The 113,764-nt window shown below is 67.7% G+C and carries 110 protein-coding genes (2 of these 110 only partly in view); 69 read left to right on the top strand and 41 right to left on the bottom strand.

The window, feature by feature from the left end:
- Together ACU5E9_RS09730 and ACU5E9_RS09725 are read left to right on the top strand one after the other, a co-directional pair.
- On the top strand, positions 1-885 hold the 3' portion of the coding sequence (locus ACU5E9_RS09730; RefSeq protein WP_456813391.1) for a gluconokinase, GntK/IdnK-type. It extends 555 nt beyond the left edge of the window; the window shows 885 of its 1,440 coding nt (coding positions 556-1,440); the start codon falls outside the window, past its left edge; it ends in the stop codon at positions 883-885.
- A gap of 42 nt (positions 886-927) precedes the next feature.
- Complete coding sequence (locus tag ACU5E9_RS09725; protein WP_456813390.1) at positions 928-1,830, top strand: SGNH/GDSL hydrolase family protein; 903 nt, start codon at positions 928-930, stop codon at positions 1,828-1,830.
- 17 nt (positions 1,831-1,847) lie between these two features.
- On the opposite strand, the gene ACU5E9_RS09720 is transcribed toward ACU5E9_RS09725, so the two are convergent.
- Positions 1,848-2,057, bottom strand: a complete 210-nt coding sequence (locus ACU5E9_RS09720) for an RNA polymerase sigma factor (RefSeq protein WP_456813389.1) — start codon at positions 2,055-2,057, stop codon at positions 1,848-1,850.
- A gap of 301 nt (positions 2,058-2,358) precedes the next feature.
- Positions 2,359-3,402, bottom strand: a complete 1,044-nt coding sequence (locus ACU5E9_RS09715) for an NAD(P)-dependent alcohol dehydrogenase (RefSeq protein ID WP_456813388.1) — start codon at positions 3,400-3,402, stop codon at positions 2,359-2,361.
- 130 nt (positions 3,403-3,532) lie between these two features.
- Between ACU5E9_RS09715 and ACU5E9_RS09710 the strand changes: the two genes are divergently transcribed.
- The gene (locus tag ACU5E9_RS09710; protein WP_456813387.1) at positions 3,533-3,961 is read left to right on the top strand and encodes an RbsD/FucU family protein; all 429 of its coding nucleotides are present in this window, start codon (positions 3,533-3,535) and stop codon (positions 3,959-3,961) included.
- Here ACU5E9_RS09710 and ACU5E9_RS09705 read toward each other — a convergent pair.
- The 15 genes from ACU5E9_RS09705 to ACU5E9_RS09635 form a co-directional block, all read right to left on the bottom strand.
- Positions 3,958-4,947, bottom strand: coding sequence for a sugar-binding transcriptional regulator (locus ACU5E9_RS09705; protein ID WP_456813386.1), 990 nt, complete (start codon positions 4,945-4,947; stop codon positions 3,958-3,960). The two genes, ACU5E9_RS09710 and ACU5E9_RS09705, sit on opposite strands and share 4 nt — an antisense overlap.
- Before the next feature lie 14 nt (positions 4,948-4,961).
- Positions 4,962-5,945 (bottom strand): sugar phosphate isomerase/epimerase family protein, encoded by a 984-nt coding sequence (locus ACU5E9_RS09700; protein WP_456813385.1) that lies wholly within the window; start codon positions 5,943-5,945, stop codon positions 4,962-4,964.
- Between the two features lie 65 nt (positions 5,946-6,010).
- Positions 6,011-6,997: a substrate-binding domain-containing protein gene (locus ACU5E9_RS09695; RefSeq protein ID WP_456813384.1), complete on the bottom strand. Its 987-nt coding sequence runs from the start codon at positions 6,995-6,997 to the stop codon at positions 6,011-6,013.
- 80 nt (positions 6,998-7,077) lie between these two features.
- The gene (locus ACU5E9_RS09690) at positions 7,078-8,214 is read right to left on the bottom strand and encodes an ABC transporter permease (protein ID WP_456813383.1); all 1,137 of its coding nucleotides are present in this window, start codon (positions 8,212-8,214) and stop codon (positions 7,078-7,080) included.
- Positions 8,211-9,776, bottom strand: coding sequence for a sugar ABC transporter ATP-binding protein (locus ACU5E9_RS09685; RefSeq protein ID WP_456813382.1), 1,566 nt, complete (start codon positions 9,774-9,776; stop codon positions 8,211-8,213). The genes ACU5E9_RS09690 and ACU5E9_RS09685 overlap by 4 nt, the downstream gene beginning before the upstream one ends.
- The gene (locus tag ACU5E9_RS09680) at positions 9,773-10,420 is read right to left on the bottom strand and encodes a DUF2291 family protein (RefSeq protein ID WP_456813381.1); all 648 of its coding nucleotides are present in this window, start codon (positions 10,418-10,420) and stop codon (positions 9,773-9,775) included. The genes ACU5E9_RS09685 and ACU5E9_RS09680 overlap by 4 nt, the downstream gene beginning before the upstream one ends.
- A gap of 63 nt (positions 10,421-10,483) precedes the next feature.
- Positions 10,484-11,992, bottom strand: a complete 1,509-nt coding sequence (locus ACU5E9_RS09675; RefSeq protein ID WP_456813380.1) for an FGGY family carbohydrate kinase — start codon at positions 11,990-11,992, stop codon at positions 10,484-10,486.
- Positions 11,985-12,947 (bottom strand): transketolase family protein, encoded by a 963-nt coding sequence (locus tag ACU5E9_RS09670; RefSeq protein ID WP_456813379.1) that lies wholly within the window; start codon positions 12,945-12,947, stop codon positions 11,985-11,987. Before ACU5E9_RS09670 ends, ACU5E9_RS09675 begins: the two co-directional genes overlap by 8 nt.
- On the bottom strand, positions 12,944-13,825 hold the full coding sequence (locus ACU5E9_RS09665) for a transketolase (RefSeq protein WP_456813378.1): 882 nt from the start codon (positions 13,823-13,825) through the stop codon (positions 12,944-12,946). Before ACU5E9_RS09665 ends, ACU5E9_RS09670 begins: the two co-directional genes overlap by 4 nt.
- Positions 13,826-14,040: 215 nt before the next feature.
- A complete protein-coding gene (locus tag ACU5E9_RS09660) occupies positions 14,041-14,355 on the bottom strand; it encodes an AzlD domain-containing protein (RefSeq protein ID WP_456813377.1) in 315 nt (104 codons plus the stop codon).
- Positions 14,352-15,101, bottom strand: coding sequence for an AzlC family ABC transporter permease (locus tag ACU5E9_RS09655; RefSeq protein WP_456813376.1), 750 nt, complete (start codon positions 15,099-15,101; stop codon positions 14,352-14,354). Before ACU5E9_RS09655 ends, ACU5E9_RS09660 begins: the two co-directional genes overlap by 4 nt.
- A 10-nt stretch (positions 15,102-15,111) precedes the next feature.
- Positions 15,112-15,861 (bottom strand): ABC transporter permease, encoded by a 750-nt coding sequence (locus ACU5E9_RS09650; RefSeq protein ID WP_456813375.1) that lies wholly within the window; start codon positions 15,859-15,861, stop codon positions 15,112-15,114.
- Positions 15,862-15,911: 50 nt separating this feature from the next.
- Positions 15,912-16,697 (bottom strand): glucosamine-6-phosphate deaminase, encoded by a 786-nt coding sequence (locus ACU5E9_RS09645; RefSeq protein WP_456813374.1) that lies wholly within the window; start codon positions 16,695-16,697, stop codon positions 15,912-15,914.
- A gap of 90 nt (positions 16,698-16,787) precedes the next feature.
- Positions 16,788-18,044 (bottom strand): PTS transporter subunit EIIC, encoded by a 1,257-nt coding sequence (locus ACU5E9_RS09640; protein WP_456813373.1) that lies wholly within the window; start codon positions 18,042-18,044, stop codon positions 16,788-16,790.
- A gap of 107 nt (positions 18,045-18,151) precedes the next feature.
- On the bottom strand, positions 18,152-18,898 hold the full coding sequence (locus tag ACU5E9_RS09635; protein ID WP_456813372.1) for a GntR family transcriptional regulator: 747 nt from the start codon (positions 18,896-18,898) through the stop codon (positions 18,152-18,154).
- 185 nt (positions 18,899-19,083) lie between these two features.
- Here ACU5E9_RS09635 and ACU5E9_RS09630 point away from each other — a divergent pair, with 185 nt between their 5' ends.
- The 5 genes from ACU5E9_RS09630 (at position 19,084) to ACU5E9_RS09610 (ending at position 23,268) form a co-directional block, all read left to right on the top strand.
- On the top strand, positions 19,084-19,344 hold the full coding sequence (locus ACU5E9_RS09630; RefSeq protein ID WP_456813371.1) for a glucose PTS transporter subunit EIIB: 261 nt from the start codon (positions 19,084-19,086) through the stop codon (positions 19,342-19,344).
- Entirely contained in the window at positions 19,344-19,814 is a 471-nt protein-coding gene (locus ACU5E9_RS09625; RefSeq protein WP_456813370.1) for a PTS sugar transporter subunit IIA, read from the top strand. The genes ACU5E9_RS09630 and ACU5E9_RS09625 overlap by 1 nt, the downstream gene beginning before the upstream one ends.
- Before the next feature lie 53 nt (positions 19,815-19,867).
- Complete coding sequence (gene nagA / locus ACU5E9_RS09620) at positions 19,868-21,100, top strand: N-acetylglucosamine-6-phosphate deacetylase (protein ID WP_456813369.1); 1,233 nt, start codon at positions 19,868-19,870, stop codon at positions 21,098-21,100.
- A gap of 64 nt (positions 21,101-21,164) precedes the next feature.
- The gene (locus ACU5E9_RS09615; protein ID WP_456813368.1) at positions 21,165-21,692 is read left to right on the top strand and encodes a pyridoxine/pyridoxamine 5'-phosphate oxidase; all 528 of its coding nucleotides are present in this window, start codon (positions 21,165-21,167) and stop codon (positions 21,690-21,692) included.
- A 127-nt stretch (positions 21,693-21,819) separates the two neighbouring features.
- Positions 21,820-23,268 carry a DUF222 domain-containing protein gene (locus ACU5E9_RS09610; RefSeq protein WP_456813367.1) on the top strand — a complete coding sequence of 483 codons (1,449 nt, stop codon included), beginning with the start codon at positions 21,820-21,822 and terminating at the stop codon, positions 23,266-23,268.
- A gap of 27 nt (positions 23,269-23,295) precedes the next feature.
- Here the strand turns inward: ACU5E9_RS09610 and ACU5E9_RS09605 are convergent, their stop codons facing one another.
- Together ACU5E9_RS09605 and ACU5E9_RS09600 are read right to left on the bottom strand one after the other, a co-directional pair.
- A complete protein-coding gene (locus tag ACU5E9_RS09605) occupies positions 23,296-23,691 on the bottom strand; it encodes a ChaB family protein (RefSeq protein ID WP_456813366.1) in 396 nt (131 codons plus the stop codon).
- Positions 23,692-23,814: 123 nt separating this feature from the next.
- The gene (locus ACU5E9_RS09600; RefSeq protein ID WP_456813365.1) at positions 23,815-24,438 is read right to left on the bottom strand and encodes a superoxide dismutase; all 624 of its coding nucleotides are present in this window, start codon (positions 24,436-24,438) and stop codon (positions 23,815-23,817) included.
- Between the two features lie 49 nt (positions 24,439-24,487).
- On the opposite strand from ACU5E9_RS09600, the gene soxR reads away from it, so the two are divergent.
- The 3 genes from soxR to ACU5E9_RS09585 all read left to right on the top strand — a co-directional run bounded on the left by soxR (position 24,488) and on the right by ACU5E9_RS09585 (position 26,326).
- The gene (soxR, locus tag ACU5E9_RS09595) at positions 24,488-24,943 is read left to right on the top strand and encodes a redox-sensitive transcriptional activator SoxR (RefSeq protein ID WP_456813364.1); all 456 of its coding nucleotides are present in this window, start codon (positions 24,488-24,490) and stop codon (positions 24,941-24,943) included.
- Between the two features lie 90 nt (positions 24,944-25,033).
- Positions 25,034-26,092, top strand: a complete 1,059-nt coding sequence (locus ACU5E9_RS09590; RefSeq protein ID WP_456813363.1) for a hypothetical protein — start codon at positions 25,034-25,036, stop codon at positions 26,090-26,092.
- Positions 26,093-26,203: 111 nt separating this feature from the next.
- Positions 26,204-26,326, top strand: coding sequence for a ribosomal protein bL36 (locus ACU5E9_RS09585; RefSeq protein ID WP_088457279.1), 123 nt, complete (start codon positions 26,204-26,206; stop codon positions 26,324-26,326).
- An 87-nt stretch (positions 26,327-26,413) separates the two neighbouring features.
- Here ACU5E9_RS09585 and ACU5E9_RS09580 read toward each other — a convergent pair whose 3' ends face one another.
- Positions 26,414-27,253 (bottom strand): IclR family transcriptional regulator, encoded by an 840-nt coding sequence (locus ACU5E9_RS09580; RefSeq protein ID WP_456813362.1) that lies wholly within the window; start codon positions 27,251-27,253, stop codon positions 26,414-26,416.
- A gap of 288 nt (positions 27,254-27,541) precedes the next feature.
- On the opposite strand from ACU5E9_RS09580, the gene ACU5E9_RS09575 reads away from it, so the two are divergent.
- The 7 genes from ACU5E9_RS09575 (at position 27,542) to ACU5E9_RS09545 (ending at position 38,514) form a co-directional block, all read left to right on the top strand.
- On the top strand, positions 27,542-29,974 hold the full coding sequence (locus tag ACU5E9_RS09575; RefSeq protein ID WP_456813361.1) for a tagaturonate reductase: 2,433 nt from the start codon (positions 27,542-27,544) through the stop codon (positions 29,972-29,974).
- 50 nt (positions 29,975-30,024) lie between these two features.
- Entirely contained in the window at positions 30,025-31,410 is a 1,386-nt protein-coding gene (gene uxaC, locus ACU5E9_RS09570; protein WP_456813360.1) for a glucuronate isomerase, read from the top strand.
- Between the two features lie 46 nt (positions 31,411-31,456).
- The gene (locus ACU5E9_RS09565; RefSeq protein ID WP_456813359.1) at positions 31,457-32,905 is read left to right on the top strand and encodes a glycoside-pentoside-hexuronide (GPH):cation symporter; all 1,449 of its coding nucleotides are present in this window, start codon (positions 31,457-31,459) and stop codon (positions 32,903-32,905) included.
- Between the two features lie 43 nt (positions 32,906-32,948).
- Positions 32,949-34,493 (top strand): UxaA family hydrolase, encoded by a 1,545-nt coding sequence (locus tag ACU5E9_RS09560; protein WP_456813358.1) that lies wholly within the window; start codon positions 32,949-32,951, stop codon positions 34,491-34,493.
- A complete protein-coding gene (locus ACU5E9_RS09555; RefSeq protein WP_456813357.1) occupies positions 34,493-35,506 on the top strand; it encodes a sugar kinase in 1,014 nt (337 codons plus the stop codon). Before ACU5E9_RS09560 ends, ACU5E9_RS09555 begins: the two co-directional genes overlap by 1 nt.
- A gap of 31 nt (positions 35,507-35,537) precedes the next feature.
- Positions 35,538-36,179 carry a bifunctional 4-hydroxy-2-oxoglutarate aldolase/2-dehydro-3-deoxy-phosphogluconate aldolase gene (locus ACU5E9_RS09550; protein ID WP_456813356.1) on the top strand — a complete coding sequence of 214 codons (642 nt, stop codon included), beginning with the start codon at positions 35,538-35,540 and terminating at the stop codon, positions 36,177-36,179.
- A gap of 76 nt (positions 36,180-36,255) precedes the next feature.
- Positions 36,256-38,514, top strand: a complete 2,259-nt coding sequence (locus ACU5E9_RS09545; protein WP_456813355.1) for a putative bifunctional diguanylate cyclase/phosphodiesterase — start codon at positions 36,256-36,258, stop codon at positions 38,512-38,514.
- On the opposite strand, the gene ACU5E9_RS09540 is transcribed toward ACU5E9_RS09545, so the two are convergent.
- On the bottom strand, positions 38,511-38,924 hold the full coding sequence (locus tag ACU5E9_RS09540; RefSeq protein WP_456813354.1) for a PLD nuclease N-terminal domain-containing protein: 414 nt from the start codon (positions 38,922-38,924) through the stop codon (positions 38,511-38,513). The genes ACU5E9_RS09545 and ACU5E9_RS09540 overlap by 4 nt on opposite strands.
- 272 nt (positions 38,925-39,196) lie before the next feature.
- Here ACU5E9_RS09540 and ACU5E9_RS09535 point away from each other — a divergent pair, with 272 nt between their 5' ends.
- The 3 genes from ACU5E9_RS09535 to ACU5E9_RS09525 all read left to right on the top strand — a co-directional run bounded on the left by ACU5E9_RS09535 (position 39,197) and on the right by ACU5E9_RS09525 (position 42,561).
- Entirely contained in the window at positions 39,197-40,750 is a 1,554-nt protein-coding gene (locus ACU5E9_RS09535; protein ID WP_456813353.1) for a diguanylate cyclase, read from the top strand.
- 66 nt (positions 40,751-40,816) lie between these two features.
- The gene (locus tag ACU5E9_RS09530; RefSeq protein WP_456813352.1) at positions 40,817-41,743 is read left to right on the top strand and encodes an ABC transporter ATP-binding protein; all 927 of its coding nucleotides are present in this window, start codon (positions 40,817-40,819) and stop codon (positions 41,741-41,743) included.
- Positions 41,740-42,561, top strand: coding sequence for an ABC transporter permease subunit (locus tag ACU5E9_RS09525; RefSeq protein ID WP_456813351.1), 822 nt, complete (start codon positions 41,740-41,742; stop codon positions 42,559-42,561). Before ACU5E9_RS09530 ends, ACU5E9_RS09525 begins: the two co-directional genes overlap by 4 nt.
- A gap of 30 nt (positions 42,562-42,591) precedes the next feature.
- Here ACU5E9_RS09525 and ACU5E9_RS09520 read toward each other — a convergent pair whose 3' ends face one another.
- Complete coding sequence (locus tag ACU5E9_RS09520; protein ID WP_456813350.1) at positions 42,592-43,083, bottom strand: glutathione peroxidase; 492 nt, start codon at positions 43,081-43,083, stop codon at positions 42,592-42,594.
- A 120-nt stretch (positions 43,084-43,203) separates the two neighbouring features.
- On the opposite strand from ACU5E9_RS09520, the gene ACU5E9_RS09515 reads away from it, so the two are divergent.
- The 3 genes from ACU5E9_RS09515 (at position 43,204) to ACU5E9_RS09505 (ending at position 47,769) form a co-directional block, all read left to right on the top strand.
- Positions 43,204-44,958: a pyruvate dehydrogenase gene (locus ACU5E9_RS09515; RefSeq protein WP_456813349.1), complete on the top strand. Its 1,755-nt coding sequence runs from the start codon at positions 43,204-43,206 to the stop codon at positions 44,956-44,958.
- 148 nt (positions 44,959-45,106) lie between these two features.
- Complete coding sequence (locus ACU5E9_RS09510; RefSeq protein ID WP_456813348.1) at positions 45,107-46,228, top strand: AI-2E family transporter; 1,122 nt, start codon at positions 45,107-45,109, stop codon at positions 46,226-46,228.
- Between the two features lie 80 nt (positions 46,229-46,308).
- Entirely contained in the window at positions 46,309-47,769 is a 1,461-nt protein-coding gene (locus ACU5E9_RS09505; RefSeq protein ID WP_456813347.1) for a dihydrolipoyl dehydrogenase family protein, read from the top strand.
- A gap of 98 nt (positions 47,770-47,867) precedes the next feature.
- On the opposite strand, the gene ACU5E9_RS09500 is transcribed toward ACU5E9_RS09505, so the two are convergent.
- Entirely contained in the window at positions 47,868-50,333 is a 2,466-nt protein-coding gene (locus ACU5E9_RS09500; protein WP_456813346.1) for a beta-glucosidase, read from the bottom strand.
- Between the two features lie 135 nt (positions 50,334-50,468).
- Here ACU5E9_RS09500 and ACU5E9_RS09495 point away from each other — a divergent pair, with 135 nt between their 5' ends.
- Together ACU5E9_RS09495 and ACU5E9_RS09490 are read left to right on the top strand one after the other, a co-directional pair.
- Positions 50,469-51,071, top strand: coding sequence for a TetR/AcrR family transcriptional regulator (locus ACU5E9_RS09495; protein ID WP_456813345.1), 603 nt, complete (start codon positions 50,469-50,471; stop codon positions 51,069-51,071).
- 59 nt (positions 51,072-51,130) lie between these two features.
- Positions 51,131-51,385: a three-helix bundle dimerization domain-containing protein gene (locus ACU5E9_RS09490; protein ID WP_456813344.1), complete on the top strand. Its 255-nt coding sequence runs from the start codon at positions 51,131-51,133 to the stop codon at positions 51,383-51,385.
- 11 nt (positions 51,386-51,396) lie between these two features.
- Here the strand turns inward: ACU5E9_RS09490 and ppk2 are convergent, their stop codons facing one another.
- Entirely contained in the window at positions 51,397-52,254 is an 858-nt protein-coding gene (gene ppk2 / locus ACU5E9_RS09485; RefSeq protein WP_456813343.1) for a polyphosphate kinase 2, read from the bottom strand.
- Between the two features lie 124 nt (positions 52,255-52,378).
- Here ppk2 and ACU5E9_RS09480 point away from each other — a divergent pair, with 124 nt between their 5' ends.
- From ACU5E9_RS09480 to ACU5E9_RS09440, 9 genes are all read left to right on the top strand, one after another.
- Positions 52,379-52,768 carry a DUF6855 family protein gene (locus ACU5E9_RS09480; RefSeq protein WP_456813342.1) on the top strand — a complete coding sequence of 130 codons (390 nt, stop codon included), beginning with the start codon at positions 52,379-52,381 and terminating at the stop codon, positions 52,766-52,768.
- A gap of 44 nt (positions 52,769-52,812) precedes the next feature.
- Positions 52,813-53,163 carry a DUF6412 domain-containing protein gene (locus ACU5E9_RS09475; protein WP_456813341.1) on the top strand — a complete coding sequence of 117 codons (351 nt, stop codon included), beginning with the start codon at positions 52,813-52,815 and terminating at the stop codon, positions 53,161-53,163.
- Positions 53,164-53,258: 95 nt separating this feature from the next.
- Positions 53,259-54,068, top strand: a complete 810-nt coding sequence (locus ACU5E9_RS09470; protein WP_456813340.1) for a YidC/Oxa1 family membrane protein insertase — start codon at positions 53,259-53,261, stop codon at positions 54,066-54,068.
- 105 nt (positions 54,069-54,173) lie between these two features.
- Complete coding sequence (locus ACU5E9_RS09465) at positions 54,174-54,668, top strand: SRPBCC family protein (protein ID WP_456813339.1); 495 nt, start codon at positions 54,174-54,176, stop codon at positions 54,666-54,668.
- 91 nt (positions 54,669-54,759) lie between these two features.
- A complete protein-coding gene (locus ACU5E9_RS09460) occupies positions 54,760-56,169 on the top strand; it encodes a ferredoxin reductase family protein (protein WP_456813338.1) in 1,410 nt (469 codons plus the stop codon).
- Positions 56,166-56,687 (top strand): FMN-binding protein, encoded by a 522-nt coding sequence (locus tag ACU5E9_RS09455; protein ID WP_456813337.1) that lies wholly within the window; start codon positions 56,166-56,168, stop codon positions 56,685-56,687. Before ACU5E9_RS09460 ends, ACU5E9_RS09455 begins: the two co-directional genes overlap by 4 nt.
- 1 nt (position 56,688) lies before the next feature.
- Positions 56,689-57,453: an FAD:protein FMN transferase gene (locus ACU5E9_RS09450; RefSeq protein WP_456813336.1), complete on the top strand. Its 765-nt coding sequence runs from the start codon at positions 56,689-56,691 to the stop codon at positions 57,451-57,453.
- A 58-nt stretch (positions 57,454-57,511) separates the two neighbouring features.
- Complete coding sequence (locus ACU5E9_RS09445; RefSeq protein WP_456813335.1) at positions 57,512-58,177, top strand: response regulator transcription factor; 666 nt, start codon at positions 57,512-57,514, stop codon at positions 58,175-58,177.
- Positions 58,174-59,442, top strand: coding sequence for a sensor histidine kinase (locus ACU5E9_RS09440; protein ID WP_456813334.1), 1,269 nt, complete (start codon positions 58,174-58,176; stop codon positions 59,440-59,442). Before ACU5E9_RS09445 ends, ACU5E9_RS09440 begins: the two co-directional genes overlap by 4 nt.
- Before the next feature lie 265 nt (positions 59,443-59,707).
- Here ACU5E9_RS09440 and ACU5E9_RS09435 read toward each other — a convergent pair whose 3' ends face one another.
- The 4 genes from ACU5E9_RS09435 to ACU5E9_RS09420 all read right to left on the bottom strand — a co-directional run bounded on the left by ACU5E9_RS09435 (position 59,708) and on the right by ACU5E9_RS09420 (position 62,497).
- Positions 59,708-60,109, bottom strand: a complete 402-nt coding sequence (locus ACU5E9_RS09435) for an SPW repeat domain-containing protein (protein WP_456813333.1) — start codon at positions 60,107-60,109, stop codon at positions 59,708-59,710.
- Between the two features lie 96 nt (positions 60,110-60,205).
- Positions 60,206-61,066, bottom strand: a complete 861-nt coding sequence (locus ACU5E9_RS09430; RefSeq protein WP_456813332.1) for an endo alpha-1,4 polygalactosaminidase — start codon at positions 61,064-61,066, stop codon at positions 60,206-60,208.
- Positions 61,067-61,094: 28 nt separating this feature from the next.
- Positions 61,095-61,595: a CarD family transcriptional regulator gene (locus ACU5E9_RS09425; protein WP_456813331.1), complete on the bottom strand. Its 501-nt coding sequence runs from the start codon at positions 61,593-61,595 to the stop codon at positions 61,095-61,097.
- Positions 61,596-61,795: 200 nt separating this feature from the next.
- Positions 61,796-62,497 carry a potassium channel family protein gene (locus ACU5E9_RS09420; protein WP_456813330.1) on the bottom strand — a complete coding sequence of 234 codons (702 nt, stop codon included), beginning with the start codon at positions 62,495-62,497 and terminating at the stop codon, positions 61,796-61,798.
- 69 nt (positions 62,498-62,566) lie between these two features.
- Between ACU5E9_RS09420 and ACU5E9_RS09415 the strand changes: the two genes are divergently transcribed.
- Entirely contained in the window at positions 62,567-63,469 is a 903-nt protein-coding gene (locus ACU5E9_RS09415; protein ID WP_456813329.1) for a hypothetical protein, read from the top strand.
- A 9-nt stretch (positions 63,470-63,478) separates the two neighbouring features.
- On the opposite strand, the gene ACU5E9_RS09410 is transcribed toward ACU5E9_RS09415, so the two are convergent.
- Positions 63,479-64,093, bottom strand: coding sequence for a TetR/AcrR family transcriptional regulator (locus ACU5E9_RS09410; protein ID WP_456813328.1), 615 nt, complete (start codon positions 64,091-64,093; stop codon positions 63,479-63,481).
- A 119-nt stretch (positions 64,094-64,212) separates the two neighbouring features.
- Here ACU5E9_RS09410 and ACU5E9_RS09405 point away from each other — a divergent pair, with 119 nt between their 5' ends.
- From ACU5E9_RS09405 to ACU5E9_RS09385, 5 genes are read left to right on the top strand one after another with little or no spacing between them, the layout of a single operon-like run.
- Positions 64,213-65,208 carry an ATP-binding cassette domain-containing protein gene (locus tag ACU5E9_RS09405; protein ID WP_456813327.1) on the top strand — a complete coding sequence of 332 codons (996 nt, stop codon included), beginning with the start codon at positions 64,213-64,215 and terminating at the stop codon, positions 65,206-65,208.
- Positions 65,205-66,047, top strand: a complete 843-nt coding sequence (locus tag ACU5E9_RS09400) for an ABC transporter permease (RefSeq protein WP_456813326.1) — start codon at positions 65,205-65,207, stop codon at positions 66,045-66,047. The genes ACU5E9_RS09405 and ACU5E9_RS09400 overlap by 4 nt, the downstream gene beginning before the upstream one ends.
- A 59-nt stretch (positions 66,048-66,106) precedes the next feature.
- On the top strand, positions 66,107-66,493 hold the full coding sequence (locus ACU5E9_RS09395) for a VOC family protein (protein WP_456813325.1): 387 nt from the start codon (positions 66,107-66,109) through the stop codon (positions 66,491-66,493).
- A gap of 17 nt (positions 66,494-66,510) precedes the next feature.
- Positions 66,511-66,900, top strand: coding sequence for a VOC family protein (locus tag ACU5E9_RS09390; protein WP_456813324.1), 390 nt, complete (start codon positions 66,511-66,513; stop codon positions 66,898-66,900).
- Positions 66,901-66,908: 8 nt separating this feature from the next.
- A complete protein-coding gene (locus ACU5E9_RS09385; protein ID WP_456813323.1) occupies positions 66,909-67,559 on the top strand; it encodes a GyrI-like domain-containing protein in 651 nt (216 codons plus the stop codon).
- Positions 67,560-67,641: 82 nt separating this feature from the next.
- On the opposite strand, the gene ACU5E9_RS09380 is transcribed toward ACU5E9_RS09385, so the two are convergent.
- Positions 67,642-68,433: a LysR family substrate-binding domain-containing protein gene (locus tag ACU5E9_RS09380; protein ID WP_456813322.1), complete on the bottom strand. Its 792-nt coding sequence runs from the start codon at positions 68,431-68,433 to the stop codon at positions 67,642-67,644.
- Between the two features lie 105 nt (positions 68,434-68,538).
- Between ACU5E9_RS09380 and ACU5E9_RS09375 the strand changes: the two genes are divergently transcribed.
- Positions 68,539-68,979 (top strand): DUF5997 family protein, encoded by a 441-nt coding sequence (locus ACU5E9_RS09375; protein WP_456813321.1) that lies wholly within the window; start codon positions 68,539-68,541, stop codon positions 68,977-68,979.
- 125 nt (positions 68,980-69,104) lie between these two features.
- On the opposite strand, the gene ACU5E9_RS09370 is transcribed toward ACU5E9_RS09375, so the two are convergent.
- Positions 69,105-69,764, bottom strand: coding sequence for an alpha/beta hydrolase (locus tag ACU5E9_RS09370; RefSeq protein ID WP_456813320.1), 660 nt, complete (start codon positions 69,762-69,764; stop codon positions 69,105-69,107).
- A gap of 138 nt (positions 69,765-69,902) precedes the next feature.
- Here ACU5E9_RS09370 and ACU5E9_RS09365 point away from each other — a divergent pair, with 138 nt between their 5' ends.
- Positions 69,903-70,490, top strand: coding sequence for an NUDIX hydrolase family protein (locus ACU5E9_RS09365; protein WP_265400085.1), 588 nt, complete (start codon positions 69,903-69,905; stop codon positions 70,488-70,490).
- 77 nt (positions 70,491-70,567) lie between these two features.
- Here the strand turns inward: ACU5E9_RS09365 and ACU5E9_RS09360 are convergent, their stop codons facing one another.
- From ACU5E9_RS09360 to ACU5E9_RS09340, 5 genes are all read right to left on the bottom strand, one after another.
- The gene (locus ACU5E9_RS09360) at positions 70,568-71,521 is read right to left on the bottom strand and encodes a nucleoside hydrolase (RefSeq protein ID WP_456813319.1); all 954 of its coding nucleotides are present in this window, start codon (positions 71,519-71,521) and stop codon (positions 70,568-70,570) included.
- 42 nt (positions 71,522-71,563) lie between these two features.
- On the bottom strand, positions 71,564-72,079 hold the full coding sequence (locus ACU5E9_RS09355; protein WP_456813318.1) for an N-acetyltransferase family protein: 516 nt from the start codon (positions 72,077-72,079) through the stop codon (positions 71,564-71,566).
- A gap of 224 nt (positions 72,080-72,303) precedes the next feature.
- On the bottom strand, positions 72,304-73,842 hold the full coding sequence (locus tag ACU5E9_RS09350) for a DEAD/DEAH box helicase (protein WP_456813317.1): 1,539 nt from the start codon (positions 73,840-73,842) through the stop codon (positions 72,304-72,306).
- Between the two features lie 313 nt (positions 73,843-74,155).
- Positions 74,156-74,791 carry a DUF1684 domain-containing protein gene (locus ACU5E9_RS09345; protein WP_456813316.1) on the bottom strand — a complete coding sequence of 212 codons (636 nt, stop codon included), beginning with the start codon at positions 74,789-74,791 and terminating at the stop codon, positions 74,156-74,158.
- A 4-nt stretch (positions 74,792-74,795) separates the two neighbouring features.
- Positions 74,796-75,347 (bottom strand): hypothetical protein, encoded by a 552-nt coding sequence (locus ACU5E9_RS09340; RefSeq protein ID WP_456813315.1) that lies wholly within the window; start codon positions 75,345-75,347, stop codon positions 74,796-74,798.
- A 43-nt stretch (positions 75,348-75,390) separates the two neighbouring features.
- Here ACU5E9_RS09340 and ACU5E9_RS09335 point away from each other — a divergent pair, with 43 nt between their 5' ends.
- The 4 genes from ACU5E9_RS09335 (at position 75,391) to ACU5E9_RS09320 (ending at position 78,551) form a co-directional block, all read left to right on the top strand.
- Positions 75,391-75,837, top strand: a complete 447-nt coding sequence (locus ACU5E9_RS09335) for an EVE domain-containing protein (protein ID WP_456813314.1) — start codon at positions 75,391-75,393, stop codon at positions 75,835-75,837.
- Positions 75,838-76,057: 220 nt separating this feature from the next.
- Complete coding sequence (locus tag ACU5E9_RS09330) at positions 76,058-77,323, top strand: hypothetical protein (RefSeq protein WP_456813313.1); 1,266 nt, start codon at positions 76,058-76,060, stop codon at positions 77,321-77,323.
- A 149-nt stretch (positions 77,324-77,472) separates the two neighbouring features.
- Entirely contained in the window at positions 77,473-78,063 is a 591-nt protein-coding gene (locus tag ACU5E9_RS09325; protein ID WP_456813312.1) for a 2-phosphosulfolactate phosphatase, read from the top strand.
- Between the two features lie 185 nt (positions 78,064-78,248).
- Complete coding sequence (locus ACU5E9_RS09320) at positions 78,249-78,551, top strand: DUF427 domain-containing protein (protein ID WP_456813311.1); 303 nt, start codon at positions 78,249-78,251, stop codon at positions 78,549-78,551.
- Between the two features lie 123 nt (positions 78,552-78,674).
- Here the strand turns inward: ACU5E9_RS09320 and ACU5E9_RS09315 are convergent, their stop codons facing one another.
- The 3 genes from ACU5E9_RS09315 to ACU5E9_RS09305 all read right to left on the bottom strand — a co-directional run bounded on the left by ACU5E9_RS09315 (position 78,675) and on the right by ACU5E9_RS09305 (position 81,132).
- A complete protein-coding gene (locus tag ACU5E9_RS09315; RefSeq protein WP_456813310.1) occupies positions 78,675-79,166 on the bottom strand; it encodes a SprT-like domain-containing protein in 492 nt (163 codons plus the stop codon).
- Entirely contained in the window at positions 79,166-80,392 is a 1,227-nt protein-coding gene (locus ACU5E9_RS09310; protein WP_456813309.1) for a PQQ-dependent sugar dehydrogenase, read from the bottom strand. The genes ACU5E9_RS09315 and ACU5E9_RS09310 overlap by 1 nt, the downstream gene beginning before the upstream one ends.
- 122 nt (positions 80,393-80,514) lie before the next feature.
- Positions 80,515-81,132 carry a hypothetical protein gene (locus tag ACU5E9_RS09305; protein WP_456813308.1) on the bottom strand — a complete coding sequence of 206 codons (618 nt, stop codon included), beginning with the start codon at positions 81,130-81,132 and terminating at the stop codon, positions 80,515-80,517.
- 308 nt (positions 81,133-81,440) lie between these two features.
- Here ACU5E9_RS09305 and ACU5E9_RS09300 point away from each other — a divergent pair, with 308 nt between their 5' ends.
- Together ACU5E9_RS09300 and ACU5E9_RS09295 are read left to right on the top strand one after the other, a co-directional pair.
- Positions 81,441-83,225, top strand: a complete 1,785-nt coding sequence (locus tag ACU5E9_RS09300; RefSeq protein ID WP_456813307.1) for a CotH kinase family protein — start codon at positions 81,441-81,443, stop codon at positions 83,223-83,225.
- Between the two features lie 12 nt (positions 83,226-83,237).
- The gene (locus ACU5E9_RS09295; RefSeq protein ID WP_456813306.1) at positions 83,238-84,209 is read left to right on the top strand and encodes a metallophosphoesterase family protein; all 972 of its coding nucleotides are present in this window, start codon (positions 83,238-83,240) and stop codon (positions 84,207-84,209) included.
- A gap of 134 nt (positions 84,210-84,343) precedes the next feature.
- Here ACU5E9_RS09295 and ACU5E9_RS09290 read toward each other — a convergent pair whose 3' ends face one another.
- Complete coding sequence (locus tag ACU5E9_RS09290; RefSeq protein WP_456813305.1) at positions 84,344-85,213, bottom strand: spermidine synthase; 870 nt, start codon at positions 85,211-85,213, stop codon at positions 84,344-84,346.
- Positions 85,214-85,575: 362 nt separating this feature from the next.
- On the opposite strand from ACU5E9_RS09290, the gene rpoB reads away from it, so the two are divergent.
- The 20 genes from rpoB to ACU5E9_RS09190 all read left to right on the top strand — a co-directional run bounded on the left by rpoB (position 85,576) and on the right by ACU5E9_RS09190 (position 113,439).
- Positions 85,576-89,067 carry a DNA-directed RNA polymerase subunit beta gene (rpoB, locus tag ACU5E9_RS09285; RefSeq protein ID WP_456813304.1) on the top strand — a complete coding sequence of 1,164 codons (3,492 nt, stop codon included), beginning with the start codon at positions 85,576-85,578 and terminating at the stop codon, positions 89,065-89,067.
- Positions 89,068-89,111: 44 nt separating this feature from the next.
- Entirely contained in the window at positions 89,112-93,008 is a 3,897-nt protein-coding gene (locus tag ACU5E9_RS09280) for a DNA-directed RNA polymerase subunit beta' (protein WP_456813303.1), read from the top strand.
- A gap of 152 nt (positions 93,009-93,160) precedes the next feature.
- Positions 93,161-96,085: a putative bifunctional diguanylate cyclase/phosphodiesterase gene (locus ACU5E9_RS09275; RefSeq protein WP_456813302.1), complete on the top strand. Its 2,925-nt coding sequence runs from the start codon at positions 93,161-93,163 to the stop codon at positions 96,083-96,085.
- A gap of 138 nt (positions 96,086-96,223) precedes the next feature.
- Entirely contained in the window at positions 96,224-96,856 is a 633-nt protein-coding gene (locus tag ACU5E9_RS09270; protein ID WP_456813301.1) for a hypothetical protein, read from the top strand.
- An 82-nt stretch (positions 96,857-96,938) separates the two neighbouring features.
- Positions 96,939-97,619 (top strand): hypothetical protein, encoded by a 681-nt coding sequence (locus ACU5E9_RS09265; RefSeq protein WP_456813300.1) that lies wholly within the window; start codon positions 96,939-96,941, stop codon positions 97,617-97,619.
- Positions 97,620-97,830: 211 nt separating this feature from the next.
- A complete protein-coding gene (locus ACU5E9_RS09260; RefSeq protein WP_456813299.1) occupies positions 97,831-98,454 on the top strand; it encodes a hypothetical protein in 624 nt (207 codons plus the stop codon).
- Positions 98,455-98,674: 220 nt separating this feature from the next.
- The gene (locus ACU5E9_RS09255; RefSeq protein ID WP_456813298.1) at positions 98,675-100,348 is read left to right on the top strand and encodes a GspE/PulE family protein; all 1,674 of its coding nucleotides are present in this window, start codon (positions 98,675-98,677) and stop codon (positions 100,346-100,348) included.
- 20 nt (positions 100,349-100,368) lie between these two features.
- Complete coding sequence (locus ACU5E9_RS09250) at positions 100,369-101,892, top strand: type IV pilus twitching motility protein PilT (RefSeq protein WP_456813297.1); 1,524 nt, start codon at positions 100,369-100,371, stop codon at positions 101,890-101,892.
- On the top strand, positions 101,892-103,121 hold the full coding sequence (locus ACU5E9_RS09245; protein ID WP_456813296.1) for a type II secretion system F family protein: 1,230 nt from the start codon (positions 101,892-101,894) through the stop codon (positions 103,119-103,121). Before ACU5E9_RS09250 ends, ACU5E9_RS09245 begins: the two co-directional genes overlap by 1 nt.
- 223 nt (positions 103,122-103,344) lie before the next feature.
- Positions 103,345-103,767 carry a type II secretion system protein gene (locus ACU5E9_RS09240; protein ID WP_456813295.1) on the top strand — a complete coding sequence of 141 codons (423 nt, stop codon included), beginning with the start codon at positions 103,345-103,347 and terminating at the stop codon, positions 103,765-103,767.
- Between the two features lie 96 nt (positions 103,768-103,863).
- Complete coding sequence (locus ACU5E9_RS09235) at positions 103,864-105,243, top strand: type IV pilus modification PilV family protein (RefSeq protein WP_456813294.1); 1,380 nt, start codon at positions 103,864-103,866, stop codon at positions 105,241-105,243.
- Complete coding sequence (locus tag ACU5E9_RS09230; RefSeq protein WP_456813293.1) at positions 105,240-105,926, top strand: PulJ/GspJ family protein; 687 nt, start codon at positions 105,240-105,242, stop codon at positions 105,924-105,926. The genes ACU5E9_RS09235 and ACU5E9_RS09230 overlap by 4 nt, the downstream gene beginning before the upstream one ends.
- Complete coding sequence (locus ACU5E9_RS09225; protein ID WP_456813292.1) at positions 105,923-107,683, top strand: hypothetical protein; 1,761 nt, start codon at positions 105,923-105,925, stop codon at positions 107,681-107,683. The genes ACU5E9_RS09230 and ACU5E9_RS09225 overlap by 4 nt, the downstream gene beginning before the upstream one ends.
- Entirely contained in the window at positions 107,680-108,531 is an 852-nt protein-coding gene (locus ACU5E9_RS09220; protein WP_456813291.1) for a prepilin peptidase, read from the top strand. The genes ACU5E9_RS09225 and ACU5E9_RS09220 overlap by 4 nt, the downstream gene beginning before the upstream one ends.
- A gap of 36 nt (positions 108,532-108,567) precedes the next feature.
- Positions 108,568-109,620 (top strand): type IV pilus assembly protein PilM, encoded by a 1,053-nt coding sequence (pilM, locus tag ACU5E9_RS09215; protein WP_456813290.1) that lies wholly within the window; start codon positions 108,568-108,570, stop codon positions 109,618-109,620.
- Positions 109,617-110,279, top strand: coding sequence for a hypothetical protein (locus ACU5E9_RS09210; protein ID WP_456813289.1), 663 nt, complete (start codon positions 109,617-109,619; stop codon positions 110,277-110,279). The genes pilM and ACU5E9_RS09210 overlap by 4 nt, the downstream gene beginning before the upstream one ends.
- A 2-nt stretch (positions 110,280-110,281) precedes the next feature.
- Positions 110,282-110,986 (top strand): hypothetical protein, encoded by a 705-nt coding sequence (locus ACU5E9_RS09205; RefSeq protein ID WP_456813288.1) that lies wholly within the window; start codon positions 110,282-110,284, stop codon positions 110,984-110,986.
- Positions 110,987-111,098: 112 nt separating this feature from the next.
- Positions 111,099-112,175 carry a hypothetical protein gene (locus tag ACU5E9_RS09200; protein WP_456813287.1) on the top strand — a complete coding sequence of 359 codons (1,077 nt, stop codon included), beginning with the start codon at positions 111,099-111,101 and terminating at the stop codon, positions 112,173-112,175.
- Between the two features lie 25 nt (positions 112,176-112,200).
- Positions 112,201-112,689 (top strand): DUF6121 family protein, encoded by a 489-nt coding sequence (locus ACU5E9_RS09195; RefSeq protein ID WP_456813286.1) that lies wholly within the window; start codon positions 112,201-112,203, stop codon positions 112,687-112,689.
- 108 nt (positions 112,690-112,797) lie between these two features.
- Complete coding sequence (locus ACU5E9_RS09190) at positions 112,798-113,439, top strand: YitT family protein (protein ID WP_456813285.1); 642 nt, start codon at positions 112,798-112,800, stop codon at positions 113,437-113,439.
- Between the two features lie 74 nt (positions 113,440-113,513).
- Here ACU5E9_RS09190 and ACU5E9_RS09185 read toward each other — a convergent pair whose 3' ends face one another.
- A protein-coding gene (locus tag ACU5E9_RS09185) for a hypothetical protein (protein ID WP_456813284.1) crosses the window boundary here: on the bottom strand, positions 113,514-113,764 show its final stretch. It continues 358 nt past the right edge of the window; the window shows 251 of its 609 coding nt (coding positions 359-609); its start codon lies beyond the right edge, outside the window; it ends in the stop codon at positions 113,514-113,516.

The raw sequence follows: 113,764 nt of genomic DNA, 5'->3' as shown, positions 1-113,764 counted from the left end.
CGGCTGGACGCGCCGGCGCTGCCCGCATCCGTCACGATCGGTATCGGCCGGGGCGGTCTGCCCGTGGTCCGGGTCGATGGCGCGGCCGGCGCGGCCGAGGTCTACCTGCAGGGCGCGCACGTGACCAGCTTCACGCCGGCGGGTCAACCGCCGGTGCTGTGGATGAGCGCGCTCAGCGAGTTCGCTGCCGGCCGGCCCCTGCGCGGCGGGGTGCCGGTCTGCTTCCCGTGGTTCGGACCGCTGGCGGCAGACCCCACGGCGCCCGCCCACGGGTTCGCCCGGATCGCCGACTGGCAGCTCACCGAGGCGCGGGAGGCGGGCGACGACGTCGTCCTGGTCTTCCGCCTCACCGACAGTGCGCAGACCAGGTCCTCCGCGTGGCCGCACCGGTTCGAGGTGCACTACACCGTGACGGTCGGCGCCCGGTTGGGCCTGTCCCTGCAGGTGCGCAACCTGGATGCCGAAACGGTCACGTTCCAGGAGGCCTTCCACACCTACCTGAGTGTGTCGGACATCCAGGCCGTTCAGGTCTCGGGATTCGAAGGTCTTCCGTTCATCGACCGGTTGGCCGGCCCGGACCAGCAGGTCGCCGAGACCCGTCCGGTGACGGTGTCGGGAGAGACCGATCGGATCTACCTCGGCACGAGCGCCGACGCACGGGTCTCCGACGGGTCGGGGCGCACGGTGACGATCTCCACCGAGGGGTCGGCAAGCCGGGTGCTCTGGAATCCCTGGATCGCGAAGGCCGCGGCGATGCCCGACTTCGGCGACGCCGAATGGACCGGGATGCTGTGCGTCGAGACCGCGAATGTGCTGAGCGACGCCATCGTCCTCGCGCCGGGGGAGTCGCACACCATGAGCGCGGTCATCACCCCGTCGACCTGACGGGGCATGGTCGGCACCCCCGTTCGGGAGTAGTTTGGCGCGATGATTCGCACACATCGCACGGTCGCTGCCCGAGGCGCCATAGCGCTGGCGGTCTCCGTCCTGTTCTCCGGAATCCTCGTCGCGGGAACCGCCCAGGCGGCGCCCGCCGGCGTCACGGGCCAGCCCGGGCAGGGCCAGTCCGGTTACAGCCACTCCGGTCACAACCGAAGCCCTGTCGCAACGTATATCGCCCTGGGCGACTCGTACGCGGCCGGGCAGGGCGCCCCGCCGTACGAGAACGCCTGCCTGCAGAGCGACTCCAGCTACCCGGAGCTGCTCGATGACGTGAAACACGTCAAGCTGGTCGCCGACCCGAGTTGCAGTGGGGCGACAACGGAGGACGTGGTCACCAGCCAGCTTCCGTCACTCCGGAAGACCAGGAAGATCGACGGGGTGACGCTGACCATCGGCGCCAATGACCTGAACGGCCCCGCCGTCGCTGCGGCCTGCTCGATGTCGTTCGAGTCGCCGGCCTGCCAGGAGGGTCTGGCCGCGGTCTACGCCCTCCTGACGCCACCGGCGCCGGAGCTTCCCAGCGAACTGGCGGTACGGCTGAGCGATACGTTCACGGCCGTGGCCACCACGATTCCCGGCGCGACGATCCTGGTGACGGGCTATCCGTACCTGTTCGAGACGCCGCCGCCGACAGACCCGAACTACGAGATCATCGCGCAACTCAACACGGCGACCGCCGCGCTCAACGACACGATCGCGGGTGTGGCGGCTCAACTCGCCCAGTCGGGCATCGACATCCACTTTGTCGACGTGACCGCGGCGTTCACCGGGCACGGCATCGGCAGCGCGGACCCGTGGATCAATTCGACGGGGATCGAGGCGTTCCACCCGACCGCGGCCGGCTATCTGGCCTATGCCGCGGCCGTGCGGGCGGAGTTCAAGCGGTAGTTCTCACGCGGTAGTTCTCAGGCGGCGACGCGCAGGGCTTCACGCAGGTGCGTGAGGCCTTCGCTGAGCCGGCTGTCGGCGACGGCGGGGGTGACGCCGAGCAGGTCGGCGACCTGGTCGTTGCTGAAGCCCGCGTAGTAGGCGAGGTGGATGGCCTGGCGGTGCTCCGGCGACAGGGTGTCGATGGCTTCCGTGGCGTGGTCGAGGGTATGGGTGGCAGTGAACATGTGAATCGAACTTTTCGTATGGACGTGTGAAGGCGGCGCGCAGCGCTGCGAGCGCCGGGATTTCTTACAGCGTGAATGATCGACCGAAAGTCCCGGTCGAGTGGTGTCCGACCGGGTAGTGACCCGATCGAGCGGTGTGCGGCTCCGGCCATGGATTGGGGCAGCGGAGTGGTCGGATCGTGATAAAGATCGACGCGCAACTTCCTACACTAACACATCAGACACGTCCGCCCCGACGCGCCCCCGGTTCCCGGGCGGGAACGAGGGCGCGTCGGGGCGCGGTGGGGGCACTGACCGGTGGCTAGGCCAGGGTCGCGATGTCGATCACGAAGCGGTAGCGCACATCCGACTTCAACACCCGCTCGTAGGCCTCGTTGATGTAGTCCGCGGCGATGAGCTCGGTCTCGGGCGCGATGCCGTGCTCGGCGCAGAAGTCGAGCATCTCCTGGGTCTCGCCGATGCTGCCGATGCCGGATGCGGCGTAGGAGCGGCGGTTGCCCATGAGGCCGAACACGGAGATGGGCAGCGGCTCGGCGGGGGCGCCGACGTTGACCATCGTGCCGTCCAGGCGCAGCAGCGAGAGGTAGGCCTGCAGGTCGACGGGAGCGCTGACCGTGTTGATGATGAGGTCGAACTCGTTCGCGAGGGTGTCGAACGTCGCGGCGTCGCTGGTCGCGTAGTAGTGGTCGGCGCCGAACCGGATGCCGTCGTCCTGCTTACTCAGCGACTGCGAGAGTACGGTGACCTCGGCGCCCATGGCGTGGGCGATCTTGACGGCCATGTGGCCGAGTCCGCCCATACCGACGACGGCGACCTTCTTGCCCGGTCCCGCATTCCAGTGCGCGAGCGGCGAGTAGGTGGTGATGCCGGCGCAGAGCAGGGGAGCGGCGGCCTCGAACGGGATCGACTCGGGGACCTTGAGTACGAAGTCTTCGACGACGACCACGTGGGTGGAGTAGCCGCCCTGGGTGACGGTGCCGTCACGGTCGACGCTGGTGTAGGTCTGGGTGTTGCCGGCGAGGCAGTAGTTCTGCATTCCGGCGAGGCAGTTGACGCACTCGCGGCAGGAGTTGACCATGCAGCCGACGCCGACCCGGTCGCCCACGCTGTGCAGGGATACCTCGGAGCCGACCTCGGTGACGATACCGACGATCTCGTGGCCGACGACCTGCGGGTAGGAAATGGGTCCCCACTCACCACGGACCGTGTGGATGTCGGAGTGGCAGACGCCGGAGTACTTGATCTCGATCAGGACGTCCTTGGCACCGACGTCCCGTCGCTCGATGGTGGTCTTGATGAGGGGCGCGGTCGCGGAGGGAGCCGCGTAGGCGTTGACGGTGAGCATGATTCTCCCTGGGATAGCAAAAAATGGAATCTAGCCATCCAAGCATCTCCGCCCCCATACCCCGCGCCTCAAGCAGGTACTGTCAGAGCACGTCTTGCCGGGAATACGGCCGGCTGACAAGCTGTGGGACATGCTGATTGGTATAGATCCCCTGCTGGGCGGCGAGCTTCTCAAACTGCTCGACGAGATGGGCCACGGCGACGAACTGCTCCTGGTCGACCGCAACTACCCGGCCGCCGCGTCGGGTCGCCCGGTCGTGCGGCTGGGCCCAGCGAGCGTGACCGAGGCGGCCGCGGCCATCCTCAGTGTCTTCCCGCTGGACCGCTTCGTCGACCGGCCGGTGGAGCGGATGGAGGTCGACGACGACCCCGCCGTCGTCGGCGAGTCCCAGGCCGAGGTGCTCGCCGTCGCCCGGCGCGGCTGGCCGGAACTGGAGTTCGGCGTCGTTCCCCGGCTGGACTTCTACCACCGCGCCCAGAACGCCTACGCGGTGGTGCACACCCTGGATGCCCGGCCCTACGGCTGCTTCATCCTGCGCAAGGGCGTCGTGAACGACTAACCCGTTGTGACGAGGTACTCGGCGGTGGCGACGTCGGTGATGAGCACGTCGATCCACCCGCCCTGGGCCGCGGCCCGGATGGCCTCGTGCTTGCGCGCGCCGCCGGCGATCCCCACCTTGCGCGGCACCCGGCGGAGGTCCTCGACGCTGATCCCCAGGACCCGCTCGTTCAGGGACGACTGCACCAGCGCCCCGTCGGCGTCGAAGAAGCGCAGGCAGACGTCGCCGACGGCGCCGCTGGTGCGCAGCAGTTCCATCTCGGTCTGGGAGACGACGTTGCCGGAGTCCTTCAGCAGCGGGGAGGGCTGCAGGCTGCCGATGCCCACCAGCAGCACCGTGAGCGTGCTCCACTCGCCGGCGACCTGGCCGATGTACTCGTCCTGCAGCAGGGCCGTGCGGAGTTCCGCGCTGGCCACCACGCCGGGGGCGGCGACGAACCGCGGGGTCGCCCCGGTGATCCGGGCGAGACGGTCGGTGAGGTGGGTGGCCTGCACCTGCACGGTCGGGTTGCCGACCCCGCCGATGACCTGCACCACGGTGTCCGCCGAGCGCCCGGTGCGCGGCACCATCGCGTCGACGGTGGCGAGCAGGGTGGACGACCAGGAGGAAATCCCGACCCGGTCCTGGCCGGTCAGCGAGGTCTCGAGGTACGCCGCGCCGGCGCCGCCCAGGGCCCGGAGAATGGAGGAGTCGTCGTCGCCGAGCCGGTCGGCCACCACGACGTCGCTCAGGCCGTACCGGTCCCGCACCCTGTCCTCGAGGTCGGGGTGCACCCCGGGTGGCGCCACCACAATGGTGCGCACCACCCCGAGGTTGACCGCTTCCTTGAGGAAGCGGGACACCCGCGACTGGGAGATGTTCAGGCGTTCGGCGATCTCCGGCTGACGCAGGCCCTGCTCGTGGTACATCCGTGCGATCTTGGTGAGCAGGCCAAGCCGGTCGGTGGGCAACCGGCTCGACAGTGCTGCCGGTGTTTCGCTGGACATACCGGTCAGTTTATCTAGTACGACGTGAACAGGGCCTGCTGCGCCAGCCGCAGCGCCCCCATCGCGTCATGGTTGGCCTGGGCCTCCTGCATGGCCTGGATGTCGAGCTTGCCGAGGCCGCGCTGCACGGTCTTCAGGAAGTCGATGGCCATGTTCGCGGCATCGACGCTGTCCTCCCGGAACGGGAACTGGTCCAGTTGCCAGACCCCGTGCCAGTTGTTCTTTTCCAGCGTGTAGAAGAACTCGAACAGCTCGATCGGATGCACCGTGCCGGCGACGAGGTCGTCGTCCCACTGCCGGAAGTTGTCATTGACGTCCATGCCGAACAGGCGGTTGTAGTCGATGGCGAGCTGGGCGGAGTCCGCGGGGGACTCGCCGCCGAAGAGGGCGTGACCGAAGTCGAGCAGGATGCCCACGTTGGGCAGGCCGATCTTCTCGATGCCGAGCAGGGTGCGGGGCATCGAGTCGAAGCTCATGTGCACGCGGGGCTCGCGCGGCTTGTACTCGATCACGAACTTCACGTCGGGATTCTCGCTGGCCAGCCGGCCGACGCCGTCGAGGGACGCCTTCCAGAGGGCACCGTGGTCGACCTGGAACGGGTAGTCCCAGCCGTCCTGGCCCGGCCAGAGCTTCACGTAATCCGCGCCGAAGTGCCGCACCACGCCCACCGCATCCGTGATCAGGTCGTGCGCGAGTTCACGCACGCCGGGGTCTGGATTGGTGAAAGAGCCCTTCATGAACTCGCGGGTGTAGATCTCCGGGGTGATGCCGATCACGCTGAGCTTGTTGCGCTCCAGCGCCTCGCCGACCTGGGCGTTGTTGAAGTCGCCGCCAAAGAACGGGTAGTTGAGGTCGACGACCGAGAGGTCGCGAACCTGGCCGGCCAGGTCGATCGCGTCGAGGATGGTGCGCGGTTCGCCGTAGCCGTCGGTGGCGTAACGGTCGACATAGGTGGCGAAGTGCCAGATACCGGCGCCGTAGACCTGTTCGTGGGGCATGAGTCCTGCTTTCTGGTCAGTGTTGAATGCGCCGGCCGCGGGCGTGCCGCGGCCGGCGCGAGGTGTTATTCGATCGCGAAAAGGGTGTAGCTGTCGGCGTTGTCGGAGTTGATGACGACACAGTCGATGGACTGCTTCTCGTCTTCGCCGGTCTCGCCGTCGGTGATGAACTTGTCCGCCTGTTGCACGGCCAGTTCGGAGATCTGCACGGCGGGCTGGAGGCCCGTGGCCACCAGCTTGCCGTCCTTGATCGCCTGCACGGCGTCGGGGCTCCCGTCGAAGCCGGCGATCTTGATGGAGTCCAGCAGTCCGGCCGCTTCGACCGCCGCGACGGCGCCGAGCGCCATGGTGTCGTTGCCGGCGATGATGCCCTGGATGTCGGGATCGCGCTGCAGCAGGGTCTCCACCTTGGTGAAGGCTTCGTCCTGGCTCCAGTTGGCGGTCTCCTTGGCGGCGGGCACCAGGTTCGGGTACTGCGAGATCACGCTGGCGAACGCTTCGGAACGCACACCGGCGTTGGTGTCGGACTCCTTGCCGGTGAGTTCGATGTACTTGCCGCCCTCGGGCAGCGCCGCCACGAACTCTTCGGCCACGGCCGCGGCACCCTGGGCGTTGTTGGCCACGATCTGGGCGGTGGCGATGCCCGTCTCGTTGATCTCCCGGTCGATCAGGAACACCGGCACGCCGGCATCCACCGCCTTCTGGATCGGGCCGATGGAGGCGTCGGCGCCGGCGTTGTCGAGGATGATGGCCTTCGCATCGCTGTTGATGGCCGCGTCGATCAGCTCGCTCTGCTTGTTCGGGTCGTCGTCGTGCGAGGCGACCGAGGTTTCATAGCCGAGGCTCTCCGCCTCGGCCTTCGCCGCGTCGGCCTCGGCCTTGAAGAACGGGTTCTCCTGGGCCGGGGTGATGATCGCGATCAGGCCGCCGGCGGTGTCCTCCCCGCCGCCGCCACCGGCGGAGGAGGTGTCGCCGGGGGTATCGCTGGAGCAGCCGACGAGTGCAAGTGCGGTGAACGCGGCCGCGGCCGCGAGGAGTACTTTCTTTCGCATGTGTTCGCTACCTCTCTTGGTGGTGACTCTTGATGGTTCTCTCGGTGCATCCCGGCGTCGTCGCCGGGCGCGGTTTCCGGTCAGGCCGCGGCGGGCGCGGGCGGGCCGGAAGACTTGTTCGCCGCGGCCAGGGCCGCGTTCTTGGATCGCTTGATGCGTTGCTGGGCCTGGTCGAGCATCACGGCCAGGATGATGACGGCGCCCTTGATGAGGATCTGCCAGAAGGTGGACACTCCCACGATCACCAGCCCGTCGCTGAGGAACCCGATCACGAAGGCGCCGACGAGCACGCCGCGCACATTGCCGCGGCCGCCGGTGAGGGCGGCGCCGCCGATGACGCAGGCGGCGATGGCGTTGAGCTCGAAGGTCTCGCCCAATTGCGGGGCGGCGCTGGTGAGCTCGGAGGAGATGATCAGGCCGGTGGTCGCGGCGCAGAAGCCGCTGATCATGTAGACGCGCAGTTTCACCTTCCGCACGGGCACGCCGGCCAGCTCTGCGGCGCGTTCGTTGCCGCCGGTGGCGTACACCCAGCGGCCGAACGGGGTTTTCCGTAGCACGAACACCGCGATCAGGGCGAAGACCACCATGATCCAGATCGCCGTGGGCACCCCGAGGATGCGGCCGCCGCCGATCAGGTTGAAGCCGGTGTTGCCGAGTTCGGGGTCGCCGCCGAGCTTCGGGTAGGTCGAGCCGTTGGAGATCAGCAGGGCGGCGCCCCTGGCGACGTACAACATTCCCAGGGTGGCGATGAATGGGGCGACACCGAACCGGGTGACCAGGGTGCCGTTGATGAAACCGACCAGGGTGCCGACGGTGAGGGAGCAGAGCACGACCACCCAGACCTGCGGGTAGAGCACCACGTCGAGGGAGTCCAGTTGGAAGCCCTGCAGCAGCACGCCGGCGACCACCCCGGACAGGCCGACGGTGGACCCGATCGACAGGTCGATGCCGCCCTTGAGGATGACGAAGAGCATGCCGAGGGCGAGGATCGCGTTGTAGGCGACGTGTTTGGTCATGGTGATCATGTTGTTCACCGACAGGAACGAGTCGCTGAGCGCCGAGAAGATGATGATCAGCACGATCAGGGCGATGAACGCCCGGCCCTCGAGCAGGATGCCGCCGAGGTCGACGTCGTTGCCGCGAAAGCTGAACCGGCGGGGTGCGCGGGGCGGCTGCTGGTCGCCGGCGGGCGCCGGCCGGGGTTGGGTGACGGTCATGCGCCTGCTCCAGTTTCTTCATCGGTGGACTCGCCGGAGGCGATCATCAGTTCTTCACGGGTGGCGGTGCGGGGGTCGAATTCCCGCACGATGCGTCCCTTGGACATCACGATCACCCGGTTGGCCGCGTTGAGCGCCTCGCCGACCTCGGACGTGGCGTACAGGATGCCGAGGCCGCGGCGGGCCTCGCGGGCCATCAGCGCGAAGATCTCGGCCTTGGCGCCCACGTCGATGCCGCGGGTCGGTTCGTCCAGCAGCAGCACCTCCGGGGCGGTGAGCAGCACCTTGCCGATCACGACCTTCTGCTGGTTGCCGCCGGAGAGCGAGGTGATCGCGGCGGTGGGGCCGGCGGTCTTCACCCGCACATCGGAGATTTCCTGCTGCACGGCGGTGCGTTCGCCCGGCTTGGAGATCCAGAGGCCCTTCACGAACGAGAGCAGCCCGGCCAGCGACACGTTCTCTCCCACCGACATGGTCTGCACCAGGCCGTCCCGCTGCCGGTCCTCCGGCACAAGGGCCAGGCCCAGGTCGATGCGTTCGGCGATGCTCTCCCGGTTGAGCGCCCGGCCCTTGAGGGTCACGGTGCCGCTCTGCACCGGCACCCGGCCGGCCAATGCCTCCAGCAGTTCGGTGCGGCCGGCGCCCATCAGCCCGTAGAGGCAGACCAGTTCACCCTCGCGCACGTCGAGGCTGAAGCCGTCCACCGACAGCCGGGCGGCGTTGGTGGGGTCGGCGACGGTGACGTCGCGAAGCGAGAGCACGACCTCGCCGAACTCGGTGAGCAGGTCGGGGGAGAGGTCGTCGGCGCTGCGGCCGACCATGTTGGAGATCACCCAGTCGAGGTCGATGTCGGCGCGCTCGCCGGTGGCGACGAGGGCGCCGTCGCGGAAGACCACGGCGTGGTCGGCGATCTCCAGCGCCTCCTCGAGGTGGTGCGAGATGTACACGATGGCCACGCCGGCCGCGGTCAGCTCGCTGATCACCCGGAACAATACCTCGACCTCGCTGCCGCTGAGGGCGGAGGTCGGTTCGTCCATGATCAGCACCCGGGCCTCACCGGCCAGCGCCCGGGCGATCTCCACCACCTGCTGCTGGCCCAGCCGCAGGTCGGCGACGAGGGTCTTCGGGTTCAGCGACTCCTCCAGCCGCTCCAGCAGGGTGAGGGTCTCGGCGGTCTCCTGGCGTTCGTTCACGACGATGCCGCCCTGCACCAGTTCCCGGCCCATGAAGATGTTGTCCCGCACGCTGAGGTTGGGGCACAGGCTGAGTTCCTGGTGGATGATCGCGATGCCGCGACCGCTGGCGTCGACGGTGTTGCGCAGCACCACTTCTTCGCCGTCGAGTTCGAGCACGCCGGAGGTGGGCGATTCGACGCCGCTGAGGATCTTCATCAGGGTGGACTTGCCGGCCCCGTTCTCGCCGAACAGCACGGTGACGGTGCCGCGGCGGATCTCGAAGTCGACGCCCTTGAGCGCCTGGGTGGCGCCGTAGCTCTTGGCGATGCCGATGGCGCGCATCACCACATCCGTGGACGGCGGGGTCCGGGTGCCGGGGATCGTCATTCCTCCACCTCGAAACTCACCGGCACGACCGAGACCAGCGCCGGGTTGACCCGGGTGTACGCGCCGGTCACGGTGACGGTCTTTCCGGCGATGGTGGCCGGGTCGACGTCGCCGAGCACGTCGGTGCGCACCAGGTTGTTGAGCTCGGTGGCGACGGTCTGGTACTCGAGTTGGTTGGTGAACTCGTTGAAGCTCACGGTGCCGGTGACGTCGCGGATGGCCGTGCCGTTCAGCGCCGGCCCGATCTGCACCTGCACGGTGACATCGGGCGGCACGCCCTCGACGGTGACGGGCAGGATCGCGCCGGCCGGGGTCCCGGCGACTCCGGTGAAGGTGACCGGGAAGCTGTAGGCGCTGCTGGAGCCGGAGGTGTTGCCGAACTCGGCCTCGTCGGCGCCGCCGGCCAGGTCGCCGAGCAGGGTGCTGAGGTCGAGCGCGTCGTCCTCGATCTGCGGCACGATCTCGGAGTCGAACCGGTCGGCCGCATAGCTGGCCGGGTCGAAACCGCCGGCCGCACGGGCCTCGTTGTCCTCGATGCTCACCACCTTGACGCTCATCGCGGCGGCGACCAGCACAACCAGGGCCGCGAGAGTGCCGACCATCCAGGGTTTGACCCGACGGGGTCGTTGGGGACTGCGTGCCATGACGGGGTACTGCTCCTTTGCAGATGGTGGTGCAGGACGTGCGGATGGTGCGGGTCGGGCGCTCTAGTGCGGAACGGGGGTTGATCGGGTGGAGGAGACGGGCAGGCCGCGGGCGCCGGCGACCGCCGCCAGCCAGCCCTGCCGGCGGTGACGGCTCTGGTCGGGGTCGAGTCGTGGGGTGAAGGTCGTGGCCTGGCGGGGCAGGGCGAGCACGTCGGCGTCGGTCCAGATCCCGGCCTGCACGCCGGCGAGGTAGGCCACCCCGAGGGCGGACAGCGCGGCGACGTCGGGCCGGATGACGTCCCGGTGGCTGAGGTCGGCCTGTGCCTGCATCAGCCAGTCGTTGCCGGACGGGCCGCCGTCCACCCTGATCCGGTCGATCCGGGCGCCCCCGGCGTCGGCGGCGGCGAGCACGTCCTCGATCTGCAGCGGGATGGATTCGGCCGCGGCCCTGGCCAGGTCGGCGGCTCCGGTGCCCAGGCCAAGGCCCACGATCACGGCGTGCGCGTTCTCGTCCCACCACGGTGCCCCGAGACCGGAGAACGCGGGCACGAGGTCGATGCCGTGGTCGGCGGGGGCAGTCTCGGCCAGTGCGAACAGGGCGGCGGGGGTGCTGCCGAGCAGGCCGGCCAGCCACACCATCGTCGAGCCGGTGGAGAGGATGTTGCCCTCGAACGCGTAGGAGGTGGTGTCGGTCTGCCACGCGATCGTGCGCACCAGCCCGGCGGCGGCCTGGGCGTCGGCGGCACTGCCGTCGACGAGACCCATGATCGACGAGCCGGTGCCGTACGTCACCTTGACCTCGCCGGGGCCGCGCACACCGTGCGCGTACAGGGCGGCGTGCGAGTCGGCCATCACCGCGAGCACCCGGGTGTGCTCGGGCAGCGACGACACCCCGGTGATCTCGGCGCTCGGGCTCGTGGAGGCCACGATCGCGGGCAGCGCCGCCCGCGGGATGGTGAAGAGGGCGAGCAGCCGGTCGTCCCAGTCGAGGGTGTCCAGGTTGAGCAGCTGGGTGCGGCTGGCGTTGCCGGCCTCGATGCGGTGCTCGCCGGTGAGCCGGAAGAGCAGCCAGGAGTCCACGGTGCCCAGGCAGATCTCGCCGGCCCGGCTGCGGCTGCGGTCGGGGTCGACAGTGTCCAGCAGCCAGGCGAGCTTGAGGGCGGAGAACATCGGGTCGATCGGCAGCCCGGTGATCGTCTGCACCAGCGGGCCGTGGCCGGCGGCGGTGAGTGCGCCGGCGGCGTCGCTGGTGCGGCGGTCCTGCCAGCCGAGCAGCGGCCCGAGCGCCTGGCCGGTGGCCCGGTCCCAGGCCAGCGCCGATTCGCGCTGGCTGGACAGGCCGACGGCGACGACCCGGTCGCTCAGGCCCGCCGTCGCCTCGGCGAGGCCGCGGGTGACGCTCTCGAAGATCTCCTCGGCGTCCTGCTGCACCCAGCCCGGATGCGGGTGGGCCTGGCCGACCGGAACCGTGGCGGACGCCACGATCGCGCCGGCCGCATCCACGATGACGACCTTGGTGGAGCTGGTGCCCTGGTCGATCGCGACGACGACCGGACCTGCGTCAGCCATTCGTCCTCGCATCCCGGGCGGCGGCGGCGACGGAGGCGGCCGTGAGGCCGAAGTAGTCGAGCAGGAAGTCGGTGCTGCCGGTCGGCGCGAACTCGGTCAGGCCCAGGATGCGCACGGGCACCCGGGCATTCCGGCCGAGCTGGGCCACGACGGATGCCACAGCGGCGCCGAGGCCGCCGGCGATGTTGCCCTCTTCGGCGGTGACGATCGCCCCGGTCTGTTCGGCGGCGGCCACGATCGCCGCCACATCCAGCGGCGCGATGTAGGCCGCGTTCAGCACCCGCACGCTCAGCCCGTCCGCGGCCAGCAGGTCGGCGGCCTCGAGGGTGCGGGAGACCAGGGTGCCGGTGCCGATCAAAGTCACATCGGAGCCCTCGCGCAGGGTCTGGAAGCGGCCGCGCTCGAGCACGGAATCGGCCGGGGAGACGTCGGGCACCTTGTGCCGGCCCACCCGGATGTACATCGGGCGGGGGCTGGCGACGGCCTGCTGCACGGCCTGCCGGGTCTGCAAGCGGTCGGCGGGAACGACGATGTCCAGGCCGGGGAGGGCGCGCAGCCAGGAGAAGTCCTCGACGGAGTGGTGGGTGGGGCCCAGTTCTCCGTAGGCCATGCCGGGGCTCATGCCGCACAGGATAACCGGGTGCTGGCTGTAGGCCACGTCGGCCTTGACCTGTTCGAGGGACCGGCCGGTGAGGAACGGGCCGGCCGCGCAGACGAAGGGAATGAAGCCGGCGCTGGCAAGGCCCGCGCCGACTCCGACCATGTTCTGCTCGGCGATGCCCACGTTGATCAGCCGGTCCGGGAACTCGTCGCGGAAGGCGACCAGGTTGCTCGACCCGACGGAGTCGTTGCAGACGGCGACGATCCTCTCGTCGGCGCGGGCGAGCTGGATCAGCTCGTCGGCGAAGGCGGTGCGGTTGTCGTAGAGGCCCGGTGTGGTCGTCGCGGTGCTCATGCCAGTTCCTCCAGTGCCAGTACTACCTGTTCCTTGGACGGCACTTTATGGTGCCACTCCACCCGGTCCTCGATGAACGACACGCCCTTGCCCTTGGTGGTGTTGGCGATCACCGCGACGGGCTTGCCGGTGCTGGACGGCTTGAAGGCCGCCGCAAGCTGTTCGTAGTCGTGGCCGTCGATGATCCGCAGTTCCCAGCCGAAGGCGAGCAGCTTCTCGTCGAGCGGGTCGAGCGAGGAGGTTTCCTCGGTGCGGGCGCCCTGCTGCAGCCGGTTGCGGTCGACGACGGCGGTGAGGTTGTCGAGTTCGTAGTGGGCGCCGGTCATCAGCGCCTCCCAGTTGCTGCCCTCCTGCATCTCGCCGTCGCCCATCACGGCGAAGACGCGGGCGCCGTTGCCGGCGAGCTTGGCGGCCAGCGCCTGGCCGACGGCGACGGGCAGGCCGTGGCCGAGCGGCCCGGTGTTGGTTTCGACGCCGGGTACCTTGTTGCGGTTGGGGTGGCCGTTCAGGGCCGAGAGTGGGCCCATGAAGGTGAGCAGTTCGCCGGGCGAGAAGTAGCCGCAGCTGGCCAGGGTGGCGTAGAGGGCGGCGGCGCAGTGGCCCTTGCTGAGCACGAACCGATCCCGGCCCTCACGGTGCGGGTCGGCGGGGTCGATGCGGAGCACGCCGTTGAACAGAACGGTGAGGATGTCGGTCACCGAGAAGTCGCCGCCGATGTGGCCCTGGCCGGCGTTGTCGATCATCCGCACGACGTCGCTGCGGGTGTCATTCGCGCGGCGGTGCAGCAGGGCGGTCCGGTCGGCGGCGGATGCCTCGGCCAGTTTCGCCTGCAGCGCACGCCAGGTCTCAACCTGGTTGACATCGGTCTCTAACAGCATCTTTGCCGCACATCCCTTGCATATCTATTCACACGTGCCTGAACAACCACCAGCATGACATGCGCTTCCGGGATGTGTCAATACCCCGCGACCCGTGACCTGAGCCGCCAAAATCTCTAATTTTTGGGGGCCCTTCTCACGGCTCGCGGGACGGCGGGGTCGCGTGAGGAGGGCGTGGGGGGGGGGGGGGGGGGGGAGGAAGGTACGAGGAGTGGCTAGGGGAGGCCGAGGAGGCGCAGGCCGGCCGCGGCGGCGGCGCCCACGATGACCACCACGAGGAAGGGTGCCTTCAACCAGAGGGCGATTGCCGCCGCGACGAGGGCGCCGAGGCGGGAGTCGAGCGCGAGTTCCTGGCCGCTGGCCACGGCGTTCGCCATGGTCAGGGAGGCCAGCAGGCCGATGGTGAGGGTACCGGCCACCCGGGCCACGCGGGGGTTGGTCAGCCATTTCCTCGGCACCAGGTAGCCGACCAGCTTGGTGAGGAACCCGACGACGCAGGCGATCACGATCCAGATCCAGAGGCCGCTCACGAGGATGCCGTCCGGGTTGCGTCATCGGTGGGCGGGTAGGGGTCGACGTCGGGTTCGAGGCCCTCGCCCTCCGGACCGGACGCGTAGCCGAACCAGCCGATCAGGGCGGCGACGACGGCCGCGACCAGGATAGGCACGCCGGGTGGCACGAACGGCACCGCGAGCACGGTGGCGAGGGCGCATGCCGCGGCGATCGCGCCGGCCTCGCGGGAGCGCAGCCGGGGCCAGAGCAGGGCGAGGAACGCGGCGACCGCCGCGCCGTCCAGGCCCCACTGCTTCGGGTCGCCGAGCGCATCGCCGGCCAGGGCGCCAACCAGGGTGAACAGGTTCCAGAGCAGGAAGATACCCACCCCGGCCACCCAGAAACCGCGTTTCTGCTCGACCGGCTCACTCTGGCCGGTGCTCGTGGCCAGGGACTCGTCGATGGTGACGTGCGCCGCGGCCAGGCGTCGCCATCCGCGCGGGTGCAGCAGCACGTTCATCTGCATGCCATAGACGGCGTTGCGGATGCCGAGCAGGGCCGCGGCGCTCGCCGCAGCCACCGGGGTGCCGCCGCCGGCGATGACGCCGATGAACGCGAACTGCGAGCCGCCGGAGAACAGCAGCAGGCTCAGCAACTGGGTCTGCCAGACATCCAGCCCGGATGCGACCGAGAGCGCGCCGAAGGAGACGCCGTAGAGCCCGGTGGCGACGGCGATCGACACGCCCACCCGGGCTCCGGGGGACTGACGCAGGGACGTGGACACGTAGGCGACCCTAGTGGAGGCGCGCCGGGCGCATCCGCACCGGAGCGAGGGTGCGCACCACGACGGCGGCGGTGATGGCGCCGGCGGCCATGATCGAGGCCAGCACCACGACCTGGAACCGGCCGGCCTCCAGCGGGGAGATGCCGCCGAAGATGGCACCGACGAAGGCCCCGGGCAGAGTGACGAGGCCGGTGGTCCTGGTCTGGTCGGTGGCCGGGATGAGCGCCGAGTACACGGCCTCCCTGGACAGGGCGAGGGTGGATTGTCGGGGCGTCGCGCCGAGGGCCGCCCAGCCCTCCACTTCGTCCCAGTGGTCGTTCACCGATTCGATGAGTCGCCGGCCGGCCAGGGTGGCGATCGACATGGCGTTGCCGATGACGATGCCGCCGATGGCCAGGGCGTACCGCGGGGTGAACTCGATGGCGCCGGTGCTGAACACCACCAGCAGGGTGACGAGAACCCCCGCGCCCATGGCGGCAGACACCGTGCCGAAGTGGTTCCAGCTCCAGTGCAGCCGCCGGGTCGCGGTGATGGCGGCGACGGTGAACATCACCAGCAGGGCCACCGTCACCCAGAGCGGGCTGGTGATCACGCCGCCGAGGATGACGCTGATCACCGCCAGCTGGGCGGCGCCGCGCAGGATCGCCAGGGCGGGCGCGAAGCGGTGCGGGGTGTGCGACCCCCACAGCACCGCGATGGTGATCAGCACCAGCGCCCCGACGCCGATGAGGGTCGGCACGAAGTCGTTCAGGCCGGTCATGGATTCAGCGTAACGACAGCCCCGGCCCGCGGCTGACCGGTGCCGGCGGGTTAGACGACCTGCCAGGCGGGCTTGTTCGCGTAGGCGTAGCGGTAGTAGTCGATGTTGGCCAGGCGGGACGCGGCGGCCTCGTCCACCAGCACGGTGACGTGCGGGTGCAGCTGGATGACCGAGCCGGGGCTGCTGGAGGTGACCGGTCCTTCGACGGCGGCCGCGATGGCCTCGGCCTTCTCCTCGCCGAAGGCCAGCAGGATCAGGTGGCGGGCCCGGCGGATGGTGCCCAGGCCCTGGGTGATGCAGTGGATGGGCACGTCGTCGGGGGAGGGGAAGAATCGGGCGTTGTCGGCGCGGGTCTTCTCGGTGAGGGTCTTGACCCGGGTGAGGGAGGCGAACGAGGAGCCCGGCTCGTTGAAGCCGACGTGGCCGGTGCGGCCGATGCCGAGGATCTGTACGTCGACGCCGCCGGCGGCGTGGATGGCGGCCTCGTAGTCGGTGCCCGCGGTCTCCAGGGTGGCCAGGTCGCCGTTGGGCACCCGGATGTTGCCGGGGGTGAGGCCGAGCGGTTCCACCGCGTCGCGGGTGATCACGGTGCGGTAGCTTTCCGGATGTCCGGCAGGCAGGCCCACGTATTCGTCGAGGGCGAACCCGCGCACCTGGGAGACGTCGAGCGGGTCGCTGCGGAGCGATTCGGCGAGGGCGCTGTACAGCGACATCGGCGTGGAGCCGGTGGCCAGGCCGAGGACGGCATCCGGTTTCTGGCTGATCAGCCTTCTGATCGATACGGCGGCGAGAACGCCGGCGTCGGTCTCGGATTCGAGGACGACTACTTCAGCCAAGGGATGCTCCAGGTGCGATTGATGGATGGTGCGGGACGTGCGGGACGTGCGGGTGGTCGCGGGGTGTGCCCGCGACCACCCTGGGATGGGTCAGGCGGTCGGTGACGCCGTGGTGGTCGCGGGGGCGTCGGGGGCCCCGGCCTCGGCGATCTCGTCGTCGCCACGGCCCGGGGTCTTCAGGTTCCACCGGCGGATGACGAACCGGAACAGGAAGTAGTACACCACCCCGTATGCCAGCCCGATCGGGATGAGCAGCAGCGGCTTCTCGGCCAGGCCGAAGTTGAGGATGTAGTCGAAGGCGCCCGCGCTGAAGCTGAAGCCGTCCCGGATGCCGAGGAAGTTGACCAGGGCGAGCGACGTGCCGGTGAGCACGGCGTGGATGGCGTAGAGCGGGAAGGCGACGAACATGAAGGAGAATTCCAGCGGCTCGGTGACACCGGTGAGCATTGCGGTGAGGGCGCCGGTGAGCATGATGCCGCCGACGATCTTCTTCTGCGACTTCTTGGCTTCCTGCCAAATGGCCAGGGCGCCGGCCGGGAGGGCGAACATCATGATGGGGAAGAACCCGGTCATGAAGGAACCGGCGGTGGGGTCGCCGGCGAAGAAGCGGTGCAGGTCGCCGGTGGCGCCGTTGTAGTCGCCGATCACGAACCACATCATCGAGTTGAGGATGTGGTGGAGGCCCACGGGGATGAGCAGCCGGTTCGCGGTTCCGTAGAGGAACCCACCCCAGATGTCGTTGGAGCTGACGAACGAGCCGAACGAGGTGAGGCCGGCGCTGAAAGCGGGGTAGATGAAGCTGAGCAGCACGCCCAGGACCAGGGCGACGACGGCGGTGACGATCGGCACGAACCGGCGCCCACCGAAGAAGGCCAGGTAGCTCGGCAGTTTGATGCGGTGGTATTTCTGCCACAGCACGGCGGAGACGACACCCATGAGCACGCCGGCGAGAACGTTGTAGTTCACCAGCACCTGGTCGGCGCCCTCCTCGGGCAGGCCCATCACCAAGGGCGACATGGCCTTGCCGACGTTGCTGAAGACGAGGTAGCCCACCACGGCGGCCAGGGCGGTCGAGCCATCCGCCTTCTTGGCGAAGCCGATGGCCACGCCGACCGCGAAGAGCAGGGGGAGGTTGTCGAACAATGCTCCACCGGCGGAGGCGATCACGGCGGCGCCGGTCTCGAAGCCCGGGATGGCGCCCAGCAGGTCCGGCTGGCCGAGTCGGAGGAGCAGGCCTGCAGCGGGGAGCGCGGCGATCGGCAGCATGAGGCTGCGTCCGATCCGCTGGAGTTGGGCGAGGCCCGGGATTTTGCGTCCCGTTCCGGCATCTGCGGTGGTGCTGGACATGGATTCCTCCTGTGATGGTTCTCGGGGTGCTTCGAGTGGGCATGCTGGCGCTACCGAGGATGTCGGCGATGGTGCGGCGTGATCAGCGGGGCATCCGCTGGCGGGAACTACAATTCGTGGTTGAGGTCGAGGGTCATATGGATCTGGTACCGGTCGCCCCGGTACCAGGAGGTGACGTACTCGACGGGAGTGGATCCCGCCGACGAGGTGCGGCGGAAGACCATGAGGGGGACTCCCGCGTCGATGCCGAGGGGCCCGGCTAGCACGGCGTCCGCGGTCTCGGCCCAGGCGGTCTGCTCGGCGTGGTCGATGCGCAGGCCGTATTCGGTGGCGAAGGTGGCGTAGATCGAACGGGTCAGGTCCTGCCTGCCGAGATCCGGCAGCAGTTCGGCCGAGTAGTACCCGCGTTCGAAGGCCATCGGGATGCCGCCGGCGAGGCGCAACCGGTCGACCTGGTACACGTGGGCGCCGGCTTTCAGGCCGAGCGCCGCGCGCACCTCGAGCGGCGCTGCGATCAGGGCGGACGCCATCACCACGGTCGCGGGAACGAGGCCGCGCCGCCGCATGTCCTCCGTGAAAGAGGCCAGGTGCAGGTCACTCTGCACGCGCTCGCCGGTGACGAAGGTGCCCTTGCCCTGGATGCGGTAGAGCACGCCTTCCTCCACGAGCTGGCGGATGGCCTCCCGCACGGTCGACCGGCTCACGCCGTACTTGGCCATCAGCTTGCGCTCGGGCGGGATGGCGGAGTGCGGGGCGAGGGTGGTCTCCACCCGTTCGAGCAGGATGGAGCGCAACTGGGCATGCTTGGGCACCGCGCCGCTGGCGAGTACCGGGCTGTCATCGAGCCGTGTCACCACCGCACCGCCTTCCTGGGATCCGGTTGCTGGGGGTTCAACCGGACCACTTCCGCTTTGTGGTCCGTACTGGTACGGTCCAATTACTTCGATAATGAAGGTGCACCGGTTCGTTTGTCAAGGGCCGTACCGCACGGCGCTCTCGGTTCCCGAGGCGCTGGTTTCCGACCGTTCCAGGCGCCGCGGTGCCGCGCACAACCAGGGAGAAGACAATGGCGAGCAAGGCAGAACAGATCCTGGCGGGCCTCGGCGGCTCCGCCAACATCGTGGACATCGAGGCGTGCATCACCCGGTTGCGCACCGAGGTCGCGGATGCGTCCCTGGTCGACGAGGCCGTCCTCAAGGCCGCCGGCGCCCACGGCGTACTCCGATCCGGCACCATCGTGCAGGTCGTGGTGGGACCAGAGGCCGACAACCTGGCCGACGACATCGAAGACCTGCGCTGATGCCCGTGGGCCTCGAGGTGCTCGCGCCCCTGGCCGGCCGGGCCGTCGCCCTCGAAACGGTGTCCGACCCCACCTTCGCCCAGGCGATCGTGGGGCCCGGCGCCGCCATCGAACCCCTGCGGGCCGTTGTCGACGCGGTCGCGCCGATCAGCGGCACACTGCTCAAGGTCTTCCCGCACGCTTTTGTGATCGTGACGCCGGACGGCCGCGGGGTGCTCGTGCACCTCGGAATCGACACCGTGCAGCTCAAGGGCGAGGGCTTCACCCTGCGCGCCCAGCAGGGCGACACCGTCACCGCGGGCGACACCATCGTCAGCTACGACGTGCCGGCCATCGTGGCAAGCGGACGCGACCCGATCGTGCCGGTCATCGTCCTCGACCGCCAGGGCGAGGACATCAGCCTGGCCGATGCCGTTGCGGCCGGCCTCGAGCTCGCGGCCGGGGACGCCTTCCTCACCGTCAACCGCTGACGGCACCGCGCTCGTTCGTGCATCCGCATCCGTGAATCGCCAGGAGACCTCTCATGACACCGCCCCTCACCCCCTCCGTCGCCCGGCAGCGCGAGAACGCCCCGGCGCTGCCGCGTGATGCCGGGCCGGGCACCGGCACGCCGGTGCTCATCGCGGCGGGAACGGTGATTTTGCCCGACCGGGAACTCTCGCCTGGCTGGGTAGAGCTGCGCGACGGCCTGATCGTCGCCGTCGGTGACGGCGAACCGCCCCGGCCCGCGGATGCCGACTTCCCCACCGCCGTGCTGGCGCCGGGCTTCGTGGATGCCCACAACCACGGCGGCGGCGGCGCCAGCTTCGACGACCCGGACACCCGGGCGGCGGCCGAGCGTATCGTGCAGACGCACCGCGCCCACGGCACCACCACCTTGATGGCGAGCCTGGTGACCGCGCCCCTCGACGAGATGGAGCGGCGGGTGGGCGCACTCGCCGAGCTGGTGCGGGCCGGCCTGCTGGCCGGCATCCACCTGGAGGGCCCGTGGCTGAGCCCGGCGCATCGCGGCGCCCACGGCGAGGAGCTGTTGCGGCTGCCGGATGCGGACAGCGTCGACCGGCTGATGCGGGCCGGCGCCGGTGCGGTGCGGATGGTGACCATCGCGCCCGAGCTGGAGGGCGGGCTCGCCGCCGTGGCCCGCATCGTCGGATACGGCGCCGTGGCGGCCGTCGGCCACACCGATGCCGACTACGACCTCACCCGGGCTGCGATCGCGGCCGGGGCGACGGTGGGCACCCACGTGTTCAACGCCATGCGGCCGGTGCACCACCGCGAGCCGGGAGCTGCCCTCGCATTGCTCGAGGACCCGTCCGTGTTCGCCGAGCTCGTCGCGGACGGCGTGCACCTGCACCCGGCCGTCGTGCGCCTGATCACCGAGAGCCGGGCACGCCCGGTCCTCGTGACGGATGCCATGGCTGCCGCGGGGGCGGGGGAGGGCGACTACAAACTGGGCGCCCTCGATGTTCGCGTCGCCGACGGTCAGGCCCGGCTGAGCGACGGAACGATCGCCGGCAGCGTGCTCACCCTAAGTGACGCGGTGCGCTACGCCGTGCTCACCGCCGGGGTGCCGCTGGCCTACGCGGTGCGCGCCGCCAGCCAGAACCCCGCCGACCTGCTCTCGCTGACCGACCGTGGCCGCATCCACCCGGGCCTCCGTGCCGACTTGGTCGTGCTCCACGCCGACCTGACCGTGCAGGCCACCCTCCACGCGGGCGCCTGGGTCCCCGCGCTCTCCTCTCGCGAGCCGACCTGAGCCCCAGAATCCCCGGATTCTGGGTGCTTTCCTCACAAGTCGCGGGGATGGGTAGGCTCGCGACGTGACCGAATCCCTGCGAACCAGACTGCGTGCCCTTCCCGATTTTCCGGAGGACCTGCCACGCTTCGACCCTGCTGCCGCTCCGGCCGATCCCGCCGAGCTGTTTCTGGCCTGGCTTGAGGAGGCGCTCGCCGTGGGGGTGCGGCAGCCGCACGCCTTCAGCCTCGCCACGGTCAACACTGGCGGCGTGCCGTCATCTCGGATGCTGATTCTCAAGGACCTCGACGCGGATGGTTGGCAGTTCGCCACCGCCCGCACGTCACGGAAGGGCCGGGAACTGGCCGAGAACCCGCGCGCGGCACTGAACTTCTACTGGTCTGAACTCGGGCGGCAGGTGCGAGTCGTCGGCTCCGTCGTGGAACTGTCCGCGGAGGCATCGGCCAGGGACTGGGCCGAGCGTCCGGCCGCCGACGCCGCCGCCAACCCGGCCTGGCAGCTCTACGCGGTGCGCCCGACCGAGGTCGAATTCTGGCAGGCCAGCGCCGACCGGCACCACATCCGCCACCGCTACGACAACCTGCCCGGATAGGTCCGCTGGCGCAGTGATCGACCCTTTGGGTTAGATCGCCGCTCCTCCACAGGTGGGTGCTTTTCGGGTTCTCCACCAGTGATTCACTGGGATCGGGAGTGTCAGTGGTGCATGGTTCTATAGGCGTATGGCCACCTCAGATGCCACACCCGAAGACACCCCCAACGACGCCCCCGATGCCGCCGTGGATCCGATCGCGGATCTCGTCGCGCAGGCGATCAGCACGGTCATCGACCCGCTGATCGAGAATGAGAAAGCCCTCGCCGGCTGTTACGCCGAACGGGTCCGCCTGCTCGCCGAACTGGACCGGCTCGGCCACCAACCCCGCATCCTCGCCGGGCTGCGGGGCGACCCGATCGAGTCCGGCCACGACGACCCGGACACCGCCGCGCACGGCCCGGCCTGGGACGACGAGGAACTGGCCCGACGCACCATGGCGGCCGAGGCGGCGATGGTGTTGCGGGTACGGGCGAACACCGCCGGCAGCATGATCTTCGACGCCACCCGGCTGGCCGGTGACCTGCCCGCGTTCCACCAGTCGCTGACGGCGGGCCGGATCACCTGGGGGCACGCACTGAAGATGCTCGAACTCACGGTAAACCTGCCCGAGGAGGTGCTGCCGCGCTTTGAAGCGGCGGTGCTGGGGGCGGCCGAAAAGCGCACCTCGACTCAGTTCGCCAAGGCCGCTCTCCGGATCCGGGAGCGGATGCACCCGGTCCCGCTGCAGGAACGCGCCGACGCCGGCTTCGCGACCCGGCGGGTGGTGTTCCGGCCCGACGCCGACGGGATGGCGTGGCTGAACGCCTACCTCAAGGCGGATGAAGCGCAGGCGGCGTATGACCGGCTCAGCCGGATCGCGGCGGACCTCGACACGGACGACAACGCGGCCAATGCCGCACCCGGTGCGGCCGAGGGCGGGGCGGAGGAGCCGGTGCAGACCCGCACCAAGGACCAGCGCCGGGCCGACGCCTACCGGGACCTGCTCCTGGATGGCGTCGGACCGGGCGGCCTCGGGCACGGTATCCGCGGCACGGTGCACATCACCGTTCCGGCGCTGACGTTGCTGGGCCGCAGCGACGAACCGGCCATCCTCGAAGGGTACGGGCCGATCGACCCGGAGACCGCCCGGCAGATCGCGGGAACGGCGACCAGTTGGACCCGCATCCTCACCCACCCCGAGACGGGGGCCCGGCTTTCCGTGGGTAGCGAGCAGTATGCGCCGCCGTCGGACATGCGCCGGTACGTGGAGATCCGCGATGAAACGTGCCAGGGCATCGGGTGCAATCGGCGGGCCACGTTGAGTGAGATCGACCACACCCAAGCCTGGAACACCGGCGGTAAGACCCACGTCGACAACCTCGTCTGCCTCTGCAAGGGCTGCCACCGACTCAAACACCAATCCAGCTTCACCACCCAGCAAGGGCCGGGCGGTGCCCTGACCTGGACCAGCCCCGGCGGCAAAAAATACACCAACACACCCGACACCGCGGATTCCACTCTGGGGACAGAGCTGACCTCCGAAGTCCCCGCACCGCAACCGCCCGAGCGTGAAGCCGACGGGCCGCCGCCGTTCTGAGCGCGACTACGACCGCGACGGCTGCTGCTACCGCGATGCCGCCCGGGTCAGCCGGGCGTTCTCCTTCTTGATCGCCTCCACCAGTTGGGCCTTGGTCATCGACGAGCGGCCGGTGATCTTGAGGCGGCCGGCAATCCCATAGAGATGGGCCTTGGAGGCGTTGGCATCCACGCCCTCTTCGGTGGGCTCCGGGCTGTCGACCCCGCCGGCCGCCTTCGCGTCGGACGGACCCGGCTCCGCCTTCTCCTCCCAGTGATCGCCGACCTTCTCGTAGGAGTGCTTCAGCGCGGCGAACGCGGTGCGGTGCGCGCGCTCACCCTCGCCGTACGACTGCACGGCGGCGTCGTGCGCTTCGGACCAGATCGCCTGGGCGTGCTTGGGGGAGCGAGCGAGAGTGGACGGCAGTTCCTCGGCGGCGGGCATCCTGGAGTCCTCCCTCTCAGCGGTGTGTTGCGGTTAGACCATCACCGTAGGTAGCGGCGGGCCGGTGCGCAAGATGACAAAAGGGTGCCCGGCCTGTGGCCGGGCACCCTGTCACGTGATGCTTTAGAGCGTGATGAGACCGGAGGTCGTGTCGCGCGCCTTCTCGAAGCGTGCCGAGACGTTCGCCCAGTCAGTGACGGTCCAGAAGGCCTTCACGTAGTCGGCGCGCACGTTCTGGTAGTCGAGGTAGTAGGCGTGCTCCCAGACGTCCAGCATCAGCAGCGGGACGATGCCGGCGGGGAGGTTGCCCTGCTGGTCGTAGAGCTGCACGATGATGGGCTGCTGGCCCAGGGTGTCCCACGCGAGGATGGACCAGCCGGAGCCCTGGACGCCCATGGCGACGGCGGTGAAGTGAGCCTGGAACTTCTCGAACGAACCGAAGGTATCGTCGATGGCGGCAGCGAGCTCGCCGGTGGGCTTGTCGCCACCGTTCGGGGACATGTTCGTCCAGAAGATGGAGTGGTTGACGTGGCCGCCGAGGTTGAAGGACAGGTCCTTCTGCAGCTTGTTGACGGAGGTGAGGTTGCCGGACTCGCGGGCTTCCGCGAGCTGGTCGAGGGCCGCGTTGGCGCCCGTCACGTAAGCCTGGTGGTGCTTGCTGTGGTGGAGTTCCATGATGCGTCCGCTGATGGCGGGCTCGAGGGCGGCGTAGTCATAGGTCAGCTGGGGAAGCGTGTATGCGGTCATCTGCATAAGCTATCGTCTCAAGTGCACTTGAGATCAAGGAGACGCCACAGTGTCAGAGCACATCTCCAGCAAAGATCTCCTGCCCATCGGCCATATCGCCGAGCGGGCGGGCGTGCCGGTGTCCACCGTTCGGTACTACGAGACCCTCGGCCTGATCCCCGCCGTGAGGTCATCGGGCAACGTGCGCCTCTTCCCCAGACACGTTCTGCGACGCATCGCCCTGATCCAGGTCTCGGTGCGCTACGGAATCTCCCTGGCCGAGGTGGCCGTGCTCCTCAAGGACCTGCCGGACCACCGCCCGCCGAGCCGGGAGGAGTGGAGCACGATCTCCACCACCTGGGGCGAGCACCTGGCCCGGCAGCAGGCGGTGCTCGAGCGGATGCAGGCCGAGCTGACCGGCTGCATCGGCTGCGGCTGCCTCTCGCAAACCCGGTGTGCCGTCGTTAACTCCGAAGACCGCCTGCGCACCGACGGAGCCGGACCGCGACGGGTGCTGGAGCCCTAGCGACCGTCAAGCCCTAAAGGGGGGCACGACGACGAGGCTGCGCGACTGTGGCCGGCGATACCCTGAGGTATCTCGAGGGGGGAACCACCCGTGTTCACAAGAACCGTGCGCGGCACTGTCGCCGTCGCCTTCATCGCCATGGTTTGTCTCATCGCTCCGCAGTCGGCGCTCGCCTCCGATGGCGGCGGCTCCGTGCCCACCGTGGCCACTCCGACCGCCAAGCCCTCACCGGCGGCAACGCCGATGCCCACCGCCAGTTCGGTTCCCACGCCGGTGCCGCCGCCGGCGAAGGTAGCCACTCCCTCGCCCACGGCGATTCCGACTCCCGGGCCCACGAAGGTGGCTACGCCTGCGCCGACGAAAGTCCCGGTGCCGGTTCCCGCGAAGGTCTCCACCCCCACGCCGACGAGGGTCCCGGCCCCGACTCCGGCCCCCACCGAACCGCAGACCTGGCAGCTCTATCGGATTGCCTACCTCGACACGGTGTATGAACTCGTGGATGGCGTGACACCGTATCGGATCAGCTTCGAGCGCTATCGCGATGTCTATCATTTTGCCGCCGTGCAAGTGGCACCCACCGCATACGTCAAGTACTCGTGGTCGCCAACGGTCTACGGGGTTACCTTTTGGCAGGATGACCCGGAGGGCTGGCAGTGGGACGAGTTGACCTTCGCGCAGTTCCAAAAGGCGCACTATCCGGACGTTCATAAAGCGGGCTGGATCTTGGGCAGCAGTTATTACCAGTGGGCGACCTCGCCGGAACTCTTCGTCCAAGGTGCTGACGGCATCGTCCACAAACTGAGTTACTCGGAATGGGCGGCTTCCGGTTACCAGCCGTATAGCCTGTACTCGAATTATGGCTTCCAGAAACTCAGCTGGTCCGCGGAAATCGGCGAGATGAACGATATCACCGGCGGGCAGGGAGCGTCCCTCAGCTTTGCTCAGTGGCAGGCCCAGGCATTCCCCACTCCGCAGGTTGTCCAGCGTTTCCCCGGCGACCAGTTCTATTCCATCGGTTTCACCCCCAACATCACCTATGCCGGACCACTGATGGAGCGCAGGGTGACCTTCGGCGAGTGGTCGGCTGCAGGCTCCCCCACCCCCAGTCCGATCAAGACCCATCCGCTGAGCTGGTACAACGGGCACTGAGCGGGGCTGTGTCTGCATAGCTCGCACCCTCGAGCTGCGCCGTCGGTCGCCGGCGCGGAATAAACCCGGCCGCCCAGCGTTGACCACATCAACTACGGGAAGGGAGCCAGGATGAAGGTACGTAACTCACTGGGTTCGATGAAGAAGATGCAGGGTTCACAGACGGTACGGCGCCACGGGCGCACGTTCGTCATCAACAAGCTGAATCCCCGATTCAAGGCTCGCCAGGGTTAGACACCCTCGAGTAGGCATTTCCAGCCCAGAAAGAATGACCCCGGCAGTTGCCGGGGTCATTCTGCGTTAAGCGACGGTGTTGAACCGCTAGAGCAGGGTCATGACGTCGCGCGCCGCGGTCATGAGCAGTGGGGCGTACGACTCGAGCTTTTCCCGGGGCACCAGCGGGGCGATGGTCGTGATGCCGATGCCTCCGATGAGGTGCTGCTGGGCGTCGAAGACGGGAACGGCCATGCAGCGGATGTGCTCCTCGTTCTCCTGGTCGTCGATGGAGAACCCGCGATTGCGCACCAGGACCCCGTCGGCCAGCAGGCTGGCGACGTCGGTGATGGTGTACTCGGTGCGGGTATGCAGCCCGGTGCGGGCGGCATAGCTGCGCACCTCGCTCTCGCTCAGGTGGGCGAGGATCGACTTGCCGATCGCCGTGGAGTGCAGCGGAATCTGCCCGCCGACCCGCGACGCGATCTGGATCGGCTGGGCGGTGTCCTCGATCTTCTCCACGTACGTGGCGGTGTCGCCGGTGCGGAGGGCGAAGTGGATGGTGCTGTGCACGTCCGCCTGCAGGCGGCGCAGCCGGTCTCCGACCAGGTCGGTTTCGGTGTGCGCGGCCGTGAGCTTGAGGGCGAGCAGGCGCAGGGCGCGGCCGGGCGCGTAGGTGCCGTCGTCCCGGCGGCTGACGTATCCGCTGTCGATCAGTTCGGAAAGCAGCCGGAACACGCTGGTCTTGGCGAGCCCGGTTTCCTTCACCAGATCGCTGAGCCGGTGGGCGTCACCGGGGTTGGACACGGCCTCGAGCACCCGCAACAGTTTCTGCGCCGCGTTGTCCTTGGCGGCGATGTCCCGTGCCGTGTTGCCGAGCGCCGGGCTGCCAACGGATGCGCCGCCGGTCCGGAAGCTCTCCATCTCGTCCACTGACGTTTGTGCCATGAATTCCACCTCTGACTGAAGTTCTGTCTTATGGACAGTTAACCATGGTTATGGAATTTCCTCGGCGCTGACGGTCCCTCCGCACGGTAGTCCCCGTCGTCGGACTCTTGACAAACATTGAATCGTGTGAGCGACGCCCCCAGTCCGGGGTTTCGGGTGGTTTTGGCACCTCGACAAGTTGCCAAAGCTTTCCCAGCGCGGTTATGGTGAGTTCATGTGACGGACTTAAGTTCTGTCAGGCGGAACAGCGGAGATGTTATCCAGCTGATTCTCAACGAGGAGGAAGCAATGCAGAACACGGCGGACGAACCAGTGCAGGACCCCCGGGGCACGCCCACCCTGCCCACCGGCATCCGGTTGGTGACGGGCCAGGGCTCGCTCCCCGCCGTCGAAGTGGCCACCGAGACCGCCACCGCCTTGGTCTACCTGCACGGTGCACACGTCGCCCAGTGGACCCCCGCCGGCCAGAAGCCGGTGCTGTGGATGAGCGAACACGGCGCGTTCTCACCCACCGCCGCCCTCCGCGGCGGAATCCCGGTCTGCTTCCCGTGGTTCGGCCCCAACCTCACCGACGCCACCGCCCCCAACCACGGCTGGGCCCGCATCTCGCCCTGGACCCTCACCGCCGCCGCGCTCGTCGGCCCCGACGCGGTCCTCACCTTCGAACTCGCCGGCGCCCACCGCGACGCGACCGGCACCGCCCAGCCCGTATCCCTCCGCTACACCGTGACCATCGGCGCGACCCTCACGCTAGCCCTCACGGTGCAGAACGACGGCACCGCGCCCGTCTCGGTCGAAGCGGCCTTCCACACCTACTTCGCGGTGGGCGACGCCCGCGACACCCTGGTGCACGGCCTGGCCGACCTGCCATACCTCGACCGCACCCTCACCCCGCCGGCCACCGCCAGTTCGGCCCTGCCGGTCGCCATCATCGGCGGCGAAATCGACCGGGTCTACCCGATGCCCCGCGTCGTCACCATCGACGACGCCCGCAACGCCCGCAGCATCCAGGTCGGCTACACGGATGCGGCCCAGACCGTGGTGTGGAACCCGGGCAGCGTGAAGGCCGCCGCGATGGGCGACTACGGCGACACCGAGTGGACCGAGACCGTGTGCGTCGAGGCGTGCAACGTGCGCGACCAGGCCATGGTGCTCGCCCCCGCCGCCAGCGGCCGACTGGGCGTCACGATCACGCTCGCGCCGGCCACCCAGAACACCCCGGCCACCCAGAACACCCCGACCACCGAGAACATCCCGAACGACACACAGACCGAGGAAGCGAACGTCATGGAACGACTCAGCAGCGCCATCCACCCGAGCGAGACCCTGCCCACGCGGGCCATCCAGTTCGGTGAAGGCAACTTCCTCCGCGCGTTCGTCGACTGGCAGCTGCAGGAGATGAACAAGCAGGGCCTCTTCAACGGCGGCGTCAAGATAGTGCAGCCCCTCGCCGGCGGCCTCGTCGCCATGCTCGAAGAGCAGGACAACCTGTACACCGTGCTGCTGGAAGGCAAGCAGGACGGCCAAGAGGTGCAGTCCCACGAGGTCATCACCCTCGTCAACGGCACGGTCAACCCGTACACCGACTACGACGCGTACCTCGCCCTCGCCGAAGACGACGACATCGAGTTCATCTTCTCCAACACCACCGAGTCCGGCATCGTCTACAACGCGCTCGACAAGCTGGCCGACACCCCGCACGCCAGCTTTCCCGGCAAGCTCACCGCGCTGCTCTTCCGCCGCTTCGAACTGGGCAAGAAGGGCTTCCAGCTCATCCCGTGCGAGCTCATCGAGCACAACGGCGACAAGCTCAAGGAGACCGTGCTCGCCACCGCCGCCAACTGGGAACTCGGTGACGCGTTCGTGCAGTGGGTCAACACCGATAACGTCTTCTATTCCAGCCTGGTCGACCGGATCGTCCCCGGGTACCCGAAGGACCGCGCCGAGGAACTGTGCGCCGAGTTCGGCTTCGAAGACCGCCTGATCGTCAAGGCCGAGCCGTTCCTGCTCTGGGTTATCGAGGGCCCGCAGTCACTCACCGAGACCCTGCCGCTGGCCAAGGCCGGCCTCAACGTCACGGTGACCGACGACATGACCCCGTACCGCGAGCGCAAGGTATTCCTGCTCAACGCCCCGCACACCACCATGGCCTCCCTCGCCCGCCTCGCCGGCGTCGAGACCGTGCGCGACGTCATGCTCGACGCCGACTTCGGCCCAATGGTCGAGCAGGTCATGTACGAGGAGATCATGCCGGTGCTCGACCTGCCGCACGACGAACTCGCCGCCTACGCCGAGTCGGTCAAGGAACGCTTCGAGAACCCGTTCATGCACCACGAGCTCGCCGCGATCGCCCTGAACAGCGCGTCCAAGTTCAAGAGCCGCCTGCTGCCGGTGCTCACCGGCTTCCACACCGTCAACGGCACGTTCCCGCCCCGCGTCACGCTCGCGCTGAGCGCGATCCTGCTCACCTACAGCGGTGACCCGAGCGTCACCATCACCCCGGTCGACAGCGCCGAGACCATCGCCGCCTTTCAGGCCGCCTACGCGGCTGCCGCCACGCACACCGCTGCATACGTCGCCACGATCCTGGCCGACAGCACCCTCTGGGGAACCGACCTCACCGCGCTCGACGGCCTCGTCGACCAGGTCAGCTCCGGCCTGGAGAGCCTCCGCGACAACGGCGTGCGTGCCACCCTCGCGGACCTCGCCGTGCTCGTCTGAGCACCCACCGACCTTCGACACCCTCCACACACGAAAAAGGACCGCAGATCATGCTCCTGAACGACGATTTCCTGCTCGGCACCGACATGGCGAAGAAGCTGTTTCACAACCACGCCAAGAACATGCCCATCATCGACTTCCACTGTCACCTGAGCCCGCAGGAGATCTACGAGGACCTGAATTTCGCCAGCATCACCGAGGTGTGGCTGAAGGGTGACCACTACAAGTGGCGCCTGATGCGGGCCAACGGGGTGCCGGAGAACCTCATCACCGGCGACGCCGACGACTTCGACAAGTTCTACGCCTGGGCCGGCACCGTAGAGAAGGCGCTCGGCAACCCGCTCTACGTCTGGACGCACCTCGAGCTCAAGCGTTTCTTCAACATCGACCTGGTGCTCAGCCGCGAGACCGCCCGCGAGGTCTACGACCGGGCCAACGCGCTCCTGGCCACGGCCGGATTCTCCCGCCGCAGCCTGATCCGTTCGAGCAACGTCACCGCCATCTGCACCACGGATGACCCGGCGGATGACCTGCACTTCCACGAACTGCTGCAGAGCGAGAAGGCCTTCACCGTCGTCCCGGCGTTCCGCCCCGACAAGGCCATGAACATCCACGCTGCCGGCTTCGCCGACTACCTGGTCACCCTCGGCACCGCCGCCGGCGTCCGGATCGGCGCCTTCGCCGACATCGTCGCCGCGCTGGCCGCCCGGGTCGACTACTTCCACTCCATGGGAGCACGCCTCTCCGACCACGCCCTCGATACCGTCGTCTACGCCGAGGCCACCGAGGCCGAGCTGGACACCATCGTCAGCACCGCCATCAGCGGCGGCGCCTTGACGGAACTCCAGATCGCGCAGTACCGCACCGAGATCCTCAAGGCCCTCATGCGGATGTACCACGTGAAGAACTGGACCATGCAGCTGCACCTGCACGCGCTGCGCAACACCAACCAGGTGATGCTCGGCAAGCTTGGCCCGGACACCGGTTACGACGGCCTGAACGACCGCCCCGTCGCCGAACCGCTGGCCAAGCTGTTCGACTCGATGGAGTCCGAGGATTCCATCCCGCGCACGATGCTGTACTCGCTGAACCCGAACGACTACATGCCGCTGGCCACCCTGATGGGCGCGTACCAGAAGGACACCGTGCAGAAGATGCAGCTGGGCAGCGCCTGGTGGCACAACGACACCCGCAGCGGCATGCGCCTGCAGCTGCAGACCTTCGCCGACGAGAGCCTGCTGTCCAACTTCGTGGGCATGCTCACCGACTCCCGCAGCTTCCTGTCCTACCCGCGGCACGAGTACTTCCGCCGCATCCTCTGCGAGCTCATCGGCGAATGGGTCGAACTCGGCGAGGTCCCGGACGATGAAGCGCTGCTCGGCCGGATGGTCGAAGACATCTGCTTCAACAACGCCAACAGCTATTTCGGCCTCTAAACCGGCCATCCCTTTCCCTACCGAACCGAAAGTGTGTATGTGAGTCATGGCAATTCAAACTGGTAACGATGCTGGGGTAGCTGCCCCAGCTGCCCCAGCCGCCCCCCAGGTCGGCGCCGCCCCCATCGAGCGCATCTCCACCAAAGAGAAGGTCTCCTACGGGTTCGGCGACTTCGGCAACGGCTTCATGTTCGACCTGGGCCAGTCCTACCTCACCAAGTTCTGGATCGACACTGCCGGAATCGCCGCCGGCGTCGTGGCCCTGATCTTCTCGCTTGCCAAGATCTTCGACGCGTTCATGGACCCGATCGCCGCCGCTTACATCGACAGCCGCAAGTTCGGCAAGCGCGGAAAATTCCGCCCGGTGATGATGGTCTCCTCCATCCTCCTCGGCGTGATGACCGTCGTCACCTTCACGATGCCCGACGTCAGCATGGGCTGGAAGATCGCCTACGCGGCCGCCACCTATGCCATCTGGGGCCTCATCTATTCCTTCACCAACGACCCGTACGGGTCGCTCGCCTCGGTCATGACCCGCAACATCAAGGACCGCGCCCAGCTCGCCACCACCCGCCAGGCCGGCTCGCTCGGCGCCCAGTGGATCTGCGGCTTCGCGTTCATCCCGATCATGATGGTCTTCGGCGGCATGACCGGCGCCAACTACATGTGGGCATCCGCCGTCTTCGCGCTCATCGGCATCGTCTCGTTCTACGTCTGCTACCGCGGCACCAAGGAACGCGTCTACGTCAACCGCGCCGTCGGCTTCGAACAGAACGGCATGAAGGACTACGCCAAGGCGATCTTCACCAACCGTCCCCTCCTCGGCCTGGTGCTGATGACCCTCTTCACGATCTCCGCCATGAACGTGAACAACATGATGATGATCTTCTTCGCCGAGTACAACCTCGGCAACATCGCCCTGCAGCCGATCCTCAACCTGGTCATGATCGGCGCCTCCATCGTCGGCATCATGTTCGTGCCCAAGCTCGTCGGCCGGTTCGGCAAGAAGCGCACCGCCATGGGCGGCTTCATCATCGGCGTCATCGCCAACGGCCTGAACTTCGTGATCCCCACCAACCTGTGGACCTTCATGCTGCTCGTGACCATCGGCTACATGGCCCTGGCCATCCCGAACGCCGTCACCTGGGCCTTCGTCTCCGACACCATCGACTACGGCGAATGGCACACCGGGGTTCGCAAGGAGACCATGACCTACGCGGCCTTCAACTTCTCCCGCAAGATCGCCCAGTCCATCGCCGCCCTGGTGGGCGCCGGGATGCTCGCCGTCACCGGCTACATCGCCCAGGGCGCCACCCAGTCGGAGGAAACCCTCTTCGGCATCAAGGCCGTGATGACCCTCTACCCAGCCGTCGCCCTCGCGCTGGCCGCCGTGATCGTCTACTTCCTCTACAACCTGTCCGACGACAAGTACACGACCATCGCCCACGACCTCGAAGCCGGTCGCTGGGAAAAGGGCATCATCGGCCAGGCCTAAGCCCGACCGCAACCCATACCGCGAAGCCAAGGAATCGATTCTCATGTCACACATCGAAAGCATCGCCACCGGCACCTCCGTGCTGGTGATGGCCGAGGGCGACGACGTCGCCGTCGCCCTCCGGGACCTGCTCCCGGGGGAGTCCCTCCCCGTCGGAGGCGGCATCCTCACCGTCGGCACGCTCGTGCCGAGCGGCCACAAGATCGCCCTCACCGACCTCGAGGCCGGCGCGACCGTGCATAAGTACGGCCAGTCGATCGGCGTCGCCACGGCCCCCATCGTCCGGGGCGAGCACGTGCACAGCCACAACATCGGCATGGACCTCGCCGCTCGCACCCACGAGTTCGGCACCGTGCACACCGAGCTGCCCACGCCCACCGAGCGCCGCACCTTCAACGGTTACCGCCGGGCCGACGGCCGGGCCGGAACGCGTAATTACATCGCGATCCTCACCACCGTGAACTGCTCGGGCACCACCGCCAAGCTGATCGCCGACCGGTTCCGGGGCGGCGTGCTCGACCAGTTCGAGAACGTCGACGGCGTCATCGCCCTCACCCACCAGAGCGGTTGCGGCCTCGTGCTGGAAAGCGAAGGCGCGCAGGTGCTGCTCCGTACCCTCAACGGCTACGCCCGGCACCCCAACATCGCCGGCGTGCTGATGCTCAGCCTCGGCTGCGAGATGACGCCGACCAGCCTGGTGCTGGCCGAGGGCGGCATGCCCAGCGACACCGTCATCGAATCGCTCTCCATCCAGGAGACCGGCGGCATGCGCAACACCGTCGCCGCCGGTGTGGCGAAGATCCTCGCCCTGGCCGAGCAGATCAACACCCGCCAGCGCGAACCGATCGACATCTCCGAGCTCGTGCTGGGACTGAACTGCGGCGGCTCCGACGGCTACTCCGGCATCACCGCCAACCCGGCCCTGGGCTGGGCATCCGACGTGCTCGTGTCGCACGGCGGCACGAGCGTGCTCGCCGAAACCCCCGAGATCTACGGTGCAGAACACCTCCTGACCGCCCGCGCCACCACCCCCGCCGTCGGCCACAAGCTGATCGACCGGATCGACTGGTGGGAGACCTACATCCACGCCAACGGCGGCACCATGGACAACAACCCCTCCCCGGGCAACAAGGAGGGTGGTATCAGCACCATCCTGGAGAAGTCCCTCGGCGCCGTGACCAAGGCCGGCCACGCCGACCTCGCCGCCGTCTACGAATACGCCGAACCGATCGACACCCGGGGCCTGGGCTTCATGGACACCCCCGGCTACGACCCGGTGTCGGTCACCGGCCTCGTCGCCGGCGGCGCCACCGTCGTGGTCTTCACCACCGGCCGCGGCTCGGTCTTCGGCTGCAAGCCCACCCCGAGCATCAAGGTCGGCACCAACACCGAGCTGTTCGTGCGCCAGGGTGACGACATCGACATCGACGCCGGTCGCATCGCGGATGGCAACGCCACCGTCGACGAGGTCGGCGCCGAGATCCTCGAGATGATCATCGCCGTCGCCAGCGGCACCCAGACCGTCAGCGAAGAGTTCGACGTCGGCCAGGAAGAGTTCGTGCCGTGGCACATCGGAGCCGTGACCTGATGAGCGGACACACAGAACCCGCCGGTCAGCCCACCGTGGTCTGCTTCGGCGAGACCATGGGCATGTTCACGCCCACCAGCTCGGTGACGCTGGACACCGCCGCCGGCTTCACCCTCGGCACCGGCGGCGCGGAGTCCAACGTCGCCATGCACCTGGCCGAGCTCGGCCACCAGGTCGCCTGGGCCAGCGCCGTCGGCACCGACCCCGTCGGAACCAAGATCATCGACGCCCTCGGCAACGCCGGCGTCGACACCCGGTGGGTCGGCCGCACCGCCGACGCACCGACCGGGCTCTACCTCAAGGAACCCGACACCGGCAGTGGAGCCCACGTGTTCTACTACCGCACAGGCTCGGCGGCATCCGCGCTGAAGATCACGGATGCCGCCGGCTGGCCCCTGGCCGGCGCCCGGTGGATTCACACCACCGGGATCACCCCCGCACTGTCCGAGTCCTGCTCCGCCCTCGTGGAGCACGTCCTGGACAGCGCGGCAGGCTGGGGCGCCTCCGTCTCGTTCGACATCAACTTCCGGCCCGGAATCTGGAGCGTGCAGGACGCCGCGCCCCGGTTGCTCGCCCTGGCGGCCAAGGCCACCGTCGTGCTCGTCGGCCTCGATGAGGCCGCCGTGCTCTGGGGCTGCGTCACCGCCGCCGACGTGCGCGCCCTGCTGCCCGGCCTGCCGTACCTGGTCGTGAAGGACTCATCGATCGACGCCACCGAGTTCGCGCTGAACACCGACGGCACCGACAGCGTCACCGTGGTGCCGGCTCGCAAGGTCGTCGTCGTCGAACCCGTCGGCGCCGGCGATGCCTTCGCCGCCGGCTACCTGTCCAGTCTGATCAGCGGGCAGAGCTCCGCCGAACGCCTCGAACGCGGCCACTCCCGTGCCGCGTGGGCGCTGGGCAGCCGGCAAGACTTCCGCCCCGGCCTCGGCCAGCGCATGTCGGCCGACGAACCCTACGACGTCGTCCGCGACGACGATCCCGCACGTGAACTGACCGCGCACTCGAACTGACCGCGCACTCGAACCGAGGAGAAAACCCCGCATGACCGAATCAACCAGCACCATCCTGCCGATCAGCATCACCCAGTGGTTCCCCGGCGACTTCTTCAGCGTCCCCGTGATCGCCGTCTTCCGTGGCCTGTCCGCCGCAGAGGCCGTGCGCCTGTCGGTGCGCGCCTGGGACGCCGGCGTCGAGCACGTTGAGATCCCGATCCAGACCATCGACGCCGTTCCCGTGCTGCAGGCCGTCGCCGACGCAGCCGCCGAGCGCGGCCTCGTCATCGGCGCCGGAACCGTGACCACCCTCGAGCAGCTCGACGCCGCCACCAACGTGGGCGTCGCGTTCACGGTGTCGCCCGGCCTCGACCCGGTGATCGTCGCCGAGAGCGTGCGCCGCGGCATCCCGCACCTGCCGGGCATCGCCACCGCCACCGAGATCCTGCAGGCCCGCGCCCTCGGCCTCACCTGGGTCAAGGCCTTCCCCGCGTCACTGCTCGGCGCGGCCTGGGTCAAGGCACAGAAGGGCCCGTACCCCGACACCAACTTCATCGCCACCGGCGGCGTCACCGCCCTCAACGCCCCGGAGTTCCTGGCCGCCGGCACCAGCGTGGTCGGCCTGTCCGGCGCCTTCGCCGACGACGCCCAGCTCGACCTCGTCCGCGCCCTGATCGCCGGCGCACGCTAGGCGGCTGCCCCCTCCGGCCGGGACGCACGTCACCGGCCGGTTGGTAGGCTGAGCCCAAGATATGAGGGGGAGTCACGTGCGGGCGAACAGGCGTGGCATCACCCTCCGCACGGTGGGCGACCGGTGGCTGCTCGTCGCCGTGTTCGTGATCGTGGTGGTCTACACCATCGGGCTCGTGCTGCACGGTGACGGCCCGAACCAGCTGGTCGACGTGTGGATCAGCGAACTCACCCAGTGGGTCCCCGTCGCGGTCTTCTGGGTCGCCACGGCACGCACGAGGTTCGCGCGCCCCGACGTGCTGTTCGCCACCCTCGCCGTCACCTTCAACGCCGCGGCCGACACCTACTACGTGACCATGATGGATGCCGCAGGGGAACTGCCGTTCCCGTCACCGGCCGACATCGGCTACCTGCTGTTCTACCCGCTCATGCTCGCCGCCCTGGTCGCCCTCGTGCGCAGCCAGATGCGCGGCCTGGCCTGGTCGGTGCTGCTGGACAGCGCCGTCGGCGCCCTCGGTTCCGCCGCCATCCTCGCCGCCCTGCTCGGCCCGGTCCTCAGCTCCGCGATCGACGAATCCGAGAACCTGGCCACTGCCGTCGCGGTCGCCTACCCGGTGTTCGACCTGCTCCTCGTCGCCGCGATCGCGGGCATCGCCGCCTCCCCGGGTCTCACCATCGGCACGCGCTGGACCTTCCTGGTGGGCGGCCTCGTCGTCTTCGCCGCCGCCGACGTCGTCTACGCGCTCCTGGAGGTGAGCGGCACCTACATCGTGGGCCTGCCGCTCGACGCCGCCTGGGCGCTCGGCCTCGCCCTGATGGCGGTCTGGGTGGACGCCGCCGGGCGCCCCAACCTCGGCCGGCACTTCACCGACCGCAAGACCCCGGCGCTGTTCGTTCCCGCCGTCGCCGTGGCGGCCGGGCTCGGCGTGCTCATCGTCGGCACCCAGATCGCCCAGCCCCTCGCCGCCGTGATCCTGGCCAGCGTCACGGTCGCCCTCGCCGCCATCCCGCTCGTCTTCCGGCAACGACTGCTACGCAGGCAAGCCCGCACCGACGACCTGACCGGGCTGCCCAACCGGCGCGCGCTGTACACGGATGCCCCGGCGGTCCTCACCATCAGCCGGGTCGCCGGCCGGCAACGACACAGCGCGCTCCTGCTGCTGGACCTCGACCGGTTCAAGGAGGTCAACGACAGCCTCGGGCACGACGTCGGCGACCAGTTGCTCATCCAGGTCAGCGCACGGCTGGCTGCCGCCCTTCCCGCCGACGCCCTGCTCGCCCGCCTCGGCGGCGACGAGTTCGCCGTGCTCATCGGCCGGGCCGGCGAACCGGAGGCCACGGCCCTCGCGGTGGCACTGCGCGACGCCCTCGCCCTGCCCTTCGCGCTGGACGGCCTCGCCGTCGAGACCCGCGCCAGCATCGGCATCGCCCTCTTCCCCGAGCAGGGCCACGATCTCAGCGACCTCCTCCGCCGCGCCGACATGGCGATGTACAAGGCCAAGGCGACAGGATCGGGCGCACACATTTACCGGTCGGAGGACGACAGCCACGGCGACACCCGGCTGCGCACCCTGCAGGAACTGCGGTTGGCCATCACTCACGACCAACTCCTGGTCTACTACCAGCCCAAGGTGAGCCTCGGCACCGGCGCGGTGACCGGAGTCGAGGCGCTGGTGCGCTGGCAGCACCCCGACCGGGGACTGCTGCTGCCGGAGGACTTCCTCGACCTCGTCGAAGAGTCCGGTCTCATCCACGAACTCACCAGGGTCGTCCTCACCAAGGCCCTCGACCAGGCCGTCGTGTGGCAGGCCAGCGGTCACGCCCTCACCATCGCCGTCAATATGTCGGCCAGTTCGCTGGTCAACGTCGAGCTTCCCGACCAGATCGTCGGCATGGTGCAGGAGCGCGGGCTGCCGGCGTCGGCGCTGATGCTCGAGATCACCGAGGACTTCCTGATGAGCGACCGGGAACGCGCCCGCGCGGTGCTCACCCGGCTGCGGGACGCCGGCATCCAGATCGCCGTGGACGATTTCGGCACCGGCTACAGTTCGCTCTCCTACCTGCGCGACCTGCCCATCGACGAACTCAAGCTCGACAAGTCCTTCGTGCTGCCCATGAACGACGACGCCAGGGCGGCGTCGCTCGTCGCATCCACCATCGACCTGGCCCACAGTCTGGGCCTGCGCATGGTGGCAGAGGGCGTGGAAACCGGCGCGGCCTACGACGAACTGGCCCGGTACGGCTGCGACCACGCCCAGGGCTTTTTCATGTCACACCCCATCCCAGCCACAGAACTCGACCTGTGGCTGGGAGAGCGCCGCCTCACCGAGCGTTAGACGACGTCGGAACGCGCCTGGGTGTTGCCCAGCGCCCGGTCCTTGAGCACCGCGTACTCACCTTGCGAAATCGCGCCGGAGTCCAGGAGTTGCTTGGCCTGCGCGATGTCCTGGGCCGGATTGGTGTTGGCCACCGAACGGATGTAGTCGTCGGCTTCGCGTTTTTGCTGCATGCCGGCGCTCATCTGGCGCTCCGCCATGCCGGGGCCGCGAGCGATCACGTAGACCAGCACGGTGAGGATCGGCACGAACACCAGGAAGATCAGCCACGCGGCCTTCCCCCAGCCGTTCATGGTCCGGTCACGGAAGACATCCGCGATCACCGCGAAGAGGGCGAACAGATACGACACGAAGACAAAGGTCCAAAAGAAGAACCCGATGAAATCCCAAAAACTCGACCAGAAATTCATGATGGCACCTTTCTCTGCAGCATTCCGGCCGAGGTTCTGCCGCCGCGGGGCGGCGAGGCACAGTCCTTGGCTGGCAATCACGCTAATTACGCCTATTCCGTTCCGAATCACCCGGATCGGGTGAGAAGGGTCAGGCCGGGACACCCTGTTCCAGCTCTGACCCGCGGTCGGGGGCGGCCCGGTAGGCTGATCGCAACAATGCGCTCACTGCACCGGGGACAGCCTCCGGTGCCGGCCACCGCCGTCGACAGCCTGTTGGGGAACGGGTCGTGATGGCGGTGGTCGGGGACTGGACGGTCGACGAACGGCTCGACTGGGTGGAGCGCCAGTTCTGGATCGACCAGGACGTCGCCCTCGCCGCGGCGGAGGCCTGGCTGGCGGAACTCGGGCCGGCCGATGACGGCGCACTGCGCCGCCGCCTCGAAGTTCAGAAGGCCTCGATCATGACCCGCCGGGGAGACCCGCGGCAGGGCGCCGCTACCGTGCAGCGAATCCTGGACTGGGCCCAGCAGCAGGGCGATCGCACCCTGCAGTCCCGCTGCCACGAGGTGCTCGGCTCGATCTTCGAACTCGTCGGCGACCGCACCCTCGCCCTCGAGCACGCGGTGGCCACCAATGACCTCCTCGATGCGTCGGAGAGCCCGCTGATGCGCTCCGCCGCCCGGCTCACCCTGGCCGATGCCCTGGGCTCTGCCGGCTCGTTCGACGAGGCGCGCCGCCGCTACGGCGAAGCCCTGCGGCTGGTGATCGACGACCCCGAGACGGGCATCCGCTACACGATTCTCAACAACCTCGCCTACACCGAATACCTGGCGGACAACCAGGCCGCGGCCCTGGCAGCGGTGGAGAACCTGATCGCCCTGTCGACGTTGCACGAGCGGCCGATCGGCATGTACGCCCGGGACACCATCGCGCGGGTCTACCTCACCGCGGGCCGCCTCGACGACGCCGAGGCCACCCTCCTCGCTGCCATGGAAGCCAAGCCCGTCGACTACCTGCCCGACAGCATCGCGGCCGCGCAGGTGACCCTCGTGGAGACCTACCGCCGCCAGGGCGCCCTCGACAAGGCCCAGGCCGTCATCGACCAGTGCCGGGAGCTCACCGCCGAGCACGGCCTGGCGCGCTGGGCCACCGAACTGACCAGGGAACAGGCCGAGATCTTCGCCGAACGGGCGGATTTCCAGGCGGCGTTCGAGGCCTACCGCAGCTACCACGCCCAGGCCGTGGCCCTGACCGCCGGCGAGAACGAGTCGCGCGGCAGCATCCTCGAGGCCATGTTCCAGACCGCGGAATCCCGCCGCGAGAGCGAACGCTACCGCGAAATGGCCGAGCGCGACCCGCTCACCGAGCTGCACAACCGCCGCTTCGCCGACCAGCACCTCACCACCCTGCTCACGGGCCTGCGCGAGGGCGGCAGCCCGCTGGCCATCGCGATGTTGGACGTCGACCACTTCAAGCGCATCAACGACGACCTCACCCACGAGGTGGGCGACCAGGTGCTCCAGGTGCTCGCCGGCATCCTCACCGACGCCATGACCCGCATCCCCGGCGGCGTCGTTGCGCGCCTCGGCGGCGAGGAATTCCTGCTGGTGATGCCCGGGGTCGCAGCGGATGCCGTGTGCGCGCTGTGCGAGGAGGTGCGCGCCGCCGTCGCCGGACACGACTGGTCGGCGATCAACGCGGGCCTGAAGGTCACCGCGAGCCTCGGCGTGGCCTTCGCCCCCGCGGATGCCGACACCAGCTCCGCTCTCGTGCGCGCCGCCGACGTGCGCATGTACGTCGCTAAGCGGGACGGGCGCAACCGGGTGGTCTACCAGGGCGACTGACCCTGCCTGCACAGTGGTGCACCAGTCTTGCGGCGCATCCGGGCGCTGCCTAAGCTCAGCAGCGTGATGAGCGTCAGCACGTCCTCTCCCGCGATCGAAGCCGTCGACCTGGTCAAGACGTTCGGCAGCACCCAGGCCCTCGCCGGCGTCAGCTTCACCATCCCGCGCGGCAGCGTGTTCGGGGTGATCGGGCCCAACGGTGCGGGCAAGACCACCATCATGCGAGCCCTCCTCGACCTCATCCGGCTCACCTCCGGCCGGGCGACCCTGCTGGGCACCGACTCCCGCAACGCGGGACCCGAACTGCGCCGGCGCATCGGCTACCTGCCCGGTGAACTCATCCTCGAGGGGCGCATCACCGGGCGCCGGTTGCTCGGGCACTACGCCGACATCTCCGGACCCGTCGCCCCCGGCCGCATCGACGAGCTGGCCGACCGGTTCGGACTCGACCTCGACCGCACCGTGCGCACCCTGTCCAAGGGCAACAAGCAGAAGATCGGCATCCTGCAGGCGTTCATGCACCAGCCGGACCTGCTCGTGCTCGACGAACCGACCAGCGGGCTCGACCCGCTCATGCAGCAGGAGTTCCTCGGCCTCGTGCGGGAGGCGAAGGGCAACGGGCAGACCGTGTTCCTCTCCTCGCACGTGATCAGCGAGATCCAGCAGGCCGCCGACGTCGTCGCCATCCTCCGCGACGGCCGCATCATCACCGTGGCGGATGTGGAGACGTTGCGGGACACCGCCGTGCGGCACCTGCGCCTGAGCGCCTCCGGCATCACCGAGGCCGAACTGCGCGACCGGTTGCTGCCGCTGGCCGGGGTGGACGAGATCGACTGCCGGCCAACGCCCGGCGGCGCCGAGGCCACCGCCGTCCTCACCGGGGCGATCACCCCGTTCGTGCACGTGATCGCGTCGCTGCGCCTCACCGACCTGGTGGTGGAGGAACCCGACCTCGAGGAGTCGGTGCTCCGGCTCTACTCGGACCGGTCATGAGCGCCGACGTGTCCGGCCGGCGCCCGGCGCTGCCGATCTTCACCAAGGCGCTCACCGACGGCTGGCGCTCGCTCGCGGGCTGGGCGGTCGGCTTCGTCGCGGCGCTCTCCCTCTACCTGCCGATCTTCCCCAGCCTGAGCGGCAACTCCCAGATGCAACAACTCATCGACAGCCTGCCGACGGAGCTCACCCGCACCATCAACTACCAGCAGATCGACACCGGGGCCGGCTACACGCAGTCCACCTTCTTCGGCCTGATCGGCACCTTGCTCTTCACCATCGCCGCGATCAGCTGGGGCGCCGCCGCCATCGGCGGCGATGAGGAGTCCGGCCAGCTCGAACTCACCCTCGCGCACGGCGTCACCCGGGTCGGGGTGGCCGTGCAAAGGTTCGCGGCGCTGGTCGTGAAGGTGCTGGCCCTGTCGCTGGTCGCCTTCCTGGTCATCCTGTTCTGGAACGGGCCGGCGGGACTCGAGCTCGACCTGGGCAACCTCGCGGTCACCTGCCTGCTGTTCGGCGGCCTGGCGCTGGTCTGCGGCAGTGCGGCGCTGCTCTGCGGCGCGCTCACCGGGCGCCGCGCCTGGGGCATCGGCGGCGGCGCGGCCGTCGCGGTGCTGGGCTACGTGTTCAACGCGATCGCCAACCAGAGCGCCGACCTCGAGTGGTTGCACGGGCTCTCGCCCTACTACGCGGCCTTCGGCAACAGCCCGCTGGCCAACGGCACGGATGTCTGGACTCTGGTGCTCTTCGCGCTGGCCAGCCTGCTGCTGGGCGCGCTGGCAGCGCTCACCCTGCGCCGGCGCGACGTGGGTGTCTGAACCGGCCTGCCGGCCTGCGAGCCTGCCGAGCTAGGCGGCTACGGCGAGCCCGGCCTCGATGGCACTGACGATCTCCGGCGCGTCCGGCACGGTGGCCGGGCGGAACCGGTGGACCTCTCCCGCGGGAGTGACCAGGAACTTCTCGAAGTTCCAGCCGACGTCGCCGGCGGAGCCGTCGGCATCCGCCACCTGGGTCAGCTCGGCGTAGAGCGGGTGCCGGCTGTCGCCGTTCACGTCGATCTTGTCGAAGAGCGGGAACGAGATCCCGTAGGTGGTCGAGCAGAATTCCAGGATGGCCTCCATGCTGCCGGGCTCCTGGCCCTTGAACTGGTTGCAGGGGAACCCGAGAACCGTGAAGCCGCGGGAGGAGTAGGTCTGCTGCAGCTGTTCGAGCGCTTCGTACTGCACGGTCAGCCCGCACTTCGAGGCCACGTTGACGATGAGCACGACCTGGTCGGCGTACTCGGCCAGGGTGACGGTGTCGCCGGAGGCGGTGGTCAGGAGGATATCGCGAAGGCTCATCCTCCGAGCTTAGGGATCCCGGTGGGCGGCAGACGAACGCCCGGTTACCACCCGCTGTGAGTTCGCTGACCGTGCCCGTTCGCGGTACCGCCGCCGCGGCCCGGGGGGTTTACTGGACCGATGGCCCAGACTGTCGCAGACCAGCTCATCGCCCAACTCATCGACGCCGGGGTGCGTCGCATCTACGGCATCGTGGGGGACAGCCTCAACCCCGTCGTCGACGCGGTGCGGCGCACTGGCGGTGCCGCGAAGGGCGGCATCGACTGGGTACACGTGCGCAACGAGGAGGCCGCCGCCTTCGCGGCCGGCGCCGAGGCCCAGCTCACCGGACAGCTCGCCGTGTGCGCGGGCAGCTGCGGGCCGGGAAACCTGCACCTCATTAACGGACTCTACGACGCGCACCGGAGCGGTGCGCCGGTGCTGGCGATCGCCAGCCACATCCCCACCGGGCAGATCGGCAGCAGCTACTTCCAGGAAACGCACCCCGACCGGCTCTTCGTCGAGTGCTCGCACTACCGGGAGCTCATCTCCTCCGCCGAGCAGTCGCCGAAGGTGGTCAACGCGGCGATGCGGCACGCGGTCGCCCTCGGCGGGGTCTCAGTCGTCACGCTGCCCGGTGACGTGGCCGAGCTGGATGCGGCGGGCGTCGTTCCCCGGTTCGTCCTGCCGGGCCGTCCGTCCGTGGTGCCCGCGGCGGCGGACGTCACCGCACTGGCCGACGCGATCAATACGGCCAAGACCGTCGCCATCTTCGCCGGCGCCGGTGTGGCCGGCGCCCACGACGAGGTGATCGCCTTCGCCGACCTGGTCGCGGCGCCGGTCGGGCACAGCCTGCGCGGCAAACAGTGGATCCAGTACGACAACCCGTTCGACGTGGGCATGACCGGGCTGCTCGGCTACGGTGCGGCGCACGCGGGCATCCACGACGCCGACCTGGTGCTGCTGCTCGGCACCGACTTCCCGTACGAGCAGTTCCTCCCCGACGGCGACAAGGTCGTCATCGCGCAGGTCGACACCGACCCGTCGCACCTGGGCCGGCGGGTGAGCGTCACGCATCCGGTGCACGGCGATGTGGCCGCGACCCTGGCGGCACTCACCGGCCTGGTCAGGAAGAAGACGAACCGCTCCTTCCTCGAGGCCACCCTCAAGAAACACGACAAGCTGCTCACCTCGGTGGTGGGCACGTACACGGATGTCGACCACGGCCGGCCCATCCACCCGGAGTTCGCGGCCGCGATGCTGGACGAACTCGTGGCCGACGACGCCATCGTCACCGCCGACACCGGCATGGGCAACGTCTGGCAGGCCAGATACCTCAACCCCAACGGCCGACGCCGGCTGATCGGCTCGTACCTGCACGGGTCGATGGCCAACGCGGTGCCGCAGGCGATCGGCGCGCAGAGCGCGTACCCCGACAGGCAGGTCGTCACCATCAGCGGGGACGGGGGACTGGCCATGCTGCTCGGCGAACTGATCACCATCGCCGCCCAGAAACTGCCGGTGAAGGTCGTCGTGTTCAACAACTCCACCCTCGGGCTGGTGAAGCTGGAGATGTTCGTCGACGGCTATCCGGACTTCGGCGTGGATGTCCCGGCGGTCGACTACGCCGCCGTCGCCACGGCGCTCGGCTTCCACGCCGTGCGGGTCGAGGACCCGGCGCAGTTGCGGTCCGCGCTGACGGGTGCCTTCGCCCACCCCGGACCGGCCCTGGTCGACATCGTCACCGACCCGCTCGCCCTGTCGTTGCCGCCGAACGTCACCGCGAAGCAGGTGAAGGGTTTCGCCCTGGCCCTGTCGAAGACGGTGCTCAACGGCGGCGTCGGCGAGGCCGTGCAGATGGCCAGGTCCAACTTCCGGCACCTGCCCGGGCTCTGACCCGCCCGGCTCACCCGAAAAGGGTGACGCCGCGGCGCGGGCCGGGGGAGGACACTGTGCCTGACGCCGACCGAAGCGGAGGGGACCCATGTGGCGACGCCGATCCAGGTCCAGGTCACGGGGCGCGCACGCCCGGCCGCCCGGTAGCGTGGCATCCCCCGGCGGCTCCACTGCCGCGGCGTCACCGCACCGCAGCGCGTTCATCCTCATGGGACTGGGCGGTGCCACCGTGGCCGTGTTCGGTCTGGCCGCCCTAGCCGGGATCGCGGCGCCGATCCTGTTGGCGCTCGTGCTCACCATCTGCGCCCATCCGGTGCGCCGCGGCCTGGAACGGCACGGCGTGCCGCGGGGCCTGGCCACGGGGTCGGTCGTGGCGACGGTGTTCGTGGTGCTGGCAGCGTTCGTCGCGGCGCTGGGCCTGGCCCTCGGCCAGTTCGCCGCCCTGCTGCCCCAGTTCGCCGACCAGCTCGGCGACATCGCCGCGAACCTGACCGACTGGCTCGCGAGCATCGGCTTCGGCACCACGCAGGTGCAGGCCGTCGAGTCGAGCCTCGACCCGAGCAACCTGGTCTCGGTGGTCTCCGGCCTCTTCGGCAGCATCACCAACATCACCGTGGCCCTGGTGATCGTGCTGACCATGCTCATCCTGATGGCCGCGGACGCCGGCTACCTGCCGACGCTGCTCCGCCAGCTGCGACCCTCGCGGCCGACGCTGGTCGAGGCGCTGACGAACTTCGCCACCAGCGTGCGCCGCTACATGGTGGCCACCACATTGCTGGGCATCGCGCAAGGTGTGCTGAACGCCGTCGCCCTCGTCCTGCTCGGGGTGCCCGGCGCCTTCCTCTGGGGGCTGCTGTCATTCCTGTGCAGCTTTATCCCCAATGTCGGCTACTTCATCGCCATCATCCCGCCCACGGTGTTCGCGTTCCTCACCGGCGGCTGGGACCTGGCCCTGCCGGTGATCGTGCTCTACGCGATCGTCAACGGGGTCGTGCAATCGATCGTGCAGCCGAGAGTGGTGGGCAATGCTGTGGCCCTCAGCCAGTCGCTCACTTTCGTGTCGGTGCTGTTCTGGGCCATCGTGCTCGGCGCGGTGGGCGCCATCCTGGCCATCCCGCTCACCCTGCTGGTGCGCACGGTCCTGGTGGATGCCGACCCGGCCGCGGCCTGGTGGCGCCCGCTGATGGGCGACCTCGAGCAGACCCGCACGCTGATGAAGTCGGAGACGGCCCGCCAGCGTGCCCTCCGCAAGGCGGCACGGGCGGCCTGATCTCTCGTGCCAGTTCCCGTGCCAATTTCTCAGGCCGCACTGGCAGAGTCGGTGTTCCGGTCCACTGCCAGGAGGTTTCCATGCCCGCTGATCACCCCGTTCCCGCCACCGCCGACCCGTCGCACTACGACGTCCTCGTGATCGGGGCCGGTCCCGCCGGCACCGCCGCCGCCCTCCGCGCGGCCGAACTGGGCGCCAGCGTCGTCGTCGTCGAGTCCGACCGCACCGGCGGCACCTGCGTGAACACCGGGTGCGTTCCCACCCGGGCGCTCGCCAAGGCGGCTCGGCTGATGCGCGAGGTGCGCACCGCGGAAACCTACGGCATCGAGGCCGTCATCCAGCGATTCGACTGGCGCACCACCGCCGCGCGGGTCACCGAGTCCGTCGACCGGGTGCGCTCGATCAAACGGGAGGCCGAGCGCTTCAGCGACGCCGGCATCGACCTCATCCTCGAAGGGCGGGCCCGGTTCACCGACCCGCACACCGTCGTGCTCGACTCCGGCCGCCGGGTCAGCGCCGACAACATCCTGGTCTGCGTCGGCGGGCATTCGCGGCGGCTGCCGATCCCCGGCGCGGACCTGGCGACCGTGCCGGAGCACGTGCTCACCCTCCCCGCCCTCCCAGAACGCCTCGCCGTGATCGGCGGCGGCAACACCGGCGCCCAGCTGGTGACCATCTTCAGTTCGTTCGGCTCCCGGGTGACGCTGCTCGATGTGGCGCCCCGCATCCTGATGGCCTCTGACGCCGCCGTCTCGGCGGCCGTGACCCTGGCGTTCCGCGAACAGGGCACCCGGGTGACAACCGCCATCGACACCGTCGAATCGCTCGTGAAGCAACCGGACGGCGCGATCCGCCTCACCTGGCGCGAGGACGGCACGCCGGTCAGCGACACCTTCGACGCCGTGATCATGGCCACCGGGTGGCCGGCGGATGTCGATGACCTTGGCCTCGACAACGCCGGCGTCGCCACGGTGCGTTCGGCGATCCCCGTCGACCAGTACTTCCGCAGCGAGGTGTCGCACATCTTCGCCGTCGGCGACGCGAACGGCCGGGACATGCTCGTGCAGGCCGCGCAGTTCGAGGGTGAGGCCGCGGCCGAGAACGCCGTGCTCGGCACCAACCGCCGCACCCCGCACCATCTGCTGCCGGCCGGCGGCTTCACCGACCCCGACTACGCCGGCGTCGGCCTCACCGAGGAGCAGGCCAGGGCCCGCGACCCGCTCTGCGTGGTCGCCACCGTGCCGTACTCGAGCCTGGACCGGGCGGTGATCGACGATCGCGAGCGCGGTTTCCTCATGCTCATCTCCGACCGCCGCCGGGAACTCATCCTGGGCGCGCACGCGGTGGGTGAGAACGCGATCGAGGTGGTGCAATCGGTGACCACGGCCATCGCCGCCGGCGTTGACGTGGCCACCCTCGCGCACGTGCGCTTCGCCTACCCCACCTACAGCGCCATCATCGGAATCGCCGCCCGAGCCCTCCTGGCCGAGGCCTCCGCCGCCCCCGCCGCGCCGTCCCCGAATAGCCCGCCCCTGGCATAACTCCTGCAATTTCCTCAAGCGGCCGCAAGCACCCCCGGAATTCCGGGGGTGCTTCGGGTTCGGCAGGAAAATTGCAGGAGTTATGCGAACCAGACGGGCTAGGAGGCGAGGAGGGTCACGGACCCCTCGAGGGGGGTCTGCGTCACCGAGGTGCCCACGTGCACGGCGAAGGTGCCCGGCTCGTACTGCCAGCCGGCGTCCCAGTTCGCGAACGCCCGGGCCGGCAACGCCAGCTCCACCAGGGCCGACTCCCCGGCCTCGAGGGCAACCGCGGCGAAACCCGCCAGCCAGAGCACCGGCCGGTCGATCGCGCTCTCGGCGCGGCTCAGGTACAGCTGCACCACCTGCTTGCCCGCCCGGTCGCCGGTGTTCGTCACGGTCAGGCTGAGCCAGCCGTCGGTGTCGACGGACACGGTCGGCGCCACCGTCAGGTCGGCGAGCTCCCACTCGGTGTAGCCCAGGCCGAAACCGAACTCGTAGGCCGGCTCGGTGCCGGCCTTCAGCCAGGCTTTGTAGCCGATGTGGATGCCCTCGTCGTAGCGGAGGATCCCGTTCTCCGGCGTCACGTCGAGAACCGGCACGTCGGTCAGTTCCTTCGGCCAGGTGGTGGGCAGGCGTCCGCCGGGCTCGGCCTGGCCGAACAACATGTCGGCGAGCGCGTTGCCGTACTCCTGGCCGCCGAAGTAGGTGAGCAGAATCGCCTGCACCTCGTCACGCCAGGGCAGCAGCACCGGCGACCCGGAGTTGACCACCACGATGGTGCGCGGGTTCGCGGCGACCACGGCGCGCACGAGCTCGTCCTGACGGCCGGGCAGGTCGAGGTCGGTGCGGTCGAAGCCCTCCGACTCCACCTGCGCGTTGGTGCCCACCACGACGATGGCCACGTCCGCTGCGCGCGCCGCGTCGACGGCGGCCGCCAGGAGTCCCGCGGGGTCGGAATCGTCGGCCTCGAGGCCGACCGTGATGCCGAAGACGCCGGGCAGGTCCATATCGCGGGTGGAGAGGTCGAATTCCACCGTGAGGTCGACCGGCTCGCCGGCGACGGCCGTGACGGCGGTGACCACCGACGGCGGGGCCATCATATTGGCGCCTAGGGTGCCGCCGACCGACAGCCCTTCGCCCTCGTGGGCCGCGGAGCCGCCAACGGAAATGCGGCCGCGACCCACGGCGGCGAAGCCGAACGGCACGATGCTCGACTCGGTCGGGGTCCAGGTCATCGACAGCTCGATGGTGTGGGCTGCTTCGATCGGGGCGTCGCCGCCGAAGTAGGTGAGCGCGGTGGCGAGGCGGTCCTCACGGAACAGTTCCGCGCCATCCTTGGCGAGGAAGCGCACCAGCATGCCGGGGGCGCCGGTGGCCGGGTTGACGATCGTCTCCAGCGGCAGTTCGGCGATGCCCTTCTGCACCACCGCGCCCACCGAGTAGGTCACCTCGGCGTGCGGCAGGGCGGCACGGATGCCGTCCAACGGCGTCACGATCTTCTCCGGCAGCACGGTGGCGCTGCCGCCGCCCTGGGTGCGGGCGTGCAGGGCGTTGTGGCCGATCACGGCGACGCGGCCGAGCGCATCCGCTGCGAGCGGCAATGCCTGGTCCTCGTTCCGCAACAGCACGCTGCCGGCCGAGGCGGCCTCGCGGGCGAAGGCGATGCCGTCCTCCACGGTCACGGGCGTGGCCTGCACGGCGTCGAAGCCCGACAGGGCGCCCACCCGGGCGGCCAGGCGCAGGATGCGCAGCACCTTGCGGTCGATGTCGGACACGGCGACCTCGCCGGCCTCAACCGCGGCGACGAGGGCGGCGCCCCAGAACCCGTCCGGGCCGGGCATCTCCAGGTCCTGCGAGGCGCGGGCGGCAGCGGTGCTGCGCACTCCGGTCCAGTCGCTGACCACCACGCCGTCGAAGCCCCACTCCGAGTTCAGCGGCGTCTCCAGCAGGTCGTTCTCGGTCGCGGTGACACCGTTGATCGAGTTGTACGAACTCATCACCAGCCAGGCACGCGCCTCGGTGACCGACTTCTCGAACGCGAGCAGGTAGAGCTCCCGCAACGCCCGGTCGCTGACCTCGGTGCTGGCGGTGAACCGTTCGGTCTCGTAGTCGTTGGCTATGTAGTGCTTGGGGGTGGCGCCGACGCCGTTCTCCTGCACTCCGGCGACGTACGCGGCGGCCATCCCGGCGGTGAGCACGGGGTCTTCGCTGAACGCCTCGAAGTGCCGGCCGCCGAGCGGGGAGCGGTGCAGGTTGATGGTCGGGCCGAGCACCACGTCCACGCCCTTGCGGCGAGCCTCGACGGCGGACATGGCGCCGTAGCGGGCGGCCATCTCGCCGTCCCAGCTCGACGACAGGGCGGTGCCGGAGGGCAGGTTCAGCGAGGGGGAGCGTTCGTCCCAGACCTCGCCGCGCACGCCGCTGGGCCCGTCGGAAACGAGCATCCGCCGCAGCCCGATCTTCTCGATCGGCCAGGTGGTCCAGAAGTCGCGGCCGGTGAGCAGCTGCACCTTTTCTTCCAGGCTGAGCTGGTCGATCAGTGCGGTGAGGCGAGCGGTGTCGGCGTCTGAGGTGTACGTCATGAGCGTCCTTCTTCCAGCGGGCGTCGGTGCCCGCTCACGATGCCGCCGGCGATGGCGACGTTTGCTGGAAGCATAACAGCGGAACCTACCGGTGGTAGGTTTTCGGCGGATGTTCGTCGGCGGTAAGGTGACGGCATGAGCATCGACGCCCCCGCACGACGGTACGCCAAAGGCGCCGCCAAGCGACGCGAGATCCTTGACGCGGCCCTGGCGGTCGTCGCGAAGCACGGCTACCGCAATTCCTCGCTGCAGGAGATCGCGGATGCCGTGAGCCTCACCAAGGCCGGTGTGCTGCACTACTTCGATTCCCGCGAGCAGCTCATGGCCGAGGTCGTCAGCGAACGCGACGAGCACGACCGGGCGGCGTTCGAGGAGATCGGTAAGGACCTGCTGGGCACCCTCAGCCTCACCATCGAGTACAACAGCACGGTGCCGGGGCTGGTGCAGCTGTACTCCCGGCTTGTCGCCGAATCGGAGGCGCCGGAGCATCCGGCCCACGACTACGTGCGCGAACGCTACGACCTGATCGTGACCACCCTCGCCGACAGTGTGCGCCGCCGCCAGCTCGAGGGCTCCGTGAGTGCCGACATCGACCCGATGGTGGTGGCCAGGGCCGCGACCGCGCTCAGCGACGGCCTGCAACTGCAGTGGCTGCACGACAACACGGTGGACATGAGCGGGGTCTTCGACGCCGCCCTCGAGCTGATGCTCGGCACAACGCCCCGCACCCAGCCCTAGGCGTTCGGTGCACGTCCGTGCAGGGTTCGGCTGCCGTGCAGCTGCGAAGAGTTGACCGGATGCGCGTGCAGTCGCAGACTGAAGCCGTGGACATCGAAGAACGCCAACAGCACGAAGACCAGGCGGTATCCCAGGTCATCGACCGGCTCGTCGAACGGTTTCCCGACCGGCCGCGCTCGTTCATCGAGGACGTCGTGGGCACGGAGCGCCATCTGCTGGACGGCAAACCGATCCGCGACTACGTGCCCGTGCTGATCGAGCACGGAGCCAAGGCGCGGCTGCGCCAGGCCACCGGGCACGGCCCCGTCGGCTGACCCGTCGCGGGTCAGTCCTTGCCGCGCTTGCCCTTCGCCTTGGCTGCGGCCAACTCGGTGATGCGCGCCGCATGGTCGGGCACCGGGCGGTTCAATTCGCGTGGGGGACGTTCGTAGTCCGACCCCGCCGGCCGGTGCGGGATATGAACCACGGGCGGTTCCATGTGCTCGTAGGGCACCAGGGTGAGTAAGTGGCTGATCATGTTGAGCCGCGCCGCCCGCTTGTCCTCGCTCTCGACCACCCACCAGGGTGCCTCGGCGATGTCGGTGTGCACGAACATCTCGTCCTTCGCCTTGGAGTAATCCACCCACTTGGTGATCGAGAGCACGTCCGTCTCGGAGAGCTTCCAGCGCCGCATCGGATCCTGTTGCCGGGACCGGAACCGTGCCTCCTGCTCGGTGTCGGAGACGGAGAACCAGTACTTGATCAGCAGGATGCCGTCTTCGACCAGCATCCGTTCGAACAGGGGTGCCTGGTGCAGGAACCGGCGGTACTCATCCGGGGTGCAGTACCCCATCACCTTCTCCACCCCCGCACGGTTGTACCAGGACCGGTCCATCAGTACGATCTCGCCCGCGGTGGGCAGGTTCTTGATGTAGCGCTGGAAGTACCACTGGCCGCGCTCGCGCTCGGTGGGCACCGGCAGGGCAACCACCCGGGCGATGCGCGGGTTGAGGTACTCGGTGACCCGCTTGATCGCCGAGCCCTTGCCGGCGGCGTCGCGGCCCTCGAAGATCACCACGATCCGGGCGCCGGATTCGCGAACCCACTCCTGCATGGTCACGAGGTCGGCCTGCAACCGGCCAAGCTCCGCCTCGTAGAGCTTCTTGTTCATGCGGGGTACGGCGGGTGCAGCCTTTTTCGCCATCAAGGGCTCCTTGCGGGTCGTGTGCGTGCGCTCAGCGTACCCGGTGGCCGCCGGCGCGCCCATAGCGCTGGGCGACCCGCACTGCCAAGCTTGCGACTACTGAGGCGTGACGAACGGGAGACCCATGAGCGAGGGAACAAAAACAGAACCGTGGAGCCTCACGACGGCACCGGGGACGTCGGCCTACACGATGTTCCGGGAGGGCGACGAACTCGTCTGCCAGGTCGGCTCCACCACCCTGAAGTATCACGCCAGGGCCATCGACGACCTGCACGCCTGGCTCGTCGGGCAGGGCGACTGGGTGCCGCTCGGTGCCGCGGACGAGCAGAAGCCCGCCCCGGACGGCAGCGTCGAGGCCTGGGGCCGGTCGGAGGACAACCCCGTCGGCGGGTGGTACGGCCTGCGCAAGGGGTACCGCGGCCGCTTCGGCATGTACCTGCCGCCGCTGCTCGAACACCTCGGACTGGCCGAACTCACGCACGAGAAGCGCAACAACTCGATGCGGGCGCTCTGACCCGAGGCTAGGCTGACGGGATCGACCGACCAGAAGGGGTACCGATGCAGAGACGGATGCTGACGCCGCGCCCGGCGCCCGCGACGGCCCGGCTGTCGGTCGCGCTCGCCGCCGTCTCCGTCGGCACTCTATCCATTGCCGCCCAATCCCTCGGCGGCCGCGGCTTCGGCGAACTGCTCGCCCTGGCCGCGCTGTTCAGCCTGTGCGCGACGGCCGTCGCCGTCACCGGCGCGGCCCAGCAGGTGCTGGCCATGCTTGTCATGGTGCTCACCGGCGCGCCCACCCCCGTGGCCCGGCCCTACCCCGAGCTGGCCTCCCAGGTTGGCCAAAGCGTCCCGGATGCGCCGGGCAAGCCCCAGCCGCGCGCGCCCGGCCGCGCCCTCCCGGTCGCCTAGGGAGACCCTTTTCGAAAGCGCACCCGCCGGGTGCCCGACTCCCTCTCGCGACCATACGGTTCCCCATTTTCCGTATTCCGACCGGGAGTCTCCTCATGAATTTCTATGCCATCGGCCCCATCGCGGCCGTGCTCGACGCGGCCTACGCCGTTCTGCACAACCTCACCCTCTTCCTCACCCCGTTCGCCGCGGCCAACGCCGCCGCCCTCGCGATCGTCGTGGTCACCGTAGCCCTCCGCCTGCTGCTGATTCCGGTCGGGGTCTCCCAGGCCCGCGCCCAGCAGGTGCGCCAACGCCTGGCCCCGCGGCTGGCGGAGCTCCGCCGCCTGCATGGCAGCACCCCCGAGCGGCTGCAACGCGAAACGGCGGCCCTGTACGCGTCCGAAAACGCCTCCCCGCTGGCGGGCTGCCTGCCCTTGCTCGTGCAGGCCCCCATCCTCTCCATCGTCTACGGCCTGTTCGTGCTGGCCGACATCAACGGGCACGACAACGCCCTGCTGGCCGGCGGGCTGTTCGGCAGCCCGCTGGGCACCAGCATCCTCACCGGCTGGGGAAGCGGCCAGGACGCCGCCGTGCTCCTCGTCGGGGTGGGCGTGCTCGCCGCGCTGCTGCTGGCGCAGTTGCTCAGCCGCCGGCTGATGCTCACCCAGGGTGCGGCCGCCGCCGGCCTCGCGCCGACGGCGAACCCGGGCGCACCGGCCGCATCCGCCGCACCGCCCGCGGCGGCGGCGCTCTCGCCGGCCGCGCAGGCCACCATGACCCGGGCGCTCAGCTGGCTCCCGCTGATCAGCGTGGTCTTCGCCGCGTTCGTGCCGCTGGCCGCCGCCCTCTACCTCACCGTGAGCGCACTGTGGAGCGTGAGCGAGCGGGCGCTGCTCTGGCGGATGATGCGCCCCGGGCGCTGAGCCCACCCGCACCCTTGACCGTCACCCGATACGCGCGCATATTGACGGTGTCGGTTGTGGCCCGGGGGAAGGTCGCAGCCACCCCTTCGCCGAAAGGAAACGAGCATGTTGGACAGAACCACAGCAACCGGCAACATGGTGCTCGAACGTGACTTCGCCGCCCCGCCGGAGCAGGTCTACCGGGCCTTCACCGACCCGGACCAGCTCTCCGAGTGGTTCGGCCCGCTCGGATTCCACGTGCCGCGCTCCACCGTGCGCATCGATGCCAGGCCCGGCGGGTTCTGGCGCCTGGTGATGGTGAACAACGAGAACCGGGCGATCACCTCACCGGTCGACTCGGTGTTCACCGAGGTGACCCCGAACGAGCGCCTCGTCGGGTACGAGGACACGCGGGGCATGCCCGGGGTGCCGGACGGAACCCGGCTGGTGCTCACCATCGAATTCCGGCCGGCGGGAACCGGCACCCGGCTGCACATCGAGCAGGGCCCATTCCCGCGCTCGCTCAGCGAAATGGGCGCCGTCGGGTGGCGGCAGTCCTTCCACAAGCTGGATGCGCTGCTGGAGACTCCCACGCCGATGCGCGCCTCCACCGCCGCCTGACCGGCCCACCCGGCCGCATCCCTAAGAATCCTGGAAGAATTCGGGGCGATTCTTGGAAGGTAAGCAGTGACCTTCCCAGAATCGAGCCCCGATGTCGCTTCGCACGGCACCATCCCCCGTCGCCCGGGCCGTTCCGGACTGGAGCCGGCGCATCCGCACCCGTCGTCGGATGCGCGCCGCCGACCTCCTGATCGCCGCCTGTTGGTCGTCGGTCGCGATGGCCGTCGCGCTCTACCTCGCCTACGGCGGGCTTGCGCAGGCCACCGACGTCGCCTCCGGCCTCAGCGCCGTCGGCATCGTCACCGGGCTGATCGGCACCGACCTCATCCTCGTGATGCTCGTCCTCGCCGCCCGCATCCCGGCGATCGACCGGGTGGTGGGGCAGGACACGGCGATGGCCTTCCACCGAAAGCTGGGCAAGCCGGCGCTGTACCTCATCCTCGCGCACGGCCTGCTGCTCACGGTCGGCTACGCGATGGCGGATGGGTCGAACGTCGTCGCCGAGACCGTCGCGCTGTTCCTGGGACCGGACATGGCGCTGGCCTACCTGGGTCTCGGCCTGCTCGTCACCGTGGTCGTGACGTCGGTGGTCGCGGTGCGCCGGCGATTCCCCTACGAGGCCTGGCACGCCATCCACCTGCTCAGCTATGCGGCCGTGCTGACCGCGCTGCCGCATCAGCTCAGCGCGGGCGGGGTGCTCGCCGACGGCACCGGGCAACGGGTGTACTGGATCGCGCTGTACCTGGTCGCGTTCGGGTCGATCGCCCTGTTCCGCTTCGTCGTGCCGACCGTGCGGAGCGCCAGGCACAACCTCCGAGTGGCCGGGGTCGAGCCGATCGCCCCCGGCGTGGTGTCGCTGCACCTCACCGGACGCCACCTCGAGCGGCTGCAGACCCAGGGCGGCCAGTACGCGATCTGGCGGTTCTGGACCGGCGCCACCTGGTGGCACGCCCACCCCATCTCCTTCTCCGCGGTGCCCACGGCCGCCTCGGCGCGGATCACGGTGCGCAGCCTGGGTCGGGGCAGCGCCGCCCTCGGCCGGGTGCGGCCGGGCACCCGGGTGTCGATCGAGGGGCCGTACGGGATCTTTACCGACACCCACCGCACGACCGCGAAGATCGCCGTGGCGGCGGCCGGAATCGGCATCACACCGGTGCGGTCGCTGCTGGAACACGCTGCCCTGCGCCCGGGGGAGGCGACGGTGGTGCTGCGCGCCACCGACCCGTCACAGAGCTACCTCTGGAACGAGATCGGCGCCCTGCCGAGCATGCGGGGCAACGCGCTGTTCACCATGATGGGCCGCAGGCCGCCCGGCCTGGCCACCTGGATGTCGGCCGAAGCGCTGGCGCGCGGGGTCACCATCCTGTCCGCGTTCCCCGACCTGCTCGAGTCCGACCTGTACGTCTGCGGTCCACAGTCCTGGACCGACCTGGTGATCCGGGACGCCCGGGCGGCCGGGCTGCCCGACACCCAGATCCACGCGGAAAGGTTCGACTGGTGAGGCGCCGCGCGATCGTCCTGAGCGTCCTGTCGTCCTCGGCCGTGCTGGTCGCCGGTTGGCAGGTGGGAGAGCAGAACCAGGCCCAGGTGCAGCAGGCGGATGCCGCGGCGTCGGCGGTCCCGAACGGTGACGGTCCGGGCGCCACCGCGCCGGGCACCACCACGCCGACGCCGACGCCGACCGGCAGTGCCGGGCCGCTGGCCGCGTCCGACAGTTCGGGCACCTCCGGTACGTCCGGAACCTCGGGCACCTACACCGGCAGCGCCGCCTCCACCCGGTTCGGCGACGTACAGGTGCAGATCACCGTCGCGGACGGCACCATCACCGACGTCGTCGCCCTGCAGCTCACCGACCACGACCAGCGGTCGGTGCAGATCAGCAACCGCGCCGCCCCGGTGCTGCGCCAGGAGGTCCTGAGCCTGCAGTCGGCCAACGTGCAGAACGTCTCGGGCGCGACATATACGAGCGACGCCTACCTCACCTCGCTGCAGTCCGCCCTCGACCAGGCCGGCCTCTGACATGGGGGTGCACGTCTTCACCACCATGGGCACCACCGTCAGCCTCCGCGTCGAAGGCACTACCTTCGGCGCCGCACCGCTCGGCGCGGTCGCGGCCGAGTTCGAGGCCGTGGACCGCCGGTTCAGCCTCTACCGCCCCGACTCCGAGCTCAGCCGGATCGCCCGCGGCGACCTTCCCCTGTACCGCGCCTCCGCCGAGCTGCGGGACAGCTACGCCGACGCGCTGCAGTGGCGCAGCCGCACGAACGGAGCCTTCACCCCGCACCGCCCGGACGGCGTCATCGACCTCAACGGCATCGTCAAGGCCAGCGCCATGGCCGCCGCCGCTGCCGTGCTCGACGCTGCCGGGGAGACCGACTGGGTGCTCAACGTCGGCGGGGACATCCTCAGCCGCGGCGACCTGGCCGGCTCGCCGTGGACGGTCGGCATCAGCGACCCCGCCGACCGGTCAGCGGTGCTGTGCGCCCTCACCCTCGGCCCCGGCCGGTCCGCCGTCGCCACTTCCGGCACCGCCGAACGCGGCGAGCACGTCTGGCGGCAGAAACCGGGGCGCACCGACGCGGCGGCGCCCTTCCGGCAGGTGAGCGTGCTCGCCGCCGACATCGTCACCGCCGATGTGCTCGCGACGGCCATCCTCGCCGGCGGCCCGGCGCAGCGCGACGACGCTGTCGCCCGGTTCCCGATCGAGGTGCTGACGGTGGCCGCCGACGGCGCCCTCACCGCCACCCGCGGGCTCCAGCACACCCGCGGCCTCACCCCCGCATGAGCGACTCCGCATGAACGACCCCGGTCGCCGGCCGAGCGAGACTCCATATACTTCGGATATGGCCGACCGTCCCCGGGTGTTGCTCGTCGAAGACGATGTGCGCCTCGTCCGGATGCTCGACCAGCTCCTCACGAATGAGGGCTACGACACCGTCATCGCCCGGGATGGGCAGCGGGCGCTGCACGAAGGCCTCACCCAGCGGTTCGACGTGATCGTGCTGGACCGGGGACTCCCCGTGCTCGAGGGACTCGAGGTGCTCACCCGGCTGCGCGGCCGTGGCGTCCTCACCCCGGCCCTGGTGCTGTCGGCCCTGGGCAACCCGGCCGACCGGGTGGAAGGCCTCGACCGGGGTGCAGAGGACTACCTGGCCAAACCCTTCGACATCGACGAGCTCCTCGCCCGCATCCGGGCCCTGCTCCGCCGGCACAGCACCACCGTCCCCGTCGTCGCCGTGCCCGGCGGCTCCCTGGACACCGGCAGCCGCACGGTCACATTGGCCGGTGGCCCGGTGACCCTGTCCGAACGGGAAGCCGAGCTGCTCGCCCGGCTCGCCCGGCGGCCCGAGCAGGTCTTCGAACGCTCCGACCTACTCGCCAACGTGTTCCCGGATGCCGACGACCTCGGGGTCGTCGACACCTACGTGCACTACCTGCGCAAGAAGCTCGGCCGCGCGTCGATCCTCACCGTGCGGGGCGTCGGCTACCGGCTGGGCACGCTCTCGTGAGGCGCGCGCCACGCCCGGATGACCTGCGCGCCGCCGCGGTGCGGCTCACCGTGCAGTTCACCGCGCTGATGCTCGTGGTCCTCATCCTGGTGGTCGGGATCGTCTTCGCGATCGTGAGCGCGAGTGTGGCCGAATCCGCCACCGAGGAGCTCGCCGCCGCCGCGCGGCTGGATTCCCCGGAGGATGCGGGGGAGGGCGTCTACCTGTCGATCGTGGGCGACGGACGGGTGATCGCGTCGCGCGAGCTGCCCGCCGGCCTCGCCGACGCCGACGCCATCGCCGCGGTCTCCGCGGGAGGCACTGACGTGACCGGCACCCGCACCATCGACGGGAAGAGCTACCGGATGCTGACGACAACGGTCACCGGCGGCCGGGGCGGCGCCAGGGTGGTGCAGGTCGCCATCGACCAGCACGAGAACGACGAGGAGCTGCGCCGGCTGACCGTCGCCTTGCTCGCGGCCGGGCTCGTCGCGGTCGCCGTCTCCGGCGTGGCGGCGTACTGGATGGCTCGCCGTTCGATCCGTCCGCTCGCCGAGGCCCTCGCGCTCCAGCGCCGGTTCGTCGCCGACGCCAGCCACGAGCTGCGCACCCCGCTCACCCTCCTGAGCACCCGGGCGCAACTCCTCCGGCGCCGCGACCAATCCGGGGTGCCGGCGGATGTCACCGAGGCCGTTGACGAGATCCTCACCGATTCGCGGGCGCTCACCGGCATTCTTGACGACCTGCTCATCGCCGCCGACCCCCGCAGCGTCGCCGATCCGGTGCCAGTGGACCTCGCCGCGACCGCCGACCAGGCCGTCGGCCTGCTCCGGGACGAGGCTGCCGGCCGGGGGATCACCCTGCACCGGGCCGGCGCCGACGGCCCCGTCGTCATCGCCGGTTCCCCACCCGCGCTGCTGCGGCTGGTCATCGCCCTGGCCACGAATGCCATCGACCACGCCCGCACCGCCGTGACCGTCACGGTCACCACCGACGGCCGGTACGCCACGATCCGGGTCGCGGACGACGGCCCCGGCTTCGCCCCCGAGGTCACCGACACGGCGTTCGAGCGCTTCGCCAGCGGCCGGGCCGCGGCCGATCCGGGAGCGCCCCGGCACTACGGCCTCGGCCTGGCGATCGTGGCCGAAATCACCCGGCGCCACGGCGGTACGGTCGCAATCGAGCCCCCCGGCTCCGCTGGCACTGCCGGTTCTGCCGGGTCATCCGGTGCCGCGGGTGCTACCGGCGCCGCGGTCGTCGCCCGGTTCCCCCTCGACCCGAACTGACCCCCGGCGCCCGCTTCTCCCTCGACCCGAACCGACCACCCCTCTCGGCCCGTCGTGAGTTGCCAGTTGCCGCCCACTGGGGGCGGCCGAGGGGGCCGTATCTGGCAAGTGAGCGCGTCGCATCCGCACCGAGTTGCCGCACAACGCCCCTTCGCGGGCGTTGAAGGGGCCGGATGCCGGAAGTCGGCGAACGGAGCTCCCGCGAGATGCCGAAAAGTGCCCCTTGGATCGCATCCAAGGGGCACTTCGCCGTAAGTCGGCCGGGTCAGGCGACGCTGGTGGCGTGCGCCTTCGGGGCGGTGACACTGGCGCCGGGCTGGCTCTTCGAGCAGAGCACGACGAGGATCACGGCGACACCGACGACGATGTGCGGCACCCAGGCGTTCGGGGCCTCGTCCGCGAAGCCGAACAGGAACGGCGACGCGATCAGGAAGACCGAGGCGAGGATGTCGAAGACGAGGTGCACGGGCATGCCGATGACCTTGACCAGGCCCAGTTCGTAGCGGGTGAGGAGGCTGTAGATGATGAGGCCGACGCCGAGGACGCGCGGCACGATGACGGCGGCGCCGCCGACCTCTTCGAACATGAAGATCGTCGGGGCGAGAATGAGGGCGATGGCGACGACGTAGTCGAGAACGGCGTGGACCTTGGTGGGAATGAATCGCATGGGGAGCTCCTGGTGGTTGACCGGAGGCCGAATCGCCTCACGACACTAATTCGCCGCCCTCGGGCGGACGGATTGGTCCGGTCCCACAATTGCCGCTCAGCAGCGCTCGTACACGTACCCGTCCGAGCCCGCCGGAACCAGGTCCCGGTCGCGCAGGATCATCGAGTCCGGCCGGTCCGGCGACCCGCAGGCCGCGGCGAAATCCTCCCGCAGGTCGTCGGCGTACTCGATCGCCAGCACGTGGTCGCCGTACGCGGCGGTGTACAGCACGCACTCCTGCCACCGGTCGCACTCCTCCGCGACGGCGAAGTCGAAGGTGCCGGCCAGGTCTGCCGCGAGGTCGGCGGCGTTCTTCTGGCCGATCGCGAGGCCCGCACCGTGGGCGCCGGCCACGAGCAGGTCCGCCAGGGCGAGGTTGCCGGCGGCCGTGAGCAGGCCGGCCGACCGGGTGTAGGAGTCGAGGTTGTCGATCTCCACCGCGTCGAAGCCGTCCTCGGCGCAGCCGGTGATCTGCGGCAGCAGCAGGGCGGCGATGCCTGCGCGGGTCGCGGCCGTGCCGGTGTCGAAGAGGAGCTCGTCCGGCCAGTTCTCATCCCGTACCGGGATGCCGTCGGCGGTGAGGATGAGGTCGGGGGAGTCGGCCAGGATCCGCTCGGAGTCGGCCGGCTGGGTCTGGAACCCGTTGAGGTAACAGACCGAGTACAGGCCGGCGGCGGGCGCTTCGGTGCTGTCACGCACCACGATGTCCACCCCGGCCGGCGGGTCGTACGCCCCTCCGAGCTGGTAGTCCAGGCCACCGCCGGCCGGCGGCAGCGCCGGGCCGGTCGCGGGCGTGCCGGATGCGGGTGAGCCGATCGTGGCGGCGCAGCCGGCCAGCGCGGGCACGAGCAGCACCACCGACACCAGTCGCAGGGGGAACGAGAAAACGCGCCGCCGGGTGATCATTCGGCTGATCATCCGGCGACGCGTTAACAGAGTCTGAAGGCTAGGCGACTTCGGCGACGCTGGCGTTCAGCACGTCGTCGAGCGTGACGAAGGCTTCCTCTTCGGTGGACTTCTGCGCGAGCGCGAGCTCGGAGACGAGAACCTGGCGCGCCTTGATCAGCATCCGCTTCTCACCGGCGGAGACGCCGGAGATGCGGTCGCGGCGCCACAGGTCGCGAACGACCTCGCTGACGCGGTAGACGCTGCCGCTGCCCATCTTCTCGGTGTTGGCCTTGTACCGGCGTGACCAGTTGCTGGGCTCTTCCTCGACATCGCTGCGAAGCACGTCGAAGACGGCCTCGACGCCGGCGGCATCGATGACATCGCGAACGCCGACGAGCTCAGCGTTGTCGATGGGCAGGTTGATGGCCAGGTCGCTCTGGTGCACGGTGAGCGTGATGTAGCGCTTCTCGACACCCTTGATCGTGCGGGTGTCGACCGCAGTGATCGTTGCTGCGCCGTGGTGGGGATAGACGACGGTCTCGCCGACTTCGAAAATCATCTGATGCAGCCTCATAATTCGTTGAGCGTGGTTGACGTATCACCCGGACGTCTGCGCGGGGCGCGGACGTGCTCCTCCACAGTGCTGTTCAGACGATTCGACGCACCCGGGGCAGATCACCGAGGACATCACGCGACTGAAAATGGCATAGCGGTTCGTTAAGGGTATTGAGAGAGTGTATCATTCCCGCCTCGCTGGCCCTATTCGGTGCTGTCCCCGGCTGAGGCGCGCTCGTTCCGCTCCTTCTCGAGGTCGGCCACCCGCTGCAGGATCCACGACGACAGGGTTGCGGTCACCACCCCGACCACCGCGACACCGCCGAGCATCAGCACGCAGGCGACGATGCGGCCGCGCACGGTGACCGGGGTGAAGTCGCCGTAGCCCACCGTGGTGATGGTCACGAACGACCACCAGATCGCGTCGCCGAACGACGTGATGTTGGCATCGGGCGCGCCTCGTTCGGCGTCGAGCACGGCCAGGGCGGCGATGTAGGTCACCAGAATCGCGGTGCCGGTGAGGTAGACCAGCACGCGGGCGCGAAATGCCGTGCCTGCGGATTGCTGGAACACCCGGCTGTGCGCGAGGACCCGGAGCAGCCGGAGCGGGCGCAGCAGCGGAACGAGAACGACCAGGAGGTTGAACGGATGCCGCAGCACCCACTGCCAGCGATGCTCGGCCAGCATCACCTCGATGACGTAGTTGACCGGGAAGATCGCCCAGCTGACCAGGATGACCAGCGCGAGGAACAGGGACGTCGGCGCCGGCGCGCCCGCGATGACCCACCAGGAGTAGGACACCAGGAACAGTAGCGCGGCGACGTTGAGCGGCCAGTCGGAGGCCTGCTCCCAGCGTGCCAGGCGGTCCCCGCCCGGGTCGGCATGCCGCACACCCGTCGCAGTCATGCGGGCATCCTGCCACCACTGGCTGCCGACCGCTGGGCCGGAGCACGGCCGGCCGGCCCGTGGCAGGATATGCGCATCAACGACGGGAGTGTCGTGGCCGAGTCGCAGCGAGACGGGGATCCGGAGGCGCGGCTGCGTGCCCTGCAGCGGCGCGCGTTCGCGGCCGACGGTGACGCCGCGGGCGACCGGGAGGTGGCCAGGGCCATCCGGGAGTTGCAGGCCGAGATCGCGGCGGCGACCGGCGGCGCACAGTCCCGTCCCGTCGCGTCCGAGCCCGTGCGGATGCCGCCCGGAGCTTCCGCGATCGGCTCGCCCCCGCTGCCGGATGCGCCGGGCGACCCGCCCGAGCCCCCGGCTGAGCCCCCGGCCGAACCCGGCAGCGCGGCGGCCGAAGTACCATCCCGCCGCTGGGGGCTGCTGGTCGCCGGCGTGGCCGGGGCGGTGGCGCTGGGGGCACTGGCGGGGAGCGCGGTCACGGCGGCCATCCACACCGAACAATCGGCATCGGTCAGCGGCGCCGGCGAGACCAAGGTCCCCGCCACCGACGACCCCGCCCCGAACGCGGACCAGCCCGTGCTCGTCGGCGAGATCTTCACCCGGGGGCAGACGCCCAGGGACATTCCGCTTGTGCCGATGCCGGAGACCTTCGCCGCCGAGTCCTTCCGCTACCTGGGTTCCGCGGGCTGGACCGACGCCGACGCCGACGGGGTGACGGACTCGCCGTACTACGCGGCGCGGGGCGCCTCCGGCATCGTCTGCCTCGTCGTGGTGCCGGAGGAAAGCGGCTACCTGTCGACGTGCGCGCTGGAGTCCGCTTATCCGGAGGCGGGGCTGCGCCTGTCCTGGCAGAGCGTCGACCTGCACCCGGCCCTGCGGGACAGCGGAGACATCGTCCTGGATATCAGCGTGACCTGGCTGAGCAACGCCATGGTCGAAACGCGCGGGTCGGGCCGGCCCGTCGTCGTGCCGTGACCGGCGGTGCTACAGGCCCTTCTCCACCATGTCGATCACCCGCACGATGAGCGACTGCTTCACCGGCGCCGGCAGGGCCCGGAGTGGTCCGTCGATGAACAGTTCGGCCAAACCGTGCACGGCCGACCAGGCCAGGAATTCGGCGCCCGGGCGCCGCTCCGGCGCGAGCAACCCCACCGTGACCAGGTCGTCGAGAGCCTGCGTGAGCAGCTGGAACGGGGTGAGGCCACCGTGCCCGGCGCGGGCGGAGCTGGTGGCACTGTCCAGGTCGGATGCGGCGGAGAACGCGGTCTGGAACTGACCGGGTTCTTCCAGGGCGAAGCGGAGGTAGCCGGTCCCGACGGCGCGGAACCGCAGCCGGGCGGCCTCCAACGGGTCCGGTGTCGTGATGGCGGCCTGGTCCGCCTCCATGGCGTTGGCGACCAGGGCCTGGCAACTGGAGCAGACCGCATCCAGCAACGCCCGCCGGTCGGCGAAGTGCCGGTACGCCGCATTGGGCGTCACCCCGGCCCGCCGGGTCGCCTCGCGCAGCACCACCGCTGCCGGACCGCCCTCGCCGGCCAGGGCCACCCCGGCCTCGATGAGCGCCCGGCGCAGGTCACCGTGCCGGTACGAAGTTCGCACCGAAGAATCATGGGTACCCGTTGTCACGCCGCCTCCGTCTGGTTACCATGGAATCTTACATGTGGACATCGTACACATTTGCATTCCCATCCAAATTTCCAATTCGGCAGGGGCGTGACATGGCATTCATCGAAGCATCCGGGCTCACCAAGGTCTACAAATCCAAGACCGGGCCGGTGCACGCGCTGGCCGGGCTCGACCTTTCCGTGCCGCAGGGCACGGTCACCGCGATCCTCGGCCCGAACGGCGCCGGCAAGACCACCGTGGTCAAGATCCTGACCACCCTCATCCGGCCGACCGCCGGCACCGCAATCGTGGACGGCATCAACGTGCTGGAAGACCCGAAGGCGGTGCGCAGCATCATCGGGGTGTCCGGTCAGTACGCGGCGGTCGACGAGAATCTCACCGGCTTCGAAAACCTCGAAATGGTCGGCCGCCTGTACCACCTGGGCGGCGCGGCATCCCGGCGGCGGGCGCAGGAACTCATCGACCTGTTCGAGCTGACCGCGGCGGGCAACCGGCCGGTGAAAGGGTTCTCCGGCGGCATGCGCCGCCGCATCGACCTCGCCGGCGCCCTGGTTTTCAACCCCAAGATCCTCTTCCTCGACGAACCGACCACCGGGCTCGACCCGCGCAGCCGGATAGCGCTGTGGGGTGTGATCAACCGTCTCGTCGACAACGGCACCACGGTGCTGCTCACCACCCAGTACCTGGAGGAGGCCGACCAGCTGGCCGACAGCATCGCGGTCATCGACGACGGCAAGGTCATCGCCGAGGGAACCTCTGACGAGCTCAAGGCGCAGATCGGCGGGCACCGGGTGGTGATCGCGCTGGTCGACGCGGCCGACGCCGGAGCCGCGCGGGAGGTGCTCGCCCGGTACGGCGCCGGTGAACCGCAGATCAACAGTGACGGTCGCGGCCTGGACGTAGCCGTCACCGACGGCCCGCCGGCCTTGCAGCACGTGCTCGCCGACCTGCGCAGCGCCGGTGTCGAGCTGCATGACGCGGGGATGCGGCGTCCCACCCTGGACGACGTGTTCCTCCGGCTCACCGGGCACAAGGCCGACATGGCCGCCGACGAGAACGAAGACGACAAGTTGGAGAAGGTGAAATGACGACCACGGCCGAACGGCCCCTCATCGCGCCACCGAACTGGAACCCGCTGTCCCTCTGGTTCTCGGACGGCTGGACCACCACCAAGCGCAACCTCATCAAGATCAAGCGCACCCCCGACATGCTGGTCTTCGCGGTCATCCAGCCGATCATGTTCGTGTTGCTGTTCAGCCAGGTCTACGGCGGCGCCATCTCGGTGCAGGGCACCGACTACGTGCAGTTCCTGATGGCCGGCATCTTCGCCCAGACGGTGGTGTTCGGCTCCACCTTCTCCGGCTCCGCCATGGCGCAGGACCTGAAGGACGGCATCATCGACCGATTCCGTAGCCTACCGATGAGCTCCTCCGCGGTTCTCGTCGGCCGTACCAACGGCGACCTGGTGCTGAACACCATCTCGATGATCATCATGATGGCCACCGGGTTCCTGGTGGGCTGGCGGGTGAACTCGTCGGTGGGGGAGTTCTTCGCCGGGCTCGCCCTGCTACTGCTGTTCAGCTACGCGTTCAGCTGGGTGATGGCGCTGCTGGGCATGAGCGTGCGCTCGCCGGAAGTGATCAACAACGCCTCGTTCATCATCCTGTTCCCGATCACCTTCATCTCCAACGCCTTCGTGCCGATCGAGACGCTGCCGGGTCCGCTGAAGACCTTCGCCGAATACAACCCGGTGTCCGCCCTGGTGCAGGCCGCCAGGGAGCTGTTCGGAAATGAGGGCAGCGCACCGGTGCCGGATGTCTGGACGCTGCAGAACCCCGTTGCTACTGTGCTCATTGGCGTGGTGGTGTTGCTCGTGGTGTTCGTGCCGCTGTGCGTCCGCAAGTTCGCCTCGATCACCTCGCGCTGACAACGACGCAGGTCCAGGAACACGCAGTTTCCAAGAGCACCGAGACAAGGGAGTCGATCATGGCGACAACAACCACACTCACCTTCCAACGCGGATTCGGCGGATTCGCCGTGCCGGACCTGGAGGTCGCTCGCAGCTTCTACGGGGACGTACTCGGACTGAACGTGTCCGACGTGATGGGCATGCTGCAGCTCTCGCTGCCCGGCGGCTCCGAGATGATCGTGTACGACAAGGCGGACTACCAGCCCGCGGTGTTCACGGTCCTCAACCTCTCGGTTCCCGACATCGAGCAGGCCGTGGATGCGTTGGCCGAACGCGGCGTGGAACTGTTGCACTACGACGGATTCGGGCAGGACGAGCGCGGCATCGCGCGCGGCGAGGGGATGCCGACCGGCGGTTGGATTTCCGACCCGGCCGGCAATATCATCGCCATCATGCAGGAATGATTCGAGAGAAGACGATCATGACCACCACAACACGCGTGACCTACCGGCACGGCTTCAGCGGCTTCGCTGTGCCCGACATCGAGGCCGCGAGCACGTTCTACCGGGAGGTGCTCGGCCTTGACACCGGCGACGGCGGGATGGGGACGCTCCGTCTCACCTTGCCCGGCGGTGCCGACGTCTTCATCTACCCCAAGGAGGACCACGAACCGGCAGTGTTCACCATCCTCAACCTGGAGGTGGACGACATCGACCAGACCGTGGACGTGCTCGCCGAACGCGGCGTGGAGTTCCTGCGCTACGACGGCTTCCAGCAGGATGAGCGCGGCATCGCCAGCGACGACGAGGGGCCGCGGATCGCCTGGTTCGCCGACCCGGCCGGCAACATCTTCTCGATCCTGCAGAACTGAACCCGGCCGTGGCGACACCTACGACGGTCGGGGATGCGCCCTACGACGTGAAGCGGGACTTCCGCGCCCTCTACGCCCCGAAGAACCGCGACTGGGAGTCGGTGACGGTGCCGCCGCAACGTTTCCTCGCGGTCGACGGGCACGGTGACCCCAACACGGCACCGGCCTACGTGGAGGCGGTGGAGGCGCTCTACGCGGTGGCGTACACCGTGAAGTTCGCCGGCAAGCGCGCCGGCCGCGACCTGGTGGTGGGGCCGCTGGAGGGGCTCTGGTACGCCGACGACGCATCCGTGTTCTCGGCGCGGAACAAGGCCGCGTGGAGTTGGACGATGCTGATCAGCCTGCCCGACTGGGTGAGTGACGCCGAGGTAGCCGATGCCGTCACCGCGGCGCGCGGCAAGAAGAAGGCGCTGCCGGGCCTGGACCGGGTGCGGATCGAACGGCTTGACGAGGGGCTGTGCAAGCAGCTGCTGCACGTGGGCTCATACGACGAGGAGACGCCCGCGCTGACGAGGTTGCACGGCGTGGTGTTGCCGGCCGAGGGGTTGCGGGAGCGCGGCCGGCACCACGAGGTGTACCTCGGCGACCCGCGCCGCACCGCGCCGGAGAAGCTCAGAACCGTGGTGCGCCAGCCGGTGCAGCCCGCGTATCCGGCGTAACCCTCGCGAGTTGCCCACCTGCGGACGACTTGCCCTGCTCTGCCGGGGCAACTCGTCCGCACCGGGGCAACTCGGGTTCGGGTCAGCGACCGCCGCGGCGCTTCCCGGCCTGCGGGCTGGGGGAGTTGCGGGTGCGGCCGGCGCTCTGCGTCTTGCGCGGGGTGGCCGGTTTGGCGGCGGCCGCGGCGGCGCGCACGGCCTTCGCGGCGGCCTTGGCCTTCGCGGTCTTCTTTTCCTTCTTCACCGGTTCGTCGCCGGCGGAGACCGCGTTGGTGCGTGAACTGTCCCGGGTGCGGCCGCGCACGATGCCGATGAACTCCTCCACGTCCGGGGTGGTGTCCACGGTGCGCCAGGCCAGCGCGATGCGGCTCTCGGCAGTGTCTTCCACGGGCTTCGAGACGACATCCTTGCGGCTGTGCAGCCGGGCCACGGAGTGCGGCAGGATGACGATGCCGACGCCGGCGGCGACGAGTTCCATGGTCTCGTCCATGTCGCGCATCGGCGGGAGCGCGCGGCGGCTGCCGTCGCGCACCTCCACGGCGGCGTCGCGCCACTCCGGCACCTCGTCCGGGTCCTGCAGCAGGTGCTCGTCGACGAGGTCGGCGACGACCACGCTGTCCGCATCCGCCACGAAATGGTCCTTCGCGACGACCACGACCGGGATCTCGTTGTACAGGGCGATCAGGCTCAGGCCCTCTTCGTTGATGGGCAGGCGCACCAGGCTCACGTCGGCACGATTGTCGCGCAGTACGGCCTCCTGGTCGGTGGCACCCGTGCGGAAGACCTCGAGCGGGGTCTCCGGGCGGCGGGACTCCCAGATGCGGGTCCATTTGGTGGGGGTGACCCCGGCGACGAAGGCAATGGAGAAGGTCACCGGCATCCTTTCGTGGAGCGAGTTTCGGGGTTCGGATGGGGGTGTTCGGGGCCGGCGGGCACACGGCACCGAAACCTTAGTGCTCTCAGGCTATACGCTGGAACTATGAGCGAGAAGAAGCCCCAGACCATGAAGCCGGCTACGGCTGCCCAGAAGCTTGGGATTCTGCTCGAAGCAGCACCCGAAGAGTTCCAGTCCGCACCGGTATCCCGCACCGAACTGGCCGCCCTCGAGGCGAACCCGCCGGAGTGGCTCACAAAGCTGCGCGCCAACGGCCCGCACCCCAAGCAGGTCGTCGCGGCCAAGCTCGGCGTCTCCATCTCGGGCCTGGCCCGCGGCGAAGCGACCGAGCCCCTCACCACCGCCGAGATCCAGGCCCTGCTCAAGCAGCCGCCCGCCTGGCTGGTCACCGAGCGCGCCACCCAGTTCGAGGTGCGCGAGGAGCAGATCCGCGTGAAGGACCGCGACGCCGAGAAGGCCCGCAAGAAGGCGCACATCGAGCGTCAGATCGCCCAGAACGAAGAGGCCGGCCGCAAGCTGCTCTAGCTCACCGGCTCCCCGCCGAGTTGCCCCGTTCTGGACGAATTGCTCCGGTAGAGCGGGGCAATTCGTCCGTTAAGGGGCAGGTCGGCGACGCCTCCGGGCGAACCCGCGTGAACGGATGCGCCGGGTCAGGCCGCCGGAGCCGCGTACTGCGCGCGCAGGAACGTGACGATCTCGGCGAGTTCGGCCTGCGCGATCGAGTGCCCCAGGCCCTCGTAGATGCCCTCGGTGAGGGTGGAATGCCCCGGCAGCCAGGCCTGGGTGCGGGCGACCGCCGCCTCAGGGATGACCGGGTCGAGCGTGCCCCGGCCCCAGAACACCGGCGGCTTGAGCTCGGCAAGCCTGGCGTCACCCGGATGCGTGGCGCTGGCGATGAAGCCCGACAGCTGCACCGCGAACGCGAACCGTTCCGGCGCGTGTCGCATCAGCTGCAGCGTCATGGCGCCGCCCTGCGAGAATCCGAGCAACCCGATCGAGGTGGGCTGTTCCGGCAGGGCGTCGAGCCAGTCGAGGATGCCGAGCGCGGCCGCGTCGAGCGCGTCGCCGACCGGGTCGCCGGGCACCCCGATGGGAAACCACGACCAGCCCTGCCCGGCCGGCAGCGGTGCCCGCAGCGCGGCGATCGAGGGCTGCAACGGCAGGTGCGGGGCGAGCGAGAACAGGTCACCCTCGTGCGATCCGTAACCGTGCAGCACCAGCAACAACGGCCGTCCCACCCGGTCCGCCGCCGCGGCCGACCACAGTACGGCTGCCGAGTCGATGCCTTGTGCCTTGATCCCCTGTCCCATCCCCCCATCCTCCCACCCCCACCGCAACATCCCGCGAGCCGTGAGCGGAACCCCGAAAACGCGCCCATCCTGGGGTCGTTCTCACGGCTCGGCGGCGGCTTGGGGTGCGTTGCAGGGATTGGTGGGACACAATGAACTATGAGCGTGCGCACACCTGACCCCGATCCGGACTGGACGAATGGCGGGGATGACGCTCCGCCGCCCAGCACGAACCCCGGCTGGCTGACCGATGTGGAGCTTGCCGAGATCCGCCAGCGGCTGCCGCTGCTCTACGTCGAGGCGGTGCCCGTGCGGGTGGATGGACTCGGCCAGGTCGTCGAGGTCGGCGTGCTGCTGCGCGCCACCCCGGAGGGCAAGATGACCCGCACCCTGGTCTCCGGCCGGGTGCTCTACGGCGAGACCCTGCGTGACGCGCTGTTCCGCCACCTCGAGAAGGACCTCGGCCCGATGGCGTTCCCGCAGCTGCCGCCGAGCCCGGTGCCGTACTCCGTCGCCGAGTACTTCCCGATGCCCGGCATCACCGCGTTCACGGATGACCGCCAGCACGCCGTCTCGCTGGCCTACGTCGTGCCCGTCACCGGCACCTGCGACCCCCGCCAGGACGCCCTCGAGCTCACCTGGATGACCCCGGAAGAGGCGGCCACCGACGCCGTCTCGGCCGAGATGGAGGGCGGCCGCGGCGGCCTTCTCCGCATGGCCCTGGCCTCGGTCGGCGCCCTGCGCTAGCCGGACCTGCTCGCGAGCCGTGACCTGAGCCCCATCCCGGGCCCGTCTTGCGTGCTTGGCTCACGGTTCGCGGGTGGTTACAGGCCCAGGGTGTCCAGGAATAGCCGGGTGAATCGCGGGGCGTCCACGTCAAGGGCCACCTCGGCGACCTCCCAGCCGCCGATCGCGCCGTGCAGGCTGTCCTCGCCCAGTCCCCGGCGCCGGTCCACGATCGTCTGCCCGCGGCCGTAACCGGTCAGCTCCACGCGCACCGGCAGCATCCGGGTCTCAAGGGCCTCCGGGTCGACCAGCGCGCAGATGGCACCGGCATCGCCGATCAGGCCGGAGTACTCGGCCACGGAGTTCTCGCCGCGCGCCACCCGGTTGGTCAGCAACGCACCGACCACCCGGCCGTAGGCGGAGTCGCCGGCCTCGAGCGCGGCGGCCACCGCCCGGTCGATGCTCACCTGGTTGAAGACATCCAGCCCGTACATGAAGGTGGGGATGCCGGCATCCAGCACGATCGCGGCCGCTTCGGGGTCGTGCCACACGTTGAACTCGGCCACGGCCGTGGCATTGCCGGTGCCGGCCGAGCCGCCCATGAACACGATGCGTTCGATGTTGTCGGCCAGGTCGGGGTATTGCCGCAGCAGCAGTGCCAGGTTGGTCTGCGGCGCCAGGGCCACCAGGGTCACCGGGCGGGGGCTGTCGGTGATCAGCCGGCGCATCAGCTCGATGGCGTTCACCGGCTCGGGCGTGCGGTCGCCCGGCGGCAGGTGCACGGTGCCCAGGCCGCCCTCGCCGTGCACGTGCGACGCCGCGCGGGCCGGGGAGATCAGCGGCCGCCGGGCGCCGGCGGCCACCGGGATGTCGGGGGCGCCGGCCACGTCGAGGATGCGGAGGGTGTTCTCCACCACCCGTTCGAGCGAGGCGTTGCCGGCGACACAGCTGATCCCGAGCACGTCGATGTCGGGGTGGGCGATCGCGAACAGGATGGCGAGGGCGTCATCGACGCCGGTGTCGACGTCGAGGATGACGGGAATCGTAGGCATCGGCCCAGTTTATGGGCCGCGGCGGAGCCTGGTTGGCGGCGTCTAGCCGGCGGCGACCAGGTGCACCTCGCGCACCAGACGCACCTCGTGGATGGACTCGCCGAGGATTTCCTCGTCGCGGGCCAGGCCGTCGGCCAGGTAGCCGTTGCGGGTGTAGAACCGGTGGGCGCGGGGGTTGTCCTCGGCGACCCACAGGTAAGTGGGCCCCGGGTCGACGACGGCGTCGAAGAGCTGCTGGCCGATGCCGGTGCCGTGGAAGGCGTCGAGCAGGTAGATGAAGTACAGCTCGTGGTCGGTGGGCTTGCCGGCGTCGCGGCCGGGACCGCTGCCGGCGAAGCCGACGATTTCGCCGTCGAGCTCGGCGACGACCTGGCGGTATCCGGGGCCCTGCACGGTGAAACGGCGCCACATCGCCGTGAACCGCGCGGGGTGCAGCTGGGAGAGCGTGGCACGGCTCAGCAGGTGGTCATAGGTCTCGTGCCAGCAGGCCGCGTGCACGCGACCGAGGCTCTCGGCATCCGTCTCGGTGACTGGTCGAACAACAGCTGTGGTGGTCATACCTCGACCCTAAGCCAGGCCGCCGACCTCGCCCGACCACCCCGCCCGGGAGCACAACTCCTGCAATTTTGGCGGATGCGCCGACGCCGCCCCGGAATCACGCGGCGGAATGGAGGCCGTCCCGAATCCAGCAGGAGTTATGCGGCCCAGTGAGGGGTAAACGCCGAACGGGCCGGCCCCTGGAGGAGCCGGCCCGTTCGGGTCAAGCGGATGCTGCGAGGTGCTTAGCCCTGCGCGCGGCGCGGAGCCGAGCGGCGGGCGCCGCCACCGGTGGAGCCGGAGCCGCGAACCAGGCCGCCGACCTGCAGGCCGCCGGAGCGGCCGTTTCCGCCGTTGCCCGAGCCACCCGTGCGGGGCGCGTGGCTGCGGCCGGACGATGCCGGACGCTCGCCACGCTCGTGACGGGCACCGCCGGCGGCAACGGCGTCGCCGCCGCGTCCGCCGCGGCCACCGGAGTCGCGCGAACCGCGGCCGCCGTTGTCACGGTCGTCACGGTTGACGCGCTTGCGCTGGGCGTTGGCGCCCTGCGAGCGGCCGCCCTGCGACTGGCCGTGCGGCTGCTCGACGCGCGGCACCGGCTTGACGTACGCGGCCACATCGCCGGTGAGGGCGATGACGGCGGGGGAGTTGGCGTTCACGCGCTGCGGGGTCACCGTGATGGCGGCCTTGCGCAGCAGCTGGTCGGTGTCGCGCTTCTGCGCGGGCAGCACGATCGTGACCACGTCACCGGCGCTGCCGGCGCGGGCCGTGCGGCCCGAGCGGTGCAGGTATGCCTTGTGCTCTGCGGGCGGGTCCACGTGGATGACGAGTTCGATGTCATCGACGTGCACGCCACGGGCTGCGACGTCGGTGGCGACGAGGACCTTCACGTCGCCGGCGCTGAACGCGGCGAGGTTGCGGTCACGGGCCACCTGGGACAGGTTGCCGTGCAGGTCGACGGAGGGGATGCCCGCGTCGGTGAGCGCCTTGGCCAGCTTCTTGGCGTGGTGCTTGGTGCGCATGAAGAGGATGCGGCGGCCGGTGCCCGAAGCGAGCTTCTCGACGAGCTCCTTCTTGCTGTCGGCGCCGTCGACCTCGAACACGTGGTGGGTCATGGCGGAGACGTGGCTGGTGGCCTCGTCGACCGAGTGCAGGACCTCGTTGTGCAGGAACCGGCGCACGATCTTGTCCACGCCGTTGTCGAGCGTGGCGGAGAACAGCAGGCGCTGGCCGCTGGAGGGGGTCTTGTCGAGGATGCGGGTGACGACGGGCAGGAAGCCCAGGTCGGCCATGTGGTCGGCCTCGTCGAGCACGGTGATCTCGACGGAGTCGAGGTTGACGAAGCCCTGCTTCATGAGGTCTTCGAGCCGGCCGGGGCAGGCCACGACGATGTCGACGCCGGCCTTGAGCGCGGCGACCTGACGGTTCTGCGAGACGCCACCGAAGATGGTGGTGGTGTTCAGGCCGTAGGCCTCGGCGAACGGGGTGAGCGCGTTGGTGATCTGGGTGGCCAGCTCACGGGTCGGCGCGAGGATCAGGCCGAGCGGGCGGCCCGGGCGGCGCTTGCCGCCAGCGAGCTTGCCGCCGAGGCGGGCAGCCATCGGGATGGAGAACGCGAGGGTCTTGCCCGAGCCGGTCTTACCGCGGCCGAGGACGTCGCGGCCCTTGAGGGTGTCGGGCAGGGTGTCGACCTGAATCGGGAACGGGCTGTCGATGCCCTGCTGGGTGAGCACGGCAACGATCGGAGCGGGCACGCCGAGCGCGCTAAAAGAGGTTTCAGACAAAGTGGTGCCTTTCGGGCATCAGTCTCCTCGATCGAACCGGTGTCGCTTGAAGCAACAGCCGGAGCCAGGAGGATTCACATGGCGAAGGTGCCGATGGGCACATCCGTTCGCCGTAAGAAAGTTTCATTCGGAAATCGAGCGGGCTGCATAACCATCCGAGTCTTATCCGGACGTGCGGCCATCAATAAGAAGAGGGCGTTCTACGACGCAGTGAGCGCAACTACGAACTCACAAGTAGGTCTACTCTAGCGGATGCTGTCAAGGCGACACCGGAAATGGTCGCCTAAAACCGTCCTCACCGGGACTTTGGACCCTAGTCCCTGGGCGTGTACAGCTCGCCGACCGGAATCTCGACCGTAACGATGTTGCCGGCCTGCGGCAGCGGGCAGGCCCACATCGGGTCGTACGCGCAGGACGGGTTGTAGGCGAAGTTGAAGTCGAGGATCAGGCTGTCGTCGCCGACGCCCGGGCCGAGGTCGGCGCCCTTGACCGTGTCGAGCAGGTACCGGCCGCCGCCGTAGGTGCCGCCGGGCTTGCCGGCGAGGGAGTCCTTCAGCGGCAGGAACAGGCCGCCGGCGTAGCTGGCCAGTCGCCAGACGTCGAGCGAGCCGATGTAGGGCAGGCGCACGGAGCCGATCAGGTCGAACGGCACCACGCCGTCGGTGCCGGTCTCCACCTTGATGCGGTGCGGCTCCGGCGTGCGGTGCACCTCCACCTCGAACCGCCAGTCGGGGTCGTAGGCGGCCACGGTGAGACCCGTGAACGCGGCCCGGTCATCCGGCAGCAGGGGAGAGGAGGGGTGCCCGGCGAACAGTTCGTCGCGACCGGAGCGCCACAGTTCGTGGCCGGCGGACGGGTTGCGCACGCTGAGCTGCCGCACCCCGCCGTAGAGCCCGAACACGCGGCGGCGCCAGTCGGCGATCTGCAGGGCTCCGATGGTTGTGCTCATGGGTTCAGGCTAGCCCGTCGCCCTCCTCGGAGCCGTCGGCCGCGCCAGCGGCCACGAAAGCGGGATCATCGGCGCCCAGGTCGTACCGCCAGGTGGGGGCCAGGGCCTTCAGCCGCAGCATCCGCAGCTGCCAGAACGCCCACAGGCCCGGCCACACGGCGAGGGTCGCCGGGCCGGCCGAGAAGATCAGCTGGTCGCGGTACAAGGTCTTGCCGGTCCCGGCCGGGTCGGGGGCGATGGCCATGCTGTGGTCCCAGTGCGTGATGGCGGACATCAGGCCGGAAACGCCGTTGCCGGTGTCGCGCACGATGCGTACGCCGGTCTTGTTGGTGCGCATGTTCAGCCGGATCATCTGCTCGCCCAGCGGCACCACACCCAGCCCGCTCATCGTTACCGGGTGCTCGCCGGGCTCCCAGCGGGTGGGGAACCCGTCGGTTTCGAGCGACTCCACGCTCATCAGCGGGCCGCTCACCTCCCGGAAGACGGCGGGGCTGGCCAGGGCCCGCCAGGCGGCATCCGGGGTGCAGTCGAGGATCTCTTTCAGCAGTACACGCATGCACTCAGTCTGTGCTGTCGGGGCAATGCACTACAACTAGTACGTGGCGATTCGGTACTGGCTCGGGGTAGTGCAGCAGGAGTATGTGCTGCGGAGCGTCGCCATGGGCCTGGCCCAGATGAACTACGCCGCACGCGAGATCCTCGAGAGCATGAACGAATCCGACGGGCTGGTCTACTACTCGCCCAAGACCGAGTGCGAGGGTGAGCGGCTGCGCCAGTTCACCGCGATCGGGTACGTGAGCGATGACGTGGTGGTGCAGGTCGGCGACTCCGGCAGCGAGTACCGGCCGTGGCGGCGGCGGGTGCAGTACGACCCGGATGCCGAGCCGGCGTCGATCCGGCCGCTGCTCAAGGTGCTCGACCTCACTCGCGACGACCCCAACTGGGGCCGGCAGCTGCGCCGCGGCCTGCTCGAGATCAGCCGGCACGACTTCGACCTCATCCGCGCGCAGATGCGCCGCCCCACCGCCGACGACCGCCGCCGCTGACCCGACCCGGCCTCGACGGCCCCCCACCCCCGTTCTGACTGGCCCACTTTTGCTAGTGCGTGCCCCCTCCGCACTAGCAAAAACGGGCCACCCCACCGTGACTGGCCCACTTTTGCTAGTGCGCGCCCCCTCCGCACTAGCAAAAGTGGGCAACTCATGACGGGACTCGTCTGGGCCTTTCATCGGGGCTTCCACCAGCTTCGATCAATAGGATGGCGCCATGATCGATGCTCTCTGGTGGCTCCCGTCCGTCATCGTCCTGGCCGTTGTCGTCGGTGTGATCCTGCTGCTGGTGGCCGCGTCCAAGCGGAAGACCCGCGGCGTCCGCGCGGCGCACGCCGCCGAGGTGACCGAGCGGGCCCGCACGGCGGCGATCAGCCTGGTGAGGGCGGATGACCTCGTCGAGGCCGCGACCGACGAACTCGGTTTCGCGCAGGCCCAATTCGGCGAGCGGGCCACCGCTGACTTCGCCGCCGCCCTTGAGGTGTCCAAACGGCAGCTGCGCGACGCCTTCGCGCTCAAGCAGAAGCTCGACGACGGGGTGCCCGACAGTGACAGCGAGATCCGGCAGTGGACCGAGCAGATCACCAAGCTCGCCGACGAGGCCACCGCCCGGCTGGATGCGCAGACCCGGGACTTCGACAGCAAACGGGTGGTCGAACAGAACGCCCCGCTCCAACTCGACAAACTCACCCGGCGCCTCGACCGGGCCACCGACCGGCTGGCCGGCGGCGCCGCCACCCTCAACCGCCTTTCCGCGAGTTACTCCGCCGCCGCGCTCGCCTCGATCAGCGGCAACGTCGAACGGGCCCGCACCGCGATCGACGCGGGCCGCCGGGCAGCGGATGACGCCGCCGCCCGCCTGGCCGGCGGTTCCACCGAACCCGTCGGCGAGCAGGTCGGCGCCGCCGAGCAGGCCCTGTTCACCGCGACCACCCTGCTCGACGCCATTGAGACCGGCGAGGACCAGCTGCACGTGGGCTTCGCCAGCCTGGGGTCCGCGCTCCAGGCAGCGGAGGCCGAGCTGGCCGAGGCTCGGGCGCTCCGAGACCGGCACGAGGAGTCCGACGCCAGCGAGAACCTCAACCGGGTGATATCAGCCGCCGATGCCGTCGCGGCCGAGCTGCGCCGCCCCGGCCGGGTGAGCGACCCGGCCGCCGACCTTGCCCGGCTGCGGGAGGCGATGGACGGCCTCGACGTCACCCGCTCCGAGGCGCGCAACCGGCAGCTGCGCCGTGACAATGCCCGTGAGGCCTACGTGGGCGCCCGGCTGGCCGCGCGCAGCCAGATCGGGATCACCCGCGACTTCATCACCGCCAACCGCGGCCGGGTGGGCGCCGACGCCCGCACCCGCCTCGCGGAGGCCGAGCGCCAGCTGTCCCTCGCCGAGGCCGAGGCCGACCCGGTCACCGCCCTCGACGCCGCCCGCCGGGCCATGACCCACGCGACGGATGCCGACGCACTGGCCCGGTACGACGCCCCCTGAGTAGCTCCCGCGAGTTGCCCACCTGCGGACGAGTTGCCCCGGTGCAGCGGGGCAACTCATCCGCACCGGGGCAACTCGTGTGGCGGGCTGCGAGTCGCCCGGTGACGCCGTCCGGGGTGGGGTGCATCCCGCCCCGGTATCCTGAACGGGTGAGCGACGTCCAGCCCCAGATCAAGTACCAGGTCCGATTCGACTGGGGAGTGGCCGGGTTCCAGGCGCTCGCGGCGGATGCCGATGTGATCGTCCTGGCGGATGCGCTGCCCACGGTCGCCACGGAGCGCACCCTGCCCACCCCCGTCGCGGCGCACACCGTGATCGTGGCCGATCTCAGCACCAGCGACCTCGTTGCCGACTGGGCGCTCGCCCGCCAGACCGAGAAGGGTGACCGTTTCTCGGTCGCCGTCGTCGCGGTGGGGGAGAGCCGCCCGGACGGCGCCATCCGCTTCGCCATGGAGGACCTGCTCGTGGCCGGCGCCGTGATCGACGCCCTGGCCGAGCGGGGCATCGACCACTGCTCGCCGGAAGCCGCCGCCGCGGCCGCGAGCTTCGTGGGCCTCAAGCGTGCCGTGAAACACCTGGTCAAGGCGTCGGAGACCGGACAGGCCCTCGCCGCCGCCGGTCACGCCCCCGCGTCGGCAGCCGCCCCAACGGATGCCGCCCCGACGGATGCCGCCCCGACGGATGCCGCGCCGACGGCGGCCGCGGTGACTGTCGTCACCACGTTCGCCTTCCCCGCTTGACCCGCCCCGTCAGCGGGCGCCGGACGTGACTGGCCCACTTTCGCTAGTGTTCGTGCCTCCAGCACTAGCAAAAGCGGGCCACCCATCGTTCAGGGCAGGGGAATGCGGTCACGCGATGCGGCGTTGCACCGGGACAGGCGCGTACCTGAATGCGCTTTCACGCACCACCAGTCGAAGGAGCCAGCATGAAGGCAGTACTCAACGGCACGATCGTCGCCGAAGCCGCCCAGGCAGACCTGATCAAGATCGAGGGCAACTGGTACTTTCCGCCGTCGAGTGTCACCGAGGGTTTCCTCACGCCCACGGCCACGCCGTACACCTGCGCGTGGAAGGGTGAGTGCCAGTACTTCACCGTGAGCGACGGCACCTCCAGCGTCACGGATGGCGCGTTCAGCTATCCCACCCCCACCCCGAGCTCCTTCGACCGTGTCGGCCAGGACTACAGCGGCTACGTTGCCTTCTGGAAGGACCTGCAGGTCATCGAGTAGCGCCCGCCCTCACGCCGCTCGCTCGCCCGGCTCACCGCGGCTGCAACTGTTGCCCGTGCGGACATCTGCACCCGGTGTGCCGGGACCAATTGTCCGGTTTGGGAACAGTTGCGGATGCCGGGGTCAGCGCGCGGCGGCCGCGGCCCGGCGGCGGGTGGCCGGGGTGATCTCGCGCCGGGTCCAGGTGATCACGTGCGCGGCGGTGAAGCCGCGCCCGCAGAGCCCGCAGGCCAGCGGCCGGGTGGGCTGGCGGTACCGGTAGTGCGTGTGGCCGGCCGCGCACCGGCCCACCCACGGCGCGAGGTCGTCGGCGATCTCGCCGTCGTGGGTGCGCTTGCCGTCGTAGCCGAGCCCCGCGGCCACACCGCGCCACACCGGGCCGTGCCCGGCGCGGGCGCCGGCCAGGGCGTGCGCCACCTCGTGCAGCAGGATCTGGTGGATCTCGTCGTCACCGTACCGGGCGGCGAGGTAGCGGGACACCGTGATCTTCTTCAGGGTGAAGTTGCACAGCCCGGCCCGCTTCTTGGCGTTGTCGAAGTCGAAACTCCAGCTCGGGTCGAGGTGCAGCGTGATGAGGGCGTCCGCCCAGTGGCGCACCCGTTTGAGGTCGGCCATCAGGGACCCACCTGCACCTGGTAGAGACGATCGTCGCCGGGGGCGGGGCTGCCGCGGCCATCCGTGTTATTGCTCACGAACCACAGTGTGCCATTGGGGCCGGACACCACGTCGCGCAGCCGGCCGAAGCTGTTGACAAACCAGTTGTCCACCGTTCCTGTGGAGGGATCGACGCGCCACATCCGTTCGCCGCGGAGGCTGGCCAGGAACAGGGTGTCGCCCACGATCGTGAGGCCGCTGGGGCTGGCCTCGTCGGTGGCCCATTGCTGCACGGGGTTGACGAACGGGGCCGCGCCGCCGCCGCCCTCCACCTCGGGCCAGCCGTAGTTGCCGCCCGCGGTGATGAGGTTGAGCTCGTCCCAGGTGTTCTGCCCGAACTCGCTGGCCCAGAGCCGGCCGGTCGAATCCCAGGCGATGCCCTGCGGGTTGCGGTGCCCGTACGAGTAGACGAGGGTGCCGAACGGGTTGCCGGCCGGCACGTCACCGGTGGGAGTCATCCGCAGGATCTTGCCGCCCAACGAGTCGAGGTCCTGGGCGTTGGCGGAGTTGCCCGCGTCGCCGGCAGTGGCGTACAGCATGCCGTCCGGCCCGACGCCGAGCCGGCCGCCGTTGTGGTTGCCCGCGGCCGGGATGCCGGTGAGCACGTCCTCCGCAGCGCCAAGGCCGACGCTGCCCGCGGCGCCCGTGAGCGGCATCCGCACGATGCGGTTGTCGGATGCGGCGGTGAAATAGGCGTAGACCCAGCCGCTGTCGAGCGTGGTGGCCGCGCTCGGGTCCGGGGTCCCGTCCGGGGTCGGTTCGGCCACAACGATGCCGCTGCCGTTGTCGGCCAGCGGCAGGTAGGCCAGCCCGAGCAACCCGCCCTCACCGTTGGGCTGCACGCCGGCGACGGTGGCGGCGTCGCGCAGGGTCCCGTCCGGCAACAGCTCGCGGATCAGGGCGGTGTCGCGTTCGCTGATCAGGGTGGCGCCGTTCGGCAGCCGCAGGATCGACCAGGGCGCGTCGAGACCGGAGGCGATCACCACGGGTTCCCCGAGCGGCCGCACCGGCACCGGCGCCGCCGGGGCCGCCGCATCCGTGGGCTCAGCGGTGGGGGAGGCGGTGGCCTCCGGTTGCGCCGGGGTGGAACTGCCCACGCTCGGCCGGGGCGCACCCGCCGAGCAGGCGCACAACAGCGCAACCACGCCCGCGGCGATCACGCCGGCCCAAACCCGTCTTCGATGCATATCTCCTGCAGAATGCCACGAAAGTCTCGGAAAGGGCCACATCTGCCCTCGGCCCGCCCGAGCGGAGGCGCCGGCGCCTAGCCCGCGCAACTCGTCGAGAGCGGCGGGCGGGGTGACTCAGGTCAGCGGGGCAGGCGGCGCTCGCCGATGAAGGACTCGACCACGGCGACCGCGATCAGCGCACTCTCCAGGTCATCGGGGGATGCGCCGGCCTTGTCCCGCAGAAACACCGCGGCCTTGAAGTCGGTGAGGGCGTTCTCCAGGTCGTGCTGGTCGAAGTGCACCTTGCCGCGGGTTTCCCGGGCGAACGCGGCCGTGATGGTCCACTCATGGGTTTCCGACTCGAGAATGCACTGGGTCAGCTCCGCGGCGGCTTCCTCGAGCTTGTCCTGGAACTGCATGACCTGGGCACGGCGGATGCGGCACAGCACGAAGTCCTGCCGGTCACCGGTGAACCGGGCCTGGCGCAGGGCCTGGTTGGCGATCTCGAACGCCTCGTCCAACCGGTCGAGCAGGCGCAGCAGCGTGACCTTCTCGTTGAGCGCCGAGAGGCTGCGGAGCTTGCCGAGGTCATTGAGACGGTCGGATGCTGCGGGGAGGTCGACTTTTTCCCGGAGGGTGACGGCGTCGTAGCCAGTGATGATGGTCAGGATGGTGTCCTTGACAGGGCGGCCGAGGGGTGCCGCGAGGGAGGTCGGGTTCCCTTCCAGAGTAACCCGGCCGGGGCACCGATCCGGCAAGCGGGAGGGGTGTGGCTGAGCCGTTTCGGCCCGGGCCCGGGTTCCACAGCGAATCAATTCACCGGAGGCGCTGTGCCTCGGCCGTCCGTCCGGGCGTGTTGCCGGCCGCGCGCCCCCGCAACCGAGGCGCCGTCGGTGACGAGACCCCCTTTCGGTGCATCCGCAAGCCCCGCCCACTGACCTGAGCATTCCTCAGGGCGGGCGTACGTTGTGTGCATCGAGGCGGACACGGTCGTCAAAGCCGACACCGGCCCTGTCTCACCGGCTCCGGTTCCGTTTGCAACGGAGCAACACGAAAGGACCCACCCATGCACACCCTGTCCAGGGAGGGTCTGGCCCTGCGAACCTTGGCCCTCAGCCTGACCGCCGCCCTCACCATCACCCTCGTAACGGTCGGTGCCCCGCCCCCCGCCACCGCCGCACCACAGACACCGAACCTGCCGACCCTGAACATCACCCTCAGCGACCCGAACGCCTCGCACAACACGCTGAGCTACGTGCACGCATCCAAGGACAACGAAGTCGCGACGACGATGACGGTCGAGGACCCTGCCGGGGTGAACACCATCTCCGTCCCGGTTCCCGGCGAGATCAAGGGCCGTGGCAACCACACCTGGAAACTGGCCAAGAAGCCGTACCAGATCAAGTTCGAGGAGAACACCGCTCTTCTCGGCATGGCCCCCTCCAAGACGTGGATCCTTCTCGCGAACGCCGCCGACGCATCCCTGATGCGCAACAAGGCTGCCTTCGACCTGGCCGCTTCCATCGGGCTGGCGTACTCCCCGGAATCCAAATGGGTCGACCTGCGTGTCAACGGCACGTATCTCGGCAACTACCTGGTCAGTGAGAAGACCGAGGTCAAGAAGAACCGCGTCGACCTCGGGAACAATCAAGGCGTGCTGGTCGAGCTGGACAACAGCTACGGCGCGGCCGAACCCTACAAATTCACGACCGCGACCAGCAAGTCCCTCTTCGTCCTGAAGGACGCGAAAGCCGGCGTTCCGGACCCCGATGAGGGTTCGCTTCCCGCCGACACCGTGGCCGGCTGGAACGACATGAAGAGCACCCTGAACACGGTGGACGCGATACTGGCCGCGCCGCAGGTCGACTGGGCTGCGCTGAGCGCCTTGATCGACGTCGACTCATTCGTGAAGTTCTACTACGTGATGGAACAGACGGCCAATCCCGAGATCACGCAGTCGAGCATCTACTTCTACAAGAACGGGCCCGGTACCAAGCTGTACGCCGGACCAGTGTGGGACTTCGACACGGCATTGGGCAACTTCGACCGCGCTCGGCACCTCGGCTCGGATCCGAAGGCGGACTACGCGAAGAACGCACAGATCCTGCAGCAGCACGGCAACGGCTTCTTCGTTGACCTGTTCCGTTCCAAGGACTTCGTCATTCGGGCAAACCAGATGTGGCAAGCGGGCATCTCCAACCAGGTGGGCCTGATGCCGGCCAAGATCACCCGCTGGGAGAACGAGATCAAAGCCTCCGCCGCCCAGAACTTCGCCGTCTGGCGCATCCTGGGCACGCCGACGCTGCTGATCCCCGGCGGCAAGGACTACCACAGCACGTACGCCGGCGAGGTCGGTTACCTCCGCGACTGGGTCACCACCCGAGCCAGAATCTTCATCAAGGAGCAGGGCGCGACACCGATGCTCCGCTACCAATCCCACCTGCAGAACATCGGTTGGCAACGGAAAGTGAACACCGGGCAGGTGGCCGGCACGATCGGTCAGTCCCTGCGGACCGAAGCATTCATGCTCGAGACACCGGGATCCACTGCGATCGCGAACATTCAGGCCAACGCCCACGTCGAGAACCTCGGCTGGCTGGACTGGCATACGGCCGCCCGCGTCGGGACAACCGGCCTCAGCCTGCGGATGGAGGCAATCCAGTTCCGGCTGACCGGTGCGCTGGCGTCCCAGTACGACATCTCCTACCGCACCCACGTGCAGGACGTGGGATGGCAGTCGTGGGTGAGTAACGGTGCGACAGCGGGCACGACGGGCCAGGGGAAGCGGATCGAGGCGATCCAGGTGCGCCTGCTCGCCAAAGCGACACCGACGCTCCCGTCACTGCCCTAGAAACTGGCACCGGTGAGCACTCAAATGTCGAGAGCGGGCAAGGGGCGACGCGCCCGCCGAACCGGTGCGAGCGTGCTCGCCTCCGTGGCCGCTGCTCTTGTTCTGGCCGGATGCGTGTTCGTCTCTCCCGCGAATTCCGACCCGGGACCCTCGGAAAACACCGCGCCGCCGCCACCGCCGGCGACCCGGCTGGCGCTGATCTCCGACTTCGGAACCTGCGACGCCGGCGAACAGTGGGCGGCGGATCAGGTTGCCGCGTGGGACGTGGACGCGATCGTGACGGCCGGGGACAACACCCAGCAGGTTGAGGGCTGTATTCCGTATGACGAATCGGTCTGGGGCTACTTCGACCACGGTCGGAACGGGCAGGGCACGCCCCCGCTGTGGCCCACGCTCGGCAACCACGACTACACCGATGCGGGTGCCGGGCTCGACGCGTACCGCGCTGCCTTCCCGTACCTCAGTACGGCCGCCGACCCTCAGCAGCGCTGGTACACGCAGGATGTCGGCGACGTCACGCTCTTCGTGCTGGACAGTGAGACCACTCCCGCGGAGTTGGAGATCCAGCGGACCTGGTTGAAGGCAGCCCTGTCTGACCAGCGTGCGGCCCGACCGGATGCCTGGAATGTGGTGTTGTTTCACCGCCCCGCGTACACGTCCGGCGTACACGACGACAACCGGGAGATGCGGCCCACCGCCGGCTGGGACTACGCCGGGTGGGGCGCCGATATCGTCATCGCCGGCCATCAGCACATCTATGAGGACGTCGTCGTCGATGGCCTGCACTACCTCACGGCCGGCCTCGGTGGCACGGCCAACTTCCGCCCGTGTCCCGTCGCGCTGCGCGAGGGCAGCCGGCTCTGCCTGGATGGGACCGGGGCGAGCCTGATCGAGGCGACGGCCGAGCAGTTCGTGCTGCAGTACTACCGGCAGGATGCTGACGGCACGGCAACGCTCGGCGACACCATCCGCCTCATCCGCTAGGCGCGCCGCCGCACGAGGTGCGGCCGGCAACTGTTGCCCGTGCGGACAATTGCACCCGGTGTGCCGGGACCATTTGTCCGCAGTGGGAACAGTTGGGCGGCGGGGAGCGCCGGGCGGGCGGGGAGGGGTGCGGCTCAGTTGCCGATCTGGAAGACCGTGCGGCCGGGCAGGGGCGAGGGCGTCGCCGTCGCATCCGTGGCCACCGACGCGGCCGACATGAACTGCTTGAGCTCGGCGCCCTCGACCACCTTGGCCGGATGCGGGCCGCCGGCCAGCAGCCGCGGCACCCAGTGCAGGTCCAGCGGGGTGTGCGCGGCGACGAAGACGATGTTGCCGAACCGGCGCCCCTTGAGCACCTGCGTCTCGGCCAGGCCGATGACGTGCCCGAACACCGCGGAGAGGGTCGCGGCCTGGGCGCGGGCGAAGGCGAGGCCCGGCCCATCCGCCACGTTCACGGCCAGCACGCCGCGGGGAGAGAGCAGCGGAGCGGCGAGCTCGTAAAACTCCCGGCTGGTGACGTGCGCGGGGGTGCGGGCGCCGGAGAAGATGTCCACGACCACGAGGTCCACCGAGCCGTGCAACCCGGCGGGCAGCTTGCCGAGCACCTCACGGGCGTCGCCGTGCCGCACCCGCAGGTTGGCGCGCTTGTCCCAGGGCAGCTCGGCGCGCACGAAATCGATGAGGTCGCTTTCGATCTCCACCACCTGCTGGCGCGAACCCGGCCGGGTCGCCTCCACGTAGCGGGGGAGGGTGAGCGCGCCGGCGCCCAGGTGCACGGCCGTGATCGGCTCGCCCGGGTCGCCGATCAGGTCGATGACGTGCCCGATGCGCTGGATGTACTCGAAGAACAGCTCGTCGGGGTTGTCGATGTTCACGTGCGACTGCGGCGTGCCGTCCACCACCAGCTGGTAGCTGCCCGGGGTGAACCGGTCGGGCTCGATGACGGCCTGGTGCCCGCTCAGTTTCAGCGTGATCGTCGGATGTTCGTGCTCGCCCCTGCTCATTCCCCCAGTCTGACAGCCCCGTGCAGCGGTATCCGCGTGGATGGTGCAGAATGGAGCAACTCGCGAAGACGCCCAGCCGCTCCAGCCGGCTCGTGCGAAACCGGGTTATACCTGAGAATTTCGCGAAGGTCAACATTGCAGTAGACACGGGCGCCACAAGGGCATATAGTTGACCTTTGCGCTCCCAGATTTAACTCTGCCTTCATATTGCGGTCGGCTTTGCGTGCTCAAGCCACCTTGCAGCACATTTCTGAGCCGGATGTCCTCATATCGCGGATAGGCATCCCTGCTCAGGATCTGCGGAGTCCATCCCAAATTACTAACAGTGATTAGACCTGACGGGGTCCACGGAGGTTACTTCCTTGGCTGCTGCGCGCAACGCAACCACCAATTCACCCAAGAACGGACGAGCTGCTGGCCGTCTTTCGTTCGCAAAGATCACCGACAACCTGACGGTTCCCGATCTGCTCGCTTTGCAGACCGAGAGCTTCGACTGGCTCGTCGGCAACGACATCTGGAAGGCTCGCGTCGCCGAGGCCCAGGCTGCCGGACGACAGGACCTGCCGACCCGCACCGGTCTCGACGAGATCTTCGAGGAGATTTCTCCGATCGAAGACCTCAGCGAAACGATGCAGCTGTCGTTCACCAACCCGGAGCTCGAGCCGGAGAAGTACACGATCGACGAGTGCAAGGAAAAGGGCAAGACCTATTCCGCACCGCTGTACGTGAACGCTGAGTTCATGAACCACCTCACCGGTGAGATCAAGACCCAGACCGTGTTCATGGGCGACTTCCCGCTGATGACCCCCAAGGGCACCTTCGTGATCAACGGCACCGAGCGTGTCGTCGTGTCGCAGCTGGTGCGCTCCCCGGGTGTGTACTTCAACCGTGAGCAGGAGAAGACCTCCGACAAGGACATCTACTCCGCCCGCGTCATCCCGAGCCGTGGTGCCTGGCTCGAGTTCGAGATCGACAAGCGCGACCAGGTCGGCGTTCGCATCGACCGCAAGCGCAAGCAGTCCGTCACGGTGTTCCTCAAGGCTCTCGGACTCACCTCCGAAGAGATCCTCGAGGAGTTCAAGGGCTTCGCGTCCATCGAGCTCACCCTCGAGAAGGACAACATCCTCACGAAGGAAGAAGCCCTCAAGGACATCTACCGCAAGCTGCGCCCGGGCGAGCAGGTTGCCGCCGAGGCCGCACGTGCGCTGCTGGACAACTTCTTCTTCAACTCCAAGCGCTACGACCTGGCCAAGGTTGGTCGTTACAAGATCAACCGCAAGCTGGGCCTCGAGGCTCCGCTGAGCGACTCCGTCCTCACGCTCCAGGACATCCTGGCCACGATCAAGTACCTGGTTGCGCTGCACGACAACCAGACCACGATCCGCGGCAAGCGCGACGGCGTCGAGACGGACATCCGCATCGACATCGACGACATCGACCACTTCGGTAACCGTCGTATCCGCGCCGTCGGCGAGCTCATCCAGAACCAGGTCCGCACCGGCCTGTCCCGCATGGAGCGCGTCGTTCGCGAGCGCATGACCACGCAGGACATCGAAGCGATCACCCCGCAGACCCTGATCAACGTGCGCCCCGTCGTCGCCGCGATCAAGGAGTTCTTCGGTACGTCGCAGCTGTCGCAGTTCATGGACCAGAACAACCCGCTCGCAGGCCTCACGCACAAGCGTCGCCTGTCCGCGCTGGGCCCGGGTGGTCTGTCCCGTGACCGTGCCGGCGTCGAGGTGCGAGACGTTCACCCGTCCCACTACGGCCGCATGTGCCCGATTGAAACCCCGGAAGGCCCGAACATCGGCCTGATCGGTTCGCTCGCCTCGTTCGCGCGGATCAACGCCTTCGGTTTCATCGAGACCCCGTACCGTCGCGTCATCGACGGTGTCGTCTCCACGACGATCGACTACCTCACCGCGAGTGAGGAAGACGAGTACATCGTCGCGCAGGCCAACGCCCCGCTGACCAAGGCTGCCCGCTTCGCTGAAGGCCGTGTTCTGGCCCGTAAGAAGGGTGGAGAGGTTGACCTCTTCCCCGCAGAAGACATCGGCTACATGGATGTTTCGCCGCGCCAGATGGTGTCGGTCGCGACCTCGCTCATCCCCTTCCTCGAGCACGACGATGCTAACCGCGCACTCATGGGTGCCAACATGCAGCGTCAGGCTGTGCCGCTGCTGCTCAGCGACAGCCCGCTGGTCGGAACCGGTATGGAGGGCTTCGCGGCCATCGACGCCGGCGACGTGCTCACCGCACAGAAGTCCGGTGTGGTCATGGAGGTGTCGGCTGACGTCGTCACCATCCAGCTCGACGAGGGTGGAACGCAGGACTACTACCTGCGCAAGTTCAGCCGCTCCAACCAGGGCACCAGCTACAACCACCGTGTCATCGTCAACGCCGGCGACCGTATCGAGGCCGGCGAGGTCATCGCCGATGGTCCCGCTACCGACCAGGGCGAGCTCGCACTCGGAAAGAACCTCCTCGTGGCATTCATGTCATGGGAGGGTCACAACTTCGAGGACGCCATCATCCTGAGCCAGAACCTGGTGAAGGACGACGTTCTCTCCTCGATTCACATCGAAGAGTACGAAGTTGACGCGCGCGACACCAAGCTGGGCAAGGAAGAGATCACCCGCGACCTGCCGAACGTCTCCCCGGACCTGCTTGCAGACCTGGACGAGCGCGGCATCATCCGCATCGGTGCCGAGGTTCGCCCCGGCGACATCCTCGTGGGCAAGGTCACGCCGAAGGGCGAGACCGAGCTGTCCGCTGAGGAGCGCCTGCTGCGCGCGATCTTCAACGAGAAGAGCCGCGAAGTTCGCGACACCTCGCTGAAGGTTCCCCACGGTGAGCGTGGCACCATCATCGGTGTCAAGGTCTTCGACTCGCAGGATGGCGACGACGAGCTCGGCTCGGGCGTCAACCAGCGCGTTGTGGTCTTCATCGCCCAGAAGCGCAAGATCACCGAGGGTGACAAGCTCGCCGGTCGTCACGGCAACAAGGGTGTCATCTCCAAGATCCTGCCGGTCGAGGACATGCCGTTCCTCGCCGACGGAACCCCGGTCGACATCATCCTGAACCCGCTGGGCATCCCCGGTCGAATGAACTTCGGCCAGGTCCTGGAGACCCACCTCGGATGGATCGCCAAGCAGGGCTGGCAGGTTGAGGGCAAGCCCAAGTGGGCCGGCCGTCTTCCCGAAGCCGCGCACAGCGCCGCCCCGAACACCAAGGTTGCGACCCCGGTATTCGACGGCGCGCTCGAGGAGGAAATCGCCGGTCTGCTCGACTCGACGACTCTGACTCGTGACGGCGACCGCCTGATCGACTCGACCGGAAAGACGCAGCTGTTCGACGGCCGCTCCGGCGAGCCGTACCCGATGCCCATCGCGGTCGGATACATGTACATCCTGAAGCTGCACCACCTTGTCGACGACAAGATCCACGCACGCTCGACGGGTCCGTACTCCATGATCACGCAGCAGCCGCTGGGTGGTAAGGCGCAGTTCGGTGGACAGCGTTTCGGTGAGATGGAGGTGTGGGCGCTCGAAGCATATGGAGCCGCTTACGCCCTGCAGGAACTCCTGACCATCAAGTCGGACGACATCCTCGGCCGCGTCAAGGTGTACGAAGCCATCGTCAAGGGCGAGAACATTCAGGAACCCGGTATCCCCGAGAGCTTCAAGGTTCTGATCAAGGAAATGCAGTCGCTGTGCCTGAACGTCGAGGTGCTCTCGGCCGATGGAACCGCAGTCAGCCTGCGCGACACGGATGACGAGGTCTTCCGCGCAGCGGAGGAGCTGGGCATCAACATTTCCACCCGGTTTGAGTCGTCTTCAATTGACGACATCTAAGCCTGGCCACTGACGAATACTCGAAAACTTTCCAAGGAGAGAAATTGCTCGACGTAACAACATTTGACGAGCTTCGCATTGGCCTGGCCACCGCTGACGACATCCGTCGTTGGTCGCACGGTGAGGTCAAGAAGCCCGAAACCATCAACTACCGCACGCTCAAGCCCGAAAAGGATGGCCTCTTCGGAGAGCAGATCTTCGGACCGTCCCGCGACTGGGAGTGCTCGTGCGGCAAGTACAAGCGAGTGCGCTTCAAAGGCATCGTTTGTGAGCGCTGTGGCGTAGAGGTCACGAAGTCGTCGGTGCGCCGTGAGCGCATGGGCCACATCGAGCTCGCCGCCCCCGTTACTCACATCTGGTACTTCAAGGGTGTGCCCTCGCGTCTCGGTTACCTGCTGGACATGGCTCCGAAGGACCTCGAAAAGGTCATCTACTTCGCCGCCTACATGGTCATCGAGGTTGACGAAGACGGTCGCCACCAGGACATGCCTGGGCTGGAGAACGAACTGCGCCTCGAGATCAAGACTCTCGAAGGCAGCCGCGACTCCCGCATCGCCGACCGCCTGCAGCGCCTCGAAACCGACCTCGCAGCACTGGAGGCCGAAGGCGCCAAGAGCGACCAGAAGAAGCGCACCAAGGACGCCGCCGAGAAGGAGATGTCCCAGGTTCGCAAGGCCCTGGACGAGCAGATCGCTCACCTCGAGCGTGTGTGGGAAGACTTCCGCACCCTCAAGGTCGGCGACCTGAAGCCGGAAGACTCCGTCTTCCACGAGCTCCAGGACCGCTTCGGCATGTACTTCGAGGCCTACATGGGCGCCGAGGCCATCAAGAAGCGCCTCGAGGCGTTCGACCTGGTCACCGAGAGCGAAAACCTGCACCTGCAGATCGCCGAGGGCAAGGGTCAGAAGAAGATCCGCGCCATCAAGCGTCTGCGCGTCGTCAACGCCTTCATCATGACCGGCAACTCGCCGGCCGCGATGGTGCTCGACGTCGTGCCGGTCATCCCGCCGGAACTGCGCCCGATGGTGCAGCTCGACGGTGGCCGCTTCGCGACCTCTGACCTCAACGACCTCTACCGTCGTGTAATCAACCGCAACAACCGTCTGCGTCGTCTGCTTGACCTCGGTGCCCCCGAGATCATCGTGAACAACGAGAAGCGGATGCTGCAGGAGGCCGTTGACGCGCTCTTCGACAACGGTCGTCGTGGCCGTCCCGTCACGGGTACCGGTAACCGCGCCCTCAAGTCCCTGAGCGACATGCTCAAGGGTAAGCAGGGTCGGTTCCGTCAGAACCTGCTCGGTAAGCGCGTTGACTACTCTGGCCGTTCGGTCATCATTGTCGGCCCGCAGCTGAAGCTGCACCAGTGTGGTCTGCCCAAGCAGATGGCGCTGGAGCTCTTCAAGCCGTTCGTGATCAAGCGCCTGATCGACCTGAGCCACGCTCAGAACATCAAGGCCGCCAAGCGCATGGTCGAGCGCAGCCGCCCGCAGGTTTGGGACGTGCTCGAGGAGATCATCCGTGAGCGCCCGGTTCTGCTGAACCGTGCACCCACGCTGCACCGCCTCGGTATCCAGGCCTTCGAACCTCAGCTCGTGGAGGGTAAGGCCATCCAGCTGCACCCCCTCGTCTGTGCGGCGTTCAACGCCGACTTCGACGGTGACCAGATGGCTGTGCACCTGCCGCTGTCGATGGAGGCCCAGGCCGAAGCGCGCATCCTGATGCTCGCCTCGAACAACATCCTGAAGCCGTCCGACGGTCGCCCGGTGACCCTGCCCACCCAGGACATGATCATCGGTCTGCACCACCTGACCACGCTCAAGGAAGGCGTCACCGGCGAGGGCCGCGCGTTCACCTCTGTCTCGGAGGCCATCCTGGCCCACGACCAGAAGTCGCTCGACCTCAACGCCAAGGTGCGCATCCGCATCAGCGACCTGTACTTCACCGAGGGCACCCAGCCCGATGGTGTCGAGCTGGTCGACGGTCAGGCCGTCGGTACCGTGCTGGTGAACACCACGCTGGGCCGCGCCATCTTCAACGAGGCGCTGCCGGCCGACTACCCGTACTTCGAGAAGGTTGCCGACAAGGGCACCCTCTCGGCGATCGTGAACGACCTGGCAGAGCGGTACCCGAAGGTGGAAGTAGCGGCAACGCTGGACCGCATCAAGGACGCCGGCTTCTACTGGGCCACTCGCTCGGGTGTGACCGTTGCACTCTCCGACATCCTGACGCCTCCGAACAAGAAGGAGATCGTCGGTACGTACGAGAAGATGGCCGCGAAGGTCCAGACGCAGTTCGAGAAGGGTCTCACGACCGACCTCGAGCGTCGTCAGGAGCTCATCCAGATCTGGACCAAGGCGACCGAAGACGTCGCCGCGGCCATGCAGGCGAACTTCCCGGCTGACAACACGATCAACCGGATGGTCACCTCTGGTGCTCGTGGTAACTGGCTGCAGGTGCGAAACATCGCCGGTATGCGTGGTCTGGTTAACAACCCGAAGGGTGAGATCATCCCTCGCCCGATTATCTCGAGCTACCGCGAAGGCCTGTCCGTCGCCGAGTACTTCATTGCTACTCACGGTGCTCGTAAGGGTCTGGCCGACACCGCTCTGCGTACCGCAGACTCCGGTTACCTCACCCGTCGTCTCGTCGACGTCTCGCAGGATGTCATCATCCGCGAAGACGACTGCGGTACGACCAAGGGCCTCGAGCTGCCGATCGCCACGAAGGATGCCGCGGGTAACCTCTCGCGTCACCCGAACGTGGAGAACGCGGTTTACGCTCGCAGCCTGGCCGCCCCCGCGGTCAACGGCAAGGGCGAGGTCGTTGCTGACGCCGGAGACGACGTCGGCGACGTGATGATCGAGAAGCTGGTCGCGGCCGGTGTCGAGAACATCAAGGTGCGCTCGGTGCTGACTTGCGAGTCTGCTGTCGGTGTGTGTGCGGTCTGCTACGGCCGTTCGCTTGCTACCGGCCTGCTCGTGGACATCGGAGAGGCCGTCGGCATCATCGCCGCACAGTCGATCGGTGAGCCCGGCACGCAGCTGACCATGCGTACCTTCCACACCGGTGGTTCCGCCTCCGCAGACGACATCACCCAGGGTCTGCCCCGGGTGCAGGAGCTCTTCGAGGCGCGTACCCCCAAGGGTGCATCGCCGATCGTCGACGTTGCCGGCCGCATCACCATCGAGGACACGGATCGTAGCCGAAAGGTGATCCTGACCCCCGACAACGGTGACGAAGCCATCGCCTACCCGGTGCTCAAGCGTGCAACCCTCCTCGTTGAGGATGGCCAGCACGTGGAGCTCGGCACGCAGATCATCATCGGCGCCGTCGACCCGAAGGAAGTTCTTCGTGTCAAGGGTGTCCGCGCGGTGCAGAAGCACCTCGTCGGTGGCGTGCAGGATGTCTACCGTTCGCAGGGCGTGCCGATTCACGACAAGCACATCGAGGTCATCGTTCGTCAGATGCTTCGCAAGGTGACTGTTGTGGAGCACGGCGACACCGGCCTGCTGCCGGGCGAGCTCGTTGACCGGTTGAAGTACAACGAACTCAACCGCACCGCGCTCACCGAGGGCAAGAAGACGGCTTCGGCTCGTCAGGAAGTCATGGGTATCACCAAGGCTTCGCTGGCTACCGAGTCGTGGCTGAGCGCCGCTTCCTTCCAGGAGACCACCCGGGTTCTGACCCAGGCGGCCATGGAAGGCAAGAGCGACCCGCTGATGGGCCTCAAGGAGAACGTGATCATCGGTAAGTTGATCCCGGCCGGCACCGGTCTTCCTCGCTACCGCGACGTCAACGTCGAGGCAACGGATGAAGCCAAGGCTGAGCGTTACCCGAACCGCATCTTCACTGATGATGCAGCGTTCACCGAGGGTGACCTGAGCTTCGTCGACTTCGACAGCTTCTCGTCGGACGACTTCACCCCCGGTACGTACAACTAACCGAGTGTGATGCCCGGATGGCCCCCTGCTTCGGCAGGGGGCCATTCCCCGTTAACCCGCGCTGTGGCACGTGCTGCCGAGAAGACGGCGGCCACCCGATAACCTGAGGGTGAGGGTGCACACCGCGTCACCATCCAGTTGGGGGCAGCACCATGGCGATGGTCAGTCGGATCGGCGCCAGCTTCGTCGCCGCTGTCGGGCTCATGGTCCTGGTCGGCTGGTACACCGGCATGACCGCGCTGACCACCGTGGTGCCGGGTTTCAGCCCGATGATGCCGCTCACCGCAGTCACCCTCATCCTGTTGTCGTTGTCGTTGCTGGTGGGGCACCGCCGCACGGCCGTGGCACTCGGCTCGGTCGCGCTTGCGCTCGCCTCCGCCACACCGGTCGGGTACCTCCTCGGGTCCACGCTCGGCATGGCCGCCTGGGTGCCCGGTATCGACCTCGCGGGCGTCGAGCCACGGATGCCGCCGATCACCGCGGTCGGGCTGACCCTTGTCGCGGTCGCAGTGATCGCCAGCCGGCTGCGCCGGTTCCGGCTGTTGCAGGCCTCCGCACTCGCCGCCCTGGTGATCAGCCTCATCGCCTTGGTCGGCTACGCATATGGCGTCTCGGCGCTGTATACGGTGGCCGGCTTCAGAAGTGTGGCCGTGCATACCGCCGTGAGCATCGCCATCCTGTCGGTGTCGGTGCTGTTGCAGCAGCCCATGGTGGGCCTGGTCGCGCTGCTGCGTGATCAGGGCAGCGCGGGGGCGCTGATGCGCCGCGTGCTGCCGTTCGCCATCGCCGGCCCGTTGCTGCTCGGCCTGCTGTCGCTCGCGGCACAGAGCACGGGGCTGTTCAACGGCACCCAAGGCACCGCGCTTCTCGTGGTGAGCATGGCGGTGTTGGGCACCATCCTGCTGTGGATCGCGGCCCTCGGGGTGCGGTCACTCGATGCGCAACGCAACGAGGTGACGCTCTCCCTCGCCGAGGTGAACCGCACGCTGGAACAGGCCGTGGGGCGGCGCACGGAGCAACTCGCCGAGCTCGCCGACCGGTTGCACACCCTCATCAAGATCTCTCCGGTCGGCATCGTGCAGCTCGACACCGACGGCGGGCTGCTCAGCGCCAACGACCAGTGGTTGGGCCTGAGCGGACTGACTCTCACCGAATCCCTGGGCGACGGCTGGGCGCAAACGATCCATCCCGACGACATCCTGCGGGTGGCCGCGGGATGGGGCGGGGCGGTCGCCGCCGGGTCGACGTACAGCGCAACGCTGCGGTTCAAGACGCCGGAGGGCGAGGTGCATTGGGTGCAGGTCAACACCGCGCCCATCCACGGCCTGGACGGCACGACGATCCTCGGCCATCAGGCCGCTGTCACCGACATCACGGCTCTCCACAACGCCGAGGAAGCCGCCGCCGCCGCCCGGGCCCGCTTCGAGGCGGCCTTCTCCTCGTCCCCGCTCGGCACGGCCATCGTCTCTCCAGACGGCGTGGTGCTGGAGGCCAACAAGAGACTGGTCGAACTGGCCGGCTGGTCCACCGCCGTGGTCGCGCGCCGCATCGACGAGATCTTCATGCCGGCCGACCCGCACGGCGCAGACCAGCTCCGCCAACCCGCCGGTCCCTCCACCCGTCAGCGGATGGATCGGCAGATGCGGCGCGGGGACGGCGAAGAGACCTGGGTGAAGGTCAGCATCGCCGAGATCGACCCGGGGGAGTCGGCCGGGCGGCTGCTGTACCAGCTGGAGGACATCACCGCTCGCCGCCTGGCCGAGGCGCGTGTGGAGCACCTGGCCTTCCACGATCCGCTGACCAACCTGCCCAACCGGCTGTTGCTGCTTGACCGGCTCAACCAGGCCCTGCTGCAGTCGGTGCATCACGGTCAGGGCGTGGCGGTGCTGTTCATCGACCTCGACCGGTTCAAGTTCGTCAACGACAGCCTCGGCCACCACGCGGGAGACACCGTGCTGCACGAGGTCGCCAGCCGGTTGCAGAGCGTCACCCGGTCCACCGATACCGTCTCCCGCATCGGCGGTGACGAGTTCGTGGTGGTCTGCCCCGACGTCGGCAGCATCGACGATGTGCACGCCATCGCGGATGCCATGCAGCGGGCGATTACCGAGCCGATCATGGTCGGTGACCAGGCGGCATCCGTCGACGCCAGCATCGGCATCGCGTTCGGGCTGCGGCACGACGATGCCGAGTCGGTGCTGCGCAACGCCGACCAGGCGATGTACATGGCCAAGGACCGCGGCCGGGCGCGGTACGAGGTCTTCGACGACGACCTGCGAGGCCGGATCGACCGCAGGCTGCAGACCGAGCTGGCGCTGCGCGATGCGGTGCAGCTGAACCAGATTGAGACCTGGTTTCAGCCGATCGTCGACCTGCAGCAGGGCACCGTCGTGGCCACCGAGGCGCTCGCCCGCTGGCGGCATCCGGACCTCGGCCTGGTGTTTCCCGGCGAGTTCATCGCCATCGCCGAAGAGGTCGGTCTGATCAAGGACATCGGCCGCACGGTGCTCGGTCAGGCCTGCCGCACCGCGACGGCGCTCGATGGGCGGATGTCCGTGAGCGTGAACGTGTCACCCCAACAGTTCGTGCGGGACGATTTCGGCGCCGTGGTGAAGCGGGCGCTGGCGGAGAGCGGTCTGCCGCCCCAGCAGCTCTGGCTGGAACTGACCGAGAGCGCCGTGCTCGAGGCGATCGACTCCGCCGCGCGCACCTTCCAGGAACTGCGCGCCCTCGGGGTGCGCCTGGCCATCGACGACTTCGGCACCGGGTACTCCTCCTTCACCCACCTCAAGGCCTTCACCGTTGACCTGCTCAAGATCGACCGCACCTTCATCCGCGACGTCGAACGGTCCGAGCACGACCGGGCCATCGTAGAGGGCATCCTGCGTCTGGCCGACTCGCTCGCCCTCGACGTGGTCGCCGAAGGCATCGAGACCGTCGAACAACGGGATCTGCTCAGGGCCATGGGCTGCCGGTACGGGCAGGGCTACCTCTTCTCCCAGCCCAGTGCGGTGGCGGCCCCGAACGTCAGCTTTCTGCAGCCCCTCCCCGCGCGCGGTGCCGGCCGGCGCGGTTAGCGGCGCAGTTCTCCGTCGCCCAGCGCGGCTGCCGGGGCGGCCCGGCAGTGGCCGATAGTGTGGAGGAAACTCTACGAGGGGGTCATTTTGGGTGCTGCAACGTCACCGACAGGTGCACCGTCACGACGCCTGCTCTGGGTGGTCCTGGCCGCAATCGGAGGGCTCCTCGTCATCGCGCTCGTCGTGACCCTGGTGGTCTGGCGCGGGGGAGCGGCCACGCCCACAGCTACCGGCCCCACCTCCACCCGCCCCACGCCCACGGCGTCCGCCGCCCCGGTTCCCGTGGCCAGTGCCGCCGTCCCGACCGGCCCGCGCCCCACCACCTGCGACGCGATCTACAGCCCGACCATGCTGGCCACCTTCAGTGACACCCGCACCCTCAACCCTGCCTGGACGGTGGACTCCGACGACGTGCTGCAGGCAGGCACCACCGACGAGGAACTCACCACCCTGATCGAGAGCACCGACCACCTGACCTGCATCTGGGCAGCCGAGGGCGGCGGTACGGACAGTGGCCTCACCACGAACGTGGCCTTCGTCACCCCCGAGAAGTCCGAGGCCGCCCACCAGCGTCTGCTGGCCCTCGGCCAGAACTGCTACGAGGAGCTCGGCGGGATCCGTTGTGTCATGCAGACGCAGTCGGACAGCGACGGCTCCGCCGGCGAATCACACTTCCTGCGCGACGGCATCTGGCTGGCCACGCACTACGTGAACTCGGGCCCCGACGGCTACACCCACGACATGGTCGCGACCATCTGGGCCGGCGCTTAACCCCACGTAAAGCCCCCCAACTGCCCGATGATCCGGCCAGGGCATCGGACTATGCTGTTGCCAAACGGCTGGGGAGTTCCTCGTGGGCGCTGCGCACGCACCGACACCACCCTCACCGGCGAATCGTCGGCTCCGGGTGCTCGTCGGCGTGCTCGGCGGGCTCCTTCTCGTCGCCATCGTGCTGATCGTCGTGCTCTGGCCCCGCCCCGCGGCCACGCCCACCGCGTCGGATGCGCCCCGCCCGGTGCCGTCGAGCACCCCGGCCCCGATCACCCCGACGCCCACGACCTCGCTCGCACTCGGCACGCCGCGGCCCACCGACTGCGAGGAGCTGTACAGCCCCGCCATGGTGGAAGCGTTCGGCAACCTCGTGCTCAACCCGGATTGGCTCGACAACCCGGACGAAAACCTGAACATACGGCCCGCCGATGAACAGCTGAGTGAGCTCATCGACCAAAACGATTCCCTGGAGTGCATCTGGACGACGGCGGAAGGCGGGTCGGACGTCGGGGTGGCCACCGCCGTGGTGTGGGTGGACCCGGACGAGCGGGAAGCCGCCGCCGATCGCCTCGACGAGCTGGGCTTCGACTGCTTCGACGAGCGAGAGGGCCTGCGCTGCACCACCGAAGAAACGACGGATGAAGGCTTCGTCGGGGAGTCGCACTTCTTGCGCGACGGCATCTGGCTCTCGACGCAGTACGCCAACGCCGGACCCGCGGGCTATACCCTCGACATCGTCGACAACCTCTGGCCCGACGACTGACGCAGCGGGTCGGCGCACGCTGTTTCCTGCTCGGCAGGGAAATGTCCACGGAACTCCCATCGGGGCCGTTGCGCAACCGCCTCCAGCTTCGGGGTGGGCGGGTCTATGCTGACCGCACATTGGCCCGGGAAACCGGGCTGGGGGAGGGGGCCGTATGCACGCCCAGGGAGCACAGACGATTCCACCCGGGCGCCTCGCGGTGCTATTCATCTTGAGCACGATCGTGACCGCGCTCGTGGTCATGGCCGCGGTGTGGGTGGTTCTCACTCCCCACCCGCCCACGGAGTCCGCAATCGAGCCGGATGCGCGTCCCGCGCCCACCGCCTCGCCAACCCCCGCGCCGGTGACCGGTCCCATCGCCGTCGTCGCTGCCGGCACCCCCAAACCCGAAGCCTGCGACAAGATCTACAGCCCCGGCATGGCCGCCGCCTTCGGCGACCTGGTGCTCAATCCCGCGTGGACCACCGACCCGGGCACCGACGTTCGCGAAGGCTCCGACGACCCGCAGCTGCTCGCCGTGATCAACAACGCCGAGCACCTCAGCTGCCACTGGGTCAGTCCGGTCGGTCCGTCAGGCAGCGGCGTCGTCACCAACCTGGTCTGGCTGACCGAGGAACAGACCCAGGCCGTGGCCAACCGGCTCCGGGAACTCGCCCTCAACTGCTACGAGGAACTCGGCGGGCTCCGCTGCATCACCGAAACCCGTGGCGACGAGGGCGTCTCCGGGCAATCTCACTTCCTCAGGGGAGGGATCTGGTTGGCGACCCAATTCATCAATGCCGGCCCGGATGGTTATACCCACGACATGGTCGCGACCCTGTGGAACGGCGCCTGACGACCAGCTTCTCGCGGTCGGCCGGGAGCGCTGATCTAACTCGTCCCGACATCCGGATGTACGAGGATCCGCCAGCCCAGCCGCTAAGGTTCAAATAGGCTTCGACCTCCCCGGATGACACCGGCGGGGCCAGGGCAGTTCGTCATCTCATTCGGGCGCTGGTTCATCAGCTGCGTGCGCTCCGTCTCCCTGCAGCCACAGCCTGAAAGGGAAGGTTGTTTTGGCGACTATCACGGAGATCCTGATCCTGCACGGCCTGTTGCCCATCGAGGTCCTGGACACTCTCATGGCCGGTGATCCCGCCGACGAGACAGCCGTGCGCGCCTTGGTCGCCGAAGGCGTCATTTCCGAGGCGCAGTTCGCCAAGGCACGGGCTGCACAGGCAAACCTGCCGTTCGTCGAGCTTTCCGAGTACCCGGTGGACCGACTGGCTATCGCGCTTGTGCCGGTCGCAGTATGCCGACGACACGAAGTGCTTCCTATCCTGATCGACGGCAACCGCCTGGTGCTGGCGATGGTCGACCCAGGCAACGTTTTCGCCGTGGACGATGTGCGTGAAGCCTCAGGGATGCGTGTCACCCAGGTGGTCGCGGAGCGCGCCGACCTTCTGTCCGCCATCAGCCGCTACCACCGAGCAGACGGAGAGCTCAGCGATCTCACCACCACGCTCGAGGAGGAGAACGCGGCCGCTGCCGCAGAAAAGGCCTCCTTTGGAGTCACCGATGCGGCCGACGACGCCCCCATCGTTCGCTTCGTGAACCTCCTCGTCAGCCAGGCCATCCAGGACCTCGCGTCGGACATCCACATCGAACCTGGCGAGCACAGCCTGAAGGTGCGCTATCGCATCGATGGGGTGTTGCACGAGATGCAGACCGCCCCCAAGAGCATCCAGAACGGTGTCATCTCCCGGCTGAAGATTATGAGCGACATCGACATCGCCGAGCGCCGCAAGCCGCAGGACGGCCGTATGACCGTTCGGCACGCCGGCCGGCAGATCGACCTGCGTGTGGCAACGTTGCCGACTGTGTGGGGCGAGAAGGTCGTCATGCGAATTCTCGACAACTCCAACACCACCCTCGATGTCCGTGCCCTCGCCCTGCTTGACCGCAACTTCGAGGCGTACAAGACGTCCTATTCCAAGCCGTACGGCATGATCCTCATCACCGGCCCCACCGGATCCGGCAAGTCCACCACCCTGTACACCACCCTCGGCGCGGTGGCCCGCCCCGAAATCAATGTGATCACGGTGGAGGATCCGGTCGAGTACCGGATGGCCGGGATCAATCAGGTTCAGGTGAATGTCAAGGCGGGCCTGACGTTCGCGAGCGCCCTTCGCTCGATCCTGCGCAGCGACCCCGACGTTGTGCTTCTGGGTGAGATCCGTGACCATGAGACCGCACAGATTGCGATCGAAGCTTCCCTCACTGGCCACCTCGTGCTGTCGACCCTGCACACCAACGATGCTCCCAGCGCCATCACCCGCCTCACCGAAATGGGCATCGAGCCGTTCCTGGTCGGTTCTGCCCTGGACTGCGTGGTGGCGCAACGACTGGCCCGGCGTTTGTGTGACAAGTGTAAGAAGCCATCCGTTCTCACCTCGGCCGACCTCACCCGGTTGCGGTTTAGCTTCGACCCCAACATGCCTCTTCCGACGATTTATGAGCCCGTCGGATGCTCGCAGTGTTCCAAGACTGGCTACCGCGGTCGGATCGCGGTCCATGAGGTCATGACAGTGACCGAGGAAATCGAGCGACTCGCCGTCTCGCGCTCCTCGAGCGCGGAGATTGCCCGTGTCGCGCGGGATCAAGGCATGATCACGCTTCGCGAGGACGGTTGGGCGAAGGCGCGGCTGGGTTTGACATCAATTGAAGAAATTCTGAGAGTGGTTGCGTAATGCAGGGGGAAGACGACAACATGAGTCAGCCGATTTACGACATCCCGGTGACTCCGCCGCAAGGTCCATTCGGTGACGGGGCTGAATCCGAAACCGGGGGCGTCGTTGAACCGGAGCCGTGGTATCTGCGCGACCCGGCGGATGACCCTACCGTCGAACCGGTCCCGTTCAAGTCCAAGTACGACGATGTGATCCAGACAGTCACCGTGTCTCCAACTCATGCGGAGCCAGCGCGGGATGGCGGAGAGATGCCGCCGGATCTCACCCGGTCCGCATTGGAGGGGGCGAATCCGGCCCACGTGCTCCGCCCACGGGCAGAGGCGCGAAACGACGCCACGCGGCGAGGAATTGACGCCGCTCGGAGGGCTCAGCACCCCGAAACCCTTCCGGGCGCCCCAGACCAGGAGCTGCTGAACGCTCTGCAGGAAGTACTCGATCTGAACGGTTCGGACCTGCACATCACCGTCGGCGCCCCGCCTAACCTTCGGGTCAACGGAAGCCTGCGACCGTTCGACAACGCGAACCGCTGGACGTTCGACAAGGTCTCGAACGCTCTGCTCAGCATCCTCACGCCCGCGCAGCGCATGGAGTTCGAACGCGAGTTGGAGCTTGACTTCGCTTACACCGCCAACGGGGCTCGCTTCCGCGTGAACTTCTATCAGCAGCGCGGATCCATCGGTGGAGCGTTCCGGCTCATTCCGCGAGAAATCAAGCCGCTCAAGGAACTGGGCATGCCAGAGTCGGTGGCTCGATTCGCTGCGATGCCGCGTGGCCTTGTGCTTGTTACCGGGCCCACTGGTTCGGGTAAGTCCACGACCCTCGCCGCCTTAGTCGATGAGGTCAACCGCACGCGCGCCGACCACATTGTCACGGTGGAAGACCCGATCGAGTTCCTGCACAAGCACCGGATGTCCCTGGTCAACCAGCGCGAGGTGGGCAGCGATACCAAGAGTTTCGCGGCGGCCCTCAAACATGTCCTGCGGCAGGACCCCGACGTGATCCTCATCGGTGAGCTCCGGGACCTCGAAACGATCTCCGTGGCTATTACCGCCGCGGAAACGGGTCACCTGGTCTTCGCGACCTTGCACACCCAAAGTGCTCCTCAGACTATTGATCGTCTCATCGACGTCTTCCCGCCCGAGCAGCAGGCCCAGGTTCGGTCCCAGCTGGCTGCGACCCTGCAAGGGGTTGTCTGTCAGACGTTGGTGAAGCGGGTCGATGACGGCCGAGTCGTCGCCACGGAGGTCATGTTCGCCACCCCCGCAATCGCGAACCTCATTCGCGAGGGGAAGACATATCAAATTCCTTCGGCAATGCAGGCTGGTCGGTCCCTCGGTATGCACACCCTGGATCAGCACCTTGCCGAACTTGTCGACGCCGGTGTCATTAGCCACGCGTCGGCTGAGGAGAAGGCGCAGGATATGGAGGGCCTCGCTCAGCTGATCCGCCGTGTTGACCCAGCAACGACAGGCACAGCAAATTCCCCAATGTCGGCCGATGGCATCGACTTCGGCGACGCGTATTCCGGAGATAGAGGACACTGATGCCAACGACTTCGGCCTTCGCCTACAAGGCGCGTAACGCAGAGGGCAAGGCGACAAAAGGTCGGCTCGATGCTTCTTCGGAAGGCGCAGCGATATCTCGCCTGCGCACCATGGGCCTGACGCCTATCACCCTCACGTTAGTGCCCGAGGCAACCGGCCTCAGCCGGGACATCAATATTCCCGGGCTCAGCAAGGGAGTCGGCCTTAAAGATTTAGCGATCATGAGCCGGCAAATGGCAACAATGATCGGCGCGGGACTCTCGCTACTGCGAACGCTAAACATTCTTGCGGGTCAAACCGAGAGCAAGCCACTCACAAAGATCCTCGTGAAGGTCCGAGACGATGTCGAGACCGGTATTTCGATATCTGATGCACTCGCGAACCATAGCGAGGCCTTCCCCCCGTTGATGATCAATATGGTCCGAGCCGGTGAAACCGGCGGTTTCTTGGACGGGGCCCTCGAATCGGTAGCCGAAAATTTCGAAAAAGAGGTCAAGCTACGCGGAACAATCAAATCGGCGATGACCTATCCGGTCATCGTTTTGCTGATGTCCCTGGTGTCGGTGATGATCATGCTGATCTTCATCGTCCCTATCTTTGAGGAGATGTTTGCAGGCCTTGGCAGCGCGCTCCCTCTCCCCACAATGATCTTGGTGCATATCTCAAACTCAATGATTTTCGTTGTGCCCGCTCTCCTGGTTGTCGGCGTACTGTTCGCGCTCTGGTGGCGCACGAACAAGAACACACTCCGAGTCCGCATGAAGTTGGATCCCCTCAAGCTAAAACTGCCCGTCTTCGGTTCCTTGCTGCAGAAAATTGCTGTCGCTCGCTTCAGCCGTAATTTCGCAAACATGATTGGAGCAGGTGTGCCTATCCTGCCGGCCCTAAAGATCGTGGGCGAAACCTCTGGAAACTGGGTGATCGAAGACGCACTTTCCAGGGTGGCCGAGTCCGTTCGCCAGGGTCAGTCAATCGCGGCTCCGCTCCTGCTTCAGCCTGTTTTCCCAGCGATGGTCACGCAAATGATCGCAGTAGGTGAAGATGCGGGCTCGCTGGAGACGATGCTCAACAAGATTGCGCAGTTCTATGACCAGGAGGTACAGGCCTCGACCGAGCAGCTCACAGCCGCCATTGAGCCCCTGCTGATCGCATTCCTTGGTGTGGTCATCGGTGGCATGGTCATTGCTCTGTACATGCCCATCTTCAGCATCGCCAGCGTAATCAAATAGCGATAACCTCAGCTCCCACGCCGACTTACCGAGAACTCTGCAAGCCGAGGGCGGTTATACGAAACCGCGCTGTGCGAGAGATGTGGCACTCCTGGTGGAATAACCACGAGATCGGCAAATACTCACTGTTTTGGTATTTAACCTGAAAATAACCTGCGAATATTAGTCAAGTCCGAACGGGCCCGACCGTATGGTCATTGACGCCCAAAGAAAAGGATCCCTCGTGCTCTCTCGTAGCCTTGCCGCTCTTAACCGCCGCCGTAACGACCCAGACGCAAACGAAAAGGGCTTTACCCTTATCGAGCTCCTCGTTGTGGTCATTATCATTGGCATCCTCGCCGCGATCGCCATCCCGGTTTACCTCGGGATCCAGAACAATGCGAAAGATAGCGCTGTCAAGTCCGACCTGACAAACGCAAAGATCGCGGCGGTCGCCTACCAGACCGACACGGGTAACTTCCCGACGACGCTTAGCACGGCGCTGAACTCCTATGGCTACACGAAGAGCGCGAACACCTCCACGATCCAGTTCAAGGTGGCTCCTGCGACCGGCGCGACGGCTTTCTGCATCGACGGCGTTGGGACCACCGGATCCAAGTTCTCGATCACGGAGTCGAGCGCTGTGCTGAGCGCCGTTTGCCCGTAATCAAGCGCTCGTAGTCGACTTGATGTGGTGGGGCGGCCATTTGGCCCCCCACCACACCTGTTGTACCCGTTCATCCATGCGCATAAGGAGGGTTTCGTGAAGTCTCGTCGATCCGCGCGTGGCCAGGACGCGGACGACTCTGGACTATCCCTCGTCGAGGTGTTGGTCGCAATGATGATCTTCGCCATTATCGCTCTCGGCGTCGCCTTCGGAATTGTCAATTCGTTGGTGATGACAAAGGAGTCTCGATCGCGAGAGGTGGCAATCAACCTGGCCTCGCAAGAAATCGACCTCGATCGCTCGGTCAACGACATATTCGGTGTGCTGAACGCACCGGCCTGGGACAAGGTCATCAACGGCACAACGTTCCACGTGGCGCGGACCTCAAGCTGGGTGTCGGAAGATGACTCCACCATGGTCTGTGGTTCCGGCGGCGGTTCTTTGCAATACAAACGGGTAAGCGTCCGAGTGACCTGGGACGGCCAGAGCGCGGCCACCGCCCCCGTAGTAGTCGATACTCTCATTGCCCCGAACAGTCGGATCAACGACCCAGCCCTTGGGACAATAATCGTGTCTATTAAGTCTGCGTCAGGGGCCGGCATTCCTGGTGTGACGGTCACCGTCACTCCAAGCGCCGTGGTCCCTAATACAGCGGCCGCGCTTGCCGTGCCGACTCTTGCCCTCACAGATGAACAAGGCTGTTCATTCGCACTCAAAGTCGTTCCCGGCACCTATGACGTGAAAGTCGCAAAGTCGGACTTTGTTGACATTAAGCAGATCGTTTCTCCCGTCGTCATGCTTGGTGTCGCAGCAGGTAGTGCCGCATCAGCGCCGTTCGACTTCGACAATGGCGCTATATTCAATCTTCGCTATGCCTCGAATTACACCGGCGGGAGCTCAACTCTTCCGACCAACTTGGACACAACCTTCATCAGCACGCTGGGCGGCGTCACGACGAAACAACTAGGCGGTGTGACCACGACGCGCCTCTTCCCTTTCGTTGATGGTTATAAGACTCTGGTCGGCGCCTACGTCGCCCCGGTGGCGGCATTGCCCAGCTGCATCAATGTCGATCCCGCGGCCTGGACCGTGCCGGCAGCAGACGGCGCGGTGGGACGGACCCAACCGACGGTCGCTGGAGCTCCAGGGGCGAGTGCCTCCGCGGATCTACCCATGGGCGTAATTAAGATTGCGAGTCTGACGGTCAACAACTTCGTGACTGCGGTCAGGCAATCCCCTGTCGCGGGATCGGGCGATCCCGGATGCGGAATTCCGGCTACGTACCAATTCCCAAAATTGACGTCTACGACAACAACAATCGCTCTTCCTTTCGGATCTTGGAAGTTATATACCGGCACTGCTGCCGGAAGCTTGACAACGGTAATAACCCCCACAGCGCCTAATACGAATGTCCAAACTAGGAACCTTATTTCAGGGACAGTAGTCACTCTGGACCCCAGGCTGGTGGGGCCATGATGAGTCGGATTCGACGCGCGATTTCCAGTGACCAAGGGTTCAGTCTGACCGAGCTACTAGTCGCAATGATGCTTCTCGGCCTCGTGATGGTGATGGTCACGGGTCTTTTCGCCGGTGCCAAAAGAGCATCAAATGAAAGCAGTGCCATTAGTGGCAACACGAAGTCGGCCGCAAACGGCATGAATGAGGTATCTCGAATACTTCGAGCCGCGACTGACAATCCAGTGCTCAATCAGGCCGTGGATTCTCCGGCCTTTCTTGGGTCGGGTACCGGCAACGAGATAGCGACGGTGTACGCATATGTGAACCTTGCTTCGTCGTCTCAATTGCCTGTGAAAGTTCAATTCAGCTTGGATACCAATAGAAATCTCATTGAACAGCGATGGGCAGGCACGGTAATTAGTGCAGGGTATTGGGCTTTCACCGGTACGCCAACAACAAGAGTGCTGGCTGGCGCTGTGATCCCAAAGTCCGGCACTAACCCGTACCTATTCACATACCTGACATCGACGGGCGCAACCATTCCCGTTCCAACGGGCGGGTTCACTGACGATGTACTCCGAACCGTGGCGGCAGTTCAGGTGACCATTGCCGTTGGGGCTACGAAAACGTCGACAACGGCAATTGTCACCCTTCAGAACACCGTAGGACTGCCCAATTTGGCGATTGCGAGAACACTGTGATCCAATCACTCCGGGCCCGAATGAATGCCCAGGGATCCGACTCTGGCGTCGCTCTTATCGCGGTCATCGGTATTGGCGCAGTGCTTTTGATTCTCGTGACGGCTATGCTCGCAAATTCCTTGAGCGGTGTGGTCAAGGCGCGGCACGACCAAGATTGGATTGCTTCGATGGCGGCTGCATACGCCGGCGTCGAGGAGTATCAAAGCAAGATAGCTAACGACAACACCTATCAGCAGTATGGGAGCTTAGCCACAGCATTCAGCACGGGGAGTGTGTTTACGTCGGCGGCCGGCAACCCAGCTTTCGGTAAAGGCACTAGTGGCACTTGGGCGAACGTGGACGGTAGCGCCGGCCGAGCTTCTTTCCGATATGAGGTGGACAACTCAAAGTACGCGACGACGGGTGTGCTTCGCCTGCAGTCAACCGGCAGAGTGGGCAAGACGACTCGCACCGTGGTAGCGGATCTCAAGCAGCAAGGCTTTATCGACTATCTGTATTTCACTGACTACGAGATCCAGGACCCGGCTCTCTCATCGACTAACTGCACTCCAAAATACGATTGGGCCGTTTCCTCGCGGCCATATTGCACTGAACTTCAGTTCGCGTCCACGGACGTCATCGACGGCCCCGTCCATTCGAACGACACTATCCAAATCTGCGGATCGACATTCAACGCTCAAGTCACTACGTCATTTAACCCGACGTCCGGTGATCGGTTCGCGCTCCCGTCCGGATGCGCTGCTCCAACCTTCGCGCTGGGCAAACCAAAGTATTCCCCCGTGATTGCAATGCCACAAACGAATCTCCTGCTTAAGCAGGAGACACGTTCCGATCTGACGTCCACTAGCGTGCCTCGCCCAGGGTGTCTCTACACCGGGCCCACAACGATCACTTTCAATGCCGGAGGAACTATGACGGTTCGTTCGCCGTGGACCGTGAAAACGAATGTGGCGGGGGACCCGGCTACTAGCGGATCAGTTAACGCCTACTGCGGGACGCCAGGATCGGCGAACGGCACGTTGGGTGGTGCCACTGGCCAGACAATTGCCGTTCCCGTCAACAACCTGATCTTCGTGCAAAGCGTGCCCCGCATCCCCTCGGATCCAAACTACAAAGCCATGGGAACCTACCCCACGGGTTTCACTTGTTCCAGCGCGTCCGGTAGCTCCGGCACAAGCAATGGCCTGGGCTATCCGACAGTCAACGAGAAAGCCCCATCATCGACCACCAGCTCGCCGTCGTATGGATGTGACAAGGGGGATGTCTTCGTCAAAGGACAATTTCACGGCGCCGCGACCATTGCAGCGGACAATTACGTCTATGTCGTTGGGAATATTACTTACGTAGATAATCAGGCCGATCTCCTTGGATTGGTTGGCCAAAACGCTGTGTGGGTGTGGAACCCCGTCAATTCAAGCGCCGATCTTTTGGACACATCGACTGCAGGACGAGAGATCGATGCGGCGATAGTCTCTGTCGGTCATAGCTTTCTGGTACAAAATCACGACGACGGGGTCAAAGGCCCGCTCACGGTGTACGGATCTATCGCTCAGAAATTCCGCGGTCCGGTCGGCGTGGGCTCCACTTCCCGTGGGGTCACGACAATAACCTCAGGCTATTCAAAGGCGTATGGTTACGACCCGCGACTTCGGTACACGGCACCTCCAAAGTTCTTATCACCGGTCTCGACCTCCTACGGGATCAGCGTCCTTGTCGAAAGCAGAACAGCGCTCAATTCTGACGGAAGCCCTAAATGAGTGGTGCAGGGAGTCTGGCTTTGACCCTCGCCATAGTGAGCGCGGTACTTGGATTGTTAATTGGCTCGTTCTTGAACGTGGTTGTCTATCGGGTCCCCGCGGGGATATCTATCTCGTCCCCTCCAAGCGCTTGTCCACGGTGCAATTCTTCTATCAAGGCGCGCGATAACGTTCCCGTGCTTTCTTGGCTCCTTCTTAGAGGGAAGTGCCGGAACTGCCGGTCGGCCATTTCGACTCGATATCCGCTGGTCGAGTTTGGAACCGCAGTGTTCTTCGGGCTCGTGACGTGGTCATACCTTGCAGGCAAGATTTCCGGAGCGTGGGCAGCGCCGCTCGATTCGGTTCCCCAAGCTCTCGTCTTGATCGCTCTTCTCTATTTAGGAGCAGCGAGCGTGGCGCTTGCGCTTATTGATGTTGATACACACCGACTACCTAACTCCATCGTCTACCCCAGCTATGTTGTTGGAGCAATTCTTCTCGGCGGTGCCAGCATCCTCGACCAAAACTTCGAAGCCCTGGTTGGAGCTGCCGTCGGAATGGGTGCCATGTGGCTTGCCTACCTGGTTATGGCACTTGCTTACCCTGGTGGAATGGGATTCGGAGACGTAAAGCTCGCGGGCCTTCTCGGGCTCTTCCTGGGCTACCTCGGTTGGGCGGAACTCGTCGTTGGCGCGTTTGCTGCCTTCCTGCTAGGCGGGTTTTTCGCAGTCGGGCTCATCCTGTTGCGGCGGGCCAGCCGAAAGAGCGGTATTCCATTCGGGCCATGGATGCTGGCTGGTGCGTGGGTCGGAATCCTATTCGGGGCCTCCGTGTGGGACGGTTACCTTACGCTGCTTGGCGTGAAGTAGCTTGGCCGTTTTGAACGTCGAAGAAGGAGATGGCACATGGCAACGAGTGTCGTAGGGATAGACATCGGCAGTGTGTCAATGCGGGCCGTGGAGATTAGCAGTCCAAGTAAGAAGGGCCAGCCCACGCTGCTTCGATACCGAGAGATCCCGCTGGCCGCAGGAGCGGTCAGTCGAGGTGAAGTCGTAGATACACCGGCAGTCGCAGCAGCGCTGAAACAATTGTGGACGGCCGGCGGATTCAGGAGCAAGAACGTCGTGCTCGGCATGGGAAACCAGCGAGTGCTCGCTCGCGAGTTGTCGGTGCCGAAGATGTCCCTCGCGCGCATTCGGGAATCGCTGCCATTCCAGGTGCAGGATCTGTTGCCTATTCCCGTCGCTGAGGCCGTGCTCGACTTCTACCCGATCGCGGAGGTCGAAGGAGAAAACGGACCTATGGTACGTGGGCTTCTTATCGCCGCGCTAAAAGCGGCAGTCCTGGCCAACGTCAAGACCACTGCTCTTGCGGGGTTAACCACCGTTGATGTTGATCTGATCCCCTTCGCGTTGAGCCGCTTGTTTCTTACGCGCCCGGGGGTCGAGGGCACCGTCGCCCTTGTCGACATCGGTGGGAGCACTACCAGCGTCGTCATCGCCACCGACGGTGTTCCTCAATTTGTCCGAATCATCGCCACAGGGGGTGACGACATTACACAGGCGCTGGCCCGCGATTTCGAGTTGGAAACCGATAGAGCTAATGAACTAAAGCGGCGGCTCGGCTTGGCTACGGGCTCAGTTGCGCCGGTCGACAAGGTGGCGGTCGAGGTCGTTTACCGGATCGCAAAAGAACAGTTGTCAAGCCTCCGAAATACAATTAACTATTTCGTCAACACACGCCCCATGGATGCCGTGCACATGATCGTATTGAGCGGGGGTGGCGCACAACTACGCGGACTCCCAGAGGCTCTGGCTGAAATGACCCGATTGTCGGTTGTAGTTGGTGATCCCCTTTCAAGCGTGGCGCTCGCGCGCGGGCTTGAAACCGAGGAATTGATTGCTAATTGCTCCGCATACTCGGTTGCCCTCGGCCTCGCCCTCGGTCGTGCGGCATGAGTCGTCAGGCAGGCAGCGAAATGCTCGTAGTCGGCGGTGAGCCGTCGGTAGATCTGCTGCCGCCGGAGGTCAAGAAAGATCGAGCTGCTAAGGCGGTCCGCCGGCACCTGGGCCTAGGTGTAATTGGCGTTGTGGCCGTCATGGTCGTTGGAACGGGGGCATCGGTTGCTCTGGCGGTCCAGGCGCAGGCGCAACTGGCCAGCGAGCAGGCGTTGACTCCTGCACTCATAAAGGAACAAGCCAAGTTCGGAGAGGTTCGGTCCCTACAACGAGAAGCCGACCTAATCAAGGCTGCTCAGCAGGTCGGCGCGTCGACCGAGATTGATTGGAAAGAATATCTTGAGCGAGTCCAAGGCATTCTCCCCGCCAGCGTGACGATCGAAACGGTTGCCGTTGACTCCGCGACACCCTTAGCGATATACGCACAGCCCACCGCGCCATTGCAGGGCGCACGGGTTGCAACCGTGGGCTTCACAGCGACAAGTGCAGTTCTACCCGATGTGCCGACGTGGATTGACTCGCTCGCGACGCTCCCTGGGTTCGCCGATGCTCTTCCCGGTTCAGTAAGTCGCGACGACACAGGGGTGTACACCGTCGAAGTAACCATGCACGTTAACGATGCCGCCTTCGCGCAGCGCTTCGCCACCGAGGAGAAATAGCTGTGGATAAAAACAAACTTTGGACGATCGGGTGCGTCCTTGTGATGGCTGTCGTGCTGATCGTTGGGGTTCTCCTCGGGATCCAGCCTCAATTGGTTGTTAAAGCCACCGCCAACGAGCAGAGGCAATCGGTCGCCGCGACCAACGCGGGTCAGTCAGCGGTGCTGGCCCAACTCGAGAAGGACTTCGCAGGAATCGACGATCTTAAGGCCGATCTGGAGCCGCTCCGCGATTCCGTGCCGACAACAACCGACGTGCCCGCGTTCGTCAATCAATTGACCGCGCTGTCTGGACGGAGCCAAGTTGTCCTGACCGGCATCACTGTTTCCGATGCAACCGCCTACACCCCAGTCGAAGCTCCCGCCGCCGTTGAGGAGGAGCCCGGATCGACGGCTACACCGGCGCCCGACGGGGTTGTTGTTGCGCCAACCGCGGGAGTTCCCCCAGTGACGAGTGATCAAATCACTGCAGCCAACTTCGTCTCTCTATCGGTGACGGTGGCTGTCACAGGGACCTATGGAAACGCCCTCGACTTCGTCAAGGGACTTCAAAGCGGTGAGCGCCTGGTGCTCGTTTCGGGGATTTCCACAACGGCCGAGGCGGATACGGAGGGGGATGCCAGTTCGGACAACGTTACGGCGCTCATTACCGGACTTGTCTATGTGCTCGTGCCTGCGGCCACAGCAGAAACCACCGACGCCGGCTGACCGGCGACAGGCCGGTAGCCGCCGCGCGCTCTCCGCATTCGGGGACTTCATGCCCCTTATTGATACTGTGTCAACACAGAGCTATGGCCACGAGGCTCACGAGGAGTGCAGCATGACCAACACGACGCCCCCCGAGGGACACGAGAACCACAACCCGGATGCGCCCACCGAGCGCATTGACACGGAGCACACCGACGCCGAGCAGAGCTACGCCGACACGTCGGCGCCGGAGCCGACCACGGTTGCTGAGCCGATTCCCACCGCCGACGAGAGCGTGCCCGCGTCGGAGCATGGCGCTCACGAGTCGGCCACCGACGCTGACACCGCTGCCTACGTTCCCGGCGAGCCCGTTGACTATGAGCCGGTTTCCTCCCAGGACGCGCCTACCGAAAAGGTAGAGCGAATTACGACCGTCGCCGAGCCCGTTCACGCTGAGGCCGCTCATGCAGCGCCCATCGTGGCCGAGCCCACCCACGCCGAGACAGCCCGCGACGAAGCCGTCGCGCAGAAAAAGGACTACACCCCCGAGTACGTTCCCACGGCGGTCGCCACGACCCCGGCGGCCGGCCAGACCGTCGTACAGCCCACGGTCCAGCAGCAGCAGCCGACGCAGCAGTTCGCGCCGACGCCGATCTACGTCACCGCCCCCACCGCGCCGAAGACGCTGGGCAACCGCGCCGCCGGCATCCTCATCGGCCTGATCGCTACCGCCGTTTTCGCCGGAATCTACGCCCTTGTCGCGTTCTTCATCTCCGCAGCCGGTGCCGCCGACTTCAGTGACGCCACGTCACGGTTCACCGACTTCCTGGTGCTTCCGGTGTTCTACCTGCCGGTGATCTTCTTCTTCCTCGCGTTCGCCCTGCTCGTTTCGGTGCTGAACCGCGCCGGATGGTGGGCCTACGTTCTCGGCGGCTTCCTCGTCGCGGTCATCGTGTACTTCTCCTACATCGGCGGCGCCCTGCTCGCCGTGCAGGCGTGGACGCTGACCGGCTCCGAGGCCGCCCGCTTCATCAGCACCCAGTGGCTGAACCCCGGCGCCATCGCGGCGGCGATCGTCGCCCGCGAGGTGCCGATCTGGTTCGGTGCCTGGATCGCCCGTCGCGGTCGCAGCGTCACCGCCAAGAACGTGGCCGCCCGCCAGGAGTACGAGCGCCAGCTCGCCGAAGGACCGCAGCTCGCGCGCCCCTAGGCAGTGACGGTGCGAGGAGCACACGATGCGTGATTACCAACGGTACGCAACCGTCGTCGCGGTCTTCACGACCGTTCTCTTCGCCGCACTGCTCGTGGCCGGCCTCGGGATGGTGAGCCTGTTCACCAACCTGGATGTGATCGCCGACCGGTCGGTCGGCCCGCTCGTCGGGCCGACCATGACGGTCGCCGTAGTGCTGTTCGTTCTCGTGATGCTCCTGGTCCTCGGCGTGAACACACCGCCGGAGAAACAACGCGTGGCGGTGGGTTTCGCCCTGGCCACGGGAGCGGGGGCGTTCGTGCTTTACGTCCTCACCGGAGCCGTGCTCGTAGCCGCCGGGAGCGGAGACGCCGTCGCCGGGATACTCTTCGGCGGCGAGATGATCGCCAGCCCCTTCGCCGTCACGGTGGGCGTGCTCGCCTTCGTCGTCACCCTGGCCTACTCGATCCTGCTGGCCTCGCACTACGGCGAACACGGTCGTCCGCTCTGGCCGTGGGAGCGCCGCGGCGAATAACGCCCCGCCGTGACTGGCGGCCGCGCATCCGCCGTCGCCCAGCGGCGACCATCTCGCTGAGTACGATGGCGTAATGACCTGCGCCATGTACACACCGGAGCAGCGCGCGTGACGCGTGCCGTACCCGCCCCGATCGTCGACCCGTCCGAGCGGCCGCAACGGGTTCCGCACTCCCGGTTCGAGAACATCGTGGCGCTGCTCATCGGCACCTTTGCGGTCTCGTTTGGTCTCTACCTGCTCAAGGAGGTCGGCGTGGCCACCGGCGGCACCGCCGGCATCGCCCTGCTGGCCAGCTACGCCTCCGGGTGGTCGTTCAGCGTCTGGTTCGTGATCGTGAACGTGCCGTTCTTCGCTCTGGCGATCCGCCGGATGGGCTGGCGGTTCACGCTGAAGACCCTGGTCGCCGTGGTGATGGTCTCCCTCTTCTCTGAGGTGCACCCGTTGTTGCTGGAGATCCGGCACATGGACCCGGTCTACGCCACCCTGCTGGGCAGCCTTCTGGCCGGCATCGGGCTGATCGTGTTGTTCCGGCACCAGGCCAGCCTCGGTGGCGTGAACATCTTGGCGCTGTACCTGCAGCAGAGCCGGGGCTGGCGCGCCGGCTACGTGCAGCTCGTGGTCGACGTGCTCATCGTCCTCGCGGCGTTCACGACCCTGCCGGTGCCGATGGTGCTGCTCTCGGTGGTGGGCGCGGTCATCCTCAACATGATCATCGCCATGAATCACCGGCCCGACCGCTACTTCGGCTGACCTGGGGCCATTAGGTCGGCTCGCTGGGTCTCGACAAGCTCGACCAACGGGTGGTCGCCGACTGCAGGCAGGTCTCAGACCGGCGGAGGAATCGGGATCGCATCGGCGAACGCGGGCGGATGCTCCAGGAGCTCCAGCCCCTCCGCAAGGGTGACGTTGGTCGGAAAGTTGTAGCGGGCAAAGCGTCCCATGGGATCGTCGTGCGTGGTCGGCATGGCGATGTTCGACTCCCGCACCAGGTGCTGGACAAGTGCAGCGTCGCGGGGCGCCAGGGTGCCCAGCTTTGCATCCCGCACCAGCACGACCACCCGCACGCCGTAGTCGT

This window comes from Cryobacterium sp. AP23 (assembly GCF_054075385.1).
Note: the sequence above shows the minus strand (reverse complement) of the source record. Positions and strands in the feature narration are given on the sequence as shown.

Bases quoted from the DNA above. Each gene is read 5' to 3' on its own strand.
- ACU5E9_RS09725 (WP_456813390.1), top strand. From the start codon at position 928: ATGATTCGCACACATCGCACGGTCGCTGCCCGAGGCGCCATAGCGCTG.
- ACU5E9_RS09720 (WP_456813389.1), bottom strand. From the start codon at position 2,057: ATGTTCACTGCCACCCATACCCTCGACCACGCCACGGAAGCCATCGAC.
- ACU5E9_RS09715 (WP_456813388.1), bottom strand. From the start codon at position 3,402: ATGCTCACCGTCAACGCCTACGCGGCTCCCTCCGCGACCGCGCCCCTC.
- ACU5E9_RS09710 (WP_456813387.1), top strand. From the start codon at position 3,533: ATGCTGATTGGTATAGATCCCCTGCTGGGCGGCGAGCTTCTCAAACTG.
- ACU5E9_RS09705 (WP_456813386.1), bottom strand. From the start codon at position 4,947: ATGTCCAGCGAAACACCGGCAGCACTGTCGAGCCGGTTGCCCACCGAC.
- ACU5E9_RS09700 (WP_456813385.1), bottom strand. From the start codon at position 5,945: ATGCCCCACGAACAGGTCTACGGCGCCGGTATCTGGCACTTCGCCACC.
- ACU5E9_RS09695 (WP_456813384.1), bottom strand. From the start codon at position 6,997: ATGCGAAAGAAAGTACTCCTCGCGGCCGCGGCCGCGTTCACCGCACTT.
- ACU5E9_RS09690 (WP_456813383.1), bottom strand. From the start codon at position 8,214: ATGACCGTCACCCAACCCCGGCCGGCGCCCGCCGGCGACCAGCAGCCG.
- ACU5E9_RS09685 (WP_456813382.1), bottom strand. From the start codon at position 9,776: ATGACGATCCCCGGCACCCGGACCCCGCCGTCCACGGATGTGGTGATG.
- ACU5E9_RS09680 (WP_456813381.1), bottom strand. From the start codon at position 10,420: ATGGCACGCAGTCCCCAACGACCCCGTCGGGTCAAACCCTGGATGGTC.
- ACU5E9_RS09675 (WP_456813380.1), bottom strand. From the start codon at position 11,992: ATGGCTGACGCAGGTCCGGTCGTCGTCGCGATCGACCAGGGCACCAGC.
- ACU5E9_RS09670 (WP_456813379.1), bottom strand. From the start codon at position 12,947: ATGAGCACCGCGACGACCACACCGGGCCTCTACGACAACCGCACCGCC.
- ACU5E9_RS09665 (WP_456813378.1), bottom strand. From the start codon at position 13,825: ATGCTGTTAGAGACCGATGTCAACCAGGTTGAGACCTGGCGTGCGCTG.
- ACU5E9_RS09650 (WP_456813375.1), bottom strand. From the start codon at position 15,861: ATGACCGGCCTGAACGACTTCGTGCCGACCCTCATCGGCGTCGGGGCG.
- ACU5E9_RS09640 (WP_456813373.1), bottom strand. From the start codon at position 18,044: ATGTCCAGCACCACCGCAGATGCCGGAACGGGACGCAAAATCCCGGGC.
- ACU5E9_RS09625 (WP_456813370.1), top strand. From the start codon at position 19,344: ATGCCCGTGGGCCTCGAGGTGCTCGCGCCCCTGGCCGGCCGGGCCGTC.
- nagA (WP_456813369.1), top strand. From the start codon at position 19,868: ATGACACCGCCCCTCACCCCCTCCGTCGCCCGGCAGCGCGAGAACGCC.
- ACU5E9_RS09610 (WP_456813367.1), top strand. From the start codon at position 21,820: ATGGCCACCTCAGATGCCACACCCGAAGACACCCCCAACGACGCCCCC.
- ACU5E9_RS09605 (WP_456813366.1), bottom strand. From the start codon at position 23,691: ATGCCCGCCGCCGAGGAACTGCCGTCCACTCTCGCTCGCTCCCCCAAG.
- ACU5E9_RS09600 (WP_456813365.1), bottom strand. From the start codon at position 24,438: ATGACCGCATACACGCTTCCCCAGCTGACCTATGACTACGCCGCCCTC.
- ACU5E9_RS09585 (WP_088457279.1), top strand. From the start codon at position 26,204: ATGAAGGTACGTAACTCACTGGGTTCGATGAAGAAGATGCAGGGTTCA.
- ACU5E9_RS09580 (WP_456813362.1), bottom strand. From the start codon at position 27,253: ATGGCACAAACGTCAGTGGACGAGATGGAGAGCTTCCGGACCGGCGGC.
- ACU5E9_RS09575 (WP_456813361.1), top strand. From the start codon at position 27,542: ATGCAGAACACGGCGGACGAACCAGTGCAGGACCCCCGGGGCACGCCC.
- uxaC (WP_456813360.1), top strand. From the start codon at position 30,025: ATGCTCCTGAACGACGATTTCCTGCTCGGCACCGACATGGCGAAGAAG.
- ACU5E9_RS09565 (WP_456813359.1), top strand. From the start codon at position 31,457: ATGGCAATTCAAACTGGTAACGATGCTGGGGTAGCTGCCCCAGCTGCC.
- ACU5E9_RS09560 (WP_456813358.1), top strand. From the start codon at position 32,949: ATGTCACACATCGAAAGCATCGCCACCGGCACCTCCGTGCTGGTGATG.
- ACU5E9_RS09555 (WP_456813357.1), top strand. From the start codon at position 34,493: ATGAGCGGACACACAGAACCCGCCGGTCAGCCCACCGTGGTCTGCTTC.
- ACU5E9_RS09550 (WP_456813356.1), top strand. From the start codon at position 35,538: ATGACCGAATCAACCAGCACCATCCTGCCGATCAGCATCACCCAGTGG.
- ACU5E9_RS09540 (WP_456813354.1), bottom strand. From the start codon at position 38,924: ATGAATTTCTGGTCGAGTTTTTGGGATTTCATCGGGTTCTTCTTTTGG.
- ACU5E9_RS09535 (WP_456813353.1), top strand. From the start codon at position 39,197: ATGGCGGTGGTCGGGGACTGGACGGTCGACGAACGGCTCGACTGGGTG.
- ACU5E9_RS09530 (WP_456813352.1), top strand. From the start codon at position 40,817: ATGAGCGTCAGCACGTCCTCTCCCGCGATCGAAGCCGTCGACCTGGTC.
- ACU5E9_RS09525 (WP_456813351.1), top strand. From the start codon at position 41,740: ATGAGCGCCGACGTGTCCGGCCGGCGCCCGGCGCTGCCGATCTTCACC.
- ACU5E9_RS09520 (WP_456813350.1), bottom strand. From the start codon at position 43,083: ATGAGCCTTCGCGATATCCTCCTGACCACCGCCTCCGGCGACACCGTC.
- ACU5E9_RS09515 (WP_456813349.1), top strand. From the start codon at position 43,204: ATGGCCCAGACTGTCGCAGACCAGCTCATCGCCCAACTCATCGACGCC.
- ACU5E9_RS09505 (WP_456813347.1), top strand. From the start codon at position 46,309: ATGCCCGCTGATCACCCCGTTCCCGCCACCGCCGACCCGTCGCACTAC.
- ACU5E9_RS09500 (WP_456813346.1), bottom strand. From the start codon at position 50,333: ATGACGTACACCTCAGACGCCGACACCGCTCGCCTCACCGCACTGATC.
- ACU5E9_RS09495 (WP_456813345.1), top strand. From the start codon at position 50,469: ATGAGCATCGACGCCCCCGCACGACGGTACGCCAAAGGCGCCGCCAAG.
- ACU5E9_RS09490 (WP_456813344.1), top strand. From the start codon at position 51,131: ATGCGCGTGCAGTCGCAGACTGAAGCCGTGGACATCGAAGAACGCCAA.
- ppk2 (WP_456813343.1), bottom strand. From the start codon at position 52,254: ATGGCGAAAAAGGCTGCACCCGCCGTACCCCGCATGAACAAGAAGCTC.
- ACU5E9_RS09480 (WP_456813342.1), top strand. From the start codon at position 52,379: ATGAGCGAGGGAACAAAAACAGAACCGTGGAGCCTCACGACGGCACCG.
- ACU5E9_RS09475 (WP_456813341.1), top strand. From the start codon at position 52,813: ATGCAGAGACGGATGCTGACGCCGCGCCCGGCGCCCGCGACGGCCCGG.
- ACU5E9_RS09470 (WP_456813340.1), top strand. From the start codon at position 53,259: ATGAATTTCTATGCCATCGGCCCCATCGCGGCCGTGCTCGACGCGGCC.
- ACU5E9_RS09465 (WP_456813339.1), top strand. From the start codon at position 54,174: ATGTTGGACAGAACCACAGCAACCGGCAACATGGTGCTCGAACGTGAC.
- ACU5E9_RS09460 (WP_456813338.1), top strand. From the start codon at position 54,760: ATGTCGCTTCGCACGGCACCATCCCCCGTCGCCCGGGCCGTTCCGGAC.
- ACU5E9_RS09450 (WP_456813336.1), top strand. From the start codon at position 56,689: ATGGGGGTGCACGTCTTCACCACCATGGGCACCACCGTCAGCCTCCGC.
- ACU5E9_RS09445 (WP_456813335.1), top strand. From the start codon at position 57,512: ATGGCCGACCGTCCCCGGGTGTTGCTCGTCGAAGACGATGTGCGCCTC.
- ACU5E9_RS09435 (WP_456813333.1), bottom strand. From the start codon at position 60,109: ATGCGATTCATTCCCACCAAGGTCCACGCCGTTCTCGACTACGTCGTC.
- ACU5E9_RS09430 (WP_456813332.1), bottom strand. From the start codon at position 61,066: ATGATCAGCCGAATGATCACCCGGCGGCGCGTTTTCTCGTTCCCCCTG.
- ACU5E9_RS09425 (WP_456813331.1), bottom strand. From the start codon at position 61,595: ATGATTTTCGAAGTCGGCGAGACCGTCGTCTATCCCCACCACGGCGCA.
- ACU5E9_RS09420 (WP_456813330.1), bottom strand. From the start codon at position 62,497: ATGACTGCGACGGGTGTGCGGCATGCCGACCCGGGCGGGGACCGCCTG.
- ACU5E9_RS09415 (WP_456813329.1), top strand. From the start codon at position 62,567: ATGCGCATCAACGACGGGAGTGTCGTGGCCGAGTCGCAGCGAGACGGG.
- ACU5E9_RS09405 (WP_456813327.1), top strand. From the start codon at position 64,213: ATGGCATTCATCGAAGCATCCGGGCTCACCAAGGTCTACAAATCCAAG.
- ACU5E9_RS09400 (WP_456813326.1), top strand. From the start codon at position 65,205: ATGACGACCACGGCCGAACGGCCCCTCATCGCGCCACCGAACTGGAAC.
- ACU5E9_RS09395 (WP_456813325.1), top strand. From the start codon at position 66,107: ATGGCGACAACAACCACACTCACCTTCCAACGCGGATTCGGCGGATTC.
- ACU5E9_RS09390 (WP_456813324.1), top strand. From the start codon at position 66,511: ATGACCACCACAACACGCGTGACCTACCGGCACGGCTTCAGCGGCTTC.
- ACU5E9_RS09375 (WP_456813321.1), top strand. From the start codon at position 68,539: ATGAGCGAGAAGAAGCCCCAGACCATGAAGCCGGCTACGGCTGCCCAG.
- ACU5E9_RS09370 (WP_456813320.1), bottom strand. From the start codon at position 69,764: ATGGGACAGGGGATCAAGGCACAAGGCATCGACTCGGCAGCCGTACTG.
- ACU5E9_RS09365 (WP_265400085.1), top strand. From the start codon at position 69,903: ATGAGCGTGCGCACACCTGACCCCGATCCGGACTGGACGAATGGCGGG.
- ACU5E9_RS09360 (WP_456813319.1), bottom strand. From the start codon at position 71,521: ATGCCTACGATTCCCGTCATCCTCGACGTCGACACCGGCGTCGATGAC.
- ACU5E9_RS09355 (WP_456813318.1), bottom strand. From the start codon at position 72,079: ATGACCACCACAGCTGTTGTTCGACCAGTCACCGAGACGGATGCCGAG.
- ACU5E9_RS09345 (WP_456813316.1), bottom strand. From the start codon at position 74,791: ATGAGCACAACCATCGGAGCCCTGCAGATCGCCGACTGGCGCCGCCGC.
- ACU5E9_RS09340 (WP_456813315.1), bottom strand. From the start codon at position 75,347: ATGCGTGTACTGCTGAAAGAGATCCTCGACTGCACCCCGGATGCCGCC.
- ACU5E9_RS09330 (WP_456813313.1), top strand. From the start codon at position 76,058: ATGATCGATGCTCTCTGGTGGCTCCCGTCCGTCATCGTCCTGGCCGTT.
- ACU5E9_RS09320 (WP_456813311.1), top strand. From the start codon at position 78,249: ATGAAGGCAGTACTCAACGGCACGATCGTCGCCGAAGCCGCCCAGGCA.
- ACU5E9_RS09315 (WP_456813310.1), bottom strand. From the start codon at position 79,166: ATGGCCGACCTCAAACGGGTGCGCCACTGGGCGGACGCCCTCATCACG.
- ACU5E9_RS09310 (WP_456813309.1), bottom strand. From the start codon at position 80,392: ATGCATCGAAGACGGGTTTGGGCCGGCGTGATCGCCGCGGGCGTGGTT.
- ACU5E9_RS09300 (WP_456813307.1), top strand. From the start codon at position 81,441: ATGCACACCCTGTCCAGGGAGGGTCTGGCCCTGCGAACCTTGGCCCTC.
- ACU5E9_RS09290 (WP_456813305.1), bottom strand. From the start codon at position 85,213: ATGAGCAGGGGCGAGCACGAACATCCGACGATCACGCTGAAACTGAGC.
- ACU5E9_RS09275 (WP_456813302.1), top strand. From the start codon at position 93,161: ATGGCGATGGTCAGTCGGATCGGCGCCAGCTTCGTCGCCGCTGTCGGG.
- ACU5E9_RS09250 (WP_456813297.1), top strand. From the start codon at position 100,369: ATGAGTCAGCCGATTTACGACATCCCGGTGACTCCGCCGCAAGGTCCA.
- ACU5E9_RS09245 (WP_456813296.1), top strand. From the start codon at position 101,892: ATGCCAACGACTTCGGCCTTCGCCTACAAGGCGCGTAACGCAGAGGGC.
- ACU5E9_RS09230 (WP_456813293.1), top strand. From the start codon at position 105,240: ATGATGAGTCGGATTCGACGCGCGATTTCCAGTGACCAAGGGTTCAGT.
- ACU5E9_RS09220 (WP_456813291.1), top strand. From the start codon at position 107,680: ATGAGTGGTGCAGGGAGTCTGGCTTTGACCCTCGCCATAGTGAGCGCG.
- pilM (WP_456813290.1), top strand. From the start codon at position 108,568: ATGGCAACGAGTGTCGTAGGGATAGACATCGGCAGTGTGTCAATGCGG.
- ACU5E9_RS09210 (WP_456813289.1), top strand. From the start codon at position 109,617: ATGAGTCGTCAGGCAGGCAGCGAAATGCTCGTAGTCGGCGGTGAGCCG.
- ACU5E9_RS09200 (WP_456813287.1), top strand. From the start codon at position 111,099: ATGACCAACACGACGCCCCCCGAGGGACACGAGAACCACAACCCGGAT.
- ACU5E9_RS09195 (WP_456813286.1), top strand. From the start codon at position 112,201: ATGCGTGATTACCAACGGTACGCAACCGTCGTCGCGGTCTTCACGACC.